Raw genomic sequence first — 113,435 nt, forward strand, 5'->3', positions numbered from 1 at the left:
TACAAGGCCTGCCGCGAGAAGGATCCTGCCTTCGTGCTCGAGGACCCGCTGGGCACGATGGCGCTGGCGCGCGCCGAGTGGCGCAACGGCGAGGCGAAGGCGTCGCTGGCGCTGCTGTCCGGCTTCGACAAGCGCTTTCGCGGGCATACCGCGATTCCGCAGGCCTACGAGCTGGCCGCGCGCGTGCTGGTGCAGGGGCTCAACCGGCGCGACATGGCGCAGCCGATCCTGACGACGCTGGAAGCGCGCTATCCCGAGAGCGAGCAGACGCAGGAGGTGCGCTGGCTGCTGCGGGAGGTGCCGCAGGGTTGAGAGGTCTTGCTCCCTCCCCCAGAGGGAGAGGGGAAAAAAGTCAGCCCTTCTGCAGCATCCGCGTCACCATGTCCTCGGGCGCCAGCCGCAGCAGGTGCGGCAGCCAGCCGAGCGCCTGCTCGCGCCGCCCGGCCTGCATCAGCCCGTTGGCGCAGAGCGAAAGCGTGTCGGCCAGGTCCGGATGCTCGGGCGCAGTCTTCAGCAGCGCCTGGCACAGCCGCTCGGCATCGGTGAACTGCTGAGCGCGCGTGAAGCGCCGCGCGAGCCGCGCCATGTCGTCGGGCTTGAGGCGCGCGCCGGGTTTGGCGTGGTCGAGGTAGGTCTTGTAGCTCGCATGCTGCAGTTCCAGCGTGGCAGGGTCCTGCGGCTTGAGCCGGAAGATGCGGTGCGCCGCGCGATGGAAGTCGTCGCCGGCGGGCCAGAGCTTCGCGGTGTTGAACCAGGCGCGCAGGGTGTCGGCGTCGTCGGGCTGGAGTTGCGCGGCCGCGCGCCATTCGGCACAGGCCGCTTCGAATTTCATCTCGCCTGCGAGACGGCGTGCCGACGCGACGTGCTGTGCAAAGGCGTCCGGTGTTTTCGAAGCCGGCGCCTCGGGCAGTTGAAGCCGGCGCCAGCGCATCGCCGCGGCCATCAGCAGGGCACCCGTCAGCAGACCGCCCAGGTGCGCCATGTAGGCGATGCCCTGGCCGCCGACGAAGTGCTGCAGCAGCTCGTTGGCGATCCATGCGGGTAGCAGGATCAGCGCCGGCGCGGTGACGTAGTTGAAGTAGAAGAAGAGCTGGTAGAAGAAGCGGATGCGCCGCAGCCGGTACATCACCGCGTACATGCCCATCAGCGCCGACACCGCGCCCGATGCGCCGAGGCCATAGCTGCCCTTGCCCGCATAGGCCCAGGCCGCCAGCGCCGACGCGCCGACCGCACCGAGCAGATAGAAGCTCAGGTAGAGGCCGCGGCCCAGTGCGAGTTCGACCGAGAAGCCGAACAGGAACAGAAAGAGCATGTTGCCCAGCAGGTGGCCGGTGCTGCCGTGCAGGAAGGCCGAGGTGATCCAGGTCCAGGGCTCGAAGGCGGCATCCTTGTTGTGGTCCTGCGACCAGCGCGTGGTGAAGGGAGCGGGCAGCTCGGCCTCGTACTGCTGCCGGTCGCGCTTCCACTGGGCGTACTGTGGATGGGCGGGCGTGATCACCGCGTCGCCGTGCAGCTTCTTCAGGAAGACTTTCTCCTGCTGCAGGCCTTCGAGCAGGGGCTCGAATTCGCCGCGGGCCAGCAGCCGCCGCGCCGCCGGCGCGTTCGCCGAGCGGGTTTCCTGCAGCCAGGCGACGAAGGGCGGCAGCTCCAGCTTGGGCAGCACGCTTTGTACGTAGAACTGCGCGGCGCGTTGCTCCGCCTTGTCTTCGGCGCGCTGCGGCCCCCAGAACACGAGCATGTTCACGAGGATCAGCAGCACGGTCATCCATGGCGGGTTGCGCCAGGTCGGCCGGCTCTCGAGCGGGATGGCGTAGAACAAGGCGCTAGAGGCTGTTGCGCCCGATGCCCTGGTAGACGACGCCTGCTTCCTTCATCGTGCCGGGCTCGTAGAGATTGCGGCCGTCGAAGATCACCGGCGACTTCATCAGCGCCTTGAGCCGCTCGAGATTCGGACTGCGATAAGCCTTCCACTCGGTGACGATGATCAGCGCATCCGTGCCGGCCAGGGCCTCCATCGGATCCTTGGCCGACGAGAAGCTGATGCGTTCGAGCAGCGCCGGCGCATCGGCGAAGTCGAGCTTCAGCACGCGCCGCGTCTCGTCGACCGCGATCGGGTCGTGCGCCACCACGCGCGCGCCGGCGCGCAGCAGCGCGTCGATCACCACGCGGCTCGGCGCCTCGCGCATGTCGTCGGTGTTGGGCTTGAAGGCCAGGCCCCACAGCGCAAAGGTCCGGTCGCTGAGGTCGGGGCCGAAGCGCTCCAGGACCTTGCGGGTCAGCACGCGCTTCTGCTCGTCGTTGACGGCCTCGACCGACTCGAGCACGCGCAGCGCCTGGCCGTTATCGCGCGCGATGCGCGTCAGCGCCTGGATGTCCTTGGGGAAGCAGCTGCCGCCGTAACCCGTGCCCGCGTACAGAAAGCTGTAGCCGATGCGCGGGTCGGAGCCGATGCCCTGGCGCACCGCCTCGATGTCGGCGCCCACGCGGTCGGCCAGGTTGGCCAGCTCGTTCATGAAGCTGATGCGCGTGGCGAGCATCGCGTTGGCAGCGTACTTGGCGAACTCGGCGGACTTCACGTCCATCACGCGCGTGCGCTCGTGGTTGCGGTTGAAGGGCGCGTAGAGCTTGCGCATCTCGGCCAGCGCTTCGCGGCCGGTCTCGTCGTCGCTGTAGCCGATGACGATGCGGTCGGGCCGCATGAAGTCCTCGACCGCCGCGCCTTCCTTGAGGAACTCGGGGTTGCTCACCACCGAGAAACGCAGGTCGGAGCGGCCGCGCTTGTCGAGCTCCTCCTGGATCACGGCCGTGACCTTGTCGGCCGTACCTACCGGCACCGTCGACTTGTCGACCACGACCTTGAAGCCGTTCATGTACTTGCCGATGTTGCGCGCCGCGGCCAGCACGTACTGCAGGTCGGCGCTGCCGTCCTCGTCGGGCGGCGTGCCGACGGCAATGAACTGGATGTCGCCATGCGCCACCGAGGCCTCGATGTCGGTCGAGAAGGCGAGCCGCTTCGCCGCAACGTTCGACTCGACGAGCTCGCCGAGGCCCGGCTCGTAGATCGGAATGCCGCCTTCGTTGAGCGTCGCGATCTTGCGCGGATCGACGTCGAGGCAGAACACGTTGTTGCCGATGTCCGCCAAACAGGCGCCGGTGACGAGACCGACGTAGCCGGTGCCGATGATGGTGATGTTCATGGGGTCAAGCTGCTGTGGATTCCGAGAGGATCTGGTCGAAGTAGGCGATGGTCTTCTTCAAGCCCTCTTCGAGCTGGGTCTTGGGCTCCCAGCCGCCGAGCTCCTTCTGCGCCAGCGAGATGTCGGGGCGGCGCTGCTTCGGGTCGTCGGCCGGCAGCGGCATGCGCACCAGCTTGCTCTTGGAGCCGGTGAGCTCGATCACCTTGTTGGCCAGCTCCAGCATCGAGAACTCGCCGGGGTTGCCGATGTTGATCGGGCCGGGCACCTCGTCGCCGGTGACCATCATCCTGAGCATCGCCTCGACCAGGTCGTCGACGTAGCAGAAGCTGCGCGTCTGCTGGCCGTCGCCGTAGATCGTGATGTCCTCGCCCTTCAACGCCTGCACGATGAAGTTGGACACCACGCGGCCATCGTTCATGTGCATGCGCGGGCCGTAGGTGTTGAAGATGCGCACGACCTTGATGCGCAGCTTGTGCTGGCGGTGGTAGTCGAAGAACAGGGTTTCGGCGCAGCGCTTGCCTTCGTCGTAGCAGCTGCGGATGCCGATCGGGTTCACGCGGCCCCAGTAGGCCTCGACCTGCGGATGGATCTCGGGATCGCCGTAGACCTCGCTGGTGGAGGCTTGCAGGATCTTGGCCCGCACGCGCTTGGCCAGGCCCAGCATGTTGATCGCGCCGTGCACGCTGGTCTTGGTGGTCTGCACCGGATCGTGCTGGTAGTGGATCGGCGAGGCCGGGCAGGCGAGGTTGAAGATCTCGTCCACTTCCACGTAGAGCGGAAAGGTCACGTCATGCCGCATCAGCTCGAAGCGCGGATGGTCGAGCAGATGCTCGATGTTGCGCTTGGTGCCGGTGAAGAAGTTGTCGACGCACAGGACGTCGTGACCCTGCTCGATGAGCCGGTCGCACAAATGGCTGCCCAGGAAACCGGCGCCGCCGGTGACGAGCATCTTCTTGGAAGCGTTGTATTGGCGCATGCTGCGAAATCACTCCGTAAGAAAAATCAGTTGAGCCGCTGGGGTAGCTGGGTACTGCGCTGCTCGTACATCTTCGCGTCGACCAGCATGCGGAACCACAATGCCTGAAAAAAAGCGAAATAGAAGCCGGTGGTGCCGTCCAGAAAGCCAAGCCGGAAGATGTAGCGGTAGACGAAATAGCTCAGCGAGCGCAGGCCGGTCGGCAGCTTGTAGTAGAGCTCCTTGATGAAGCGCGTGCGTTCCCGGGCGTCGCCCATGAGCCGCGGCTGCAGCACGTTGTCGCCGCCCAAGCGGGGGCCGAGCTTTTCCTTGGCCTCGGCATCGCTCCAGCGGTTGTGGCTCGCGATCCAGTCGCTGAGCCTGGCCGAATTCTTGTCGTGCATGAAGCCGCTGATGCGGCCGGGCGTCGCCGAGCTGATGAAGTGCTGGTCGTAGAGCCGCGACTCGCAGCGCCCGGTGCCCGAGCGGAACAGCCGCAGGTGCCAGGGATTGACGCCCGAGAAGCGCAGCATCTTGCCCATGAAGTAGTCGCGCCGGCGCAGCAGGTAGGCGTCGAAGCGCGGCGTGCCCGAGAGCACGGCCTTGATCTCGTCGACCGCCTGCGCGTCCAGCACCTCATCGGCGTCAAGGTGCAGTTGCCAGCCGTAGGAGGCCTCGACCTGCGAGATCGCCCAGTTGCGCTGGTCGCTGTAGTTGGAAAAAGGCCTCTGCACCACGGTGCAGCCCAGCTCCTCGAGGATCGCGACGGTGTTGTCCGACGAGTGCGAATCGACCACGTAGACGTGTGGGCTCAGCTTCTTCGCCTGCGACACGGTCTCCCGAATGATCGAGGCGGAATTGAAAGTCAGGATGACGACGACGCAGTTGGGTTTTTCCATGGGATTCGGAGACGCTCTCGTGCGATTCGGGGGCCCGCTAGATTGCAGGCGGCCCAGGCGGGATGCAATGCAACTTTAGCACTACATTTTTACAACTGGGCACAAATACCGCACTGCAGCATTCGTGCCTGCTTCCCATGGACGGCTTCAGCCGAGCCGGGCGCGATGCCGGGCGATCTGCTTGCGCACCTGGGCGGGTGCGGTGCCGCCGAGGATGTTGCGCGCATGCAGCGAACCGCGCAGGCTCAGCACGTCGTAGACGTCCTTCTCGATCTGCGGATTAAAGGTCTGCAGCACCGCCAGCGGCAGCTCCGACAGGTCGACCTTGTGCGAGATCGCCGCCTTGACCGCATGGGCCACGGTTTCGTGCGCGTCGCGGAAGGGCAGGCCCTTCTTCACCAGGTAGTCGGCCAGGTCGGTCGCGGTCGCATAGCCGCGCAAGGCCGCGTTCTCCATGGTCTCGGGCTTCACCGTGATGCCGCCCACCATCTCCGCGAAGATGCGCAGCGTGTCCTTGAGCGTGTCGACGGTGTCGAACAGCGGCTCCTTGTCTTCCTGGTTGTCCTTGTTGTAGGCCAGGGGCTGGCCCTTCATGAGCGTGATCAGCCCCATCAGGTGGCCGACCACGCGGCCGGTCTTGCCGCGCGCGAGCTCGGGCACGTCCGGATTCTTCTTCTGCGGCATGATCGAACTGCCGGTGCAGAAGCGGTCGGCGATGTCGATGAAGCCGAAGGCCTGGCTCATCCAGAGCACCAGCTCTTCGCTCAGGCGGCTGATGTGCACCATCGCGAGCGAGGCGGCGGCGGTGAATTCGATCGCGAAGTCGCGGTCGCTCACCGCGTCCAGGCTGTTCTGGCAGACCTCGTCCATGCCGAGCGCGCGGGCCACGGCCTCGCGGTCGAGCGGGTAGCTGGTGCCGGCCAGCGCGGCGGCGCCCAGCGGCAGGCGGTTGACGCGGCGGCGCACGTCGGCCATGCGCTCGGCATCGCGCGCGAACATTTCCACATAGGCCAGCATGTGGTGGCCGAAGCTCACCGGCTGCGCCACCTGCAGGTGGGTGAAGCCGGGCAGGATCACGTCGGCATTTTTCTCCGCGATGGCGACCAGCGATTTCTGCAACGCGGTCAAGAGCTCCGCAATCAGGTCGATCTCGCCGCGCAGCCAGAGCCGCACGTCGGTGGCGACCTGGTCGTTGCGGCTGCGGCCGGTGTGCAGGCGCTTGCCGGCATCGCCCACCAGCTGCGTGAGCCGCGCCTCGATGTTGAGGTGCACGTCCTCGAGGTCGAGCTTCCAGTCGAAGGTGCCGGATTCGATCTCGGCGCGGATCTGCGCCATCCCGTCCTGGATGGCCGCGTGGTCCTCGGCGCCGATGATGCCCTGCTTGGCCAGCATGCCCGCATGCGCCAGCGAGCCCTCGATGTCGGCCTGCCACAGCCGTTTGTCGAAGAAGACGCTGGCGGTGTAGCGCTTCACCAGGTCGCTCATCGGTTCGGAGAACAGGGCGGACCAGGCTTCGGATTTCTTGTCGAGTTGGTTGGAGGTCATGGGGGTGAATCGGGGTGGGAGGCAATAATGGGTTTGCACCCGAATGTTTCAGCTCTGATGCGCAACCCGACGATTTTATCGGCCACCCCTTCGACGCCGGCTCCTGCCCGCGCTCGCGGGCCTGCGCGTGCGAGGGTTGCGCTGTTCGACGCCTGCCAGATCGGGGTGGTGCTGCGCACCGTGATGTTCGTCGAAGCCGTGGTCGCCGTCGCGACCTTGTTCGTCTCGCCGGCGCCCGCCGAGTGGCTGGTGCTGATGGCCACGGTGACCGGCGGCGCCTTGCCGGCCACGCTCTTGTGGCTGCTCGCGGCCTGCTGGCTCAAGAAGCTGCTCGGCCGCCTGCCGCGCGCGGCACAGTACGTCGCCGGCGCCTTGCTGGGTGCGCTCTCTGCGCTCTACGGCTGTGGCCTGCTGCGGCTGACGGGCGTGCTCGGCAGCGCGCCCTGGCTCGCGAGCGCCCTGGCCGGCGCGATGTTCGCCGCGCTGGTGATGGCCGCGCTGGTGTTGCGCGCGCGCGGCCAGACGCCGGCGGCCATGACGGCGCGGCTCGAAGAACTGCAGTCGCGCATCCGGCCGCATTTTCTTTTCAACACCCTCAACAGCGCCATCGCGCTGGTGCGCGAGGAGCCGGCCAAGGCCGAGACCATGCTGGAAGACCTGAGCGAGCTGTTCCGCCAGGCGCTGGCCGATCCGGGCGAGTCGGTCACGCTGGCCGACGAGATCGCGCTGGCCGAACGCTACCTCGCGATCGAGCAGGTGCGCTTCGGCGAGCGGCTGCGCATCCGCTGGGACATCGACCCGGCAGCCAACACCGCGCGCCTGCCGCCGCTCCTGCTGCAGCCGCTGGTCGAGAACGCGGTCAAGCACGGCGTCGAGCCGAGTCCGGCCGGTGCCAAGATCCGCATCCGCACCGAGCGTCGTGGCGGCATGGCGGTGATCGAAGTGGTCAACAGCCTGCCGCCGCTGCGCTGGGCCGACGAACCCCTGCCGCGCGGGCACGGCATCGCGCTGGCCAACGTGCGCGACCGGCTGCGCCTCCTACACGATATGCAGGCGCAGTTCAGCGCCGGGATGGACCAGAAGAGCTACCGTGTGCGCATTGCCATTCCTGCCGAAGCCTGAAGTCATGAGCGCTCTCCGCACCTTGATCGTCGATGATGAAACCCTCGCCCGGTCGCGGCTGCGCACGCTGCTGGCCGACTGCAAGTCGCCGGCGGCGGAGGTTGTGGCAGAGGCCGCGCACGGCGCCGGCGCGCTGGAACAACTGGCGGACACCCGATTCGATCTCGTGCTGCTCGACATCCACATGCCCGGCATCGACGGCCTCGAGCTCGCACGCAGCCTGAGACAGCGCGCCGGTGCGCCGGCGGTGGTGTTCGTCACGGCCCATGCGGCGCATGCGGTCACCGCCTTCGAGCTGGAAGCGGTCGACTACCTGACCAAGCCGGTGCGCGCTGAACGGCTGCAGCAGGCGCTGCAGAAGGCCGAGCGCTACCTGAAGGAGCGGCGCGGCGCGGCCACCGAGGCACCGCAGGAGGTGCTGCTGATCCAGGACCGCGGGCGCACCGAGCGCGTGCCGATGTCCGAGGTGCTCTACCTCAAGTCCGAGTTCAAGTACCTCACGGTGCGCACGCCGACGCGCAGCCACATCTATGACGGCTCGCTGGCCGAATTCGAGGAGCGTTATCCGGCGCGCTTCGTGCGCGTGCACCGCAATGCGCTGGTGGCGCGCGCGGCGATCCGGGCGCTCGAGAAATACGACGACGGCGAGGATGCCGAGGGCTGGGCGCTCCGGCTCGACGGCATTCCGGAGCCGGTGGTGGTGTCGCGGCGCCAGCTGTCGGCGGTGCGCGAGGCGCTCAAGGATCCACGATGAACGACGAAGCCGAGCAGAAGAAGGAAGCCGAACAGAAGAAGGAGGCCGAGCCGCCGGCAGAGCCCCCCGCCCCCGAACCGGAGCGCGTGCTGTTGCACATGCCGGTCGACGTGCGCAGCGCCGCGCTGGTGGTGCTCGCGGTGCTGGCCGGCGTGTTCACGCTGCACTGGGCCAAGGCCGTGTTCGTTCCGCTGATGCTGAGCCTGCTGCTGACCTACGCGCTGGCGCCGCTGGTCGGCTGGCTCGAACGCTGGAAGATCTCGCGCTGGATCGGCGCGGCCCTGATCCTGCTCGGGCTCGGCGGCGGGGTGGGCTGGACCGGCTATTCGCTCTCCGGCAGCGCCTCCGAGTTGCTCGATACGCTGCCGGTGGCCGCCCAGAAGCTGCGCCTGGCCGTGCGCGGCGGCAGAAGCACCGACCCCAGCGCGCTCGACACGGTACAGAGGGCCGCGGCGCAGCTCGAACAGGCCGCCGAGGAGAACTCGGCCAAGGTCGCAGCGCGCAAGGGCGTGGCGCGCGTGGTCATCGAGCGGCCGACCTTCAACGTGCGCGACTACCTCTGGAGCGGCACGGTGGGGCTGATCGCCGCCGTCGGGCAGCTCACGCTGGTCGCCTTCCTGACCTTCTTCGCGCTCGGCTCGGGCGACACCTTCCGCCGCAAGCTGGTGAAGATCACCGGGCCCAGCCTGCAGAAGAAAAGAATCACGGTGAACGTGCTCGACGACATCACGCAGCACATCGAGCGCTACCTGCTGGTGCAGATCTTCACCAGCGCCGTGGTCGGCGTCGCCACCGGCCTCGCGTTCTGGGCCCTCGGCGTCGACAACGCTGCGGTGTGGGGCATCGTGGCGGGGGTGACCAATCTCATCCCCTATCTCGGCTCGGTCATCGTGATGGCGGCGGCGGGCCTGGTGGCCTTTCTCCAGTTCAACAGCATCCAGATGTCACTCGTGGTCGGCGGCGTCTCGCTCCTGATCCACACGCTGGTGGGCAACCTGCTGGTGCCCTGGCTCACCAGCCGCACCAGCCGCATGAACCCGGTGGCTGTGTTCGTCGGCGTGATCTTCTGGGGCTGGCTCTGGGGCATCTGGGGCCTCTTGCTCGGCATCCCGATCATGATGGTCGTGAAGGCCATCTGCGACCGGGTGGAAGACCTGCAGCCGATTGGCGAGCTGCTCGGGGATTAGGCGCGGCCGGGCGCGCTTTTTGCGCCGATGCGCGTCTGCAGGAAGTCCAGCAGCGCGCGCAGCGCCGCGCTGTTGTGGCGCCGCTGCAGGTAGGCGGCCGAGAGCCACATGTCGTTGCGCACGAAGTCCTGCAGCGCCGGCACCAGTTCGCCGTGGTCGATGTGCGGCTGCACCAGCAGGGCAGGCAGGTAGAGCACGCCGAAACCCAGCAGCGCGACCTGGATCAGCGGCCCGCCCTCGGTCGAATCCATGCGGCTCTTGACCGGCACGTCCAGCGGCCGGCCGTCGACCTCGAAGCGCCACCGCGGATGCGGGCCGAGCTTCGAGTGGGTCAGCGCCTCGTGCTGCGACAGATCGGCCGGCCGGGTTGGCATGCCGTGGTTCTTCCAGTAGCGCGGCGAGGCGCACACCACCAGCTTCACGGGCGTGAGCTTGCGCACGATGAGGTTGTCGTCCGCGATCGGTCCGAAGCGCAGCGCCAGGTCGATCGCCTCCTCGGCCATGTCGACCGTGCGATTGCTCAGGTGCAGGCTGAGGCTCACCTCGGGGTAGTAGCCCATGAACTGGGCCAGCAGCTTGGGCAGGTCGCCCTGTCCCATGCCGTGCGGCGCCGAGATGCGCAAGCGGCCCGTGGGCCGGCTCGCATGCTCCTGCAGCTCGGCCTGCGTGAGCTCCACCATCTCCATCACCGGCTTGCTGCGCTCGAGCAGCAGCGCACCGGCATCGGTCAGGCTCACCGAGCGGGTCGAACGGTTGAGCAGGCGCACGCCGAAGCGGGTTTCGAGTTCGGCCACGTATTTGCTGACCGTCGCCTTGGACATGTCGAGCTTGCTGGCGGCTCGGGAGAAGCTGCCGTGGGCGGCGACTTCGCGAAAGGTCTTGATGAGATCGAGGCTGTCCATGTCAGGCGCCAATTGTGCTGCGCCTTGGTTTTTTCAGCCGACGCGCAGCACGGCCTTGTCGGGCAGCGTGCGCCAGATGGTCCATTCGCCTCGGGCGATGTGGTGCGTGGGCACCGCCGCCGTGGTGGCGTCGCCGTACTGCACGATCAGTTCCCGGCCCTTGAGCCGCAGCGTGATCTCGAAGCCCGGCCAGTGCGCCGGCACGCGCGGCGTGAGCGAGAGCCGGTCGCCGTGCACCGCCAGGCCCAGCAGGGTTTCGACGGCGGCGCGGTGCAGCCATGCGGCCGAGCCGGTGTACCAGCTCCAGCCGCCGCGGCCGACGTAGGGCGCGGCGCCGTAGATGTCGCCGGCCATCACGTAGGGCTCGAGCTCGTAGGCGGGGCCGCGCTCGGGATGGCGCGCGCGGTGCGCCGGGCTCAGGCCCTCGAAACTGTGCCATGCGGCTTCGGTGTCGCCGGTGAGCGCCTGTGCCATCAGCGCCCACACCGCGGCATGCGAATACTGGCCGCCGTTCTCGCGCACGCCCGGTGGGTAGGCCTGGATGTAGCCCGGGTTGTTGGGCGAATGCGCCAGCGGCGGATGCAGCAGCTGCAGCAGGCCGGCGGGCTCGTCGTGCAGATGGGCCTTCATCGATGCGAGGGCCTGCGTGGCGTGGTTCGTGTCCGAGGCGCCCGAGAGCACCGACCAGGCCTGCGCGATCAGGTCGATGCGGCACTCCTCGTTAAGCGCCGAGCCGAGCGGCGCGCCGTTGTCGAAGAAGGCGCGCCGAAACCAGGCGCCGTCCCAGCCGGCGCCGTGCAGGGCGGCGATCCAGCCTTTGCGCGCGGCCTGCCAACGCTCCCCGCGTGCCTTCTCGCCGCGCGCCTCGGCAAAAGGCGCGTAGCGCTCGACCACGCTGCACAGGAACCAGGCGAGCCAGACCGATTCGCCGCGGCCTTCGTGGCCGACGCGGTTCATGCCGTCGTTCCAGTCGCCGGTGCCCATCAGCGGCAGGCCGTGGACGCCGGTCGCGAGGCTGCGGTCGATCGCGCGCGCGCCGTGTTCGTAGACGGTGGCCGTGTGGCTGCTGGTCTGCGGTGCGTAGTAGGCGTCCTCGGCGCCGTCGGGGATTCCGGGGCCGTCGATGAAAGGCACGACTTCGTCGAGCACCGAGCGGTCGGCCGTGACTTCGACGTAATGCGAGGCGGCATAAGGCAGCCACAGCAGGTCGTCGGAGAAATGCGTGCGCACGCCGGCGCCGCCGGGCATGTGCCACCAGTGCTGCACGTCGCCCTCGGGAAACTGGCGCGCCGCGTTGACCAGGATCTGCTCCCGCAGGCGCGCCGGATCGGTCAGCGCGAAAGCCATCGCGTCCTGCAGCTGGTCGCGGAAGCCGAAGGCGCCGCCGGCCTGGTAGAAGCCGGCCTTCGACCAGAGTCGGCACACCAGCGTCTGGTAGATGAGCCAGCGGTTGACCAGCGCATCGAACAGCGGATCGGGCGTGCGCACCTGCAGGCGGCCGAGCAGCTCGTCCCAGAAGCCGCGTGCCGCGGCCAGCGCCTCGGGCACGTCGCGCTGTTGCCAGCGGCGCGCCATCTGCATCGCAGCCTCGGGGTTGTCGGCCTGGCCCAGCATGAAGGTGAAGCTCGCACTCGCGCCGGCGGCGAGCGGGAAGTCGCCGGCCACCGCGGCGCAGGCATCGAGGCCGCTGCCGGCACGCTGGGCCAGCGTGTCGGGCACTTCGACCGCACCGTGCCCGGCGAAGAATTCGCTGCGCTCGCAGGTCCACTGGGTCGCGCCGTTCAAGCCGGCGAGCGCCACGAAGCCGGTGCTGCCGCCGAAGCCGCTGCTCGACTCGCGCTGCTGGCCGAACACCGCGGGCAGGTCCTCGGGCTTCCAGGTGTGGACGGTGCGGCGCTCGCCGCGCGCCGCGCCTTGCTGCCACTCGACCATCGCAAGCGCGCGCAGGCGGCGCGGGCGGGTGCCCTCGTTGCGCACCTTGACGAGCACCAGCTTCATGCGTTCGTCGCGGTCGGCGAAGAAGGTGGTCTCCAGCGCGACGTTGCGGTGCAGGCATTCGAACACCGTGTAGCCCTGGCCGTGGCGCACGCGGTGCCTGGCGGCAGCGCCGCCGCGGCTGGCCGGCGTGAGCGGCAACAGCTCGCGCGAATCGAGGTCCTGCAGCAGGTAGTGCTCGAAGGCCGGGTCCTGCACCGGGTCGTTCGACCAGGGCGTGAGCTGGTGCAGGCGGCTGTTGACAGCCCAGGTGTAGCCGGTGCCCGATTCGGAAATCTGGAAGCCGAAGGAGGGGTTGGCGATCACGTTGATCCAGGGCCGCGCCGTGCGCCGGTTGGGATCGACCTCGAAACGGAACTCGCCGCTTTCGGCATCGAAGCCGCCCCGCGGCGCCGTCACCGCATCGGCGAGCTCGGCCGCGGGCGGCAGCAGCGAGAGCTGGACGCGCGGGCCGAGATCTTCCGCCGCCGGGCCGGCCGAGGTCGCTTCGCGCAGCGCCGCCACCTGCATCTCGAGCGAGCGGCCGTCGGCGGTGAAGACCGCGCGCGCCAGGCTCGACAGCGCCGCTTTTTCCGAGGGCGCCACTTCGTGGTCGCGCAGCAGGTAGAAGCCGGCCGCGTCGTTGCGCGGAAAGCTGTTCTGCGTCTGCTGCGCGACGCGGCTGCGCAGCACCTCGATCTCCCGCTGCAGCGGCATCAGGTAGGAATTGGGCTCGCCGTTGAGCACCACCAGGTCGCAGGCCACGCCGCCGAAGCCCCACCAGGGCTGGGCGCGCAGCAGCGTGTCGACCAAGCCCTTGCCGGCGATCGAGTGGATGTAGACCAGCACGATCGGCTTGTCGCCCGAGATGCCGAAGCGCCAGATCTGGCGCAGGTCGATGAGGCCGCGGTCGCGCATCGGGCGCGGCGTGGTGTAGGTCAGGATGGTCGTGAGGTCCTGCAGCGCCTGGTTCTTCGCCGGGTCGATGCTGAGGTCGCGCAGGCGCACCTGCGCCAGCGTGGCGGCCATGCGCGTCGCGCGCTCGACGTGCATCGGCTGCAGGTAGCGGTCGATGCTGGGCATCAGGGCTTCCACGTCCTCGTCGGCCGCGGTGGCGAAGGTTACGCGTGCCGTACCGCCCGGCGGGATCTCGAGGCGCACGCGCAGGCAGGCGATGGGATCCAGCCCGCTGACCGGCGTACCGTCGGGCGCTGCCGATTGCGGATCGAGGGTCGGCGTCGCGAGCGTGCGGTTGCGCCCGATGAAGGCGCGCCGGTCGGTCATGCAGTCGACCGACAGCACCTGCGCATCGACCGAGGCCACGAAGTGCGCAGCGGCCACCACCGGGTCGCCGTGCAGGCGCGGCTTGCGCGTCAGCAGCAGCGCGCGCCAGCCGGGCTCCCAGCGGCTCTCGACGAAGAGGTTGGCGAAGGACGGGTGCGCCTCGTCGGCCTTGGGGTCGGAGAGCACCGGTTCGAAGTACGAGACGAGCTCCAGCGTGCGCGTCTCGCTGCCGGTGTTGTGCAGCGCGACCGTGCGCAGCTCCGTGTCGTCTTCGGGGCTGATCAGCACCGTGGTGCGCGCCTGCAGGCCGGGCCCGCTGGCATCGAACTGCACCTGGTCGGCCAGGAAGCGCGCGCGGTAGCGCCACTCTTCGCCGGGCGCGGGCAGGGCGGTCAGCGAGGTGAGCGTCGGGCTGCCGATGTCCCGCACATAGAAGAACGTGCCGTAGCCGTCGCGCAGCGGATCGTCGCGCCAGCGGCTCACGTTGAACGAACGCCAGCGGCTCACGCCCGCGCCGTTGGCGCGCAGCGCCACGGTGTAGTGGCCGTTCGACAGCAGGTGGGTGGGCTGGAAGCCGGGCTCGTGAGGATCGACCACGCGCGGCTGGAAGATCGGCGGCGCCTCGCCGGTGCTCGGCTCGGGCGGCATGCGCGGATCGGCGCTGCCGATGATCTGCCGCGGCGTGCGCTCGTGCAGCAGCGACTCGTGCGCCCGCACCAGCGGCGCGCTGCCGAACCAGCGGCGCGGCGCGCCGTCGCACACGACGTTGCACAGTGCCACCAGCGCCATGCCGTGGTGGTGGGCCATGACGTTGTGCACCACGGTGAAAGGCTGGCCCGCGGGCTGGCGTGAGGCGGTGAAGTCGATCGCGTCGAAGAAGCCGAACTCGCCGCGCCCACCGAGCGATTCGAGCAGCCGCAGGTTGACCACCGCATCGGCCGGCGCGAGCACGGCGGCCATCATGGTGGCGTAGGGCGCGACCACGCGGTCGGTGGGCGGCGTGCGGCGCAGCGCCAGCCGCGGCACGCCGAAGGGCGAGTACTGGAAGGCGAGCGAATGGTCCTGCGCGAAGTAGGCCGACTCCGAGACGCCCCATGGCAGGTTCTGCATGTTGCCGAAGGCCTGCTGCTCGCTGACCGCCGCGAGGTTGGCCACCTGCAGCAGGCCGCCCACCGGCTCTGCCATCACCAGCGTGGGCATCAGGTACTCGAACATCGAGCCCGACCAGGACTTGAGCCCGGGCCGTACGCCGACCGAGAGAAAAGGCCGCCCGAGCGCCATCCAGTGGCGCCGCGGCACGTCGCCCTTGGCGATGGCGAGGAAGCTCAGCAGCCGCGCTTCGGAGGCGAGCAGGTCGTAGTAGCTCGCATCGAGCTCGTTCTCCTCGACCCTGAGGCCGATGTGGAACAGGTGGCGCTTGGCGTCGTAGAGCCCGCGGAAATCCATGCCCGCGCACAAGGCCTCGCAGCGCAGGGCGAGGGCTTCGAGTTGCGCGCCGGCGCCGCTGCCGTCGGCCGCGAAGCTGCGGCAGGCCTGGGCCACGGCCAGCAGGTGGCCTGCAAGGTTGCCGCTGTCGACGCTGGACACGTAGGACGGCAGCAGCAGCTCGAGCGAGCGCGTGTCGTACCAGTTGTAGAGATGGCCCTGGTGCTTGTCCATGCGGTCGATGGTGTCGAAGGTCGCCTGCAGCCGGGCGACGAGCGCCGTGGTGTCGAGCCAGCCGAACTCGCGTGCGCAGCAGCTGGCCAGCAGGTACATGCCGATGTTGGTCGGCGAGGTGCGGTGCGCGATGGTGGGCTCGGGTTCGAACTGCAGGTTGTCGGGCGGCAGGTGGTTGTCCTCGGGCCCGACCACCTGCTCGAAGAAGCGCCAGGTGTCGCGCGCCAGCGTTTCGAGGTAGTTGCGGTGCTCGGCGGCCAGCGTGTCTTCGTTGCCCGCCGGTACGCGGCTGCCCCACCAGGCCGCGACCGGGGCCAGCGCCCACAGCCCGAACAGCAGCATGCCCAGCCACGGATGCGGGCTCCAGAACGCGGCCGCGGCGAGTGCGATGCAGACCAGGCTCGCGATCGCCCCGTTGCGCAGAAAGGGCGCCAGCTGGTAGCTGGCCTGCGCCTGCGCCTGGGCCGCAGTGGTCCATTCGAGCAGGCGCCGGCGGCTCACCGCCAGGCGCCATGCGGCGCGCACCATGGCATCGAGCAAGAGGCGGCTCTGCGCGGCCAGCTGGACGAACTGCCAGGCCGCGCCGGCTATGGCGCGCAGCAGCTCGGTGGAACCGACGTCGAAGAAGTGGCGCAGCTCGATCGAGCGCCGCGTCGGCACCAGGCCCGCCAGTGCGCCGAGCATGGGGCCGAGCATCAGCGCCGCCGCGACGGCCGCGAGCGCCCAGGGCAGCGGGAACGCATCGGTGAAGACGACCCACGCGAGCAGCGCGGTCGATGCCGGCACCACCAGCGCACGGCGCAGGTTGTCGCTCATCTTCCAGAGGCCCAGCGCATCGATGCCGAAGCGCGGCGCGCGCAGCATCAGAGGCAGCAGTTGCCAGTCGCCGCGCGCCCAGCGGTGCACGCGCGAGGCCGCCACACCGGTGTGATGCGGATGGTCTTCGATCAGCACCAGGTCGCTCACCACGCCGCAGCGCGCCACCGCGCCTTCGAGCAGGTCGTGGCTCAGTACCGCGCCGTCCGGCAGGCGCCGGTCCAGCGTCGCATGGACGGCGCGCACGTTGAGCAGACCCTTGCCGGTGAAGGAGCCGCTGCCGAACACGTCCTGGTAGAGGTCGGAGGCGCTGCTGCTGTACGGGTCGAGCCCGCACTGGCCGGCGAACAGCCAGTGGAAGAAGGAACGTTCGTTGCGCTCCGGGAAGGGCGTGACGATGCGCGGCTGGAAGATGCCGAAGCCCCTCACCACACGGCGGCTGGCCAGGTCTAGCTGCGGCGCATTGAGCGGATGGGCTGCCACCGCGACCAGCTCGCGCAGCGCGCCGGGCGGCAGGCCGGTGTCGCTGTCGAGCGTCAGCACGTAGGGGATGCGCTCGGCCAGCTGCAGGCCGGGCGCCAGCGGCAGGAAGCCGCTGTCCTCGCCCGCGGCCAGGAGGCGCAGCAGCATCTCGAGCTTGCCGCGCTTGCGCTCCCAGCCCATCCAGCGCTGCTCGGTCTCGCACCAGCTGCGCGGGCGGTGCAGCAGCAGGAAGCGCGGCACCGTCCCTGGCGGCGCGGGATAGCGGTCGTTGAGCGCGGCAATGCGCCGCAGCGCGTCGTCGAGCAGGGTGGCATCACCGGGCAGCGAGGGTTCGACGGCATCGGCCCAGTCCGTCAGCAGCGCGAACTGCGCCTGCGCTTCGCGGTTGGCGAGCCAATGCAATTCGAGCCGGTGCGCGAGCTGGACATTGGCCGCTTCCGAACTCAGCAGCGCCGGAATGGCAACCAGCACCCGGTGCACCTCGGGAATGCCGTGCGCGAAATCGAGCCGGGGCAGCGGCTGGACGCGGGTCGATTCGGCCATGATGCGGTGCACCAGCGCGATGACCGCTTCGGACAGGGGCCAGGCGAGCAGCACGAGCGCGACCAGCGCCTGCCAGGGCGCATCGGGCCAGCCGCTGCGGTTCAGGCCCTGGACCGCCGCCGCCAGCAGCAGCGCCGTGCCGGCCAGCACGGCCAGCACGTAGAGCGTCGGGCGCCAGGCGCGCAGCGCGCTCAGGCGCGGCGCGATGCGCGCTGCGCCGGTGCCGTCCGCCGGCACCAGCGCGATGCTCAGCGCCGGAAGCCCCTGTCCGAAGAGGTAGTAGCCGGCGGTGCATTCGGCCTGCGACCAGCGGGTCTCGGCATCCCCATCCTCGGGCGGATCACAGGCCGCGTCGAAGGCCAGGCGCACCACGGCCTGCGCGACCTCGCGCTCAGGCCGGCGGCTGGTGCGTGCCACCTGCTCCATCGCATGGGTGATCTGCTGGCGCGTGAGCTCGCTTTCGCGCGTGAAGCTGGGCAGCTCGCGCAGCACGCGCAGCGAACGGCTCACGGGCTCGATCAGGTCGGCCCACTCGACCTGGCCGATCACGCGCAGCGTGGTGATGATGTTGCCGACCGTGAGGTTGGCGGCGGCCTGCATCGTCTGCGCCTCGCTGACCAATGCCGGGCCGTTCGGGCAATGCTGCTCGGTCCACTTCAGGAGCGCGGGCGCATCCTCGCCATGCTCGACCGGCAACTGCAGCCACAGCTGGGTGAGAAAGCGTTCCTGCATGCCGCGGCTTTGCAGCGCGCGGTAGAGCACGTCCAGGTCCTGCGCGGAGAGCCTGTCGGCGGCGTCCCAGGCCGCATGCGCGATCTCGCGCGCCACCTTGCTTTCGGCAATGCCCTCGGCCACGCGCCGCAGGTTCTCGAGCAGCACCACGCGCAGCGTGGTCGGCAGCGCCCACAGTTCGCCGAGCGTGAGCTCGTCGATGTCCTGGTAGGCATTGAGGAAGGCGGTGAACAGCTCCTGGTTCAACACGCTGTCGGTATGCGCCACGTAGGCCCAGGCGATGCCGTAGACGCGCGGCAAGCCCGCGAGCGGCGGCGCCGCGAGCTTGGGCAGGCGCGCGTAGTAGCTGCGCGGCACGCCCTCGCGAATCTGCTGCAGCTGCGCCTCGACCAGGTGGAAGTTGTCGAGCAGCCATTCGGCCGCCGGCGTAACGTAGCGCCCGCTCTGCGAGATCAGCGCGATGTAGTCGAAGGCGCTGCGCAGCGACTCGAGGTTGCGGTCGACGCGCGGGAAAAAAGGCGTGGCGTCACCGCGGGAGTCCTCGCTGCGCACGACCTGCGCCCGGGCCAGGCTGTGGCCGTGCTGCTCGAAGCGCTGCGCGCCGAAGAGCTCGGCGCGGATCGGCGGCTCGACAGCTTCGTGAGGTCCGAGGAGAAGATTGCGCGCGTACTGGCTGAGGGAGTCGAGCCGGTCGACGACCACCGCGGCGCTCAAGCTACAGCGTACAGCCCGATGACGAGAACCACGGCCAGGCAGGCCATCGTCACGATGCGGCCTGCCACGGCCGAGCGTGCCCGCTGCAATTCGCTCTTCACCGTGAACCATCGCCCCTGTGCGCGCGCGCAATGTCGCATGTGCGATGCCAGCGCGTCGAAGTCGCCGCTCACAAAGTCGACCTTGGCATGGGTGAGGGAGTGCGGGGAAGACATGGCGAAGATTCCTGTGAACGAGCCTTGAGCTGCCGCGCGATTGCGATAACTTTGAACGTAGGGGACAGGGTACTCTTCCTTCAATGCCCCTAATATCTGCTTCGCCGGATGTTCACGTAGGAAGCGGCGTACACGGCGTTCTCGCCGGCTTCTAGCCGGTGTTTCGCAGGCCCGCCGCCACCCCGTTGATCGACATGTGGATGCCGCGCTGCAGGCGCTCATCGTCCTGTCCCGCGCGCCAGCGGCGCATCAGCTCGACCTGCAGATGGTGCAGCGGATCGATGTAGGGGAAGCGGTGGCGAATCGAACGCTGCATGTCGACGTTGCCTTCGAGCCGCTGCTTCGCGCCGGTGATCAGCGTCAAGGCATCGGAGGTGCGGTGCCATTCGGCATCGATCATCGAGAACACCTTCTGGCGCAGCTTGCGGTCGGCCACCAGTTCCGAATAACGCGAGGCCAGGGCCAGGTCGCTCTTGGCGAGCACCATGTCCATGTTCGACAGCAGCGTGCTGAAGAAGGGCCACTGCGCGACCATGCGCTGCAGGAGCGCCTGCCGCTCCTTGCGCGCCGCGGCGCTGCCCGCGGCCGCGAGGAACTGCTCGATCGCCGAACCGAAGCCGTACCAGCCCGGCAGCGTGAGCCGGCACTGGCCCCAGCTGAAGCTCCAGGGCACGGCGCGCAGGTCTTCGATTTTTCGGCTGGGGTTGCGCGAAGCGGGGCGCGAGCCGATGTTGAGCTCGGAGATCTCGCGGATCGGCGTGGCGCTGAAGAAGTAGTCGCCGAAGCCGGGTGTCTCGTAGACCAGTTCGCGATACGCCGCCATGCTGGCCGCCGAGAGCTCGCCGGCAGCCGCCAGAAAGCTTGCGGGCGCGGCCTTGGCGGAGGGCAGCAGGGTGGCTTCCAGCGTGGCGGCGACCAGGGTTTCGAGGTTGCGCCGGCCGATCTCGCGGTTGGCGTACTTGGAGCCGATCACCTCGCCCTGTTCGGTCAGGCGGATCTGGCCGCGCACCGTGCCGGGCGGCTGCGCGAGGATGGCCTGGTAGCTCGGTCCGCCGCCGCGTCCCACAGTGCCGCCGCGGCCGTGGAACATGCGCAGGCGGATGGAGGTCTTCGATTTCTTGTTGAGCTCGTCGAACAACGCCACAAGCGCGGTGCCCGCGCGATAAAGCTCCCAGTTGCTGGTGAAGATGCCGCCGTCCTTGTTGCTGTCGCTGTAGCCGAGCATCACGTCCTGCTCGGCGCCCGAGCGCTGCACCAGTGCCTGGATGCCGGGCAGGGCGTAGAAGGCGCGCACGATCGGCGCCGCGTTGCGCAGGTCTTCGATGGTTTCGAACAAGGGCACCACGATCAGGTCGCAGGTGGCGTTCTCTTCCAGCGTGCCGCGCAGCAGGCCCACTTCCTTCTGCAGCAGCAGCGCCTCCAGCAGGTCGCTGACGGTCTCGGTGTGGCTGATGATGTAGTGGCGGATGGCGGCCGCGCCGTAGCGCGCGCGGGCCTTGCGGGCGGCGGCGAAGATTGCGATCTCACTTTGCGCCAGCGGCGAGTACTCGGCATCGGGCACGCGCAGCGGGCGGGCATCGTCGAGCAGGCGCAGCAGCAGCGTCTGCTTGGCCTCCTCGGCCAGCGCGGCGTAGTCGGGCTCGATGCGCGCGGTGGCGAGCAGTTCGGCCACCACGGCCTCGTGCTTGTCGGAGCTCTGCCGGAGGTCGACCGTCGCGAGATGGAAACCGAACACCTCGACCGCGCGGATCAGCGGGCGCAGGCGCTGCGCGACCAGCACTGAGCCGTGCTTGTCGGTGAGCGAGTCTTCGATGGTGCGCAGGTCGGCCAGGAATTCTTCGGCCTGCGTGTAGGGGTTCTGCGGCGCGACCGCATGGCGCGCGGCCTCGCCGCCGGTGAGCTCGCGCAGCGTGGCCGCCAGCCGCGAATAGACGCCGGTCAGCGCGCGGCGGTAGGGCTCGTCGACGCGGTGCTCGCTCTTGTCGGGCGAGCGCTCGGCCAGCGCCTGCATCTCGACCGACACATCGACCAGCGTGGCCGACAGCGACAGCTCGCCGCCGAGGAAGTGCACCTCGGTCAGGTAGTGGCGCAGCGCCAGTTCGGCCTGGCGGCGCAGCGCGTACTCGAGGGTTTCGGCCGTGACGTTGGGATTGCCGTCGCGGTCGCCGCCGATCCACTGGCCCATGCGCAGAAAGGGCGCGATGGCGCCCTGGCCCAGCGCCGCTTCGAGCTCGGCATAGACGCGTGGGATCTCGCGCAGAAAGGTGGCTTCGTAGTAGCTCAGCGCGTTCTCGATCTCGTCGGCCACGGTGAGCTTGGAGAAGCGCAGCAGCCGCGTCTGCCAGAGCTGGGTGACGCGCGTGCGCATCTGGCTTTCGTTCTCGGCGTACTCGCGCGGCGTCAGCGTGTCCTTCTTTCCCGCGAAGGCATGCTGGTGCAGCTTGATCTCGTCGCGTGCCGTGAGCAGCTGCGCGATGGCGCGCTCGGCGTCGAGGATGCTCTTGCGCTGCACCTCGGTCGGATGGGCGGTGAGCACCGGCGACACGTAGCTGTGGGCGAGCGACTCGACCACGGCCTTCGGCGCGATGCCCGCCTTGCGGATGCGTGCCAGCGCGACCTCGAGGCTGCCCTCGGCGTTCTCGCCGGCGCGCTCGGCCTCGGTGCGGCGCCGGATCTGGTGGCGGTCCTCGGCCAGGTTCGCCAAGTGGCTGAAGTAGGTGAAGGCGCGGATCACGCGCACCGTCTCGGCCGCGCTCAGGCCCTTGAGCAGGTTCTTGAGCGCCCGGTCGGCCGCATGGTCGGCATCGCGGCGGAAGGACACCGAGAGCGTGCGGATCTTCTCGACCAGCGCGTAGCTGTCTTCGCCCTCCTGCTCGCGGATCACGTCGCCGAGGATGCGGCCGAGCAGGCGGATGTCGTCGATCAGCGGCTGTTCGTCGCTGTTGCGGCGCCTGGGTGCGGAAGCGGTGGTGGGGGCTGTTTTCATTCGAAATTTCTCCTCGTCGGACCCGATTGGCGCATGCGTTGTTGCGATGCAACATGCTAGCATTCCACCGATCCCCCACAGCAATGGAAATGGCCTTGAGCAACATCGTGATCGCCACGCGCGAGAGCCGGCTGGCCCTTTGGCAAGCCGAGCACGTGCAGTCCCTGCTCCAGGCCCGAGGCCATACGGTCAGCCTGCTCGGCATGACCACCCGCGGCGACCAGATCCTCGACCGCTCGCTCGCCAAGGTCGGCGGCAAGGGCCTGTTCGTGAAGGAGCTCGAGCTTGCGCTCGAGGAAGGGCGCGCCGACATCGCGGTGCACTCCCTCAAGGACGTGCCGATGGATCTGCCCGAGGGCTTCGCGCTGGCCTGCGTGCTGCCGCGCGAAGATCCGCGCGATGCGCTGGTGTCGCCGCGCTATGCCTCGCTCGATGCGCTGCCCCAGGGCGCGGTCGTCGGCACTTCCAGCCTGCGCCGCGTGGTGCTGCTGCACGCGCTGCGGCCCGACCTGCGCATCGAGCCGCTGCGCGGCAATCTCGACACGCGCCTGCGCAAGCTCGACGAAGGTCAATACGACGCCATCGTGCTCGCCGCGGCCGGACTCAAGCGGCTCGGCCTCGAGGGCCGCATCCGCGCCGTCTTCGAGCCCGATGCGATGCTGCCCGCGGCCGGGCAGGGCGCGCTCGGCATCGAGGTGCGCTCCGATCGCGCCGACTTGATCGCGCTGCTGGCGCCGCTGTCGAAGCAGAGCGACTGGCTCGCCACCACGGCCGAGCGCGCCGTCAGCCGCGCCATGGGCGGGAGTTGCTCGATGCCGCTTGCGGCCCATGCACGCTGGCAGCCCGACGGCAGCCTGCGCATCGACGCGGCCTGGGGCGACCCCGACGCGGCGGCGCCTTTGGTGAAGATTCACGCGCTGGCCGAAGCCTCAGACTTCGCGCAGGCCGATGCGCTGGGTGTGGGTGCCGCGAAACTGCTGCGCGACGCCGGCGCTCACTGATGAGATGCCGTCCGCTCCAGTGATCGTCACGCGCCCCGCGCGCGAGGCGGCGCGCTGGGTGGGCGAATTGCGTGCCGCGGGATTGGATGCCGTTTCGCTGTCGTTGATCGTGATCGAGCCGCTCGACGATCCGGCGGAACTGCAGGCGGCACGCCAACGCTTGCCCGACTACGACGCGCTGATGTTCGTGAGCGCCGCGGCTGCCGAGCACTTTTTTCGCGCCGGCGGCGCGCTCCCCTCCGTGCTGCGCCAGCGCTTCTGGGCCACCGGGCCCGGCACCTGCGGCGCCCTGCAGGCGGCCGGCGTGCCTGCTTCGTCGATCGATGCGCCGCCCGCCGATGCCGAACAGTTCGATTCCGAAGCCCTGTGGGCGCACGTGCAGCCGCAGGTGCGTCCGGGTGCGCGCGTGCTGATCGTGCGCGGCGGCGATGCGTCGGGACAGCCGGCGGGGCGCGACTGGCTGGCGCGCGAGATCGCCGCTGCCGGCGGTGTCTGCGATACGGTGGTGGCCTATCGGCGGCTGGTTCCGTCCTGGGGTGCTGCCGAGCGGCAAGTGGCCGCCGAGGGTGCCGGCGGCCGTGCCATCTGGCTCTTCAGCAGCTCCGAAGCCATCGCCAACCTGTGCCGCGCGCTACCGGCAACGAGCTGGCGCTCGGCACGCGCGATCGCCACCCATGCCCGCATCGCCGAGGCCGCGCGGAATGCGGGTTTCGGCACGGTGCGTATCTCTTCCCCCGGCCTGGCGGCGCTGGTCGCGTCGATAGAATCCTTCGCATGAGCGATGCCTCCGTGTTGAACGAAAGCCTGCAGGAACCCGCAGCGCGTGCGCCCCTGCCGGCCACGCTGCAGGTCACGCCCGCGGCGGCATCGGCCGTCCTCTCCAGGGTCGTGGTGGGCTTGCTGGCCGTCGTCGCGGTGGTGGCGCTGGTGATCGCTGTGGCGCTCTGGCAGAAGGTCAGCGGCATGCAGGAGCAGCTCGCGCGCCAGAGCGCCGATGCCTTGGCGCAATCCATGGAGGCCCGCACCCTGGCGCGGCAAGCACAGGAGGTGGTGCGCGACACGGCCGGGCGGCTGGCCCTGACCGAAACCCGTGTCGCCGAAGTCGCACTGCAGCGTTCGCAGCTCGAGGAGCTGATGCAGAGCCTGTCGCGTTCGCGTGACGAGAACCTGGTGGTCGACATCGAGTCGGCCGTGCGCCTGGCGCTGCAGCAGGCGCAGGTCACGGGCAACGTGCAGCCGCTGCTGGCGGCGCTCAAGGCCGGCGACCTGCGCATCGCGCGTGCCGCGCAGCCGCGGCTCGCGCCTCTTCAGCGCGCGATGCAGCGCGATGCCGACCGCCTGCGCACCAGCGCCAGCGCGGACAGCGGCGAAGCGCTGCAGAAGCTCGACGAACTGATGCGCAGCGTCGACGATCTGCCGCCGCTGAATGCGGTCGCCGTGCGCGGTGCGGGCCTCAATTCGTGGCAGGCCGAGCCGGTGCCGGCCGACGCGCCCTGGTGGCAGCGCTTCCTGCTGATCGTGCGCGGCGAGGCACGCTCGCTGCTGCGCGTGGGGCGCATCGAGCGGCCCGAAGCCGTGCTGCTCTCGCCGGACCAGACCTTCTTCCTGCGCGAGAACCTGAAGCTCCAGCTCCTGAATGCGCGTCTGGCCCTGCTGTCGCGGCAGGTCGATACGGCGCGCAACGAGTTGGCCACCGTGTCGGCTTCGCTCAACCGCTATTTCGATCCGGCCTCGCGCCGCGTCCAGGCCGCCGCCACGCTGGTGCAGCAGCTGCAGGCGCAGGTCAGAACCAGCGAGCCGCCGCGCATCGACGAAACGCTGACCGCGCTCGCGACGGCTGCTGCCGGGCGCTAGGATTAGGGCAGGCCCTAAATGCGCGCGGCACTCTGGTTTCTCGCCCTGTTCGGCATCGCGGCCGCAGTGGCACTGTTCGCCGGCAACAACCAGGGCACGGTCACCGTCTTCTGGCCGCCGTGGCGGGTCGACCTCTCCTTGAATCTCGTGCTGCTGCTCCTGCTGGCGGCCTTCGGCCTGCTTTATGTGGCGCTGCGCGGCCTGTCGGCCCTGTTCTCGCTTCCCAGGCAGGCGCGCCAGTGGCGCCTGCAGCAAAAGGAGCGCGCCCTGTACGCGGCCCTGCTCGACGCGCTGGCGCAATTGCTGGCCGGCCGCTTCTCGCGCGCGCGCAAGGCGGCGCAGGCGGCGCTCACGCAGGAAAGAACGCTGGCCGCGCTCGACGCGCGGCTGCCGCAGGCCCAGCAGGTGCGGGTGCTGTCGCACCTGCTCGCGGCCGAGAGCGCGCAGGCGCTGCAGGATCGCGCGGCGCGCGATGCGCATCTGCAGCAGGCGCTCAACGAGAGCGCCGATCGCGCAGTTCTCGCGAGTCTCGAAACGCGCGAAGGCGTGCAGCTGCGCGCCGCCCGCTGGGCGCTCGACGACCGCGATGCGCCTGCGGCGCTGGCGCGGCTTGCGGAACTGCCGCAGGGCGCGCAGCGGCGCACGCTGGCCTTGCGGCTGCGGCTGAAGGCGGCGCGGCAGGACCGGCGTACGCTGGAGGCACTCGAGACCGCGCGGCTGCTGGCCAAGCATCGCGCCTTCTCGGATTCGGCCGCGCAGAGCATCGTGCGTGGGCTGGCGGCCGAATTGCTCTCGGGCGCGCACGATCCGGCCCAGCTGCTGCGCGCCTGGGGTGAGTTCGAGGCCTGGGAGCGCGAGATGCCTGAGGTCGCGATCCACGCGGCCCAGCGCATGGTGGCGCTGCGTGGCGATCTCACGCTGGCGCGCGCATGGCTGCTGCCGGTCTGGGAGCGCATGGTGGCGCAGCCCCAGAGCCTCGGCGAGTCCTTGCGCGTGAAGCTGGTGCGGGCGCTCGAAGCGGGTCTGGACTCGGTCGATGCCGAATGGCTGGCGCGCATCGAGTCGGCGCAGCGGAACAACCCGCGCGACGCCAATCTGCAGTACCTGGCCGGCATGGCCTGCATGAAGCGTCAGCTCTGGGGCAAGGCGCAACAATTGCTCACGCAAGCTGGCTTGGCGTTACAGGACCCGAACCTGCATCGGCGAGCCTGGCAGGCTCTGGCCCAGCTGGCCGAGGCTCGGGACGACGCCGATCAGGCTTCCGCCGCCTGGAAGCGCGCGGCGCAGACCGAGAACCCCTGAAATTGGGCCTATCCCGAGGCTCGGTTAGCTATCTTATTGATAGCTAACTATCAAATATCCACGGCCAATACGGAAACTTTCGCTGTCTCGGCGTCTCTGCCTACACGCGCATTTTTTCTCTGCCTAATGATCTACGCCGAGAAAGAATTTGACCTCAGCGCTGACTGATGTACAGTCGTAACTGATTGCAAAAGTATTCATTCTGGTCACGAACGCGGAGTTGGGTTTGAAACGTTTTCTATTACACACCGCTTTGTTTGCCTCGGCCGGCCTGCTGCTGCAGGCGTGCGCGCCATTGGCACCGGGGTTCCGTTCCGCCAGCAACGACGCCGCCCAGGCCGTCTCGCCGTCGGGCTTTTCGACCTCCGAGATCGATCCGCCGCCGCCCGGTGCGATCACCTCGATCACGCCCCAGCTGATCCGGGCGCAGCGCGCTGCGGTCGGGAATTCGGTTCCGCCGGAGGTCAAGGCGCTGGTCGGCACCCCCGAGGTCTACAAGATCGGGCCGGGCGACGTGGTCGGCATCGTGGTCTATGACCACCCGGAGATCGTGTTTAGCGCGATCCCCGCCACCACGGTGGCCGATCCGGCCAGCGTGTCGCCGGCGCCCGGCTTCATCGTGTCGAACACCGGGCAGCTGAGCTTCCCCTACGTCGGTGCGCTGAAGGTCGACGGCATGACCGTCCAGGAACTGGAGAACACGCTCGTGCAGCGGCTGTCGCGGGTCTTCAAGAACCCCCAGCTCAGCGTTCGCGTCCAGGCCTTTCGCAGCAAGCGCGCCTACATCGAAGGTGAGGTCAGGCTTCCCGGCCTGATGGTGTTCACCGACATCCCGATGACGCTCGCCGAGGCGCTCAACCGTGCCGGCGGCCTGGCCCCGACGGGTGACCGTTCCGCCATCAACCTCACGCGCGACGGCAGGACCATTCCCCTCGACCTGATGGCGTTGGCAGAGGCAGGGATCGACCCGAGCCGCATCCCGCTGAAGTCGGGCGACATGGTGATGGTGCGCGGCCGCGACGAGCGCAAGGTCACGGTGATGGGTGAGGTGGGCATCCAGACCGGCGTGATGATGCGCAACGGCAGGCTCAGCCTGAACGATGCGCTGACCGAGGTCGGCGGCGTCAACCTGGGGACTGCGAATCCGCGCCAGATCTACGTGATCCGCAACGAGACCGAAGGCCAGGCGATCTTCCACCTCGATGCGCGCACGCCGACGGCGATTGCGCTTGCAGACGGCTTTGCGCTGCGTCCCAAGGACGTGGTCTATGTCGATCCGGTCCCGCTCGTGCAGTGGAACCGCGTCCTGAGCCTGATCCTTCCGACGGCCACGACCGCGACTTCTTATCGCGATCTGGGCTCGCGCGGCGGCACGACTGGGCGATAGGCAGACCGTGACCATCCGGAACGTCCTCGTCGTGTGCATCGGAAACATCTGCCGCAGCCCGATGGCCGAAGGCCTGGTGGCCGCGGCCTTGCCCGGCGTGCAGATCACTTCGGCGGGCCTCCAGGCCATGGCCGGCCAGCGCGCGGATCCGATCGCCTGCGAACTGATGGACGCGCGCGGCATCAGCCTCGAAAAACATCGGGCGCGGCAGCTCAATCTCGACATGTGCCAGCGCGCCGATCTGATCCTCGTGATGGATCGCGAGCAGCGCCGCACGGTCCAGGAACGCTACCTCTTCGCCGCCGGCAAGGTGTTTCGCCTCTGCGAGTTCGGCGACCAGGACGTGCCCGATCCGTACCGCGCGGGTCGCAGCGCTTTCGAACGGTCGCTTGCGCTCATTGAAGGCGGTGCGCAGCAGTGGGTCAAACGCATTTCAAGAGTATCCAGTTGATGAATTCCACTCTCACTCCCAAAACAAGCCCCACCTCGCAGATCATGAGCAGCGCGGACGAGGACGACCTGGACATCGGGCGTTACATCGACGTGCTGCTCTCGAACAAGTGGCTGATCGCGGCGATCACCCTCGTCGTGTTCCTGATCGGTGCCACCTACGCGTTCCTGGAGCGGCCGATCTACGAGTCCAACATGGTGGTTCAGGTCGAGGACACGGGCACCGGCGGCAAGGGCATTCTCAGCGAGGCCGGCGGCCTGATCGACGTGAAGACGCCGGCCAATGCCGAGATCGAGATCATCCGCTCGCGCATGATCGCCGGCCAGGCGGTGGAAGCGACCAAGCTCTACATTGCGGCGAGCCCGCGCTATGTGCCCTACGTCGGCGGCTGGCTGGCGCGGCGAGCCACGGGCCTTTCCGAGCCCGGTTTCCTGGGTCTCGATGGCTATGTGTCGGGAACGGAACGCATCCTGGTGTCGAAGTTCGACGTGCCGACCCACATGGAAGGCGGGCTGTTCACGGTGACGGCGAAAGCCGACAAGCAGTACACGCTCGACTATCCCGGCATGCAGCAGCTCACCGGCACCGTCGGCACGCCGCTGAAGGCCGACACCGGCAGCGGGCCGATCGAGTTGACGGTGACCGAACTCGCCGGCAAGCCGGGCGCGTTGTTCAATCTTTACCGCTACGCGATGCTGCCGACCACCATTGCGTTGCAGTCCAGCCTGATACTGACCGAGCGGGGCAAAACCTCCGGCATCATCAACGTGGCCCTGCAGGACACGGACCCCTTCAAGCTGACGCGTGTGCTAAATGCCGTGGGCGACCAGTACGTCAAGCAGAACATCGAGCGCAAGGCCGCCGAGGCGCAGAAGACGCTGGCCTTCCTCGATGTCCAGCTGCCGCAGTTCAAGAAGCAGCTGGAGGCGTCGGAAGAGGTCTACAACCGCTATCGCAACCAGAAGGGCACGGTGGCCTTCAGCGAGGAAGCGGCGCTGGTCCTGGGCCAGGCGGTCGATCGCCAGACCAAGTTGCTGGATGCCCAGCAGCGCCGGCGCGAGCTCGAGGCCCGCTTCACCTCCGCGCATCCGGCCGTGCAGACGCTCGACAGCCAGATCGCGGCGTTGAAGACCGACATGGGCGAGATCCAGGCTCGCATCAAGGGCCTGCCTGCCATCCAGCAGGAGGCGGTGCGCATGGAGCGCGACGTCAAGGTCAACACCGAGCTGTACCAGCAGCTGCTCAACAACGCGCTGCAGCTGCGCCTGGTGAAGGAAGGCAAGATCGGCAACGTCCGCGTGCTCGACGAGGCGGTGGTGCCACAGGTTCCGGTCAAGCCGAACCGCAAGGTCATCGTCGCGGCCGCGCTGGCCCTGGGCTTGTTCCTCGGCATCGTCGCCGCGTTCGTGCGCAGCTCCTTCATCGAGCAGCGCCTGCGAGACCCGCACGAGGTGGAAGCCGATACCGGCCTGCCGGTCTTCTCGACCATTCCGCTCAGTCCTGTGCAAAGTGCGATCGCGAAGCGACGCTTGAGCGGCGCCACCGGCGTCCGCTTGCTGGCGATCGAGAGTCCGGACGATCCGGCCGTGGAAAGCCTGCGCAGCCTGCGCACGGCCATGCAGTTCGCGATGCTGGAGTCGCCGAACAACCGCGTGCTGATCACCGGGCCCACCCCAGGCGTCGGCAAGAGCTTCGTGACGGCGAACTTCGCCGCCCTCATGGCCGCTGCCGGCAAGCGCACGCTCTTGATCGACGCCGACCTGCGGCGCGGCCACACGCACCAGTACTTCGGCTTGCAGCGCCACGGCGGGCTCTCGGAGCTGATCGCAGGCAGCTTGACGGTGCAGCAGACCGTGCACCGCCAGGTGGTTCCCAACCTGGACTTCCTGGCCACGGGCCAACTGCCTCCTAACCCGTCGGAACTGCTGGTGTCGGACTCGTTCAAGACGGCGCTCGAGCGCCTGTCCGAGCAGTACGACCTGGTCGTCATCGACACGCCGCCGGTGCTGGTCGCCGCCGACACCTCCACGGTCGCGACGCATGCAGGCACGGTGTTGCTGGTGGCGCGCGCCGACCAGTCCACCATGGGCGAACTCAAGGAAAGCACGCGCCGTCTGGCGATGGGCGGCAAGGCTGCCACCGGCGTGCTGCTCAACGCGATGGATGTGGGCCGTCGGGCCTATGCCCCGTACAAGTACGGCCGCTACCGCTACACCAACTACAACTACGAGAGCATCCTGCCCGAAGAGCAGTGACGGAAGGCGCCGGGCGGCTGCCCGGCGCAGCAGGGTGGCGTCAGGTGGCCGGACGGTGCGCCATGCGCGCCACGCACGCCTGCAGATCGCGTTCGAACTGTGCCAGCACGGCATCGCGATCGAATCGCGCTTCGGCATAGGCGCGGGCACGCAGCCCCAGTTCGCTCCGAAGCCCGGGCTGCGAAGCCAGCGAGACCACTGCTGCAGCAAAAGCTTTTGCATCATCGGGCGGCACGGCGACGCCGCATTCGGATGCGACCTTGCCGAGCTCGGTCTCGGCACGTGCGCCGGCCACCACGGGCCTGCCGCTGCTCAGCATGCCGGTGAGCTTGGAGGGCATCACCAGGTCCGCCGCATCCGCGCGCTGGGGCAGCAGATGGATGTCCGCCAGGCCCAGCAGGTCGCCGAGCCGATCGACCGGCTGCAGATCGAGAAAGCGGACGTTGGCGAGCTGCTCGCAGCGCTTCATCAGTTCGGCGCGGCCGGCGCCGTTGCCGCAGAACACAAAGTGGAGGTTGGGCTGGTCCTTCAGCATGAGGGCCATCTCGGCCAGCAGTTCCAGCCCCTGCTTGGCACCCATGTTCCCCGAATAGAGGGCGACCACGGCATCGGACGGGATGCCCAGTTCGGCGCGGTAGGGGCTGTCCGCTTGCAACGGCTGGATGGCCGAGACGTCGGCCCAGTTGGGCAGGGAAATCAGTCGCGCGTCCTCGATGCCCTTGCTGCTCGCGCGCTCGATCATGCGCTGTGAAATGGTGGAGATGCGGTCGAAGCGGCGCATCAGGCCGCGCTCGACCGCGGCAACGAAGGCGCGCAGGCGCGCGCCCTTGAGCAGCCCGAGCTCGAAGGCGGCGTCGACTTCGTAATCCTGGATGTGCAGCCAGGTCTTGGCCGAGCGCAGCCGCGCGAAGACCAGCGCCGCCGGCGTGCAGAAGAGCGGTGGCTCCGTCACCCACACGAGGTCGGGCTTCCAGCGCCATTGCGCGAACAGGGCCGGCACGCTGGCGAGCGCGAAGCTCGCCAGGTGCAGAAGACGCTTCGCGCCGCTGACCTTGCGCGGCACCCACAGCGGCGTGCGCAGCACCGTGGCGCCGCGCCAGGTCTCTTGCGTGTAGCGCGAGGCGCGGTAGCCCGGCCAAACCGCCCAGTCGGGGTAGTAGGGCGGCGCGGTCACCACGCGCACCTCGTGTCCTCGCGCGGCCAGCCACGCGACCATTTCTCCAGTGTATTTGCCGATGCCGGTCAGTTCCGGCGCGAAATTGATTCCGTAGACGAGCAGCTTCATGGATCAGGCGGGTTGCGGCGAGTGTTCGCGAATGGTGCGCACCAGCATTTGCGCCACCTGCTCCATCTGGAACCGGCTGTCGAAGCAGCGCAGCGCGGCGACGCGCATCGCCGCGAGTTCGGCGGGTGTCGAGTCCAGCCAGCGTCGCAGCAACGCGATCGTGCCATCCAGCGTGTCGGACTCGACGAAGCCCGCGTGGTCGGCCGCGATCTCGCGCCAGATGTTGACCTTGTCGCTGATCAGCACCGGCCGGCTGCAGGCCAGCGCCTCCGCCACCGCGATGCCGAAGTTCTCTTGGTGCGAGGGCAGGCAGAACACTTCGCACGCATGGAACGCGCCCCATTTCAAGTCGCCCGACAGCATGCCGGTCCAGCTGACGCGCGAGGCGATGCCGAGGCTGGCCGCCCGGCTTTGCAATTGACGGGTCAAGCCTTCGTCGCCGGGGCCCGCCATCACCAGATGGACATCCGGTGCATCGGCCGCCGTGCGCGCAAAGGCGTCGATCAGCAGGTCGCAGCCTTTCTTCTCGTGGATGCGGCCCAGGAACAGCAGCAAGCGCTTCTGCCTCAGCTCGGGAAAGGACGAAAGAAATGCCTCGGACAAGGCCTTGGCGTCCTGCGGCGGCACGGTGGTGCCATAGGAGCCGACCACCTCTCGGCAGCGATAGAGCCAGAACGACTGCCGTGCGAGCAGGCGTTCTTCCTCGCAGGTGAAGAGCACGGCGGACGCATCGCGCAGCACGCGGTATTCGCCCCAGGGCCAGTAGAGCCACTTCTTGAGGTGCTTGAGCGGGTAGCGGTGCTTGAACCACGGATCGAGCATGCCGTGGCTGTAGACGAAATAGGGCGTGGACGAGCCGTGCAGGGCGCGCCAGGCGGCGAAGCCGACGTACTGCCAGAGCCCGTTGACGATGACGGCGTCATAGTCGCCGGCGTGCGCCTTGAGCCACGGCACCAGGCGCTCGTTGTAGCCATAGCTCGAGATCGAGGGGCCGGTCGCGATCACCTTGCCCGGATAGTCGGCAACGAAGCCGGCGTCGGGGCTGTCCAGGCTCACGAGGTCGCCTTCGTGCCCCATGCCCGCCAGCGCATCATGGATCCGCCGGACTCCCTCGATGGGGCCTCCGCCCCGGGGATCGACGGATGGAATGAGATGAAGCAGTCTCACGATCGCGAGGCGCGGCTTGGGAAGATTTCGAGCCTCGGATAGCGGAGAACCAGGAGGGCGTAGGCCAGCATGATGCCGAGCAGGGCATTGGCCGTCAGTTGGCCGAGCGCAGGCCAGCTGACCACGGCGAGCGCGGTGGTGAGCCATACCAGCACCGCATAGGGGGAATTCGTCTTGATCGAGGCCCGCAGGCTCGACAGCAGGCCGACGGCCAGCGCCAGGTACTTGAGTGCGATGTAGGCGACTCCCAGCAGGCCGCCCTCCATCAGGATGCGGCCGCCTTCGGCTTCCGCGAGCGCGAAGACATCCGCCGCTCCTGTGCGAACGTAGGTCGCGAGGTTGGATCCGAAGCCCACGCCGTAGCCCAGCCAGCTCATGAGGTCGTAGACCCAGGGTTCGCCGAACAGAACGGTAAGAACCCGTTCGCCGAAGTCTTCTGCCTGCGCCGCCTGCTCGAAGCGTGTCTGCGTGACGCCGATGGCATCGCGGAAAACGTAGGCGAAGAGCGCCGTCATCGCGAGCACGACGACGACCGCGACCGCTGCGCCCACCTTGTTGCGCGCTTTCGAGAACAGCAGCCTGCCGAGCAGGTAGGCCATGAGCATCATGCCCGAGGTGATCGCCGCCGTTCTGGAGCCGCTCACCAGCGCGCCGGTGACGAAGGCCACGAAGACGGCCATCGCAAACAGGAACTGCCTGGTGTTTCGCTTCCTGGCGCCCAGAATGCCGAACACCAGCGGCGCCACCATCGTCAAGTAGGTGGCATAGCCGGAGGTGAAGCTGAAGGTCCCGGTGGTGCGGACCACGCCCACCACCGCGACGAAGACGCTTTCCTCGTCGCCGTCCAACTGGGTGTTGATACGCGCGCCGGGAGGCGAGTAGTGCTGCAGCACGGCCAGCGGTGCCAGCAGCAGCATCACGAGGGCTGCCGCAAGGATCGCAGCCCGGTAGTCCGTTTCGTTCATGGCGGCGGCCGCCGCGACGGCGAACCACGTGTACAGGAGCCAGAAACGCAGGCCGATCACAAACACGACCGGCGAGCTTTCGCCGCCGACGAGCTGCAGCAGTCCCCAGCCGAGCACCAGGCAGGACCATGCGAGCATGACGGCCGTGATCTTCTTGTGGCGCCTCAGGTAGCCGTGCCTCAAGGCGTAGACGACCAGCGCGAGGGCCAGCAGGTCGCGCAGAAGGATCAAGGGAAGCGTGGACGCGGAGGACACCCACTTGCGCACCGCGCCTTCGAAAATGACGATCAGGAATACGGCAAGAAAAAGCTGGCCGGCGCGGCTGAGCGACGCGGCCCGGTTCGTCGCGCGAGGGACGCTTGCGGCGATCGCGCTCATGGTCGCGTCCTTCCGGATTGCATGCCGTTGCTGTTGCTCACCTTTGCACCTCGGTGGTCATTGTCCGAAGCGCAGCGACATGCGCATCGATGCGATGCGGTTCATACCACTTGTGCGCTTCGTGTCCGATGACGCGCGGATCGACGGCCGACCGGTCGACCGCGTCGAAGCCACGAGCATAGTGCACATTGGGCGTCAGGCCGTCGTGCACGCCATACTCGTCCGACAGCAGAATGGGACAGACGGCGTGTGAACTGTAGGCTGCGAAGATGCTGCTCTTGGACACGTAGTCCGGCGGGTAGGCGAGGGCGCCGTAGTCCGCGCTGGACAGCGCCAGGCTCACCTGTTCGGCCGACAGCTTGCCGTGCGCGATCACGCCCTCCTGCACCAGTCGCTGGGAGAGCGGGCCCTCCGGCATCGCCGGACCGATGTCATGGATCTCGAGGCCGTTGCGCTTGGCGCAGCGGAAGAGTTCGCCGTCCGACCATTCGTAGGACTGGGCGCGGATGCCGGCGCTGCCGAAAACCACCAGCTTGCGCTGCCGTTCGGTCTCGATCGAGGCGGGCTCGCCCACATTCGAGAACACCGGCAGCACCCGGTGCGGCGTGGCCTGGGAACGCTCCAGCAGCCAGCGCGCGGATTCCTCCCGGTTCGTCAGCCAGAAATCGGACAGGAGCAGCAGGTCGCGCGCGATCCGCTGCTGGCAGCCGCTGAGCCAGAACGCCGAGCCCCACGGCGGGCCGGTCGCGAAGAGTTCATGGAAGACGATGCCGAAGGCCTTGAACTGGGTGCGCAAGCCGTCGATCTTCTTGACCAGCCACAGCGGAATGCCGCGCTTCTGAAAACCGTAGCCGCTGAAATGCAGGAGCAGGAACTCTCCCTTCAGCGACGCGGTGTCGGTGTTGCGTGTCAGCTCCATCAGCGGCGCGTGGAGCGGATTGCCCAGCACCGTCGCATAGTCCCGCACGCCGCCCGTGCCGGGCGGAATCAGGGAGATGGAGGTGGCATTCATGCTGGGCATCGACGCAGGGAATTCAGGTCCTCAGGAAGGGATGAGTTCTTCGCTGCAGAAATCCTCGTAAGCGCGCTCCACGCCGGCGCGCAGCGTCATCCTGGGCTTCCAGCCGAGTTGACGAATCCGCGAAATGTCGAGCAGCTTGCGCGGCGCGCCATCGGGCTTGCTCGTGTCGCAGCGGATGGTGCCGCGGTAGCCCACCACCTCGCTCACCAGCTGCGCGAGTTCCGCGATCGACTGGTCTTCGCCGCTGCCGACATTGATGTGGCTGGCCGTGGGCTCCGTATGGGCCGCGTAGATCTCGCGCGGAAGATCCATCACGTGGACGCAGGCGCTTGCCATGTCGTCGACGTAGAGAAACTCCCGCTTCGGAGTCCCCGTGCCCCAGATCACGACCGAGGGCGCATCCGCGAGCTTGGCTTCGTGGAAGCGGCGGATCATCGCGGGCAGCACGTGGCTGTTCTCGGGATGGTAGTTGTCGCCCGGGCCATAGAGGTTGGTCGGCATCACGCTGCGGAAGTCGCAGCCGTACTGGCGGTTGTAGCTTTCGCAGAGCTTGATGCCGGCGATCTTGGCGACGGCGTAGGGCTCGTTGGTCGGCTCCAGCTTGCCGGTCAGGAGTGCGTCCTCTGCCATCGGCTGTGCCGCGAGCCGCGGATAGATGCAGCTCGAGCCGAGAAAGAGCAGCTTGCTCACGCCGGTGCGCCAGGCCTCGTGGATCAGGTTGGCTTCGACCATCAGGTTCGAATAGATGAACTCCGCCGGATAGCTGTTGTTGGCGTGGATGCCGCCGACCTTGGCCGCCGCTACATAGACCTCCTGCGGCCTTTCCTCGGCGAAGAAGGCCCGGACCTGCGCCTGGTCCGTCAGGTCGAGTTCGGCACGACTCCGGGTGACGAGGTTGGTGTAGCCCTTCTCGACCAGGCATCGCACGATGGCGCTGCCCACCATGCCGCGGTGCCCCGCGACGAAAATCCGCTTCTGAAACTCGCTCATGGAAATAGACCTTGGTACGGGGTGAAGGTTGGGCCCGGTGCTCCCCCGGCCGGAGCGATCAGGCGAGTCGTCTGCGTTGACCGTCGGCACGCTCGGGCAGATCGTCGAAGCGCACGATGTCGTCCTCGCCGAGGTAGCCGCCCGTCTGGACTTCGATCACTTCGAGGATGGTCTTGCCGGCATTTTCCAGCTTGTATCGGGCGCCAACGGGAATGTAGATCGATTCGTTTTCCTTGACCAGGAGCACCTTGTCGTCGCACACCACTCTGGCCGTTCCCTTGACCACGACCCAGTGTTCGGCACGATGGTGGTGCATTCGCAGCGCAAGGTGCGCACCCGGCTTGACCGTCAGGCGCTTGACGGCGAAGCGCTCGCCGTCGTCGATGCTGTCGTAGGCGCCCCATGGTCGCGGAATGCGGCGATGCCGGGTGGCCTGGCTGTGGCCCTGCGTCGTGAGCAAGGCGACCACGTCCTTGACCTGTTCGGCACAGTCGCTGTGCGCAACCAGAAGCGCATCCGGCGTGTCGACCACCAGCAGATCCTTGGTGCCCAGGGCCACGACGGGACGATTGGGCGCATAGATGAAGGTGTTGCGCGCACCCATGGCAAAACCCTGGCCGCTGATCCGGTTGCCGTCGCCGTCCACGTCGTGCAACTCGGCGACCGCGTTCCAGCTGCCGACATCGCTCCAGCGACCCTGGAAGGGAATGACGGCAACCCGGTCGCATTTTTCGAGCACCGCGTAGTCGATGCTCTGGCTGCGGCAGCGGCCGAATGCGGCGCTGTCCATGCGCAGGAAATCGCCGTCCGTTTCGATGGCCGCGGTGGCCAGCCTGCAGCTTTCGAGGATGTCGGGCGCGTGCTGCTCGACTGCGGCGATCAGCACCTTGGCCTGGACCAGCAGGATGCCGGCGTTCCAGAGGTGGCCGCCCGCGAGCAGCAGCTGCTCCGCGTGCGAGGCGGCCGGCTTCTCGACGAATGCGGCCACGGCATGACCCGCCTCTTCGCCCAATGCCTCATCGAGCTTGTTGCCCTGGCGGATGTAGCCGTAGGCGGTACTGGGAAAAGTCGGCTCCACACCGAAAGTCACGAGGTATCCGGCCAGCGCGGCAGGAATCCCCTTCTGAATCGTGGCGACGAAGCGGTCTGCATCCGGGATGTGGTGATCGGCGGGTGCGAACAGCAGCAGCTGTTCCGGGTCGGCCAGAAGGGCAATCGCCGACATGGCGGCCGCCGTGTTGCGTGCCATCGGCTCGAGCAGTTGCTTGCCGCAAACATCCGCTGCTTCGATGCTTTCCTGAACCAGGAAGCGGTGCTCTTCTGCCGCAACGCAAGTCACCTCGGTATTCAACCGACGGAGACGTTCGAGCGTGAGCACCAGCAGGTTCTTGTTGTCGATCAGCGGGACGAATTGCTTGGGCAGGGTCTTGCGCGACAGCGGCCACAGGCGGGTGCCGCTGCCGCCGCACAGGACGATCGGCTGAATGACGCTCACCTCGAACCCTCTCCGGTGATGACTGCACGCACGGTCTTCAACAGAATCTTGATGTCGAGCCACAACGACCAGTTGCTGACGTACTCCATGTCGAGTTCGACCCGTCTTGCGTAGGACAGGCGGTTGCGGCCGCTGACCTGCCACAGGCCCGTGATCCCGGGGCGCATGGCGCAATAGTGTTCCCAGCCCTTGCCGTAGAGGCTGCGCTGACGCTCCATGCAGGGGCGCGGACCGACCAGGCTCATGTCGCCCTTGAGCACGTTCCAGAACTGGGGCAGTTCGTCGAGGCTCAGCTTGCGGATGAACTGGCCGATGGGCGTGATGCGCGGATCCTTCTCGAGCTTCTGAAAAGTGTCCCACTCGGTGCGGGCCATGTCGTTGCGGCTCAGGAATTCGTCCAGCACCACTTCGGAGTTGTGCACCATCGAGCGGAACTTGTAGAAGCGAAACCTCTGGCCGCTTTCTCCAAGGCGGTTCTGCCAGAAGTGGACCGGACGGCCCATGCTGATGCGCACGCCGAGTGCAACGAGCAGATAGAGGGGCCCGAAGAGAATGAAGAAGGTCAGCGCGCCCACGATGTCGATGGCGCGCTTCGTCGCGCGTTCGAGACGAGTGAGTCTGCGTGGTTGTACATACGCTGGAGGCGCGGACGATCCGCCGCCATCAGGGGTGAAGCGTCGGACCACGTTGCCGTGTGCGGTCGAGTCGGAACGAAACATTTAAATATCCCCCAGACGGGTGCTGCCTCAACTTCAGAGTCAGAGCGTGGCAGTGTAACGCTTTACTACTATTCGCAAGAATTTGAACACAAGATTCCTTCGTTGTCTTGTGAACAAAAGACGTACACCCTTCGTTGAGCGATGTAAGTTGCGCACTCTGTGAACAAGCCTCTACATTGATTTGGTGCAGTGCAGCATATTCGCCTGAAGTGTAGGTCTTTTGTATGACAACATGTTAACGCTTATTGACGAGTGAGTGTTGTTTGCAAGCGCCGTTCGTCGATTTCGTGACTTAGTTCTTGCTTCCAGAGTTGCTGCAGCGCAGCAAGCATATGGCGTGCCGCAAGAATCCAAAAGGATTACAAAAAGCTACCGCAGCAGCTTGGTGGGGTATTCGGGGTTGTAAAGAAGTTGCAATGGCGCGCTGGGTAGGCGGCATGGCAAGCGATAGCGATGCGCAGTGGGCGGCGCTGACGCTGGCGCAGGCCCCCAAAATGGTTTGGCAGGAACTGCCGATGTCGAACGAGAGGGAGGCGGGCTGCCTCCCTCCGCACTGTGCTTACTGGCGCACGCCGGCCTCGCGCCCGGCTTCTTCGAATGGCAGCACCATATTGCCGAGGTCGCGACGGGTTTCCACCAGCACCAAGGGGCCTTCGTCGATCACGATGGCGGGCGGACGCTCGCGGGGCACATGGATGGGCTTGGGTTCTGCCGCGATCGCCGCGCGAACCTGCGCCACACGTTCGGCATCCGAATTCACCCAATGCAATCCGGAGCCTTCCGCCACTTGGGCGAGTTCGTCCAGCGGCAGCTCGAAGGGCTGAACCTTCGGCAGAGCGCGCGAAGTCGCGGGCTTGGCCTCGACCACGATGGGCATGGAGGGTGCGACAGCGGGCCGTTCGGTGCGAGGCGCCGACGGCGCCGTATCGATCTCGATGCCGTCGTAGGCGCCGGCGGGTGCTGGAGAGAGCGCAGATGCGGCCGCAATCGCTTCGCCCTCTTCGCGCGGGCTGCGCTCGCGGCGGTCTCGGCCGTAGCGATCGCGCGAGCGGCCCCGGCGCTCGTCGCCGTCACGGCGCGGCGCGGAATCCCCGCTAGCTGCTGCTTCATCGGCGCTACCCATCTCGGTGGGTTCGGCAGCAAGCGACTGAACTTCTGCGGCGGAAGGCGTTTCGACGGGGCGCGGGGCACCCTCATTGCGCCGCTCGCGGCGGCCCTCGTTGCGCTCGCCGCGGGCTGCGCGCTCCTCGCGGCCGCCGCGCGCACCACGATCGGCTGAAGCGCCATCCTGTTGTTGCGAGCTGTCGGCGTTCGCAGCGCGGGCGGCGTCGCCCGTGCGTTCACGCGCTGCGTCTGCACTGCGCTCACCGCGTTCCCGACGTTCGCCGCGTCCGCGCGGTGCGCGTTCCGCGGGGGGAGCACCTTCGTCGCCTGCGAACGCATTCGGTGCGATCGCCTGTGCGTCGAGCTGGACGTCGCTTGCTTCGGTCGGCAGTTGGCGCTGGTCGCTGTCGCGACGCTCGCCGCGGCCGCGGCGCTCACCATCGCGCGGCGCACGCGCTTCGCGGGGCTCGCGCGGTTCGCGGACCTGGCTCTCGTTGCGCGCCTCGCCACGGACTTCGCGTCCTTCGCGGCGCTCGCCTTCGCGGCGCTCGCCGGAGCGGCCGCCGCGGCGTTCGCCGTCGCGTCCACCGCGGCCTTCACCGCGTCCGCCGCGGCGCTGCTCGCCATCGCGCGCGGTGCGTGCCTCGCCGTCGCGTCCGCCGCGAGCATCGCGGCGCGGCTTGGGCGCTTCCACAGGAATCGTGGGCGGGACGGGTGCCGGGACCGGCGCGGCGCCGAACAGGCTCTTGATCCAGCCGAACAGGCCCGACTCGGCGGGGGCGCGTGCGACGGGGGTGGCCGCAGCAGGCGCGGGCGCCGGGGCGACTGCCGGCGGACGCACCGCTTCGGGCTTCGGCATTGCCGCCGGTGCCGGTGCATCGGGCAGCACGCCCTTGATCACCGGCGTCTGCTTGTTGGTGGGCTCCTGCGAGCGTCGCGTGACCGAGGTCGGGTCCTCGATCTCGTCGGCCATCTTGTAGCTGGCTTCGATGTGGTCGAGGCGCGGGTCGTCGTGCTTCAGGCGCTCCAGCTTGTAGTTGGGTGTTTCCAGCGTCTTGTTGGGCACCATCAGCACGGTCACGCGCTGCTTGAGTTCGATCTTGGCGATCTCGGGGCGCTTCTCGTTGAGCAGGAAGGATGCAACTTCGACCGGCACCTGCACGTGCACGGCGGCCGTGTTGTCCTTCATGGACTCTTCCTGAATGATGCGCAGGATCTGCAGCGCGCTCGATTCGGTGTCGCGGATGTGGCCCGAGCCGCCGCAACGGGGGCAGGGGATCGACGAACCTTCGGAGAGCGCCGGCTTCAGGCGCTGGCGGCTCATTTCCATCAGGCCGAACTTGCTGATCGAGCCGAACTGGACGCGTGCACGGTCCTGGCGCAGTGCGTCGCGCAGGCGGCTTTCGACCTCGCGGCGGTTCTTCGACTCGTCCATGTCGATGAAGTCGATGACGATCAGGCCGCCCAGGTCGCGCAGGCGCATCTGGCGGGCCACTTCGTCGGCGGCTTCGAGGTTGGTGCGGGTGGCCGTTTCCTCGATGTCGCCGCCCTTGATGGCACGCGCCGAGTTCACGTCGACCGAGACCAGCGCCTCGGTGTGGTCGATCACGATCGCGCCCCCGCTGGGCAACTGCACCGTGCGCGCATAGGCCGATTCAATTTGATGCTCGATCTGGAAGCGGCTGAACAACGCGGCGTCGTCGCGGTAGCGCTTCACGCGCGCGGCGTGTTCCGGCATCACGTGGGCCATGAACTGCTGCGCCTGGTCGTAGATGTCGTCGGTGTCGATCAGGATGTCGCCGATGTCGTGATTGAAGTAATCGCGGATCGCGCGGATCACCAGCGAGGACTCCTGGTAGATCAGGAAAGCGCCCTTGCCGCCCTTGGCGGCGCCGTCGATGGCGGCCCACAGCTTGAGCAGGTAGTTCAGGTCCCACTGCAGTTCGGGCGCGGAGCGGCCGATGCCGGCGGTGCGCGCGATGATGCTCATGCCCTTGGGGTACTCGAGCTGGTCCATCGCCTCCTTGAGCTCGGCGCGGTCGTCTCCCTCGATGCGCCGGCTGACGCCGCCGCCGCGCGGGTTGTTGGGCATCAGCACGACGTAGCGGCCGGCTAGCGAGATGAAGGTGGTCAGGGCTGCGCCTTTGTTGCCGCGCTCTTCCTTCTCGACCTGGACCACCAGTTCCTGGCCTTCGCGGATCGCGTCCTGGATCCGGGCCTGGCTGGCCGAGACGCCTTCGGCGAAATACTGCTTGGAGATTTCCTTGAACGGCAGGAAGCCGTGGCGGTCTTCGCCGTAGTCGACGAAGCAGGCCTCCAGCGACGGCTCGACGCGCGTCACAACGGCCTTGTAGATGTTGCCCTTGCGCTGCTCGCGCCCTTCGATTTCGATTTCGTAGTCGAGGAGCTTTTGCCCGTCGACGATGGCCAGGCGGCGTTCTTCTGCCTGCGTGGCGTTGATCAGCATCCGCTTCATGATGCGTTTCCTTTGTCTGTTCTATCGTTCTAACCGGTCCATGACGGACCTAACGATGCACGGACGACGCGTCGCGAAACGAAGGAATTGCCGCTGTGCCCCGGCTGCTGCTGGTTGCCGCGCGGACGCGAGCAACCGTATCGAGCGTCAGCTCAATGACAGCCGGGGTGGGGGCGCATGGATGGGCGCGAGCCCGATATGGTGTTGACGCGCTATATTTTCTATAGCAATTGGCGCAATGGTGGCGCGCTCTGCCGACGATTCAATGCCCGAGGCCGCTGGCATCAGCCAGCGCAGGCAAAGTTGAATCAGCAGTATCAACACAAGGTACTCGCTTCGATCCGCCGGCAGCTTTGGGTCTGCCGGCTGGGTATTCCGTATCGGTGTTTCGTGGGCGTCGGCTTGACTTTGATGTAGCGCCCGCCGCCTTGCGCGTTGGCGCGTGGCTTGCGGGCTCAACGCCTAAGCGGCATCGACCTCACAGCGCCTCCGGCAGTGCTCTAAACTTCTGATTAATCAAGCACTTACAAGACCGCGCTGGTGAAAAACATTATAGGTGCGAAGCCAAGCCCCGCGGCAGCAGAAGTTCGCTTTCTGACGGTCGATGGGGAATCTGCGGGCCAAAGACTCGACAATTTCCTGTTCCGGCAGCTCAAGGGGGTGCCCAAAACCCATGTTTACCGGATCATCCGGTCGGGCGAGGTGCGCATCAACAAAGGACGCGTGCAGGCCGAAACCCGCCTGGCGGAAGGCGACGTGTTGCGGCTGCCGCCGGTACGGGTGTCGGCACGGGGGGCAGAGGGCGGCCTGCCGCCCGCACCCGCGCGCGAATTCCCTTTGCTGTATGAGGACGATGCCTTGCTGGCGATCGACAAGCCGGCCGGCGTCGCGGTTCACGGCGGCAGCGGCGTGAGCTTCGGCGTGATCGAGCAGCTGCGCACCGCGCGCCCTGCGGCGCGCTTTCTCGAGCTCGTGCACCGGCTGGACCGCGAGACCTCGGGCATCCTGCTGGTTGCCAAGAAGCGAAGCGCGCTGACGGCGCTGCAAGACCAGTTTCGCGAGCGCGAGACCGGCAAGACCTACCTGGCGCTGGTCGAAGGCAGCTGGCCCGCGAACAAGAAGGTGCTCGATGCGCCGCTCGCCAAGTACCTTTTGCCGGGTCAGGCCGGCTCGGCTGAGCCGGGTGAGCGGCGCGTGCGCGTGGTGGCCAAGGACCATCCCGACGCGATGCGCGCCGTGACGCTGGTGAAAGTCCTGGCTCGCGTCGCCCTCCCGGCGGACGCCGCTTCCTTTTCGCTGCTCGCCGTTACGATCAAGACCGGTCGCACGCATCAGATTCGCGTCCACCTCGCCTCCGGCGGCCATGCGATCGCGGGCGACGACAAGTACGGCGACTTCGAGCGCAATCGCGCATTGCAGAAGCTCGGCCTCAAACGCATGTTCCTGCATGCCTGGCGACTGCAGTTCACCCACCCCGCGAGCGGAGAGCGCATGGCGCTGCAGGCTGACCTGCCGCCGGAACTGCATGCGCTGATGCCGCGGGCTGCGCTCGATGCGCTCGCTGCCCACCCCTCGACAGCCTCTCACTCATGACTGACATTCGTCCCCGCCGTTTCGACCTGATCGCTTTCGATTGGGATGGCACGCTCTATGACTCGACGCGACTCATCGTGCGCTGCATCCAGGCCGCGGTGGTCGACGTCGGCGGCGCCAAGCCGAACGAGAACGACGCCGCATGGGTGATCGGCCTGGGCCTTGCCGAAGCGCTGGCCCGCGCCGCACCCGATGTACCGAAGGAGAAGTACGCCGAGCTCGGCGCGCGCTACCGCTATCACTACCTGCAGCATCAAGACGACCTGGTGCTCTTCGACGGCGTCCTGCCGATGCTCGATGCGCTCCACGCGCGCGGCCACAAGCTGGCCGTGGCCACGGGCAAATCGCGGCGGGGGTTGAACGAGGCGCTCGCCACCGTCGCGCTGCGGGACCGCTTCGACGCCTCTCGAACGGCCGACGAAACCTTCGGCAAGCCGCATCCGCGCATGCTGCTCGAATTGATGGAAGAGCTGGACGTGCCGGCCGATCGCACCTTGATGATCGGCGACACCACGCATGACCTCCAGCTCGCGCTCAACGCCGGCTGCGCGAGCGTGGGCGTGAGCTATGGCGCGCACGAGCCGGACAGCTTCGACGTGCTGAAGCCGCTGCATGTGGCGCACTCGGTGTCCGGCCTGACGCAATGGCTTCTCGAGAACGCATGAAAATCCGCGCATGAGCGAATGCATCCCGCTGTGCAATGCGGCCGACCTGGTCGAGGGCGGCCGCGCCGTTCCCTTCGACGTGGTGCACGGCGGCCAGACATGCCGGGCCTTTGCCATTCGCTACGAAGGCCAGCCGCACGCGTACCTCAACCGCTGCAGCCACGTCGCGATGGAGCTGGATTTCCAACCGGATCGCTTCTTCGACGACAGCGGTCAATGGCTGCTGTGCGCGACGCACGGCGCCGTCTACAAGCCGGACACCGGCGAGTGCGCCGGCGGTCCTTGTCGCGGCGGCCTGGTGAAGATCGCCTTGAGCGAACGGGACGGAGTGGTGCACTGGCATACTGCCTGGAACCTCCAACCTCTGGTTTTCTGAAATGACCGATTCCAACCGCACGGAACCTGAGGGTTTCGAGCCTTTCGAGCGCGCCGCGCCTCCCCGAAGCATGTCGAAGAACGATCCGACGCAGCAACCCAACTGGGAGCGCGCCACACTCGAAAAACTGGCCTTCGCCTCGCTGCGCGAACAAAGGGCCACGCGTCGTTGGAAGACCTTCATTCGTCTGAGCTGGCTCGTCTTCTTCATTTTTCTGGTGTGGCTGGCCATGTCCCGCGGCACGCCGACGACTGCCAAGACCACGGCCCACACGGCGGTAGTCGAAATCAAGGGCGAAATCGCCAATGGCGGCGACGCGAGTGCGGAGTTCGTGATCGCGGCGATGAAGAGCGCCTTCGAGGACGACGGCGCCAAGGGTGTCGTTCTGCTGATCAATTCGCCGGGCGGAAGCCCCGTGCAGGCCGGCATCATCAACGACGAGATCAAGCGCCTGCGGGCCAAGCACAAAAAGCCGGTCTACGCGGTGGTCGAGGAGACCTGCGCGTCGGCGGCGTACTACATCGCGGCGGCGACCGACAAGGTCTTCGTCGACAAGGCAAGCATCGTCGGAAGCATCGGCGTGCTGATGGACGGTTTCGGATTCACCGGCCTCATGGACAAGGTCGGCGTGGAGCGCAGGCTCTTGACGGCCGGCGAAAACAAGGGCTTCCTGGATCCGTTCAGCCCGATGAGCGATGCGCAGCGGGTGCACGCGCAGAAGATGCTCGACCAGATCCACGCGCAGTTCATCGATGTGGTCAAGAAGGGCCGCGGCGACCGGTTGAAGGTCGATACGCCCGGCCTGTTCAGCGGCCTGTTCTGGAGCGGCCAGCAGGCCGTGGAGCTCGGCTTGGCCGATCAGCTCGGCAACGTCGATTTCGTTGCGCGCGAAGTGATCAAGGCCGAGGAAGTGATCGACTACACGCGCCGGGAGAACGTGGCCGAGAAGCTCGCCAAGAAATTCGGCGCTGCCCTCGGCGACGCTTCGGTTCGGGCGCTGCGAACCGCGCCGGCGCTGCGCTGAATCAGGCCGGATTCGCGTAGCGCGCCGATGCCGCCAGCGCTGCGGCAAAGGCCACCACGACATAGAGCGCAGCAGTCAACGAGCTGAGCTGGGCCAGAAAGCCGATTACCGGCGGTCCGGCCATGAAGCCCAGGTAGGCTGCTGCCGATACCGCGGCGATGCCACGTGCCGGCTCGACGCCCGGGACGCGCGCCGACGCGGCGAAGAGGATCGGCACCACGTTGGCGAAACCGATGCCCACGCCTGCAAATCCGATCAAGGCCAGCCAGGGTGCGTCGGCCAGCAGGACCAGCGTCATGGAGGCGGCCGCCAGCCAGGCGCTGCCGCGCAGCAGCAGCGCCGGCGAGAAACGCGCCCGCATCGCGTCGCCGGCGAAGCGCGTGGCGGCCATCGCCGCCGAAAAGCTGGCGTAGGCCAGCGCGGCTTGCTGCTGGGGGCTGCCCAGTTCCTGCTTCAGATAGAGCACGCTCCAGTCGTAGATCGCGCCCTCGGCAATCAGCCCCAGCGCGGCCAGCACGCCGAGGATGGCCAGCGCGCCGCGCGGCAGGCGAAAGCCATCGCCCGTGCTGCTGAACGTGGTCGCCTCCTTCGGCAACATCCATCTGGAGGAGAGGCCGATCGATAGCGCCATCGCCGCGGCGACGAGCGTCAAGTGCGATTGAGGCGCCATCCCAGCGGCGAGCGCTGCGCCGCCGGTCACGGCACCCGCCATGCCGCCCAGGCTGAACATGCCGTGCATGCCGCTCATCAGCGGATGGCCGTCTCGCAGCTCGAGCTGCGCGGCCTCGGTATTGATCGCCACGTCGAAGACGCCGGTGAGGATGCCGAACACGGCGAGCAAGCCCAGCAGCGCGCCATAGCTGGGCATCACCAGCAAGCCGGCCAGCAGCAGCGCATAGATCGCGCCGCACAGGCCGGCGGTGCCGCGGGCGCCATGGCGGCCGATCCAGCGGCTCGCCTGTGTGAGGCCCAGCAAGGCGCCGACGCCGGCGGCGAGCATGGCCAGGCCGAGCGCCGCTTCATCGACGCCGTAGTGGATCTTCACAGTCGGGATATGAACACCCCAGGTCGCGAAGATGAAACCCGAGCCGAAGAATTGCGCGCGCGAAGCCCAGCGCATGCGGGCGGAGGGAGGGCCTGACAAGATCAGCGCCCGATCGCGAACACCGCGGGCGTGCGCTCGTCGGCCGGCAATGGTTTGGCGCGCCAGCTCTTCACCGTATCGCTGCGCACGTTCGCGGCCGCGAGCGTGAGTCCGCGCGCCACCGCGAGCCGCGTGTTGTGCTGCAGCGTCTGCACGAGCGCCTGCAGCAGGGCTGTATTGCGGTAGGGCGTTTCGATGAAAAGCTGCGTCTGGCCGGTCCTCAGTGCGAGTGCCTCGAGCTCGCGGATGCGTTGCGCGCGTGCCTCGGCGTCCTGCGGCAGGTAGCCGACGAAAGCGAAGTTCTGGCCATTGAGACCACTCGCCGCAAGTGCGAGCAGCAGCGACACCGGGCCGGTGAGCGGCACCACGGTGATGCCCAGTTCGTGCGCGGCCCGTGCCACGGAGGATCCCGGGTCGGCGACGGCAGGCATGCCGGCCTCGCTGAGCAGGCCAATGTTCTTGCCTTCGAGCGCGGCGGAAAGGAGTGGTCGGGCATCGAACTGGCCGGCGTGGTCTCCCTTCTTGTGAACCTCGCGCGGCAGTTCCTGGATCTGCTGGGCCTGCAGCGGCGCAGCAAGCGGCGCCACCGCGTCGATGCGCTTGAGATAGGCGCGGGCCGATTTCGCGTTCTCGCAGATCCAGTGCGTGATCCCAGCCGCGATCTGCAGCGTGCCGAGCGGAAGCACGTCCTGCAGCGGCACCTCAGCCTCACAGCCGAAATCCAGCGGTGCAGGCACCAGATAGAGCTTGCCTTTGCTCACAAGAGGTCGACGCCGGCGGCGCGCAGCATGTTGGCTGTACGAATCAGCGGCAGGCCCACCAGGGCCGTCGGATCGTCGCTGTCGATGGCTTCGAGCAGAGCAATGCCAAGGCCCTCGCTCTTTGCGCTTCCCGCGCAGTCGTAGGGCTGTTCCGCGCGCAGATAGGCATCGATCGCCGCATCGCTGAGCTCACGAAACACGACGCGCACGGGCGCCAGATCGCGCTGCACGAAGCTCGTCGCCTGGCACACCACGGCGACGGCCGTCTGGAATATCAGCGTCTGGCCGCGCATGCGCCGCAATTGGGCCGTGGCGCGGGCGTGATCTCCGGGCTTGCCCAATGGCTCGCCAGCCAGGTCGGCCACCTGATCGGAGCCGATCACCACGGCTTCAGGGAATTGGCGGGCCACCGACATCGCTTTTTCGAGCGCCAGCCGTTCCGCCAACGCGCGCGGCGCCTCGCCTGCCATCGGTGTTTCGTCGACGTCGGGTGCTTGGACATCGAAGGCCAGGTGCAGGCGTGCAAGAAGCTCGCGGCGATAGCGCGAGGTCGAGGCAAGAATCACAGTGCGTTGCATGGGCCACGATTGTGCGCGAGCGGTTTAGACTGGTGCCGATGACCAGAGAATTTGCCCCAGGCCGGCTCGACGTGAACGGCTTTGCCGAGGCGGCCGCTACCGTTTCGGGAAACGAGCCCCTTCAGACTTATCAGCGCTTGAGCGCTGAAGTGGCCGCCCCGGCCACCGACGTGAGCTTGCGCTGGCAGGCCGAAGGCGCCCGCCGCGATGGTCCCGATGGAGCGCCAGTCCCCTGGCTGCACCTGGAGGCGCAGACCACGGTGGCCCTGGTCTGCCAGCGCTGCCTCACCCCGGTCGAAGTCGAACTGAAAGTCGATCGCTGGTTTCGTTTCGCGGCAGACGAAGCCATTGCAGCGGCCGAAGACGAGGATTCGGAGGAGGACGTTCTGGTCGCGAGCCGCGATTTCGACCTCCATGCCTTGATCGAGGATGAGCTCCTCATGGAAATCCCGGTCACACCGCGGCACGAACGTTGTCCCGAGCCGGTGCGGCTGTCGGCTGCGGATCCCGATTTCGAGGCGGCCGAGGCCGCGCGTCCGAATCCCTTCGCAGTGCTCGGCGCGTTGCGTTCGCGCAAGCCGGAGTAGGCCTCGAAACATCGAGCTGGCGCTCCTTATTCAGCTTGGGCTATAATCATGGGCTTCACGCGCGCCGCCGTCGACGTTAGAGCGTTCTACAGGGCCTCACGGCCGCCCCGCGTGCTTACCCACTCACCCGAATACTTTCAGGAGCCAGCATGGCCGTCCAGCAAAACAAGAAGTCGCCGTCCAAGCGCGGCATGCACCGTTCCCACAATGCTTTGGGCGTGCCCGGCATTGCCGTCGAGCCGACCACCGGCGAAACGCATCTGCGCCACCACATTAGCCCGAACGGCTTCTATCGCGGCCGCAAGGTGCTCAAGACCAAGTCTGAAGCCTGATCCCAGTTTCAAGGCCAAAGGCCCGAAGCTACTTTTGTTGTAGCGTCGGGCCTTTGTTTTGATGGCCACGCCTTCCGAATTCGCTCCTGCCCCCTCCGCAATCACGCTTGCCGTCGATTGCATGGGGGGAGACCACGGTCCGCGCGTCACGCTTGCGGCCTGCCGCGCATTTCTCGATCGCCACGCCGAAGCGTCGTTGCTGCTGGTTGGTGCCCCGGCAGCGCTGGCCGGCTTCTCGCATCCGCGTGCCCGAGTCATTCCCGCCAGCGAAGTGGTCGGAATGGACGACCCGATTGAGATCGCGCTGCGCAAGAAAAAAGATTCTTCGATGCGCGTCGCGATTCAGCAAGTGAAGGACGGCGCCGCGCAGGCCGCGATTTCTGCTGGCAACACCGGCGCCTTGATGGCGATCGCTCGTTACTTGCTCAAGACCTTGGATGGTATCGACAGGCCGGCCATCGCTCCTCAGCTTCCGAACAGCAAGGGCGGGGCGACAACGGTGCTCGATCTCGGCGCCAATGTGGATTGTGATGCTGAAGATCTGTTGCAGTTCGCCGTGTTGGGTTCTGCGCTGGTGTCCGCCCTGACGGGCAACGAGTCGCCGTCCGTCGGACTTCTCAATGTCGGCGAAGAGGCGATCAAGGGCAGCGAAACGATCAAAAAAGCAAGTCAATTGCTTCGGAAAGCGGCCAATTCCCAGGATTTGAACTTCTACGGCAACGTCGAGGGTAACGACATTTTCAAAGGGACGACCGACATCGTCGTCTGTGACGGTTTTGTTGGCAATGTCACATTGAAGGCCACCGAGGGCGTGGCTTCGATGATCGTCGACTTCCTTCGCATCGAGTATTCCAGCGGTATTTTCAGCAAATTTGCTGCGATCGTCTCGTATCCGGTTCTAAAGGCCCTCAAACGCCGCCTCGACCATCGGCGGTACAACGGCGCGGCCTTGCTCGGCCTGCGCGGACTCGTTTTCAAGAGCCATGGCTCGGCTGACGAAGTGGCCTTCGGTCATGCGCTCGATCGCGCTTATGATGCCGCTCGCAACAACCTGCTCGATCGCGTGCGGGCCCGCATCGCCCACGCCGCGCCACTCCTCGCGCGACAAGAACCGGCGACGCCGGTCGACACGGCGGCGCTCCACGTTTGATGACTCCTTTTTCCCGCATCACCGGCACCGGCAGCTACCTGCCCCCGCGCCGAGTGACCAACGACGACCTCGCCCGCGAATTGGCCACGCGTGGCATCGAGACCTCTGATCAATGGATCATCGAGCGCACGGGCATTCGCGCTCGGCACTTCGCCGCACCCGAAGTCACGAGCAGCGAACTGGGGCTGGAAGCCGCAAAGAATGCGCTGGAAGCGGCTGGTCGCAGTGCTGGCGAGGTCGACCTGATCATCGTCGCGACCTCGACCCCTGACATGGTGTTCCCGTCGTCGGCAGCCATTCTTCAAAACAAGTTGGGCATCGCGGGCTGTCCTGCATTCGACGTACAGGCGGTGTGCAGCGGCTTCGTCTATGCGATGACGGTGGCCGACGCCATGATCCGCACCGGAAGCGCCAAGTGCGCGCTGGTCGTCGGCGCTGAGGTTTTTTCGCGCATCCTCGACTTCAACGACCGCACCACCTGCGTCCTGTTCGGTGACGGTGCCGGCGCCGTGGTGCTCGAGGCCAGCGACGAGCCCGGGATTCTTGCCAGCGACCTGCATGCCGATGGCAAGCACGTGGGCATCCTCTGCGTGCCGGGCCACGTCTCGGGCGGCAACGTGCTCGGCACGCCGCTGCTTCACATGGACGGGCAGGCTGTTTTCAAGCTGGCCGTACGCGTGCTGGAAGAGGCCGCACGCGCCACCTTGCAGAAGGCGGGCAAGACCGATGCCGACATCGACTGGCTGATTCCCCATCAGGCCAACATCCGCATCATGGAAGGCACCGCGCGGAAGCTGAAGCTGCCGCTCGAGAAGCTGATCGTGACGGTCAACGAGCATGGCAACACCTCTGCAGCCTCTATCCCCTTGGCATTGGACGAGGCGGTGCGCGCAGGCAAGGTGAAGAAGGGCGATACGGTGATGCTGGAAGGCGTTGGCGGCGGCTTCACTTGGGGCGCAGTCCTGTTGACCATGTAATGCAGCGCGTTGCCCCCGAAGAGGGCAGTCGCGCGCGATTGGAGACGCAAAACAATGAAATCCTTCGCTTTCGTATTTCCCGGCCAGGGCTCGCAGGCGGTCGGCATGCTCGACGCATGGGGCGACCATCCGGCCGTGACCGAGACCCTGCAGGAAGCATCCGATGCCTTGGATGAAGATGTTTCGCGCTTGATCCACGAGGGCCCCAAGGAGGCGCTGGCGCTCACTACGAATACGCAGCCCGTGATGCTGGTCGCCGGCATCGCGTCCTGGCGGGCCTGGTTGGCGGAAGGCGACGCCAAGCCCTCGATCGTTGCCGGTCATTCGCTGGGCGAATATTCCGCCTTGGTGGCATCCGGCGTCTTGACGCTCGCGCAGGCGGCGCCACTGGTGCGTTTCCGCGCCCGCGCCATGCAGCAGGCCGTGCGCGTGGGGGCGGGTGCCATGGCGGCGGTCCTCGGCATGGATGCCGGCAAGGTGAAAGCAGGTTGTGCCGAAGTGACAGCCTCGTTCGGCACCGGCAGCGCCGAAATCGTCGAAGCGGTGAACTTCAACGATCCGATGCAAACCGTGATCGCGGGCAGCAAGGCCGCGGTCGAAAAGGCCTGCGAAGTGCTCAAGGCCCAGGGCGCCAAGCGGGCACTGCCGTTGCCGGTGTCGGCGCCTTTCCATTCGAGCCTGATGAAGCCGGCCGCCGAAGCGCTGGAAGAGCAGCTGGCATCGCTCAGCCTGGCCGCGCCCCAGATCCCCGTCCTCAACAACATCGACGTGGCGGTCGAAACCGACCCGGCCCGGATTCGCGACGCGTTGGTGCGCCAAGCGGCGGGTCCTGTGCGCTGGGTCGAAAGCGTGCAGGCCTTGCAGGCGCGTGGCGTGGAGGTCGTCGTTGAATGCGGCCCCGGCAGAGTGCTTGCCGGCATGATCAAACGCATTGCGCCCGAGCTCGCCGCGGCCTCGGTGTATGACCCGGCAACGCTCGCAGAAACAAGACAACTGCTCGGCGGCTGAACGCCGGGCTCCAACATTATTCTTTTATGAGCACTCCAAAATTCGAAGGCCAGGTCGCATTGGTCACCGGCGCTTCGCGCGGTATCGGTGCGGCGATCGCGCTCGAACTGGCCCAGCGCGGTCTCATGGTCATCGGGACCGGCACCACCGAAGAAGGCGCGAACAGGATCTCGGCCGCGCTCGCCGCCCATGGCGGGCGGGGGTGTGCGCTCGACGTCAATGATGGGCCGGCGGTCGAAGCGCTGGTCGACGAGATCGTCAAGACCTATGGCGCGATCCATGTGCTGGTCAACAACGCCGGCATCACCCGCGACATGCTCGCCATGCGCCTCAAGGATGAGGATTGGGATGCGGTGCTCGACACCAATCTCAAGGCCGTTTTCCGTCTTTCCCGTGCGGTGATCCGCCCCATGATGAAGCAGCGCTACGGCCGGATCGTCAGCATCACCAGCGTCGTCGGCGCTTCCGGCAACGCCGGCCAGGCCAACTATGCGGCCGCCAAGGCTGGCGTGGCGGGCATGACGCGCGCGTTGGCACGCGAACTCGGAAGCCGCAGCATCACGGTCAACTGCGTGGCGCCGGGCTTTATCGAGACCGACATGACCGCCAGCCTGCCCGAGGCGCAGCAGCAAGCGCTGCTGTCGCAGATCCCGCTCGGCCACCTGGGCAAGCCGGCTGACATCGCGCATGCCGTTGCCTACCTGGCTTCGCCCCAAGCCTCCTATGTGACGGGCCAGGAACTGCACGTCAACGGCGGCATGCACATGTAAGCGCAGTAGCGCAATTCTTTTACCGTACGGCCTTGGGGCGGATGCCACAATGCGGCCGGCTAAAATCCACCGATTACCTACAACCCTCAGAGGGAACCAAATGAGCGATATCGAAGCACGTGTCAAGAAAATCATTGCCGAACAACTCGGCGTTGAAGAGTCCCAGGTCACCAATGAAAAGGCTTTCGTGGCGGACCTCGGTGCTGACTCGCTCGACACGGTCGAACTGGTGATGGCACTCGAAGACGAATTTGGCATCGAGATCCCGGATGAAGACGCCGAGAAGATCACGACTGTCCAGAACGCCGTCGATTACGCCACCAAGAATCAAAAGGCCTGATATCGGCCACGCTGAGTTTCCGTTCCGGCCCGCGGCTTCCAAGGCACGCGCCGCACAACGGCCTCAGTGCTTCCAGAAAGGTTTGCCGGCATGACCAAACGCCGCGTCGTCGTCACTGGGCTTGGTTGCATTGCCCCTGTCGGAAACACTGTCGCCGAGTCCTGGGCCAATCTGCTGGCCGGGAAGTCGGGCGTCGACACCATCACCAAGTTCGATGTGAGCGCCTTTGCCTGCAAGTTCGCGGGCGAGGTCAAGGGCTTCGACATCACGCAATACATTCCCGAGAAGGAAGCGCGCCACATGGATCGCTTCATCCATCTCGGGCTCGCTGCTGCGATCCAGGCGGTGCAGGACAGCGGCTTGCCGACCGGCGAGGCCCTGAGCTATGAAGAAGCCGTTCGCATCGGCTGCAACATCGGCTCGGGGATCGGGGGACTCCCCATGATCGAGGCCACGCACGGCGAACTGACCAACCGCGGCCCGCGCCGCGTGTCGCCGTTCTTCGTGCCGGCATCGATCATCAACATGATCTCCGGCCACGTGTCCATCAAATATGGCTTCAAGGGCCCGAACATCGCGATCGTCACTGCCTGCACGACCGGTTTGCATGCGATTGGTACGTCTGCTCGGATGATCGAGTACGGCGATGCCGATGTGATGATTGCAGGCGGCTCGGAATCCACGGTGTCGCCGCTCGGTATCGGGGGCTTTGCCGCGGCGCGCGCACTGTCCACCCGCAACGAAGATCCGGCCACGGCGTCGCGCCCCTGGGATCGCGACCGCGACGGTTTCGTGCTCGGTGAGGGTGCCGGCGTACTGGTGCTCGAGGAGTACGAGCACGCCAAGGCGCGCGGCGCCAAGATCTACGCCGAAGTGTCCGGCTTCGGCATGAGCGCCGACGCCTTCCACATGACCGCGCCCGATGTCGACGGACCCCGCCGCTCGATGGACATGGCCTTGAAGAATGCGGGCGTCAACGCCGATCAGGTCCAATACCTGAACGCGCATGGCACCTCGACGCAGATCGGCGACATCAACGAAACCAATGCGATCAAGAATGCTTTTGGCGACCATGCCAAGAAGCTGGTGGTGAACTCGACCAAGTCGATGACCGGCCACTTGCTCGGCGGTGCCGGCGGCATCGAGTCGGTGTTTACCGTGCTGGCTGTGCATCACCAGAAAAGTCCGCCGACGATCAACATCTTCAATCAAGATCCGGAGTGCGATCTCGATTACTGCGCCAATGAGGCGCGCGATCTCAAGATCGACGTCGCGGTCAAGAACAACTTCGGCTTCGGCGGCACCAACGGCACGCTGGTGTTCAAGCGCGCTTGATTTTCCTTGACCCATGCACGACGCCCCATCGGTGAGTTATCCGGTGGGCCGTTCGCGCAACGCTGATCGGTTGCTCTCGATCATCTGGGCCTGCGGCGCGTGCTGCGCGGCCGCAGCGTGCTATCGGCTCGACGACCCGGATTGGCGGATCGGGCTGCTGGCGCTCAGCGTCGTCGGGGCCGGCGCTGCGGCATGGCGGAGCACGCTGCGATGCACCGCGTTCACGGAACTGAGCTTCGACGGCCGGCATTGGTCGCTTGCGGACTCTGCGGGGTTGCGAGCGGGGGTGAAAGTCGCCCTGGATTTCCAATCTTCGCTGCTCCTGTGCCTGACCGAAGCGCGTCGTGTGCGACGCTGGGCCTGGCTCGACCGGAGCACTCTGCCGAAGCGCTGGCAGGATCTGCGCCGTGCGGTATATTCGCGCGCCCCGCTGGCCGGCCCGGTTGCCGAGTCCCGGCAGCCAGCGGCATCCGGCTCGCACCATCCTCTTTCATGACAGCCTCTCCACCGCCCGTGCCGCCCGACACCGGCTTGACCGATGCGCCCCCTGCAGAGGTGAGGCCCGGGGAGGTCGACTTTCAACTGGTCCAGCGCACGATCGCAGGCGATCAGAAGGCTTTCGAACTGCTCGTCATCAAGTACCAGCGCCGGATCGAACGGCTCATCGGCCGCATGGTGCGCGACGTGAACCTGGTAGAGGACATCGCGCAGGAGACCTTCATCCGCGCCTACCGCGCCCTGCACCAGTTCAGGGGCGAGGCGCAGTTTTACACCTGGCTCTACCGCATCGCCGTCAATACCGCCAAGAAGGCCCTGGTGGACATGAAACGCGATCCGACCGTTTCTGAGAGCGCATTGCGTTCGTCTTCTGAGGACGAGGATGAAACTTACCGGCCCGGAAACGAACCAATCAGCGACGAGACGCCCGAATCCGTCATGGCCGCCAACGAAATCGCGGCCGCCGTCGAAGCTGCAATGGAAGCACTGCCGGCCGAGCTGCGGCAGGCGGTGACCCTGCGCGAGATCGAAGGCATGAGCTACGAAGAGATCGCCGAGGTGATGAATTGTCCGATCGGTACCGTACGCTCGCGGATTTTCCGGGCCCGCGAAGCTATTTCGGCAAGGGTCAAGCCGCTGCTGGACAACCAGTCCGGCAAGCGTTGGTAAGCAGGTGAATGAAATGAAGCACACAAGCACAGTCCACGAACAGATTTCCGCGCTGGCCGACGGCCATCTGCGGGACGACGAGTTCGCACAGGTGATCGAGAAGGTCTGCACGGACGACGATCTGCGCGCGACCTGGCATACCTATCATCTGGTCGGGGAAGTGTTGCGTTCCGGCGTGCACTCCGCCTGCAGCGATACCTCGGTGTTCCTGTCGCGGCTCCAGCAGCGGCTGGCGGCCGAGCCGTCCGCCCCGATGCTGGCGCCCGAGGTGGTAAAGCCCGTCGTGCACCATGTCGAGGCCGCCAACGAACCGGTGTTCCGATGGAAGCTCGTGGCCGGTGCGGCATCGCTGGCGGCTGCAGCGGCCATCGGTTGGAACTGGATTGGGAGCACCGGCCCGCAGCCGGCCGCTGCGCAACTGGCGCAACAGCAAGGCTCGAGTTCGGTGCTCGCTGCGTCGAATTCTTCGCAGCAGACGCCCTCCAACCTCGCGCCGATGCGGGTCATCGTCGGAAATGGCAATCCGCAGGTCATGCTGCGTGATCCGCGGCTGGATCAGTTGCTCGAAGCGCACCAGCAAGCGGGCGGTGCCTCGCAGATGCCTTCCGGCTTCCTGCGCAACGCCACCTTCGATGGGCCATCGCGTTGATCACGCGTCCGCAGCCCTTGCAATGACCGTTGCGATGCCGATTTCCGCGCGTGGTGCTGTGGTTCTCGTTGCTGCCGCGCTTTGCGTGGCACAGGCCGTGATGGCTCAGAACCGGACGCCCTCGCCGTCAGTGAAGAGTTCGGTCAGCCCGGCCGGCGGCGAGACGCCGACCTTGGGCGTGGTCGAGTGGTTGCAGCGTATGCATGCCGCTTCGCGGCAGCGTTCTTACGTCGGAACTTTCGTTGTATCGGCACCCGCCGGCAGTCTGTCGAGTGCCCGCATCTGGCATGTGTGCGAGGGTGCCCTCCAGATGGAGCGCATTGAGGCCTTGTCTGGGCCGCCGCGCTCAACCTTCAGGCGCAACGACCACGTGATGACCTTTCTGCCTGAGACGAAGGTCGTGAAGAGCGAGAAGCGCGAAAACCTCGAGCTGTTCCCGAACCTGCTCGGTACCCCCGACTCCTCCATCGGCGACCTCTACGGTGCACGCGTGCTGGGCAAGGACCGCGTCGCGGGCTTCGATGCCGACGTGGTGCAGTTGGAGCCGCGCGACGGGCTGCGTTTCGGCTACCGCGTCTGGAGCGAGCGCCGATCGGGCTTGGTGGTGAAGCTGCAGACCATCGACGGTGAGAACCGCGTGATCGAACAGTCCGCATTTTCCGAACTTCAGCTCGACCCGCCGGTCAAAGCGCAAGCCCTTGCACAGATGATGGGCAGCACCGCGGGTTATCGCGTAGAGAAATCCGAGCTCGAGCGCACCACGGCCACGAAAGAGGGGTGGTCGCTGCGCGCGCCCATCGCCGGCTTCAAGCCGGTCAGCTGCTATCGGCGTCCCGCGGGGGTTGCAGGAAGCGCTGCGCAGGGGCACACGATGCAGTGGACTTTTTCCGATGGCCTTGCGTCGGTCTCGCTGTTCGTCGAGCCCTACGACGCGCAGCGCCAGCCGCGGGAAGTCCTGCTGGCGCTCGGTGCCACCTACACGCTGACGCGCCGGCTGCCGGGCAAGGATGGCGACTGGTGGCTGACTGCCGTCGGAGAAGTGCCGCCGCAAACGCTCGATGCGTTTGCGCAAAGTCTTGTTCGCGCGCGTTGAGTCGCCATATTGATCGTTGTTGTTTACAGGTCTCTCAAACGAAGGAAACCGATGATGTTCAAGTTCGAGAAGAACAAAATCCGTTCATTCCTGATGGCCGGCGTGCTCGCGCTGGCCTCCGGCGCTGCGCTGCTGCCCGTCGCGCCCGCGCATGCGCAAGCCCGTGTTCTCCCGGATTTCACCGATCTGGTCGATCAGGTCGGACCTTCGGTGGTCAATATCCGGACCGTCGAAAAGGTGGCGCAGCGCAGCGGCAACGCCGAGATGGACGAGGAGATGCAGGAATTCTTCCGCCGCTTCTTCGGCCAGCCGATGCCGAACATTCCGCGCCAGGGGCCGCGTCCGAACCGGCCCCAGCAGCCTCAGGAAGAAGAGCGCCCGCGCGGCGTGGGTTCCGGCTTCATCCTGACGACCGACGGTTTCGTCATGACCAACGCGCACGTCGTTGATGGCGCATCCGAGGTGCTGGTGACGCTTGTCGACAAGCGCGAATTCAAGGCCAGGCTGATCGGCGCGGACAAGCGCACCGACGTTGCGGTCGTGAAGATCGAGGCAACCGGTCTGCCGGCGGTCAAGGTCGGCGACATCTCCAGGCTGCGCGTCGGCGAATGGGTGATGGCCATCGGTTCGCCCTTCGGTCTCGAGAACACCGTGACTGCGGGCATCGTGAGCGCCAAGCAGCGCGACACCGGCGACTATTTGCCTTTCATCCAGACGGACGTCGCCATCAACCCCGGCAACTCGGGCGGCCCGTTGATCAACATGCGCGGTGAAGTGGTCGGGATCAACAGCCAGATCTACTCGCGCTCGGGCGGCTTCATGGGCATCTCGTTCTCGATCCCGATCGACGAAGCGATCCGCGTAAGCGACCAGCTGCGCGCGAACGGCCGCGTTTCGCGCGGACGCATCGGCGTGCAGATCGACCAGGTCACGAAGGACGTGGCCGAATCCATCGGCCTTGGGAAGGCGCAGGGTGCCTTGGTGCGCGGGGTCGAGGCCGGCTCGCCGGGCGAGAAGGCCGGCATCGAGCCGGGCGACATCATCACCAAGTTCGACGGCAAGGCCATCGAGAAGCCCAGCGATCTGCCGCGCCTCGTGGGCAATACCAAGCCCGGCACCAAGAGTTCGCTCACCGTGTTCCGTCGCGGCAATTCGCGCGATCTTGCCGTGACGATCGCGGAGATCGAGCCCGACAAGCCCGTCAAGCGGGCGGCCGAAAAAGAGGAGCCCGCAGCCAAGCCGCAGGCATCTGCCGCCGCCAAGTCCATGGGGCTCGCGGTCAGCGACCTCACCGAGGCGCAGAAGAAGGAGCTCAAACTCAAAGGCGGCGTGAAGATCGACACCGCCACCGACGCGGCCACGCGGGCTGGTCTGCGCGAGGGAGATATCGTGCTGGCCATCAACAACACCGAGGTGGCCAACGCCAAGGAGTTCGAAGCCGCACTGGTGAAGGCAGACAAGACCAAGCCGGTCAGCGTACTGTTCCGCCGCGGCGACTGGGCGCAATATGCCTTGATCCGGCCTTCACGCTGATCTGGCGCTTGGCGTCAAGTGGCCCCACCCGGCACTCGGGTTTGGGGCTTTTTTTCGGCCGCTTTCGCATTCTGGCAACCGCCGAAACAAAATTTTTTTGGCACCTCGAGGCCCTTAAATTAGTTTGCGTTTACTAACTTGCAAGGAGGCTAATGATGATTTTCAGTAGAATACGGCCTCATCGGCCAGAGGTCGACGCATAAGCCGGACAGGCTTCTTCACGATGCGAGATTCCTCTCGGCCGTCCACCGATGCTCCACAGATCGCCCACAAGTTGTTAAGAAATCGATCCACCGATTCTGTGGATAAGTTGTTTATAAGTTCCATGTTGCTGACCTGCAACGACCGTTCCGGGGCCTTGGCCTGTCTGTACGCGCCCCCCTTTTTGCCTACAATGAAGTTCCAACTACTGCAGTTGCCATTGCTTGTTGGTTCAGGGCGCGTCTCTTGCGGACGCGCCCTTTTTTCTTGCCTGTCGCCTTCTGCGCACGAGCCAATTCAAGTACTTAAGCGTTCCCGTTGATGAATCACATCAGAAACTTTTCGATCATTGCGCACATCGATCATGGCAAGTCAACGCTTGCAGACCGCTTGATCCAGCGCTGCGGCGGGCTCGCCGAACGCGAGATGGAGGCGCAAGTGCTCGACTCGATGGACATCGAGAAGGAGCGTGGGATAACCATCAAGGCACAGACCGCCGCATTGCACTACAAGGCGCGCGATGGGCAGGTCTACAACCTCAATCTGATCGACACGCCGGGCCATGTCGACTTCTCTTATGAAGTGAGCCGCTCGCTGTCGGCATGCGAAGGCGCACTGCTCGTCGTCGACGCGAGCCAGGGCGTCGAAGCGCAGACCGTTGCCAACTGCTACACCGCGCTCGATCTCGGCGTCGAGGTGGTGCCGGTGCTCAACAAGATGGATCTGCCGCAGGCTGATCCCGACAACGCGAAATCCGAAATCGAAGACGTGATCGGCATCGATGCGACCGATGCGATCCCGTGCTCGGCGAAGACCGGCATGGGCATCGACGAGATTCTCGAAGCCATCGTGGCCAAGGTGCCGGCGCCGCGAGGCAACCCCGACGCAGCATTGCGGGCGATGATCGTCGACAGTTGGTTCGACGCGTATGTGGGCGTCGTGATGCTCGTGCGCGTGGTCGACGGTCGCCTCGCGAAAGGCGAACGCATCAAGATGATGGCGTCGGGTGCGACCTACAACGCCGACAACCTCGGCGTGTTCACTCCGGCGACCGAAGTTCGCCAATCGCTCGAAGCGGGCGAGGTGGGCTTCATCATCGCCGGCATCAAGGAGTTGCAGGCGGCGAAGGTGGGCGACACGGTCACGCTGATCAAGGCCGGGACGGGCGGCGCGGCCGCCACGGCCACCGAGGCCTTGCCCGGCTTCAAGGAAATCCAGCCGCAGGTGTTCGCCGGCCTCTACCCGACGGAAGCCAGCGAGTACGACTCGCTGCGCGACGCGCTCGAGAAGCTCAAGCTCAACGATTCCTCGCTGCACTACGAGCCGGAGGTATCGCAGGCGCTGGGCTTCGGCTTCCGTTGCGGCTTTCTCGGCCTGCTGCACATGGAGATCGTGCAGGAGCGGCTCGAGCGCGAGTTCGACCAGGACCTCATCACGACCGCGCCCAGCGTGGTCTACCAGGTCATGAAGAACGACGGCGAAGTGATCATGGTCGAGAACCCGTCCAAGATGCCCGACGTCGGCAAGATGTCGGAGATCCGCGAGCCGATCGTCACCGTGCATCTGTACATGCCACAGGAGTACGTCGGCGCCGTGATGACGCTGGCCAACCAGAAGCGCGGCGTCCAGATGAACATGGCCTACCACGGCCGGCAGGTCATGTTGACCTACGAGATGCCGCTCGGCGAGATCGTGCTGGACTTCTTCGACAAGCTGAAGTCGGTCAGCCGGGGCTACGCGTCGATGGACTACGAGTTCAAGGAATACCGCGCCTCGGATGTCGTGAAGGTCGACATCCTGCTCAACGGCGAGAAGGTCGATGCGCTGTCGATCATCGTGCACCGCAGCCAGAGCCAGTACCGCGGCCGGGCGGTCGTTTCCAAGATGCGCGAGATCATCAGCCGCCAGATGTTCGACGTCGCGATCCAGGCCGCCATCGGGGCCAACATCATCGCGCGTGAGACAATCAAGGCGCTGCGCAAGAACGTGCTTGCCAAGTGCTACGGCGGCGATATCACCCGCAAGAAGAAGCTGCTCGAGAAGCAGAAAGCGGGCAAAAAAAGAATGAAGCAGATCGGCTCGGTCGAGGTCCCGCAAGAGGCCTTCCTCGCCATCCTGCAAGTCGAAGACTAAGAAGAATGGCATTCCTCACCTCCCTGATCCTCGCGGCTTTCGTCGGCTATATCGGTGCCTGGTACTTCGGCGCGGTCGAAGGCAACTTTGCGCTGCTGCTGTTCCTGGCCACCGTCGTCACCGGCCTCTACTGGCTGGCGGAGCGCTTCTATTTCCTGCCGAAGCGCCGGCAGGCAGCCGATGCCCTGGATGCATCGCTGGCCCAGCGCCGCGAAGAGCTGGCTCGCCAGGGCATCACGCAGGTCGACACCGTGGACACCAAGGCGCGCGAGCGTCTGGTCATGCAGCCGTGGTGGCTCGACTGGACCGCGGGCCTGTTCCCGGTGATCCTGGCCGTGTTCCTGCTGCGTTCCTTCCTGTTCGAACCCTTCAAGATTCCTTCGGGCTCGATGATGCCGACCCTGCTCACCGGCGACCTGATCCTGGTGAACAAGTTCACCTACGGCCTGCGGCTGCCGGTCATCAACACCAAGATGACCGACGGCACGCCGCCGGCGCGCGGTGACGTGATGGTGTTCCGCTACCCGCCCAAGCCGAGCATGGACTACATCAAGCGCGTGATCGGCGTGCCCGGCGACGAGGTGGCCTACCTCAACAAGAAGCTCATCATCAATGGCCAGCCGGTCAACAAGCAGCCGGTGCCCGACTATTTCGACGAGGAGGCGATGCGCTACCTCAAGCAGTATTCCGAGAACCTGGGCGGCAAGGAGCACAGGCTGCTCAACGACGACACTCGACGCGCGGGACTCTCGGAGGTCGAGATCATGGCGTTCCCGAATCAGGAAAATTGCCGCTACAGTGTCGAGGGCGTGGTGTGCAAGGTGCCCGCGGGCCAGTATTTCATGATGGGCGACAACCGCGACAATTCGCTCGACTCGCGCTATTGGGGTTTCGTTCCGGACAAGAACATCGTGGGCAAGGCCTTCTTCGTCTGGATGAATTTCGGCAATCTCAAGCGCATCGGCGGATTCCAATAATCGAGCTTTTCATTCGAGGGACAGAGGGCATGAGAGCAAGAAGTCAATCCAAACGGGGTCAGCGCGGCATCTCGTTCATCGGGCTGCTGTTCGTCGCGGGCGTGCTGGCCTGCCTGGGCGTGGTTGCCGCGCAGGTGATCCCGACCCTGATCGAATACCAGGCGATCGACAAGGCCGCCAACAAGGCCAAGGAAGGCACGACGGTGCCCGAAGTCCGTGCCATCTTCGATCGTGCGCAGGCCATCGACGACTTCAAATCGGTCACCGGCAAGGACCTCGACGTGCAGAAGGTCGGCGACAAGGTCGTGGTGTCTTATTCCTACGAGCGCGAAATTCATCTGTTTGGCCCGGCTTTCCTGCTGCTGAAATACAAGGGCCAGTCCCGCTAGGATGAAACGCCCCCACGCCCACGCCCACGCCGGCCCGGCGTCGACCGCACTGTGAACGAAGGTGGTCTTGCCGCGTTGCAGGCGCGCCTCCAGCATTCGTTCTCGGACGCGCGGCTGCTCCAGCTTGCGCTGACGCATCGCAGCTTTTCGGCCGACCACAACGAGCGGCTCGAGTTCCTGGGCGATTCGGTGCTGAACCTGGCCGTCGCCCACCTTCTCTACGAGCGCCTGTCGGAATTGCCCGAAGGCGATCTCTCCCGCGTGCGGGCCAACCTGGTCAAGCAGGAGACGCTGCACCAACTGGCGCTCAAGCTCGCGCTGTCCCCTCTGCTGCGGCTCGGCGAGGGCGAGGCGCGCTCGGGTGGCCCGAACCGGCCCTCGATCCTGGCCGACGCGCTCGAGGCCCTGATCGGCGCCGTCTACCTCGACGCCGGCTATGGCCCGGCGCAGGCGCTGGTGCGCCGGCTCTACGAATCGGTGGCGATCACGCCGCGCATGGAGGCGGTGGCCAAGGACCCGAAGACCGAATTGCAGGAATGGCTGCAGGGTCACAAAATGAAGCTGCCGGTCTATCGCGTGGTCGGCACGCTGGGCGCGGCGCACAAGCAGACTTTCGATGTCGAATGCGCGGTGCCCGATCTGGGCCTCAGCGAACGCGGCATCGGCGGCTCGCGCCGCGCCGGTGAGCAGGCCGCCGCGGCGGCCATGTTGATCCGGCTCAAGGCGCGCAGCGCGGCAAAGGCACCCTCATGAACGACGACCCCATCGATTCCGTCACCATCCCTCCCGCAGAAGGCGAGGACGCCGCGGGGCCGAATCCTTCGCAGCGCTGCGGCCTGGTGGCAATCGTCGGCAAGCCCAACGTCGGCAAGTCGACCTTGCTGAACGCGCTGGTCGGCCAGAAGATCAGCATCACCTCGCGCAAGGCGCAGACCACGCGCCACCGCATCACCGGCATGCGCACGCTGGGGTCGACGCAGTTCGTCTTCGTCGATACCCCGGGATTCCAGACGCTGCATGCCAACGCGCTCAATCGGTCTCTCAACAAGACGGTGGTGGGCGCGGTGTCGGACGTGGACCTGATCCTGTTCGTGGTGGAAGCCGGCAGCTTCACGCCGGCCGACGAACGCGTGCTCAAACTGCTCGGCGCCGGCATTCCGACGGTGCTGATCGCCAACAAGCTCGACAACGTGCATCGCCGGGGCGACATCGCGCCTTGGTTGCAGACGATGCAGCAGAAACACGCCTTCGCCGAGTTCGTCCCCATGTCGGCCAAGAACCCGAAGGACATCGAGCGCCTGTTCGGCATTTGCGAAAAGTACCTGCCCGAGCAGGCTTGGTGGTATGCCGAAGACGAACTCACCGATCGCAGCGAACGCTTCCTCGCGAGCGAGCTGGTGCGCGAAAAGCTGTTCCGCCTCACCGGCGACGAGCTGCCCTACACCTCGACCGTCGTGATCGACAAGTTCGAGGAAGAGCCGCCTGCGCGCAAGGGCCAGAAGCGCCTGCTGCGGATCGCCGCCACGATCGTCGTCGAGCGCGACGGCCACAAGGCGATGGTGATCGGCGACAAGGGCGAACGCATCAAGCGCATCGGCACCGAGACGCGGCAGGAGCTCGAGAAGCTGGCGGATGCCAAGGTGTTCCTGGAACTCTGGGTCAAGGTGCGTTCCGGGTGGGCGGACGACGAGGCTCGCGTCCGCTCCTTCGGCTACGAGTGAGTCATCCGTTGGCCAGCGTGGGAGGCTGAGATGGCCGCCGCGCACCGCATTTCGCACGAGCCGGCCTACGTGCTCCACCGCTACGACTGGAGCGAGTCCAGCCTGATCCTCGAGGTCTTCACCCGCCATCACGGCCGCATCGCGCTGGTGGCGAAAGGCGCCAAGCGGCCCAGTTCCAACTTTCGCCCGGTGCTGCTGCCGCTGCAGCCTCTGCAGCTTTCCTACGGCGGCGACGCCGAGATCCGCACGCTCAAGGCCGCCGAATGGATGGGCGGCCACGTGATGCCGACCGGCGAGGCCCTGCTGTCGGGCTACTACCTCAACGAGCTCCTGCTGCGCTTGCTGGCCCGGGACGACGCGCACGAGGCGCTGTTCGACGCCTATGCCGGTGCGGTGCAGGTGCTGGCGGGCGACCATGCGGACGCCCAGGCCGCCACCCAGGCGGCGGCGCTGCGCGCCTTCGAGCTTCTGCTGCTGCGCGAGGTCGGACTGCTGCCGGCGCTCGATGCCCAGACCCTCACGCTGGCGCCGCTGCAGGCCGAGATGCGCTACACCCTGGTGCCCGAAGCGGGCCTGCGCCAGGCTGCCGACGACGAAGCCGCGTTGAGCGGCGCCGAATGGCAGGCCTTGGAGCGCGCGCTCGGGGACCGAGCGCCGTTCCCCGCCACGCTGCGCCTGGTCGCCCTGATGAACGCCGGCACCAACAGTGCCTTGCGCAACCAGCTGCGCACGCTGCTCAACTACCATTGCGGCGTGAGCATGCTGCGCACGCGCCAGATGATGAGAGATTTGCAAGCCCTATGAGCACTTCCCTGTCGATCAATCTCAACAAGGTTGCGCTGGTGCGCAACACCCGGCATCTCGGGATCCCGAGCGTGCTCTTCGCCGCTGCGCTGTGCCTGGACGCCGGCGCGCACGGCATCACCGTGCACCCCAGGCCGGACGAACGCCACATCCGCCCGCGGGACGTGCATGACCTCTCGGGGCTGCTGGCCAAGGACTGGCCGCAGGCCGAGTTCAACATCGAGGGCAACCCTTTCCACAACCTGATGGATTTCGTGCGCGAGCTGCGCCCGCACCAGGCCACTTTCGTGCCCGACAGCGAAACCCAGTCGACCAGCGACCACGGCTGGAATTTTCCTTACGACGCCGAGCGACTGCGCCCACTGATCGCCGAAACCAAGGCGCTGGGCGTTCGCGTGAGCCTGTTCATGGATCCGGAGCCCGACATGATGGCGGCGGCCAAGGCGGCCGGCGCCGATCGCATCGAGCTCTACACCGAAGGCTATGCCTCCTCGCGCGGCACTTCCAGGGCGGATGCCGTGCTGCAGCTCTACGTGCAGGCGGCGCGCGCCGCGCAGGCCGCCGGTCTCGAAGTCAACGCCGGTCACGACCTGAGCCGGGACAACCTCACGGAATTCCTGCGGGCCGTGCCCAACGTGCGCGAGGTCTCGATTGGCCATGCCTTCGTTTCGGACGCCTTAGAGCTCGGCTACGCCGCGGCCACCAAGGACTATCTGCGCTGCATCCAAGAGGCTACGTAAATGGGCCCCCACGCTCGTCACTTCGTGTACTCGCTGCCCCCCGAGGGGGCGCTCAGCACCCTTCGGGCGGCCGGGCGGGTGCTGAAATGATTTACGGCATCGGCACCGACATCTGCGACATCCGCCGCATCGAGGCGACCTTCGATCGCCAGGGCGAGCGTTTCGCGCAGCGTGTGCTGAGCGACGCCGAGCTCGAAGTCTGGCGCGCGCGCAGCGCCCGCTGGCCGAAGCGCGGATTGCGCTACCTGGCCACACGCTTTTCCGCCAAGGAGGCTTTCAGCAAGGCCATCGGCAAGGGCATGCGCATGCCGATGAGCTGGCGGCTGTGCGAGATCGCGAACCAGCGCAGCGGCAAGCCCGTGATCGTGCTCCACGGCGTGCTGAAGGAGTGGTTCGAGGCCGAGCATCTGATGGCGCACGTGACCGTGACCGACGAGACCGACTACGCGGCGAGCTTCGTCGTGGTCGAACGCAAGAAATGACGGCCAACAACGTACTGCATGCCCCGCTGATCATCGACGTCGCGGGCACCGAACTGAACGCGGCCGATCGCCGCCGTCTTGCGCATCCGCTGGTGGGCGGCGTGATCCATTTCGCACGCAACTGGCAGGACCGCGCACAGATGAGCGCCCTCAATGCCGAGATCAAGGCACTCCGGCCCGACATCCTCATTTGCGTCGATCACGAGGGCGGCCGCGTGCAGCGCTTTCGCAGCGACGGCTTCACGCGGCTGCCGTCCATGCGCGTGCTGGGGGAACTTTGGATGAGCGAACCCTTGCGCGCCGCCCAGGTTGCAGTCGCCTGCGGCCATGTGCTTGCGGGCGAGCTCCGCGCCTGCGGCGTCGACTTCAGTTTCACGCCCGTGCTCGATCTGGATTACGGCGAAAGCAGCGTGATCGGCGATCGCAGCTTCCATCGCGATCCGCGCGTCGTCGCGCTGCTCGCGAGAAGCCTGGCGCATGGACTTTTGCAAGTGGGCATGGCCAATTGCGGCAAGCATTTCCCCGGCCATGGTTTCGTCAAGGCCGACTCGCATGTCGCGATTCCAATAGACCGGCGCAGCCTCAAGGCCATCCTGGCCGACGACGCACGCCCCTATGACTGGTTGAACGGCACGCTCGGGGCGGTGATGCCGGCGCACGTGATCTACCCCAAGGTCGATGCCCGGCCCGCAGGTTTTTCGTCGAAATGGCTGCAGCAGATCCTGCGCGCCAAGCTGGGGTTCGATGGCGCCGTGTTCAGCGACGACCTCAGCATGGAGGCCGCACGTCATATCGAGGGCGAGCTGCTGAGCTACACCGAAGCGGCGCTCGCTGCGCTTGAGGCCGGCTGCGACCTCGCGCTGCTGTGCAATCAGAGCGTGAGCGAGAGCACGGTGCTCGACGAAGTGCTCGATGGCTTCGCCGCTGCCCGACGCAGCGGCCGCTGGCAGCCGGATGCGGCCAGCGAGGCGCGCCGGCGCAGCCTCCTGCCACGTGCACCGGCGCTCGATTGGGGCGCGCTCATGCAGTCGCCGGCCTACCGGCGCGCCGCGGCGATGCTTCCGCGTCCCTAGACTTCGGGCGACCAGAGCCGCTGGCCACCGCTTTCGAGGTGCGTCAGATAGAGGCGCAGGTCGAACTCGAGTTGGTGATAGTCCGGCTCCATGTGGGCGCAGAGCTGATAGAAGGCCTTGTCATGCTCGCGCTCCTTCAGGTGCGCCAGCTCGTGCACGACGATCATGCGCAGCCATTCGATCGGCACCTCCTTGAACAGGCTCGCAACCCGGATCTCGCGCTTTGCCTTGAGCTTGCTGCCCTGCACGCGCGAGATGGTCGTGTGGGTGCCGAGCGCGTTGCGGATCACGTGCAGCTTGTTGTCGAAAGCCACCTTGGACAGCGGTTCGGCATTGCGCAGAAACTCGTTCTTGAGGCCGCTCACGTAGTCGTAGAGCGCGCGGTCGGTGCGGATATCGTGCACGCCGCCGTAGCGCTTCAGCAGCAAGTCGCCGAGCCTGCCCTGTGCGATGAGATGCTCGACCTGGGCGCGCAGGTCTGCGGGGTAGGCGGAAAGGTATTTCATGCAGCGGCGTAGGCCAGGCCGGCGGCCACGCCACCGAACAGATCGCCTTCGATGATCTTCGTGCCCGGGAACGCGTGTCGCAGCGCGCTCTGGAACGGGCTCAGCGCCGATGACCCGCCCGTCAGATAGATGGCGTCGAGCGTGTCGCCCGTCGCGCCGCCTTGCTTCACGCATTCGCGCGCGCAGGAAACCACGTTGTCGAGCAGCGCTGCCAGGTGCCCGGCCATGCCGTTCGCCGTGAGGGCAGCGCCCAGATCCACCTCCGCGAAGGACAGATCGATGGCCACGTCGTCGTTCGTCGTGGACGTTCGAATCTTGGCTTCTTCCACCTCGCTGGCGATGCGATGCCCTTGCCGGTCCACCAGCACGCTCATGAGCCGGTCGTGCAGCTGCGTGTCGAGGTAGTTGATGCGCAACTCCTGGACCTGCCGGATCGCCTTCGGCGCATAGAGCCAGTTGATCAGGTGCCAGGAAGACAAGTCGAAGAAGGTCCTGCTCGGCACTTCGCGGCCTTGGGGGCCGATGTGCCGGAAACCGAAATGCGGCATCACGCATTCGACGCTGAGCCGCTGGTCGAAATCGGTGCCGCCGATGTGCACGCCCGTGGTGGCCAGCACGTCGCTGGAGCGATCTGCCTTCGCCATGCGTTCGGGACCGAGACGCACCACCGTGAAGTCGGAGGTGCCGCCGCCGATGTCGACGATCAGCACCAGCGATTCACGGGTGACGCGCCGCTCGTAATCGAAAGCGGCCGCGATCGGTTCGTACTGAAATCCGACTTCGCCCAGACCGGCGCTTTGCGCGGCTCGGCGCAGCGTGGCCTCCGCCTCGCGGTCGCGCGCGGCATCGTCGTCGACGAAATGCACCGGCCGACCGATCACGACCCGTGCAGGCTCGACGCCGAGCTGCCGCTGGGCGCGCGTCGCAAGTTCCGACAGGAAGAGCGCGATGATTTCCTCGAAGCTGACCCGCTGGTTGTCGATCTCGGTCTGATCCTGCATCAGGGAGCTGCCGAGCAGGCTCTTCAGCGAGCGCATCAAGCGGCCTTCGGTGCCGGCGAGGTAGAGCGAAATCGCTTCGCGCCCGAAATGCGTGCTGCGGTCTTCGGTATTGAAGAAGACGGCCGTCGGGATCGTCGTCGCCGACCCTTCCACCGGCAGCATGCGGGCAAGTCCGCTTCCCGCCACGCAGGCGACCGCGGAATTGGATGTGCCGAAGTCGATGCCGATGACGGGCGCAGGCGTCTTCAAGATTCCCGGCGCAAGGCAGGAAACAGGATGACGTCGCGGATGCTCGGCGAGTCGGTCAGGAGCATCATCAGGCGGTCGATGCCGATGCCGCAGCCGCCGGTGGGCGGCATGCCGTATTCCAGCGCGCGCACGAAGTCGTGGTCGTAGAACATCGCCTCGTCGTCGCCGCTGTCCTTGGCCGTGACCTGCGCATTGAAGCGCGCGGCCTGGTCTTCTGCGTCGTTGAGCTCGCTGAAGCCGTTGCCGAATTCGCGGCCCGTGATGTAGAGCTCAAAGCGCTCCGTCACCTCGGGGCGCTCGTCGTTGGCGCGCGCCAGTGGCGAGATCTCTGTCGGGTGCTCCATGATGAAGGTCGGCTGCCAGAGCTTTTCTTCCACGGTCTCCTCGAAGTACATCACCTGCAGGCTCGCCAGGCTGCGCTGCGAGAGCTTGCCCTTCTCTTCGGTCAGGCCGAGCTTGCGCAGCGCGTTGACCAGCCAGGCGGCGTCGTCGACGTTCGCGCCCGCCTCCGTGTGCTTCAGGATCGCCTCGCGGATCGTGAGCCGCTCGAAGGGTTGGCTCAGGTAGACCGGCTTGCCCTGGTACTCGAGCTCGAGCTTGCCCACGGTCTTCTGCGCGATCGTGCGGATCAGCGTTTCGGTGAAGTCCATCAGGTCGCGGTAGTTCCAGTAGGCCGCGTAGAACTCCATCATCGTGAACTCGGGGTTGTGCCGCACCGAGATGCCTTCGTTGCGGTAGCTCCGGTTGATCTCGAACACGCGCTCGAAGCCGCCGACGATCAGCCGCTTCAGGTAGAGCTCGGGCGCGATGCGCAGGAACATCTCCTGATCGAGCGCGTTGTGGTGCGTCTTGAAGGGCTTGGCGTTGGCGCCGCCCGGGATCGGGTGCAGCATCGGCGTCTCGACCTCGAGGAAGTCGTTGGCCACCATGAATTCGCGCAGCGCGCTCACAGCGCGGCTGCGCGCCGCGAAGCGCTCGCGTGCCGTCTCGTCGGTGATCAGGTCGACGTAGCGCTGGCGGTACTTCTGCTCCTGGTCGGCCATGCCGTGGAACTTGTCGGGCAGCGGCCGCAGGCTCTTGGTCAGCAGGCGCAGCTTCGTGACCTTGACCGAGAGCTCGCCGGTGCGGGTCTTGAAGGCCGAGCCTTCGGCGCCGACGATGTCGCCCAGGTCCCAGTGCTTGAATTCGGCGTAGGCCTCCTCGCCGACGGCGTCGCGCGTGATGTAGAGCTGGATGCGGCCGGTCGCGTCCTGCACGGTCGCGAAGCTGGCCTTGCCCATCACCCGCTTGAGCATCATGCGGCCCGCCACGCTGACAGCGACCGGCGTGGCTTCGAGCACTTCGGCGGCCGTTTCGCCATGCGTTGCAACGAGCGCGGCTGCGCGATCGGCGGGCTTGAAGTCGTTCGGGAACGCGACCCCCTTGCCTTCGGCCTGCGCGGCGCGCAGCGCCTTCAGCTTTTCGCGCCGTTCGGCGATGAGCTGGTTGTCGTCGGTGGCAGGGGCGGGAACGGGGGAGATCGGAGCGTCGGACATGGAAGAGGAATAGAGGCGCGGGCGGCTGCGCGCGCAACCCGCCATTTTAGCCGGCCGACCCTCGCCCTCGCGCTATGGAATGAAGAGCGGACTACTTGGTGATGCCGGTGCGCGCGAGCAGGTCGCTGACCAGTTCCAACCGCATGAGCGGGCTGTCGAGCTCCATCAGGCGCTGCTTGAGTTCCGGCTGTACCGGCAGCAGCTCGCACCAGCGGTTGGCCACCCAGCCGCAATCGTCGAAGCGGTAGGGCGGCGTGATCGGCAGCCGGACGTTCTCGTTGCCCTCCATGCGGCGCCGCTCCTCCAGCGTCTGGACCAGGCGGCGCAGCGCTTCGGCCGTCGGCTGCAAGTCCTCGGGGACAGCGAGCGCAACGTCATCGGACACCGCCTCGACATCGGCCGTCCACAGCCCGTGCTTGTGGAGCTCGCTGGAAAGCACGCGAAAGCGGTGCGTGCCCACGCATTCGATCTGCATCAGGCCGGCCTGGGGCGCGTCGAATTCCCGGATGACGGCGAGCGTGCCGAGCGTGGCGAAGCTTTCGGCTTCTGCGCCCGCCCTGCGAACCTCCGAGCCCTGCGTGAGGCTGACCACGCCGAAGGGGGCGCCTGCCTTGTGGCACTTGCCGATCATGTCGAGGTAGCGCACCTCGAAGATGCGCAACGGCAAGAGGCCGCCGGGGAACAGCACCGTAGCGAGGGGAAAGAGGGGAAGCGAATGCAGAAGGGGTTGAGTCGTCATCGATGAACCTTGCGTGGCTATCATCGCATTCCGTCCACGACCGCGCGCCATGCTCTACCAGATCCCCTCGTTCCTGCTCGACGTGATCGTCGGCCTCCTCGGCGGCGCCTGCCTGCTGCGTCTCTACATGCAGTACCACCGGGTGCCCTTCGGCAATCCGCTGGGGCGCTTCGTGTTCGCCGTCACCGACTGGATCGTGTTGCCGCTGAGGCGCATCGTGCCTTCGGTCAAGCGCTGGGACCTGGCCAGCGCCGTGGCCGCCTGGCTGCTGGTGATGGCCAAGTTCCTGCTGCTCTGGGTGCTGATGGGCAGCCTGGGCCGTTGGGCGATCCTGCCGCTGGTGTCGCTCATCGGCCTGCTGCAACTGGCAGTGTCGGGTCTGACTGCCTTGCTGATCGTCTATGCCGTGCTGTCCTGGGTGCCGAATGCATCGTCGATGCTGCAGGATCTGATCGCGCGGCTGGCCGAACCGCTGGTGCGGCCGCTGCGGCGCTTCATTCCGCTGGTGGGTGGCGTCGACCTGTCGCCGCTCGCCGCCATCGTCCTGCTGCAGGTCGGCGCGATCGTTCTCGGCAGCCTGATGGCCACGGCCTTCGGCCTCGGCCGATAGGCCGGCCGCGCTCAGATCACTGCGTCGGCGGGCTGGCGCAGCAGCATCGCAAGCGTGCTTGCGACGGTCTTGCGCAGCTCGCGGCGGTCGCAAATGAAGTCGATCGCGCCCTTGGTCTGCAGGAACTCGGCGCGCTGGAAGCCTTCAGGCAAGGTCACCCGAACCGTCGACTCGATCACGCGCGGTCCGGCAAAGCCGATCAGCGCCTTGGGCTCGGCGATCACGACGTCGCCCACGAAGGCGAAGCCGGCGCTCACGCCGCCCATCGTCGGATCGGTCAGCACGCTGATGTAGGGCAGGCCTTTCTTGGCCAGGCGCGTGAGCGCGGCGTTGGTCTTGGCCATCTGCATCAGCGAGAGCAGGCCCTCCTGCATGCGCGCACCGCCGGTCGCGGTGAAGCAGATGAAGGGAACCTTCTGCTCGATCGCGGTCTCGACGCCGCGCACGAAGCGCTCCCCGACCACGCTGCCCATGCTGCCGCCCATGAAGTCGAACTCGAAGCAGGCGACCACGACGTTGATGCTGTGCACCGAGCCGCCCATGACCACCAGCGCGTCGGTCTCGCCGGTGTTCTCCAGCGCTTCCTTGAGCCGCTCGGGGTACTTGCGGCTGTCCTTGAACTTGAGGGCGTCGACCGGCAGCACTTCCTGGCCGACCTCGTAGCGGCCTTCGGAGTCCAGAAAGGCATCGAGCCGCGCGCGCGCGCCGATGCGGTGATGGTGGCCGCAGCTCGGGCACACGTTCTGGTTGTGCTCGAGGTCCGTCTTGTAGAGAACGGTCTCGCAACTCGGGCATTTGATCCAGAGCCCTTCGGGCATCTGGCGGCGCTCGCTCGGGTCGGTGGGGGCAATCTTGGGGGGAAGCAGTTTTTCAAGCCAGCTCATGGGGGCTCCTTGTGTTGGCGGGATTATCGGCCAGCCGCGTTCTTGGGCGTGGCGGCCGGCAAGGCGTCGAGCGCCTCGCGGATTTCGGCGAGGAATCTGCGTACCCGCGGCACCACCTGGTCGCGCGGCTGGCCCTCGATCAGCTGGATGATGCGGGTGCCGATCACGACCGCATCGGCCGTGGAGCCGACCGCCTGCGCGCTGCGCGCATCGCGGATGCCGAAGCCCACGCCCACCGGCAGCTTCACGTGCTCGCGGATGCGCGGAATCATCCGTCCGACCGCCTCGGTGTCGAGGTGGCCGGCACCGGTCACGCCCTTGAGCGAGACGTAGTAGACATAGCCGGTGGCGATGCGGCCGACCTGTTCCATGCGCTCGCTGGTGCTGGTCGGGGCCAGCAGGAAGATGAGGTCGATGCCGTGCGCCTGGAGCTCGGCGGCGAAGTCTTCGCATTCCTCGGGCGGGTAATCGACCACCAGCAGGCCGTCCACGCCGGCGGCTGCCGCGTCGCGGATGAAGCTGCCCTTGCCGTGCACGCCGTCGTAGCGCTCGACCGGATTGGCGTAGCCCATCAGCACCACCGGCGTGGCGTCGTTTTTCTGCCGGAAAGCGGCCACCATGGCCAGCACCTGCTTCATGCCGATGCCCAGCGCCAGCGCGGCTTCGCCGGCCGCCTGGATCACCGGCCCGTCGGCCATCGGGTCGGAGAAGGGTACGCCGAGCTCGATCACGTCCGCGCCCGCTTCGACCATGCCGTGCATGAGTTCGGGCGTAATGTCGGCAAAGGGAAAACCGGCCGTGACGTAGGGAATCAGTGCTCTGCGGCCGTCTTTTTGAAGGCCTTCGAAGGTGGCGGCGATGCGGCTCATGCCCGGCCTCCCTTCACGCTCAAACCGCGCATCGATGGCCGGTCGTAGAAGTCGACGCCCGAGAGGTCGGCCACCGTGCCGATGTCCTTGTCGCCGCGGCCCGAGAGGTTGACCAGGATCGACTGGTCGGGGCGCATGGTCTTCGCGAGCTTCATCGCGTAGGCGAACGCGTGGCTCGATTCGAGCGCGGGAATGATGCCTTCGGTGCGGCACAGGTAGTGGAAGGCTTCGAGGGCTTCGGCATCGGTGATGCCCACGTATTCGGCGCGGCCGATGTCGGCCAGGTAGGCATGCTCGGGACCGACACCGGGATAGTCGAGTCCCGCGCTGATGCTGTGGGTTTCGGTGACCTGCCCGTCCTCGTTCTGCAGCAGGTAGGTGCGGTTGCCGTGCAGCACGCCCGGGCTGCCGCGCAGGATCGAGGCCGCGTGCTTGCCGCTGTCCAGGCCTTCGCCCGCCGCTTCCACCCCGATGAGGCGCGTGTCCGCGAAGGGAATGTAGGGATGGAAGATGCCGATGGCGTTGCTGCCGCCACCCACACAGGCGACCACCACGTCGGGTTGCCGGCCTTCGGCCTCGCCGGTGATGCCCTGGGCCGCCAGCATGGCGGGCATCTGTTCGATGCACTCGGTGCCGATGACGCTCTGGAAGTCGCGCACCATGGTGGGGTAGGGATGCGGGCCGGCGACGGTGCCGATGATGTAGAAGGTGTTCTCGACGTTGGTGACCCAGTCGCGCATCGCTTCGTTGAGCGCGTCCTTCAGTGTCTTGCTGCCCGATTCCACGGGGACCACGGTCGCCCCGAGCAGGTTCATGCGGTAGACGTTGGGGCTCTGGCGCTTGACGTCCTGGCTTCCCATGTAGACCACGCATTCGAGCCCGTAGCGCGCGCAGATGGTGGCGGTGGCCACGCCGTGCTGGCCGGCGCCGGTTTCGGCGATCACACGCGGCTTGCCCATGCGCTTGGCGAGCATGGCCTGGCCAATGGTGTTGTTGACCTTGTGCGCGCCGGTGTGGTTCAGGTCTTCACGCTTGAGGTAGATCTGCGCGCCGCCCATTTCGCGGCTGGTGCGCGCGGCGTGGTAGATCGGCGAGGGCCGGCCCACGAAGTGCGCGAGTTCGTGATGGAACTCGGCCTGGAACTGCGGGTCGTCCTTGTACTTCGCGTAGGCGTCGCGCAATTCGTTGATCGCGTGGGTCAGCGTTTCGCTGGCGAAGGTGCCGCCGTAGATGCCGAAATGGCCGCTGGCGTCGGGTTGCTGGTAGGTGTTCATGGTCTCGATCGGTGGGGCCGGCTGCCCCCTTCGATCGAGGTCGGCAGCCAGCTAACTGAGGGCATCGGCCGCACGCACGGCGGCCACGAATTCGCGGATCTTCACGGCGTCCTTGATGCCTTTGGAGGCCTCGACGCCGGAGCTCACGTCAACGGACAGCGACTTGGCTGCCGTGCGCAACTGGCGAATGCCATCGCCCACGTTTGCAGGTGTGAGCCCACCACTCAAGACGAGGTGAGCGTCGACGGCGGGTGGAAGAAGTGACCAATCGAATGCCTTGCCGCCACCGCCATAGGCTTCGACATGGGCGTCGAGCAGGATGGCGTGGGCGCGGGAGTAATCGGACGCGTATTTTACGAGGTCGAAGCCCGTTCCGGCTGCGCCCAGCGGAATGCGGGCCGCGCGCATGAAGCGGTGGGCGCCGCGGCCGCTGGCTTCCCAGCATTGATCGGGCGTCTCGTCGCCATGGAACTGGGCCATGGAACCCGGGACGCCGGCCAGCGAGGCCGCGGCTTGGGCCACAAGCTCGTTGACGAAAAGCAGCACCGGCGTCATGAAGGGCGGCAGCCGCGAGGCCAGCCGGCTGGCGCGTTCCGCCGTCACCGCGCGGGGGCTGGCCGGATAGAGCACGAAACCCACGGCATCGGCACCGGCATCGACCGCGGCATCCACGTCCTGCTCGCGCGTCAGCCCGCAGATCTTGATTCGCGTGCGCGTGGCGGACGGGGCGGAACTCATGGCGGACCATCATACGCAGCGCCGGTGTTCTGCATCGTCGCCTCCGGCGGAAGCCCCCATCCGGCAGCATAGAGCGGCCCCAGGAAATAGAGGCCGTTCGGCGAAAAAGTCGGAGCGGCCACTACGCGGCTGCGCGCCTCCAGCACGTCGCGCATCCATTCCGGAGGCGCGTCGCCCCGGCCGATGCGCACCAGGCTGCCCATGATGTTGCGGATCATGTGATGCAGGAAGGCGTCAGCCTCGAACTCGAAGTGCCAGCGGCAGCGATCGGCGTCGCCGTGCCGCGTGATCTCGATGCGCCGCAAATCCTTGACCGGCGAACGCGCCTGGCAGGCCGAGGCGCGAAAGGAGCTGAAATCGTGCCGGCCCACCAGCATCGCAGCCGCGGCACGCATCGCGTCGCCGTCGAGTTCGTACATGGACCAGCCCACGCGGCCCGCATCCAGGCTCGGGCGCACCGGGGACTGCGACAGCACGTACAGGTAGCGCCGGGCGAGCGCGCTGGCGCGGCAGTGGAACTGGTCGGGCACCGGCTGCGCCCATTGCACCGCGATGTCGTCGGGAAGAAAACGGTTGGTGCCCCGCACCCAGGAGAAGGGTGCGCGCTCGACGGAGGTATCGAAGTGCACCACTTGCATCAGGGCATGGACACCGGCATCGGTGCGCCCCGCGCAGAGCGTGGAGATGGGCTGAGCGGCGAAGTGGCCGAGCGCATCTTCCAGCTTGTCCTGAACGGTACGGCGCGATGGCTGGCTCTGCCAGCCGTCGTAGGCTTGACCGTTGTAGCGGATGCCGAGGGCCAGCCTCACCGCGGGATCGGCGGCCGCACGGCCGTTCAGCGCAACTGGCCGAGCAGTTGCTTGGCTTCGGCCTTGACCTCGCCCGAGCCCTCGGAAGCCACTTCCTCGACCAGCGAGCGCGCACCTTCGACGTCGCCCAGCGCCTTCAGTTCGCGCGCCAGCGAAAGCTTGATGGCATGCGGGCTTTCGCCGCTGTCCTCGACCGGCTCCAGGCGGCCGCGCTCGGTGTCGGCAGGGCTGCGGCCCGACAGGCCGGCCATCGAACTCATGTCGAATTCGATGAAGCCGGAGTCGCCGGGGAGACCGGCGCGCAGGGTCGCGGGCTGCGTGAACTCCTCCTCCGTGTTCAGCGGCGCGCGTGCCGTGTTCGGCTGCAGCGCGCCGGGCGCGGTGTCGAAGTCGTTGTTGAGATCGATCTTGGCGCTCGAAGCGAGTGGTGCGCTGTACTTGACCAGCGATGGCGCTGCGGCATTTTCAGCCCCGTTGCGCGCCGCCGGAAGGGTGGCGTTGACCGGCGCCGCAGCAGCCGACGCAGGTGCCGGTGCCGGCGGCTTGCTCAAGTCGAGGTCGAAATCGAGCGGCGCGACGGACGGCACGAAGGCCGGCGGCGGCGCGGCCGCGACAACGGGTTTTGCCACGGGGCTCGTTGCCGGTGCGGGAGCAGGCGGGGTCGCGGTTGCCGCGGCCAGCGTGCCGGCGAAGGCGGCGGTCTCTGCGGCCGAGACGCCGCGACCACCCGATTCGTACAGCGGGTTGCCCGGATCCAGGTCCTTGCCCAGTTCGACCACGCGGTTCCAGTCGGCACCGGTGCCGCCGGTCAGCTTGTGCACGTCGGAGGCCAGCGCTTCGTAGGCGCGCAGGTCGCGCCGCTTGGCGTGGATTTCGAGCAGCTTCAGATGGATGGCAGTGCGCTCCGGGTTGACGCGCAGCGCTTCGCGCAGGATTTCCTCGGCCTGCAGATCGCGTCCATAGGCCAGGTAAACGTCGGCTTCGGCCACCGGATCGACATCACCGGCGTCGAGCTGGCTCGGCGAGTACGACAGCGAGGACACGACCGAGTTGCCGCGGTTCTTGGTGTCCACCGATTCGCCGCCGCTGGCGCCGAAGAAGGAGTCCTTGGGAATGCGGCTCTCGAGGAACACGCTGTCGTTGGCGTCGCGGCGCTTGCGGCCGAGCACGCGGTAGAGCAGGAAGCCGACCAGGAGCGCGATCAGCGCAGCCGCGCCCAGCATGATGGGGTTGTCGAGCAATTCGTCGAAGAAGCTGCGTTCCACCGGCGCGGGTGAAGGCGCGGGCGGCTTGGGCTTGGCGGCGGCCGCTGGGGCAGGCACCGCTGCGGGCGCGGCTGCGGAAGCCGCGGCTTCGGGGGGCGTCGTCGTAGCAGCCGGCGGCGTTGCCGGGGCTTCCGCCGCGGCCGTTGCGGCGGGTGCGACAGCGGCCGGCAGGGCGGGGATGGCCGGGCTGGCTGCAGGCGCGGCAGCAGTGGGAGCGGGGGTCGAGCCCGTCGTGGGCGGGGTCGCGGCCGGCGCAGCCGCCGAAGGTGCAGGTGCAACCGGTGCTGGCGCTGCGGCTGGCGCGGTGCTGCCGGCCGTTGTGGGCGATCCGCTCGCGGCCTGCAGCTTGTTCAGTTCGCTGATGTTCTTGGACAGCTCGGCAACGCGCGTGCTGCTGTCCTGGGCTTGGCGGGCCTTGGCCAGCTGTTCTTCGGTCTGCCGGCCGGCGACTGCGCCGCCTTGGGTGATCTTGAGCTTGTCAGCGGCTGCACTTGCGGCGTTGCGATCCTCGACGTTGGCCTGCAGCTTGCCCGAAGCCTGGCGGTCTGCCTCGGCGACGCGCGAAGCCGGTGCGTTCTCGGCCAGGCGCCGGCGGTACTCGCCGAAATCGCGGCTTTGCGCGGTCACGGTGCTCCGGGCTTCGGGGGCCGGCACGCTGCTGGCTTGCGCTGCGCTCGGCACATCGAGCACGGCACCGGCCTTGATGCGGTTGACATTGCGGCCGATGAAAGCGTCGGGATTGGCGCGCAGCAGCGCCACCAGCATCTGGTCGAGCGACACGTCGGCTGATTTGTAAGCGCCAGCGATCTTGCTGGCGGTATCGCCGGGCTGCACGGTCACCTGCTGGTCGCCGCTGCCGGTACGCACCGCGCCTTCGGCTTGCGTCGGGGCTGCCGGGGCCGCAGCGGCGGGCGCGGGGCGTTCGCGGCGGGCCGGGGCTTGCACGACGGCGGGAGCCGTGCGCTGCGAAGGCGCGGTGATCTGCGGTGCAGTTGGGGCGATCGGCGCGGCGGCCGTTGCGGTTCGGCTCTTGGGCGGGTCGAGCAGCACCGTGTAGTCGCGCACGACGCGGCCGGAGTTCCAGGTCGCTTCGAGCAGCAAGTCGATGAAGGGCTCGCTGAGCATGCGATTGCTGCTCAGCCGCACCACATAACGGCCGTCGGCGCGGCGCTGCAGGTTGGTCCGCACATCCGCCAAGGCTGGGTTGTAGGGGACGCCGGCGGCGTTGAATGCGTCCGCCGGGGCAATGCGGACTTTCAGGCCGTCAGCCTCGGCCGCCGTGATTTCGGTGACCTCGATTTCGGCCCTGAGCGGTTCACCCAAGGCCGATTGCACATTGAGCCGCCCGAGCGCCAGGGCGGCCGCGTCGGTACTGATCGCGCCTAGGGCCAAGGCGACCGCGGCGCTGAGAAGTGAGAGCTGGCACCGACCTGAAATCGTCGGAGTCGGGCAAGTGGCCGGGAGGCGGGCCGCAGGCAACGGGTGTCGTGTCATGCTGGTAGGGGGCAGCTCGGCCCAAAAGTGTAAGAGGACGTTAACATCATCACCCCGCACTGACAAGGCGACAGGCCTTATCTACCCAGTGCGCACCAACTTCGGAGCGCTTTCTGCGTTGCGGCACCGCAACGTCGGGCGTCCGGAAGGGCGCCCGACATCGCTTCAGGCCTCGAGCAGGATGCGCAGCATGCGGCGCAGCGGCTCCGCCGCACCCCACAGCAACTGGTCGCCGATGGTAAATGCGCCGACGTATTCGGGGCCCATCGCGAGCTTGCGCACCCGGCCGACCGGGATGCTCATGGTGCCAGTCACTGCGACCGGCGTCAGGTCCTTGAGCGTGGCTTCGCGGTTGTTCGGCACCACCTTGACCCAGTCGTTGTCGGCCGCGATCAGCGCTTCGATGTCGGCGACCGGCACATCCTTCTTGAGCTTGAATGTCAGCGCCTGGCTGTGGCAGCGCATCGCGCCGATGCGCACGCAGAAGCCGTCGACCGGCGTCGCAGCCGTTCCGAAGCCTGCGCCCTGACCGAGGATCTTGTTGGTTTCGGCGCCGGCCTTCCACTCTTCCTTGCTGATGCCGTCGCCGAGATCCTTGTCGATCCACGGAATCAGGCTGCCGCCGAGTGGTGCGCCGAAGTTGGCCGTCTCGGCCGCGCTCAGCGACTGCTGCTTGGCCAGCACCTTGCGGTCGATCTCGAGGATGGCCGACTTCGGATCGTCCAGGAGCGCGCGCACTTCGCCGTTGATCGAGCCGAACTGCGTGAGCAGCTCGCGCATGTGCTGCGCGCCGCCGCCGGAAGCGGCCTGGTAGGTCATGCTGGTCATCCACTCGACCAGGCCGGCCTTGTAGAGAGCACCCACGCCCATCAGCATGCAGCTCACGGTGCAGTTGCCGCCGATCCAGTTCTTGCCGCCCTTGGCGAGCGCCTTCTGGATCACCGGCAGGTTGACCGGATCGAGCACGATGATCGCGTCATCGTTCATGCGCAGAGTGGAGGCGGCGTCGATCCAGTGGCCGTTCCAGCCCGCGGCGCGCAGCTTGGGAAAGACCGCGCTGGTGTAGTCGCCGCCCTGGGCGGTGATGACGATGTCGCACTTCCGGAGCGCCTCGATGTCGTGCGCGTCCTTCAGCGTGGTCTCGTTCTTGGCCATCGCCGGGGCCTTGCCGCCGGCATTGGAGGTCGAGAAGAAAAGCGGCTCGATCAGTCCGAAGTCGCCTTCGGCCTGCATGCGGTCCATGAGGACCGAGCCGACCATGCCGCGCCAGCCTACGAGACCGACCAGAGGTTGAGTTGCGTTCGCCATTTTCAGTTTGCCCTTGTGAAAAAAGAAAGTTGTCTTTTCTTTGCGCCCGGCTCGTCAGAGCCGGGGGGAGGGCATGACGAAGCGGGCTGCGGTTAGCCGGTAATCGTCTTTTTGGTGATGGCTGCCACCACGGCGTCGCCCATCTCGCGGGTGCCCACCTTGGTCGTGCCCGCGGACCAGATGTCTGCCGTACGCAAACCCTGGGCCAGCACGTGCTTGACCGCCGACTCGATACGGTCGGCAGCCTCGGGCTGGTTCAGGGAAAAGCGGAGCATCATGGCAGCGGACAGGATTGTAGCCAAAGGATTGGCAACCCCTTTGCCGGCAATGTCGGGCGCGCTGCCGTGGCTGGGTTCGTAGAGGCCCTGGTTGCCGGCGTTGAGCGAGGCCGAGGGCAGCATGCCGATCGAGCCCGTCAGCATGGCGGCCTCGTCGGACAGGATGTCGCCGAACATGTTGCCGGTGACCACCACGTCGAATTTCTTGGGTGCCTTGACCAGCTGCATCGCGGCGTTGTCGACGTACATGTGGTCGAGTTCGACGTCGGGGTATTCCTTGCCCACCTCGGTCACGATGTCCTTCCAGAACTGGAAGGTTTCGAGCACGTTGGCCTTGTCGACGCTGGTCACGCGCTTGCTGCGCTTGCGCGCGGCCTGGAAGGCGACGTGGGCGATGCGCTCGACCTCGGGGCGCGAATAGCGCATGGTGTCGAAGGCCTCCTCGGCGCCGGGGAAGTGGCCGTCGACAGCGGTGCGGCGGCCGCGCGGCTGGCCGAAATAGATGTCGCCGGTGAGCTCGCGGATGATCAGGATGTCGAGACCCGCGATCAGCTCGGGCTTCAGGCTCGAGGCGCCGACCAGCTGCTCGTAGCAGATCGCCGGACGGAAGTTGGCGAACAGGCCGAGGTTCTTGCGCAGGCCCAGGATGGCCTGCTCGGGGCGCAGCGAGCGCTCCAGCTTGTCGTACTTCCAGTCGCCGACGGCGCCGAACAGCACGGCATCCGCTTCCTTGGCCAGCTTGAGCGTGGCCTCGGGCAGCGGGTGGCCGTGGGCCTCGTAGGCCGCGCCGCCGACCAGGGCCGATTCCATTTCGAAGGAGAGGTCGAGCGTGTCGAGCACGCGGATGGCCTCGGCGACGATTTCGGTGCCGATGCCGTCACCGGGAAGAACTGCGATTTTCATGAAGTTGTTCTGAAGAAGTGGAAGGGGTCAGGCGATCAGCTGGTGGCTGAGCCAGGGCTTCTGCGCCAGGCGCTCGGCCTCGAAGGCCTTGATCTTGTCTTTGTGGCGCAGCGTCAGGCCGATGTCGTCCAGGCCGTTGATCAGGCAGTACTTGCGGAAGGCCTGGACCTCGAAGGCCAGTTCGCTGCCGTCGGGCTTTACGATCACCTGCCGCTCGAGATCGATGGCGAGGCTGTAGCCCGGGAAGGCGAAGGTCTCGTCGAAGAGCTGGGCGACCTGCGACTCGCTCAGCACGATCGGCAGCAGGCCGTTCTTGAAGCTGTTGTTGAAGAAGATGTCCGCATAGCTCGGCGCGATGATGGCGCGAAAGCCGTACTGGTCGAGCGCCCACGGTGCATGCTCGCGCGACGAGCCGCAGCCGAAGTTCTGGCGTGCGAGCAGGATCGAGGCGCCCGCATAGCGCGGCTGGTTCAGCACGAAGTCGGGGTTCGGCTTGCGCGACTTCGGATCCTGGCCGGGCTCGCCCGGATCGAGGTAGCGCCAGGCGTCGAACAGGTTGGGGCCGAAACCGGTCTTCCTGATCGACTTCAGGAACTGCTTGGGAATGATCGCGTCGGTGTCGACGTTCTCGCGGTCCATCGGCGCCACGAGGCCCTTGTGCACGGTGAATTTCTGCATGGTGTCTGGCTCCTCAGGCGAATTGGCGAACGTCGACGAAATGGCCGTGCACCGCGGCGGCGGCTGCCATGGCCGGGCTCACCAGGTGGGTGCGGCCGCCGGCACCCTGCCGGCCTTCGAAGTTGCGGTTGCTGGTGGAGGCGCAGCGCTCGCCGGGCTCCAGTCGGTCGGCGTTCATCGCCAGGCACATCGAGCAGCCCGGCTCGCGCCATTCGAAGCCCGCGGCCTTGAAGATCTGGTCCAACCCTTCGCGCTCGGCCTGTTCCTTCACGAGGCCGGAGCCCGGAACGACCATCGCGAGCTTGACGTTCTTGGCGACCTTCTGGCCCAACTTCTTGACCATCGCCGCGGCTTCGCGCATGTCCTCGATGCGGCTGTTGGTGCAGGAGCCGATGAACACCTTGTCGATGAGGATGTCGTTCATCGGCTTGTTCGGCTCCAGACCCATATAGGTCAGCGCGCGCTCGATGGCGCCGCGCTTGTTGGCGTCCTTTTCCTTGTCCGGATCGGGCACGCGGCCGTCCACCGGCACCACCATCTCGGGTGAGGTGCCCCAGGTGACTTGCGGCTTGATCTGCGCGGCGTCGAGTTCGACCACGGCATCGAAGTGCGCATCGGCGTCAGATTGCAGCGTCTTCCAGTAGGCGACGGCCTGGTCCCATTCGACGCCCGTGGGCGCGAGCGGGCGACCCTTGACGTAGGCGATGGTCTTCTCGTCCACCGCCACCAGCCCGGCGCGCGCACCGGCCTCGATCGCCATGTTGCACACCGTCATGCGGCCTTCCATGCTCAGATCGCGGATCGCCGAGCCGGCGAATTCGATCGTGTAGCCGGTACCGCCGGCGGTGCCGATTTTGCCGATGATGGCCAGCACGATGTCCTTGGCGGTGCAGCCCAGCGCCAGCTTGCCATCCACCTTGACGAGCAGGTTCTTCGCCTTCTTGGCCAGCAGCGTCTGGGTGGCCATCACGTGCTCGACCTCGCTGGTGCCGATGCCGTGCGCGAGCGCGCCGAAGGCGCCGTGCGTGGAGGTGTGCGAATCGCCGCACACCACCGTCATGCCCGGCAGCGTCGCGCCCGACTCGGGGCCGATCACGTGCACGATGCCCTGGCGCTTGCTCAGGAAGGGGAAGAATGCGGCGGCGCCGAACTCCGAGATGTTGCTGTCCAGCGTGGTGATCTGCTCGCGGCTGACGGGATCGGCGATGCCGTCGTAGCCGCGCTCCCAGTGCGTGGTCGGCGTGTTGTGGTCGGCCGTGGCCACCACCGAGCTGATGCGCCACAGCTTGCGGCCGGCTTCGCGCAGCCCCTCGAAGGCCTGCGGGCTGGTCACTTCGTGGACCAGGTGGCGGTCGATGTAGAGGATCGAAGTGCCGTCTTCCTCGGTGTGGACGACGTGTTCGTCCCAGAGCTTGTCGTAGAGCGTGCGTGCCATGGTGATGGTCTCTTTCGTGGGGAGGGTGATTGTCTTATGCGGCCAGCTGGTCGGGCGCCGCAGCCGGCGCCTGCAGGTGCTTGACGAGCATGCGCGCCGCGACCGGCAGCGTCGAGAAATCGCGTGCGACCAGGCGGATCTCGCGCGCCGCCCAGGTGTCGTTCAGCGCCACGCACGTCAAGCCGCGGCCGATGCCGCCTTGCATCAGCTCGAAGGCGCGCAGCGGCATCACGCCGATGCCGAGGCCGTTCTCGATCATTCGGCACATGGCGTCGAGGCCAGTCACGTGAATGCGCAGCTTGATCGTGCGATTGGCGGCCAGTGCGGCCTGGTGCATCGCGACGTAGATTGAGCTGTTGGTGTGCAGGCCGACGTGGTCGACATCGAGCGAGTCCGCGAAATCGATCGCGCGCTGCGCCGCCAGCGGATGGCCGGCGGGCACGATCAGCACCAGCGAATCGTGGCGGTACAGCAGGCTCTGCAGTTCGCTCGTGCCTTCGGGCACGTGGCAGATGCCGAGGTCTGCAGCACCCTCGTGGACCGCACGCACCACCTCGCTGCTGAGGTGCTCTTCCAGGTCGATCTTGATCGCGTCGTGCTCGCGCGTGAAAGCGCCGAGGTCCTCGGGCAGGAACTGCACGATGGCCGAGATGTTGGCGTGCACGCGCACATGGCCGCGCACGCCGTCGGCGTATTCGCTCAGTTCGCCCTGCATCTTCTCGAGGCTGTAGAGCACCGAGCGCGCGTGGTGAAGAAGGCTCTCACCAGCGGGCGTCAGGTCGACGCCGCGCGCATGGCGATAGAGCAGGGGGGTGCCGAGGGTGGCTTCGAGATCCGAGAGCCGCTTGCTGATGGCCGAAGCCGCGATGAATTCGCGCTCCGCCGCGCGTCCGATGCTGCCGAGCTCGCAGACGGCCACGAACAACTGCAGCGACGTAAGGTCGATGCGGCGGGCGAAGCTGCGTTCCGAGGAGGTCATACGGGGCTTGGCATCTCGTATGGAGATGGAGTCCCGTATTTTCCTTCGGTTTCTAAGGGGGAGCCATCGCGATGCGCGATGACATTACTGTCGGCGTGCGATGGGCGAGTGCGTCGTCATTGCTTCTTCTTGCCCGCGTCCTCCATCTTTTCCCCGGCCTTCTGCACGTCTTGGCCGGCACCTCTCCAGGTGTTGCAGCCAGCCAGCGGCACGGAGAGAGTGAATGCAATGGCGACCAATGCGGCAAGTTTCTTCATGGCGGAACTCCTTCGTTGAGGTGCCTTGCAGCCTATTCCCCCCTTGCCGGCGCTGCGTGTCAGCCAAGACGCAAAAAAGCTGCCCGAGGGCAGCTTTCCGAGGTGAGCGCGAACGCGAGGCTCAGCGCTGGGCGATGGGTTGCACGTCGCGCTTGGGCGAGCCTTCGAAGAGCTGGCGCGGACGGCCGATCTTGTACTCCGGGTCGCCGATCATCTCGTTGAGCTGGGCGATCCAGCCGACGGTGCGCGCGAGCGCGAAGATGGCGGTGAAGAGCGGCACCGGAATGCCGATCGCGCGCTGCACGATGCCCGAGTAGAAGTCGACGTTCGGGTAGAGCTTGCGCGAGACGAAGTATTCGTCTTCGAGCGCGATCTTCTCGAGCGCCATCGCGAGCTTGAACAGCGGGTCGCTCTCGAGGCCCAATTCGCTCAGCACTTCCCTGCAGGTTTCCTGCATCAGCTTGGCGCGCGGATCGTAGTTCTTGTAGACGCGGTGCCCGAAGCCCATCAGCTTGACGTTCGAGTTCTTGTCCTTGACCTGCTTGATGAACTCGCCGATCTTGTCGACGCCGCCGGCCTTCTGGATGTCGTGGAGCATGTTGAGCGCCGCCTCGTTGGCGCCGCCGTGGGCCGGGCCCCAGAGGCAGGCCACGCCCGCCGCGATCGCCGCGAAGGGGTTGGTGCCCGAAGAGCCGCACAGGCGCACGGTCGAGGTCGAGGCGTTCTGCTCGTGGTCGGCATGCAGGATGAAGATCCGGTCGAGCGCGCGCTCGAGCACCGGGCTCACCTTGTATTCCTCGCAGGGCGTCGCGAACATCATGTGCAGGAAGTTGCCCGCATAGCTGAGGTCGTTCTTCGGGTACATGTAGGGCTGGCCGATCGTGTACTTGTAGGCCATGGCCACGAGCGTCGGCATCTTCGCGATCAGGCGGATCGCGGCGATCTCGCGGTGCTTCGGATTGGTGATGTCGGTGCTGTCGTGATAGAAGGCCGACAGCGCGCCGACCAGGCCGGTCATGATGGCCATCGGGTGCGCATCGCGGCGGAAACCGCGCAGGAAGAACTGCATCTGCTCGTTGACCATCGTGTGGTTGGTCACGAGCTTGGTGAAGCCGGCCTTCTGCGTCGCGTTCGGCAGCTCGCCGTACAGCAGCAGATGACAAGTCTCAAGGAAGTCGCAGTTGGTGGCGAGCTGCTCGATCGGGTAGCCGCGGTACAGCAGCTCGCCCTTGTCGCCGTCGATGTAGGTGATGGCCGACTCGCACGAGGCCGTCGACATGAAGCCCGGGTCGTAGGTGAACATCCCTGTCTGGGCATAGAGCTTGCGGATGTCGATCACGTCAGGGCCCATGGTGCCCTTGTAGATCGGCAGCTCGACGTTCTGTCCGCCGTTGCTGAACGACAGGGTGGCCTTGGTCTCGGATGCTTTCATTGCGAGTGTCTTTCAAAGAATGTTCAGGAGGGTTGGGATTGCGCGCCGTCGGTGCGCATCAACTGCAGGAGTTCGATCACGTCGGCCCCGGCCCATTCGGGCTCGGGTTCCTTTCTTCGAAGCAGCAGGTCGAGCAGATCGTTGTCCGACAGGTCCATCAATGTCTCCAATGCCTGCGCCTGCCCGCAGGTCAGACCTTCTTCATGCCGCTCGAAGAAGCGCGCGATGAAGAGGTCGTTTTCGAGCAAGCCGCGCCGGCAGCGCCATCGCAGCTTGCTCAGCGCACGTTCGCTGATCGGCTGCCGGAGGTCGGTGGCGGATTGCATGGTCTTGAAAAGTTCAGATGGCGCGGCGCACCATCAGTTCCTTGATCTTGCCGATCGCCTTGGTCGGGTTCAGGTTCTTCGGGCACACGTCGACGCAGTTCATGATCGTGTGGCAGCGGAACAGGCGGTACGGGTCTTCGAGGTTGTCCAGGCGTTCGGCGGTGGCCTCGTCGCGGCTGTCGGCGATGAAGCGGTAGGCCTGCAGCAGGCCGGCCGGGCCGACGAACTTGTCGGGGTTCCACCAGAAGCTCGGGCAGCTGGTCGAACAGCTCGCGCACAGGATGCATTCGTACAGGCCGTTCAGCTCATCGCGCTCTTCGGGCGACTGCAGGCGCTCCTTTTCGGGCGGCACGCTGTCGTTCTGCAGGTAGGGCTTGATCGAGTTGTACTGTTTGAAGAACTGCGTCATGTCCACGATCAGGTCGCGGATCACCGGCAGCCCGGGCAGCGGCTTCAGCACGATCGTGCCCTTGAGCGTGAGCATGTTGGTCAGGCAGGCGAGGCCGTTCTTGCCGTTGATGTTCATCGCGTCCGAGCCGCAGACGCCTTCGCGGCAGGAGCGGCGGAACGACAGCGTCGGATCCTGCGCCTTCAGCTTCATCAGGGCGTCGAGCAGCATGCGTTCGTGGCCGTCGAGCTCGATCTCGACGGTCTGCATGTAGGGCTTGGCGTCCTTGTCCGGGTCGTAGCGGTAGATCTGGAATGTGCGCTTCATCGTGAAAACCTTGAGATATGTTCTTAGAAGGTACGGACCTTGGGAGGCACGGACTCGACCGTCAGCGGTTTCAGCTTGACGGGCTTGTAGGACAGGCGGTTGTCCTGGCTGTACCAGAGCGTGTGCTTCATCCAGTTGGCGTCGTCGCGGCCCAGCGGCGCAACGGGATCGTCGGACGGGCGCTCGTAGTCTTCGACCGTGTGGGCGCCGCGGCACTCCTTGCGCGCGGCGGCCGAGACCATGGTGGCCTGCGCCACCTCGATCAGGTTGTCGACTTCCAGCGCCTCGATGCGCGCGGTGTTGAAGACGCGCGACTTGTCTTTCAGCGTGACCTTGGCCACGCGCTCGCGCACGGCGGCGATCTTCTTGACGCCCTCGTCCATGGAAGCCTGCTTGCGGAACACGGCGGCGTGCTGCTGCATCACGGAGCGGATCTCGCCGGCCACGTCTTGCGCATACTCGCCCGAAGTCGACGACTCGAGCTGATTCAGGCGTTCCAGCGTGCGATCGGCGGCATCGGCGGGCAGCGGCTTGTGTTCCTTCAGCTTGTCGTTGAATTCGACGATGTGGTTTCCGGCCGCGCGGCCGAACACCAGCAGGTCGAGCAGCGAATTGGTGCCCAGGCGGTTGGCGCCGTGCACGCTCACGCAGGAGCATTCGCCCACCGCGTACAGGCCGTTGACCACGGCGCTGTTTTCCTCGCCCTTCTGGATCACGACCTGGCCGTTGATATTGGTCGGAATGCCGCCCATCTGGTAGTGGATGGTCGGCACCACCGGGATCGGCTCCTTCGTGATATCGACGTTGGCGAAGTTGACGCCGATCTCGTACACCGAAGGCAGGCGCTTGTGGATGGTCTCGGCACCGAGGTGGTCGAGCTTCAGCAGCACGTAGTCCTTGTTCGGGCCGCAGCCGCGGCCTTCTTTGATTTCCTGGTCCATCGAGCGCGAGACGAAATCGCGCGGCGCCAGGTCCTTGAGCGTGGGCGCGTAGCGCTCCATGAATCGTTCGCCGTTGCTGTTGAGCAGGATCGCGCCTTCGCCGCGGCAGCCTTCGGTCAGCAAGACGCCGGCGCCGGCCACGCCGGTCGGGTGGAACTGCCAGAACTCCATGTCCTGCAGCGGAATGCCCGAGCGCGCCGCCATGCCGAGGCCGTCGCCGGTGTTGATGAAGGCGTTGGTCGAGGCCGCGAAGATGCGGCCCGCGCCGCCGGTGGCCAGCAGCACGGTCTTGGCCTGCAGGATGTGCAGATCTCCGGTTTCCATCTCGAGCGCGGTCACGCCGACCACATCGCCCTCGGCGTCGCGGATCAGGTCGAGCGCCATCCACTCGACGAAGAATTGCGTGCGTGCCTCGACGTTCTTCTGATAGAGCGTGTGCAGCATCGCGTGGCCGGTGCGGTCGGCCGCCGCGCAGGCGCGCTGCACGGGCTTCTCGCCGTAGTTGGCGGTGTGGCCGCCGAAGGGGCGCTGGTAGATGGTGCCGTCCGGATTGCGGTCGAAGGGCATGCCGAAATGCTCGAGCTCGTACACCACCTTCGGCGCTTCGCGGCACATGAACTCGATCGCGTCCTGGTCGCCGAGCCAGTCCGAGCCCTTGATCGTGTCGTAGAAGTGGTAATGCCAGTTGTCCTCGCTCATGTTGCCGAGCGAGGCACCGACGCCGCCTTGCGCCGCGACGGTGTGCGAACGGGTCGGGAACACCTTGGACAGCACGGCCACGTTGAGGCCGGCGCGCGCCAGTTGCAGCGAGGCGCGCATGCCGGAGCCGCCGGCGCCGACGATGACGACGTCGAACTTGCGCTTGGTGATTTGTTCTTTGGTATAGGACATGGGGTCAGACTCTCCAGAGCACTTGAATGGCCCAACCCGCGCACGCTACAAGCCAGACGATCGTGAAAACCTGCAAAACGAGACGGATGCCGACCGGCTGGACGTAGTCCATCCAGATGTCGCGCATGCCGACCCAGACGTGATAGAGCAACGAAGCGATCACGACGAAGGTCAGAACCTTCATCCACTGCGAAGCGAAGATGCCGGCCCACGCGTCGTAGCCGATCGGCCCGCGCGTGAAGATCACCTGCACGAGCAGGATGATGGTGAAGAGTGCCATCAGGGCACCCGTGATGCGTTGGCTGAGCCAGTCGCGCAGACCGTAATGCGCGCCGACGACGATGCGCTTGGAGCCGTAGTTCACAGACATCTCGTGCTCCTTCTTAGTAGAGGCCGAACAGCTTGGCGCCGAGGACCAGGGTCAAGAGGATGCTGATCGCCAGCGTGGCGATGGCCGAGCTGTGGCCGAATTCCTTGCTCGCCGCGGCATGGCTCACGTCCATCCACAGATGGCGCAGGCCGGCGACGAAGTGGTGCAGGTAGGCCCAGATCAGCGCCAGCACCACCAGCTTCAGAAACCATCCCGGAACGAAACCAAGGCCGCTGTTGAAGGCGGCCTTGAAGCGGGCGTAGGAGTACTCGGAAGACACGGAGGTGTCGAACATCCAGAGGATGAAGGGAAGCAGCAGGAATAGCAGCGCACCGCTCACGCGGTGAAGAATCGACACGACGGCGGCCGGCGGAAGCCGGTAGGTGGTCACATCGGTGAAGACATTGATGTTGCGGAACTCGCGTCGCGGGGGGCGGGGTGGTGTGGCCAGCTCTGTCATGGGGGCTTTCGGTATATTTTTCGAGGGGCGGCTTGGTCTTTGGCGGAAATGCAAACAACGCAAAATTCTATTGCAACGCACCATCGCGCTGCCTGCGTTGCGAAGTCATCGCATTGCTTCGCTCGGTTGCTATTGATTCGATAGCGGTGGTGCGGAAGGCTCAGCCAAGTTCATTGCGATAGTGGTGCGTGTCGGTGCGATAGAGGCCGCGGCGCAGTTCCATCGGCGTGTCGTGATAGGTGTGGGCCACGCGCTCGACGCTCAGAAGCGGCGTGGCGGTGGAAACGGCAAGCAGCGCGGCCTGCGCTGCGTCCGGCAGCACGGCGCGAATCTTTTCTTCGGCGCGCACCATGCGCACGCCGAACTCGGTTTCGAACATCGCGTACATCGGGCCGTGCCAGGCGTTCAGCCGCTCCGCCGTCAAACCCTTGAAGGGCGCGCCCGGCAGCCAGAGGTCTTCGAGGATGGTCGGCGTTCCGCGGTACGCCAGCACGCGCCGGACCTGCAAGACGGCATCGCCGGTGCGAAGCGCCAGCAGGCGCGCGATGTCGGCGCTCGCGCGCAGCCGTTTGCAGTCGACGATCTCGCGCTCGGCGGGGCCCTCGCTGTCGACGTCGCCGCTGTCCGGCACCAGCTTCAGGAAGCGGTACTGGACGTGCTGCTCGGCGTGCGTGGCGACGAAGGTGCCCTTGCCCTGGCGGCGCACGACCAGGTTCTCGGCCGCAAGCTCGTCGATGGCCTTGCGCACCGTGCCCTGGCTCACGCGAAAGCGCGCCGCGAGTTCGATCTCGCTCGGGATCGGCTCGCCCGGCTTCCATTCGCCGGCATGCAGGCTCTGCAGGATCAAGGACTTGATCTGCTGGTAGAGCGGGCTGAACGAGGGCGTCAGCTCGGCAAGCGCGGTGGGGGAGGTGCTCATGTCGGCCGACATCTTATATAAGACACAAGACTGGCGCCATCGAAAGCGCAAATCGGCATAAAATCTTCGACGGCCTTTGCGCCCGGGCGGATCGCCCGGCCCGACCTCCGCGGCCGCACCCGCGACCGCGCACCGTTTCATCACATCCTGGAGTTTTCCCATGAGCAAAAAGCCTGTTCGCGTTGCCGTCACTGGTGCCGCCGGTCAGATCGGTTATGCCCTGTTGTTCCGCATCGCCTCCGGCGAAATGCTCGGCAAGGACCAGCCGGTCATCCTGCAACTGCTCGAGATCCCGGACGAGAAAGCCCAGAAGGCGCTCAAGGGCGTGATCATGGAGCTCGAAGACTGCGCCTTCCCGCTGCTCGCCGGCGTGATCCCCACCGGCGATCCGCTGGTCGCTTTCAAGGATGCCGACTACGCGCTGCTGGTCGGCGCGCGCCCGCGCGGCCCCGGCATGGAGCGCGCCGACCTGCTGGCCGCTAACGCTCAGATCTTCACGGCTCAGGGCAAGGCCCTCGACCAGGTCGCGAGCCGCAACGTCAAGGTGCTGGTGGTCGGCAACCCCGCCAACACCAATGCCTACATCGCGATGAAGAGCGCGCCCAGCCTGCCGCGCAAGAACTTCACCGCCATGCTGCGCCTGGACCACAACCGTGCCGCCAGCCAGATCGCCGCCAAGACCGGCACCGCCGTCGGCGACATCGAAAAGCTCACCGTCTGGGGCAACCACTCGCCCACGATGTACGCCGACTACCGCTTCGCCACGGTCGGCGGCAAGAGCGTCAAGGACCTGATCAACGACCAGGTCTGGAATGCCGACGTCTTCCTGCCCACCGTGGGCAAGCGCGGCGCCGCGATCATCGAAGCGCGCGGCCTGTCCTCGGCCGCTTCGGCCGCCAACGCCGCCATCGACCACATGCGCGACTGGGCCCTGGGCTCCAAGGGCAAGTGGGTCACCATGGGCATCCCGTCGGACGGCCAGTACGGCATTCCGAAGGATGTGATCTTCGGCTTCCCGGTCACCACCGAGAACGGCGAGTACAAGCTGGTCGAAGGCCTCGAGATCGACGCCTTCAGCCAGGAGCGCATCGACAAGACGCTGAAGGAACTGCTGGACGAACAGGCCGGCGTGGCTCACCTGCTCTAAGCGCAGTCAGTCACCGGCATGCTCGACTGGAATCCCGCGCTCTACCGTCGCTACGAGGACGAGCGCACGCGCCCGGCACAGGAGCTGCTGGCGCGCGTGCCCTTGACCGGGGCGGCCCGCGTGGTCGACCTCGGCTGCGGGCCGGGCAATTCCACCGAGCTGCTGGTGCAGCGATTTCCCGCTGCCGAGGTGCTCGGCACCGACAACTCCGAAGCCATGCTGGTCAGCGCGCGCGAGCGCCTGCCCCAGGCCCGCTTCGAACTCAGCGACATCGCGCGCTGGCAGCCCGAGCTGCCGCCCGATCTGATCTACGCCAACGCCTCCTTGCAGTGGGTGCCCGATCACGAGACGCTGATCCCGCGCCTGTTCGCTGCATTGGCGCCCGGCGGCGTGCGCGCCATCCAGATGCCGGACAACCGCGAGGAGCCCACGCACCGGCTGATGCGTGAAGTCGCGGCCGAGGCGCCGTGGACTCAAGCGATCGGCGATGCGGACAAGCTGCGCACGCAACTGCTGCCGATCGACGGCTACTACGACCTGCTGGCGGCCGATGCGGCACAGGTCGACGTCTGGCGCACCGCCTACCAGCATCCGATGGTTTCTGCCGCCGCGATCGTCGAGTGGGTGCGCGGCACCGGGCTCAAGCCCTTCGTCGACCGGCTGCCGGCCGATCTGCAGGCCAGCTACCTGGCCGAGTACCAGCGCCGTGTCGACGGCGCTTATCGCGTGCGCACCGACGGCAAGCGCCTGCTGGCCTTCCCGCGCATGTTCATCGTGGCGCAGCGCAAGGCATGAGCCGCCCGGCCGTTCCCAAGGCGGATACCGCAGCGCGCAGCGCGGAGGTTACGCAATGAGCACTCCCGCGCATCCACGGGACGTGCTGCTCGGCGCGCAAGCCGGTGCCGTCGTGTTGCCCGTGTGCGACCACTACAGCGGCGTCGAATCGCGCATGCGCAAGAGCCTGGCGCTGCAGGCCGAGATGGCCCAGGAGTTCGGCGCCTGCGTGTTCGACGTCACGCTCGACTGCGAAGACGGCGCCCCCGTGGGCGGCGAAGCCGAGCATGCCGCGCTGGTCACCGAGTTGGCGCTGGCTGCCGCACCCGGCATGCGCGTGGGCGCACGGGTGCATCCGGTCGACCACCCGGCCTTTGCCGGCGACGTGATCACCATCGCGGGGCGTGCCGGCCATCGCCTGAGCCACCTGATGGTGCCCAAGGTCGAATCGGCCGAGGACGTGCGCGAGGCCGTCGAGGCCCTCAACGCGGCCGGCGCCGAAGCGGTGCCGTTGCACGTGCTGATTGAATCGCCGTTGGCCGTGCACCATGCCTTCGACATCGCCGCCCATCCGCGCGTCCAGTCGCTGAGCTTCGGCCTGATGGATTTCGTCTCGGCGCACGGCGGCGCGATCCCGGCCGAGGGCATGGGCGCGGCCGGGCAGTTCACGCATCCGCTGGTGGTGCGCGCCAAGCTCGAAATCGCTTCGGCCGCGCACGCGCATGGCAAGGTGCCGTCGCATTGCGTGGTTACAGAATTCAACGACATCGATGCGATGCGCGCCGCGGCGAAAAAAGCAGCGGGTGAGTTCGGCTACACGCGCATGTGGAGCATCCACCCGAACCAGATCCGCCCCATCCTCGAGGCCTTCGCGCCCGATGAGCGGCAGATTCAAATGGCTACAAAAATCATAGCGGCTGCCACTGCCGCCGATTGGGCGCCGGTCAGTTTTGATGGCACATTGCACGACCGCGCAAGCTACCGTCATTTCTGGCAGGTACTTTCGCGTGCGCACGCCACCGGCCGTGCGCTGCCGTCCGAGGCGCAAGCTTGGTTTGCTGCACCGGCGTCCTCCTGAAAACCGAACCTCCTCCAAAGGAAAGACACCCATGAAGAAGATCGCACTGATCGCCGCCGTCGCCCTCGCGCTGCCGGCCCTTGCCCAGAACGCAGCGGATTCCGCCGCCAAGCCGCCCCTCAAGGAACGGGCCAAGAGTACGGCCAAGAGCGTGACGCAGAAGGTCGTGCCCAAGCGCGTCATCAAGAAGGTCGAGGAAACCAAGCCCATCAGCGAAGAGACTGACGTCGTGCTCACGCCCGAAGACCTGGCCGTCGCGCAGCGCGTGCTCACCGGCACCATCAAGTGCGAACTGGGCGCCAGCGTGAAGATCGATGCCAGCGAGAAGAAGCAAGGCTTCTTCATCGTCACGCACGGCACCACGCGCTATTTCATGCACCCGGTCAACAGCCGCACCGGCGCGATCCGCCTCGAAGACCCGCGTGCCGAAGCCATGTGGCTTCAGCTGGGCAACAAGTCGATGCTGATGAGCCAGAAGCAGGGCCTGCGCCTGGCCGACGAATGCCAGGCGACCGAGCAGGCGCTGATGGCCGAAGACATGAAGAAGAACCCGCCCAAGAGCCTGTTCGAGGGCGCGGACGCACCCAAGAGGTAAATCAAGGCGCCGGCGGCCCGCCTTTTGCTAGGCCGCCACTGGTTTCAGATCCCGGAGAAAAAGATGTTGCAAGCCTACGTTGACCATGTCGCCGAGCGCGCCGCGCTCGGCATCCCGCCGCTGCCGCTGTCGGCCCAGCAGACCAGCGAGCTCATCGAGCTGCTGAAGAACGCCACCGCCAAGGACGGCGAATTCCTGCTGAACCTGCTCACGCACCGTGTGCCTGCCGGCGTGGACGACGCGGCCAAGGTCAAGGCGAGCTACCTGGCGGCCGTGGCCCACGGCAGCGAGAAGAGCACGCTCATCTCGCGCGCCCATGCCACGGAACTGCTGGGCACCATGCTCGGCGGCTACAACATCAGCCCGCTGATCGACCTGCTCGACGACGCCGAAGTGGGCGCCGTCGCAGCCGAGGGTCTGAAGAAGACCCTGCTGATGTTCGACCAGTTCCACGACGTCAAGGAAAAGGCCGACAAGGGCAACGCCAATGCCAAGGCGGTGCTGCAGAGCTGGGCCGATGCCGAGTGGTTCACCAGCCGGCCCGAAGTGCCGCAAAGCCTCACGATCACCGTGCTCAAGGTGAGCGGCGAGACCAACACCGACGACCTGTCGCCCGCGCCCGACGCCACCACGCGCCCCGACATCCCGATGCATGCGCTGGCCATGCTGAAGAACGCGCGCCCCGGCATCACGCCGGAAGAAGACGGCAAGCGCGGCCCGGTCAAGTTCATCGAGTCGCTGAAGGACAAGGGCCACCTGGTCGCCTACGTGGGCGATGTGGTCGGCACCGGTTCGTCGCGCAAGAGCGCCACCAATTCGGTGCTCTGGTTCACCGGCCAGGACATTCCCTTCATCCCCAACAAGCGCTTCGGCGGCGTGTGCCTGGGCAACAAAATCGCGCCGATCTTCTACAACACGATGGAAGACGCGGGCGCGTTGCCGATCGAGCTCGACGTGAGCCAGATGGAGATGGGCGACGTGGTCGAGCTGCGCCCCTATGAAGGCAAGGCGCTGAAGGACGGCAAGCTCATCGCCGAGTTCAAGCTCAAGAGCGATGTGCTGTTCGACGAAGTGCGTGCCGGCGGCCGCATCCCGCTGATCATCGGCCGCGGCCTCACGGCCAAGGCACGCGAGGCGCTGGGCCTGCCGGCTTCGACGCTGTTTCGCCTGCCGGTCAGCCCGGCCGATTCGAAGAAGGGCTATTCGCTGGCCCAGAAGATGGTCGGCCGCGCCTGTGGCCTGCCGGAAGGCATGGGCGTGCGCCCGGGCACCTACTGCGAGCCGAAGATGACCAGCGTCGGTTCGCAGGACACCACCGGCCCGATGACGCGCGACGAGCTGAAGGACCTGGCCTGCCTGGGCTTCAGCGCCGACCTGGTGATGCAGTCCTTCTGCCACACGGCGGCCTACCCGAAGAAGGTCGACGTCAAGATGCACCACGAGTTGCCCGACTTCATGAGCAACCGCGGCGGCGTCTCGCTGCGCCCGGGCGACGGCGTGATCCACTCGTGGCTGAACCGCCTCTTGACGCCCGACACCGTCGGCACCGGCGGCGACAGCCACACGCGCTTCCCGATCGGCATCAGCTTCCCGGCCGGTTCGGGCCTGGTGGCCTTCGCGGCTGCGACCGGCGTGATGCCGCTGGACATGCCCGAGTCGGTGCTGGTGCGCTTCAAGGGCACGATGCAGCCAGGCGTCACGCTGCGCGACCTGGTCAATGCGATTCCGCTCTATGCGATCAAGTCGGGCCTGCTCACGGTCGAGAAGAAGGGCAAGAAGAACATCTTCTCGGGCCGCATCCTCGAGATCGAAGGCCTGCCGGAGCTCAAGGTCGAACAGGCCTTCGAACTGAGCGACGCCTCGGCCGAGCGTTCGGCCGCGGGCTGCACGGTGCACCTGAACAAGGAACCGATCATCGAGTACATCAACAGCAACATCACGCTGATGAAGTGGATGATCGCCGAAGGCTATGCCGATGCGCGCACCCTGCAGCGCCGTATCGCCGCGCAGGAAGCCTGGCTCAAGGATCCGCAGCTGCTCAAGGGCGACGCCGATGCCGAATACGCCGCCGTGATCGAGATCGACCTGGCCGACATCCACGAGCCCATCGTGGCCTGCCCGAACGACCCCGACGACGTGAAGACGCTGTCGGACGTGGCCGGCGCCAAGATCGACGAAGTGTTCATCGGTTCGTGCATGACCAACATCGGCCACTTCCGCGCGGCGTCCAAGCTGCTCGAAGGCAAGCGCGACATCCCGGTCAAGCTGTGGATCGCGCCGCCGACCAAGATGGATGCGCAGCAGCTCACCGAAGAAGGCCACTACGGCGTGTTCGGCAACGCGGGTGCGCGCACCGAGATGCCGGGCTGCTCGCTGTGCATGGGCAACCAGGCGCAGGTGCGCGAAGGCGCGACCGTGATGTCGACCAGCACGCGCAACTTCCCCAACCGCCTGGGCAAGAACACCAACGTGTACCTGGGCAGCGCCGAGCTGGCCGCGATCTGCTCGCGCCTGGGCCGCATTCCGACCAAGGAAGAGTACATGGCCAGCGTCGGCGTGCTCGATGCGTCGAGCGCGCAGATCTACCAGTACCTGAACTTCGACAAGATCGAGGATTACAAGGGCGTGGCGGATTCGGTCGCGGCCTGACCGTTGCTCGCCGCCAGGCGCCTCAGTAAAAAGCCCGCCTCTAGGCGGGCTTTTTTTCTCCTTCGTGGAGCGCTGCCAGTGCTGCGGCCGTCTGCGCATCCGCCGGAAAGAAGGACTCCACCGCCAGTTCCTGCAGCGTCACATCCACCGGCGTGCCGAAGATGGTGGTGGTGCTGATGAAGCTCAGCACGCCCTGCGGCGTCACGAACTGGAAGGGCACCACCACGCCGTTGAGCTCGCCGCCCGCGGCGGGCGTGTCGTGGCTGACGTTCGGCGCCGGATAGGCCGCCAGTTCGTCGTGCAGTGCAGAGAGCGCCGCGTCGCCCGTGGCCGCGATCTGTTGCTGCAGCCGTTCGAGCAGATGCGCGCGCCACTGGGCCAGGTTCGCGATGCGCGAGGCCAGGCCATCAGGGTGCAGGCTGAGCCGCAGCACGTTGACCGGCGGCTTCAGCAGCTCTGGCGCCGCGCCCGCCATCAGCAGCGGCACGAGCGCGTTGTACGCGACCAGGTTCCAGTGGCGATCGACCGCCAGCGCCGGAAAGGGCTCGTGCCCCTTGAGCACCAGGTCGACCGCCCGGCGCGCCGAGGCGAGGGCGGGATCGTCCAGCGAGCGCTGCCGGTACATCGGCGCGTAGCCGGCCGCCACCAGCAGCGTGTTGCGTTCGCGCAGCGGCACTTCGAGCCGCTCGGCAAGGCGCAGCACCATCTCGCGGCTGGGCTCGGCGCGGCCGGTTTCGACGTAGCTCAGGTGGCGCGTCGAGACCTGGGCCTCGTGCGCCAGGTCGAGCTGGCTCAGGCGGCGGTGCTGGCGCCAGTGGCGCAAGTGGATGCCGAAGGGGTCGGCCGCGGTAGGAGGTGTGCTGTGGGAGCTCATGGCCGCCATCCTAGTGAAGCGGCGCGCCGCGGCCATGACCTCCCAGGTCATCGACCGTCCGCCGTGTCGCCGGAATGATGGACCCCAACGCGGCGGGAAGGGCCTGCGGCGTGCCACACAAGGAGTCCGTCATGTCCGTCTTCGCTTCTTCCCGCTTTCTGCCCCGCGTGATGTGGACCGATGCCGCTTCGTGCGCCGCGACCGGCCTGCTGCAGGTGGCCTTCACCGGCGTGCTGGCCCGCCTGACCGGTCTGCCCGCGCCCCTGCTCCTGGGCACCGGCGTCTTCCTGCTGGCCTATGCCGCCGCCGCGGCATGGATGGCCAGCCGCGGCGTCCCGCCGCGCCGGCTGATCGGGCTGGTGGTCGTCGGCAACTTCGGCTGGGCCGCGGCCTGCGTTGCCCTGCTGGCCATCGGCGGGGCCGCGATCGCGCCGCTTGGGTGGGCCTGGGTGATTGCGCAAGCCCTGACCGTGGTCGTGCTGGCCGAACTGCAATGGATGGGCCTGCGCCACAGCCGGCCGGCGGCCCGCGGCGCGATCGCGGCATGAGCCTACGGAGCGCTGGGGTGCGCTCCCCGACTACAGCCGTTGTCATCGATCCCTGCTATCTTTAAGGAGCTTCCACGAATCACAGGAGTTCCTCATGGCCAAAGAACCGGCACACGCTTTTGCCCCCATGCTCAAGACCTTCAAGACCGCATCGGGCAAAGCCGGCAAATACTGGTCACTCAAGGAACTCGCGAAGCAATACCCCAACGTCGACAAGCTGCCGGTGTCGATCCGCATCGTGCTCGAATCGGTGCTGCGCAACTGCGACGGCCAGAAGGTCACGGCCGAGCATGTCGAGCAGCTCGCCAACTGGGCGCCCAATGCGGAGCGCACCGACGAGATCCCCTTCGTCGTGACCCGCGTGGTGCTGCAGGACTTCACCGGCGTGCCGCTGCTCGCAGACCTTGCCGCCATGCGCAGTGTCGCGAAGTCGCTGGGCAAGTCGCCCAAGACCATCGAGCCGCTGGTGCCGGTGGACCTGGTGGTCGACCACTCGGTGATGGTGGACCACTACGGCACGCCCAAGGCACTCGACCTCAACATGAAGCTCGAGTTCCAGCGCAACAACGAGCGCTACCAGTTCATGAAGTGGGGCATGCAGGCCTTTGACACCTTCGGCGTGGTGCCGCCCGGCTTCGGCATCGTGCACCAGGTCAACCTCGAATACTTCGCGCGCGGCGTCTACAAGAGCCCGAACGACGACGGCGACCCGCCGGTCTACTACCCCGACTCGCTGGTCGGCACCGACAGCCACACCACCATGATCAACGGCATCGGCGTGGTGGGCTGGGGCGTGGGCGGCATCGAGGCCGAGGCCGCGATGCTGGGCCAGCCGGTCTACATGCTCACGCCCGACGTGGTGGGCTTCGAGCTCAGCGGCAAGCTGCGCGAAGGCGTCACGGCCACCGACCTGGTGCTCTATGTCACGGCCATCCTGCGCGGCGAGAAGGTGGTGGGCAAGTTCGTCGAGTTCTTCGGCCCCGGCGCGGCCTCGATCGCGGTGCCCGACCGCGCGACCATCGGCAACATGGCGCCCGAGTACGGCGCGACCATGGGCTTCTTCCCGGTCGACGAGATGACGGTGGCCTACTTCAAGGGCACCGGCCGCACCGACAAGGAAATTGAGCGCTTCGAGGCCTATTACAAGGCGCAGGGGCTGTTCGGCATGCCGGCGCCCGGCGAGCTGAACTACACCAAGGTCGTCAAGCTCGACCTCGGCACCGTGACGCCGAGCCTCGCGGGCCCCAAGCGCCCGCAGGACCGCATCGATCTCGGCCATCTCGCGACCAAATTCTCCGAGCTCTACAGCAAGCCCAACGAGGCCAACGGCTTCAACCAGCCGGCCGACAAGCTCAAGCTGCGCTATCCGCTGCCGCACAACGGCGAGTCGGCGGAGCAGGAGCCGGACGACCCGAAGCCGGGCGCGCCGCGCCCGGTGGTCGAAATGGCCGATAACAAGCCGACGTCGGAATCAGCGCACGTCGGCGACACGGCAGCCCATGTGAAAGCCAGCGGCGTGACCATCGGCAACGGCGACGTGCTGATCGCCGCCATCACCTCCTGCACCAACACCTCGAATCCCAGCGTGCTGCTGGCTGCCGGCCTGCTGGCCAAGAAGGCGGTGGAGGCGGGGCTCACGGTCAAGCCGCACATCAAGACCTCGCTGGCGCCGGGCTCGCGCATCGTGACCGAGTACCTCGAGAAGGCGGGCCTCCTGCAGTACCTCGAAAAGCTCGGCTTCTATCTCGCGGGCTACGGCTGCACCACCTGCATCGGCAATGCCGGCGACCTGGCGCCCGAGATCAACGAGGCGATCACCAAGAACAACCTCGTGGGCGCGGCCGTGCTTTCGGGCAACCGCAACTTCGAAGCGCGCATCCATCCGAACATCAAGGCCAACTTCCTGGCCTCGCCGCCGCTGGTGGTGGCCTATGCCATCGCGGGCAACGTGATGGTCGATCTCATGACCCAGCCGGTGGGCAAGGGCAAGAAGGGCAAGGACGTCTACCTCGGCGACATCTGGCCCAGCATGAAGGAGATCGACGAGAACCTGCACTATGCGATGAATGCGAAGGCCTTCCGCAAGAACTACGAGCAGATCAAGGACAACCCCGGCAAGCTGTGGAGCAGCATCAAGGGCACGACCGGGCAGGTCTACGACTGGCCCAAGTCCACCTACATCGCCGAGCCGCCCTTCTTCGAGGGCTTCAAGATGGAGCCGCACGCATCGGACGCCGGCTTCACCGGGGCGCGCATCATGGCGCTGTTCGGCGACTCGATCACCACCGACCACATCTCGCCGGCCGGCTCGATCAAGGAAAGCTCGCCTGCGGGCATCTGGCTCAAGGCGCATGGCGTGCAGAAGGCCGACTTCAACAGCTACGGCTCGCGCCGCGGCAACCATGACGTGATGATGCGCGGCACCTTCGCCAACGTGCGCATCAAGAACCTCATGATCCCGCCGGGCCCGGATGGTTCGCGCGAGGAAGGCGGGGTCACGCTGTTCCAGCCGGGCAACGAGAAGATGTTCATCTACGACGCGGCGATGAAGTACATCGAGCAGGGCGTGCCCACCGTCATCTTCGGCGGCGAGGAGTACGGCACCGGGTCGTCGCGCGACTGGGCGGCCAAGGGCACGCAGCTCTTGGGCATCAAGGCGGTGGTGGCGCGCAGTTTCGAGCGCATCCACCGCGCCAACCTGGTCGGCATGGGCGTGCTGCCGCTGCAGTTCCGCGGTGCCGATTCGTGGGAAAGCCTGGAGCTCACCGGCGGCGAGAAGATCGATGTCGTGATCGGCGGCGAACTCAAGCCGCAGATGGACGTCAAGATCGTGGTGCACCGCCCCGACGGTAGCCACCAGGAAGTGACGGTGCGCCTGCGCATCGACACGCCGATCGAGGTCGACTACTACAAACACGGCGGGATCCTGCCTTTTGTGCTCAGGCAGCTGCTCGCTGCCTGAGCTCAGTTGCTGTCGAGCCGCTTCGCCAGGCGCTCGAGCACCGGGCGGATACCTTCGCCCACCTGGATCTGCGGGTTCGAGAAGCCGTCGTCCTTGCCGGCGTCGATTTCGCGCTGGCGAATCACCGGCACGGCCGCCGCGAAGGCTGCTTCGAAGGAGTGGCTCTTGCGCAGTTCCTCGTTGAATACCGCGCGGCCGAAGAAGGTGAGTTCGGACAGCCTGCCGCAGCCGTAAGAGGTGTGCTCGGCATCGGCGGCGGTCATGATGAGGCTGTCCTCGGTGGCGAGGGGTTCGATCCAGCCGCCCGAATAGCAGGCCGAGATTGCGATCACGCGGTGCCGGATGCCGGCCGCGTCGAGCGCTTCGCGCACTTCCTGCGGCGTCAGCCACGGCACGGTCAGCGGCCAGTGCGTGGCGGCGAGCTTGAAATCCCGCGCGCCGTGCGAGGTCATGTAGAGCACCAGCACGTCGCGCTCGCGGTCCATGCGCGCGGCCAGCGCCTCCACGGCACGCCGCAGGTTCAGCGGCGTCGCCCAGGGGAGCTCCTGCGTGGTGGTCGCGTGGTTGACCAGGCGCAGCACGCGCCCCTTGGCATCGAATCGCTCTTCGAGCAGGGTGGCCACCATGGCGCTTTCGCGCAGGAAGACGTCTTCGGAGGCATTGGGCGCGAACACCAGGCCGTAGACATGGGATTCGCCGTCCGGCCGCGGCGCCAGTCCGGCGACGGCGCGCTGCCACACGGCCTGCTGTTCCTCGAAGGTCTCCTGCGTCAGCTGCAGCCGGGGCCGCTCCGGCGCCGCCGAGGCGCTGTAGGCCGGCTGCCAGACCTGCTCGCGGTCCTGCGTGCTCTGCCAGATGCCTATGGCAGTGATGGCCAGCATGCCGGGGACGAAGAAGGCAAGGCGCATGCGCGAAGGCGTGCAGCGTGCCATGAGGCATATCGAGCTCAGCAGCCAGCACGCGATCAGGCTGCCGTAGACCGCCCAGAAGCCCGAGGTGGTGGTGAGCGGTTGAGGCAACCAGCCCCGGAAGTAGGCGAGGGCGAAGCCCGCCATGAGCAGGTTCCAGGGCACGGCGGCCCAGGTGAAGAGCGCGAACCAGCGGCTCACGCTCGCGGCGGGCGACAGCGCCGCCCAGCCGACCCACAGCGTGAGGGCGATGGCCCACCAGGCATTGAGCTCCGCGGCCGGGTGAAAGGTGGCCGGGCCGTCGATCTGGAGCCGTTCGATGCCCAGCACCAGCAGGAGCGGGATCAGCACGATGAGCATCAACTGCCAGGGGCTGGGCGAGGCCGCGATGCGAGGGGCCAGCAGCACCGAGGCGCGCAGGCCTTCGACGATCCAATGCCAGAAACTGGGACGGCGTTGCACGTCGTGTGCGGGCAGGTCGGGATGCTCGTCTGTCATGCCCGGATGATGCCTTGCACGCAGGGATTCTTCGGCCCCGGTTCGCCAAACGCCGGCGTTTTCGAGAATAATTCTCATTTTGACAATTGGATTCCGCGGGTGACCACCACGAACGGCGCGGCCTTGGCCGCCATCAGCCTCGATCAGCTTCCCAGCAACCAGTGGGCGACCGTGCTCGATGTGCTTCGGCCCGATGAAGCGGAAGGCCGGGAGCTGGTGCTGCGCCTGACCGAGATCGGCTTCGTGCCCGGCGAGGCGGTGCGCATCGTTGCCAATGGCGTGCCGGGCCGCGAGCCGCTGGCCGTGCGCCTGGGCCACACCACCTTCGCGCTGCGCCGCCACGAGGCCTCGTTCATCCGCGTGATGCCGGGAGCCGCGCAGCATGGTTGAAGCGACGCTGAACTTCCAGCCCGGCGCCGCTGTCTCGTCGGCGCCGCCGGGCCGCATCGCGCTCCTGGGCAATCCCAACTGCGGCAAGACGGCGCTGTTCAATCTGCTGACGGGCAGCCGCCAGAAAGTGGCCAATTACGCCGGCGTGACGGTCGAGCGCAAGGAAGGCCTGCTGCGCACCGCCGCCGGCCGGCGCGTGTTCGTGCTCGACCTGCCGGGCGCCTACAGCCTCAATGCGCTGTCGGCCGACGAGGCCGTGACGCGCGACGTGGTCACCGGCAGGAGCCAGGAGGCGCTGCCCGATCTGCTGGTGTGCGTGACCGACGCCACCAACCTGCGGCTCAACCTGCGGCTGGTGCTCGAGGCCAAGCGCCTGGGCCTGCCGATGGTGGTGGCGCTGAACATGACCGACATGGCGAAGAAGCAGGGCATCGTGGTCGATGTCGCGCTGCTTTCGCGCGAGCTCGGCGTGCCGGTGATCGAGACCGTCGGCGTGCATGCCGGCGGCGCCAAGGGCCTGCTCGAGGCGCTCGATGCGCCGGTGGCGGTCGCGGCGCCCCAGCCCTGGCAGGCGCCGGGGCTCGACGACGTGCTCGCCACGCAGCGCGAGGTGCGCCGCATCCTCGGCGTGGCGGTGCGCGAGCCGGTCGGCAGCCTGGCCGCCAGCGACCGCATCGACCGCGTGGTGATGCATCCGGTGTGGGGCATGCTGGTGCTCGCCGTCACGCTGTTCCTGATGTTCCAGGCCGTGTTCAGCTGGGCCAACGTGCCGATGGACGCGATCAAGGATGCAACCGCCGCCTTCGGCGAGCTCATCAAGCGCTTCGTGCCCGAGGGCATGCTGCAGAGCCTGCTGGTCGACGGCATCATCGCCGGCGTGGGCGGCGTGATCGTATTCCTGCCGCAGATCCTGATCCTGTTCCTGTTCATCCTCGCCCTGGAAGACTCCGGCTACCTGCCGCGCGCGGCCTTCCTGCTCGACCGCGTGATGGGCACTGTGGGCCTGTCGGGCCGCTCCTTCATTCCGCTGCTGTCGAGCTTCGCCTGCGCCATTCCGGGGGTGATGGCCACGCGCACCATCAGCAACTGGCGCGACCGGCTCACCACGATCATGATCGCGCCGCTGATGACCTGCTCGGCGCGGCTGCCGGTCTATGCGCTGCTGATCGCGGCCTTCATCCCGGCGCGCACCGTGGGCGGCGTGTTCAACCTGCAAGGCGTGGTGCTGTTCGCGCTTTACGTGTTCGGCATCGTCTCGGCGATGGCCGTGGCCTGGGTGATGAAACGCTTCCGCGACAGCCGGCAGCATTCGCCGCTGATGATGGAACTGCCGGCCTACCGCTGGCCCAACCTGCGCAACCTGGCGCTGGGCCTTTATGAACGGGCGTGGATCTTCATCCAGCGCGTGGGCACGATCATCCTCACGCTCACGATCCTGCTGTGGTTCCTCTCGACCTTCCCGTCGCCGACCGAGGGCGCGACCGGGCCGGCGATCCAGTACAGCCTCGCGGGCATGATCGGCCGCGGGCTGGAGCACATCTTCGCGCCCATCGGCTTCAACTGGCAGATCTCGATCGCGCTGGTGCCGGGCATGGCGGCGCGCGAGGTGGCGGTGGGTGCGCTCGGCACGGTGTATGCGCTGTCGGCCACCGGCGACGACGTCGCGGGCCAGCTGGAGCCGCTGATCGCCGGCAGCTGGTCGCTCGCCACGGCGCTGTCGCTCCTGGTCTGGTACGTGTTCGCGCCGCAGTGCATCTCGACGCTGGCCGCGGTCAAGCGCGAGACCGGTTCGTGGCGCTACGTGTGGATCATGGCCGGCTATTTGTTCGCGCTCGCCTACATTGCGTGCTGGATCACCTACCGTGTGGCCCTCGCTCTAGGAGGATGAGATGACACAAGAAATCATCGTCGGGCTGATCGTCGCGCTGGCCGCGATCTATGCGGTCTGGCGTTGGATGCCCGCCGGCTGGCGCCACGCCGCGGCGGCGAGGCTCGCGTCGGGCACGCAGCGCGCGGGCCTGGTCGATGGGGAGCAGGCACGGCAGTTGGCCGAGTCGCTGGCCAAGAGCTCGGGCTGCGGCTCGTGCGACAGCTGCGGCAGTTGCGGCACCACCAAGAGCAGTCCTTCGGCAGCGCCGGATCGCGCAAAGCCAGCGACGCGCGCGCATTGAGCGGGGCATGCCGGCCGCTCACATCCTGATCGCAGGCGGGGGCATTGCGGGTCTGGCGAGCGCGCTCGCGCTGGCTCGCCGCCGCCACCGCATCGACCTGTTCGAACAGGCCGTGGCTTTCGGCGAGGTCGGTGCCGGCATCCAGCTCGGCCCCAACGTCACGCGCCGGCTGCAGTCGCTGGGCGTGTGGGAGCCGCTCGTGCGCATCGCGGCGCGGCCCGAGGCGCTGGTGGTGCGCAGCGCGACCAGCGGCCTGGAGATCGCCCGCCTGCCGCTCGGCAATGCGATGCTGCGAAGCTATGACTCCCCTTATCTTTGCGTGCACCGCGCCGACCTGCATGCGCTGCTGCTGGCTGCCGTGCGCGGGAGCGGCGCCGTCACGCTCAACACCGGCACGCGCGTCGACCAGGCGGTGGCGCGTGCCGGTGCGGTCTGCGTGTCGAGTGCGGATGCGCGGGCCTGGGAGGGCGATGCGCTGATCGGCGCCGACGGCCTCTGGAGCGCGGTGCGTTCGCGCGTGGTGGAGGATTCGCCGCCGCCGCGCGCGACCGGCCACACGGCCTGGCGTGCGTTGATCGAGCAATCGGCGCTGCCTGCGGCGCTGCGCAGCACGCAGATCGGCGTCTGGCTCGGGCCGCGGCTGCATGCGGTGGCTTACCCGGTGCGCCGCGGCGATGCGCTCAATGTCGTGGTGCTGGCCGAGGCCGCGCCGGCCGGCGATGCGCGCGATTGGGACCAGGCGAGCAGCCTGGCTGCGCTGCAGGCGGCGACCGGCCGAACCTGCGCCGGCCTCCAGGCGCTGCTGGAAGCGATGCCTTCATGGGGCGCATGGACGCTCAGCGACCGGCCGCCGCTCACCGGGCCCGAGCAGATGGCCGGCGAACGCGTGGCCCTGGCCGGCGATGCGGCGCATCCGATGCTGCCCTACCTGGCGCAGGGCGCCGGCATGGCGATCGAGGACGCGGTGGCGCTGGCTGGTGCACTCGATGGAGGCGATTCGGCGGCAGTGCCGGCCGCGCTGGCGCGCTACGCGGCCGCGCGCTGGGAGCGCAACGCCCAGGTTCAGGCGCGGGCGCGGCGCAACGGCGAGATCTTTCATGCCACCGGCCTGGTGCGCGTGGGGCGCGATGCGGCCCTGCGACTGCTCGGCGCGCGGCTGCTCGACGTGCCCTGGCTCTACCGGGCTTGAATCAGAGCGCGAAGCTTTGTAAATGGTCGACACGCTCGGCCAGACCGTGCGCGCCCAGATAGTGGCTGACCTTGCCGGTGCGCACCTCGGCCAGCGAGGTCTCGAGCTCGGCGAGCATCCCGTTCCTGACCGATTCGAAAGCCGCGGGCAGGTCATCGTGGGCCTGGCCGTAGGCAGCGGCGATGAGTCGTGCGGCGGCCGGCGCGCCGCAAGCCACGCACTCTGCGATCGCGGTGGCGCTCGGTTGGGCGCCGTGATCGAGCAGCAGGGTGACGAGTTCGGGCGAGACCGCGCTGTCGATGTAGTCGAGCGCGTCCAGCGCCACCGGCGCACCGGCGCGCACCAGCGCGGCCGCTGCAGCATGGGCACCGTGGCTCAGCGCCAGGTCGGTGGCGATCGCGCTGCCCTGCAGCGGGCCGTCGAGCGCCACGCCGGCCGCCGCCAGCCGTTCGACCAGCGCGGCATCGTCGGTGGCGACCGCATGACGCAATGCGATGCGCGAGAGCGGGCCGTCCTGGCCCAGCGTGCCATCGGCCAGCGGTGTCTTCCAGTCGACCGTGGCGCGGCGGTAGAACGCGACCAGCTTGTCCATCAGCTCCAGGGACAGGCCGTGCGCTTCGTGACGCTCGTCGAGGTATTCGAGCAGTGCTTGCCCGGTGAAGTAGTCGCCGGCCGGTTCGAGCGGGTCTTCGTCCAGGTGCAGCACGGCAAAGGCTGCGTACAGATCGTGCCCGACGGTCGTCAATCCATCCTCGTGCAGCGCGTGCGCCCAGGCCTCGGGGAGGCCCTGCTTCCACGCCAAGATATGGCCGTAGTCCGCGCCGGGCTCGACCACGGCGTAGATGCGGTCGCTGTATTCGAAGCCGCCGAAGGGCAGGGCGGTGAGCTTGCCGTCCCAGGCTTGGTCGCCCGCCTTGGCGGCTTCCTCCGCCACTTGCCGTTCGTGATCGATCCAGCCCTGCAGGTCGTGGTAGCCGTCGCTGCCGTTCCAGAACAGCTCGCTCCAGCTGACGGCCTCTTCGTTGCCGTTCATGCGCAGGTGGAGGTCGTAGTCGATGCGCCCGCCCGCCGTTTGCTGCCAGAGCGCGACGAGTTCGGGCGGGATCGGCCCGGCGCACAGGGCCTGTACCGTGGCGATCTGCTCGAAGGGAATCGGCGGCCGGGCATCGAAGATCACGCGCTCGGCAAAGAGCACGATGCCGTGCTCGCGCAGCTGGCTCAACTCGTCGTCGGCAAAGAAATCGCTGCTCATCGTCGTCTCCTTGATCGTTGTCGAGCTCGGCGGCGGCGCTACAGGTCGGTACGCAATTTCCAGATCTCCGGGAACAGCACCACATCGAGCATCTTGCGCAGGTAGCTTACCCCGCCGGTGCCGCCCGTGCCACGTTTGAAGCCGATCACGCGCTCGACCGTGGTCACGTGGCGGAAGCGCCAGAGGCGGAAGGCGTCTTCGAGGTCGGTCAGTTCCTCACCGAGCTGGTAAATGTCCCAGTGAGCCTTCGGGTTGCGGTAGGCCACGAGCCAGGCTTGCTCGACGCCGTCGCTGAGTTCATAAGGCTTGGTCCAGTCGCGCTCGAGGTGGTCGGCCGGAATGTCCAGCCCGCGGCGTGCCAGCAAGCGCAGCGCCTCGTCGTAGAGCGAGGGTGCGCGCCACGCCGCCTCGACCTCGGCCAGCAGCTCGGGGCGGTGCGCATGGGGCTTGAGCATGGCGGCGTTCTTGTTACCGAGCGCGAACTCGATGCAGCGGTACTGCCAGCTCTGGAAGCCGCTGGAGCTGCCCAGGTAGGGCCGCATCGCGCTGTACTCGGGCGGCGTCATGGTGGCCAGCACGTCCCAGGCGTGCACCAGCTGCTCCATGATGCGCGAGACGCGCGCCAGCATCTTGAAGGCGCTGGACAGGTCGTCCTCTGCGACGCAGCGGATCGCGGCGCGCAGCTCGTGCAGCATGAGCTTCATCCACAGCTCGCTGGTCTGGTGCTGCACGATGAAGAGCAGCTCGTCGTGCGCCGGCGAGCGCGGATGCTGGGCGTTGAGGATGCTGTCGAGGCTCAGGTAGTCGCTGTAGCTCATCGAGGCGCTGAAGTCCAGCTGCGCCTTTTCGTCGTGGACGATCTTTTCGGTGCTCATGTGCGTCCCTCTCTAGGTCACCGCGAGTTTCTGGTTGAACTCAGGGCGCTTCCATTCCTCGCGCTCCAGGACCTGCACCAGGTGCTCGACGGCATTCCACATGTCTTCGAAGCCGAGGTACAGGGGCGTGAAGCCAAAGCGCAGGATGTCCCTGTCCTCCGATTGCCCTGAGCTCGTCGAATGGGCGGCGCGGAAGTCGCCGATCACGCCGCGCGCGATCAGCGCCTGCACGATGGCGTAGGCACCGGGCTCGTTGTCGCTGAGTGCGAGGCACACCTGCGAACCGCGCTGCGCATGCGCGCGCGGCGTGACCAGCGTGAAGCGGCCTGGGCAGCGTTCTTCCACCAGGGCGATGAAGGCGTCGGTCAACGCCAGCGACTTGGTGCGCAGCGCCGCCATGCTGCCCTGATCGCCGTCGAAAGGCTCGGCGGCCAGTACCGTGTCGAGCCCGCATTCGAGTGCGGACAGGGCGATGATGGGCTGGGTACCGCACAGATAGCGCGTCACGCCTGGCGCCGGCCGGTAGTGCGGCGTGAATTCGAAGGGCGCCGCATGGCCGAACCAGCCCGACAGAGGCTGCTCGAAGCGGCTCGCATGCCGTGCATGCACCCAGACGAAGGCCGGTGCGCCCGGGCCGCCGTTCAAGTACTTGTAGCCGCAGCCGATCGCGAAATCGGCCTCGCTGTCGTTGAGCGCCACCGGCACCGCGCCCGCGCTGTGCGCGAGGTCCCACACCGTGAGCGCGCCGGCCGCGTGGGCCGCGGCCGTGAGCGCCTTCATGTCGTGCATCGCGCCGGTTCGGTAGTTCACGTGCGTGAGCATCAGCACCGCCACTTCGGCGGTCAGTGCCGCGGGCAGCTCGCCGGCCTCGATCAGCTTCAAGGTGAAGCCGCGCTCGCGGCACAGCGACTCGGCGATGTAGAGGTCGGTCGGGAAATTGCTGCGTTCGCTGATCACGACCTGGCGGCCGCTCGCCTTCATCTGCGACAGCGCCGCGAACAGCACCTTGTAGAGATTGACTGAGGTGCCATCGGTGCACACCACCTCGCCGGGCGCCGCGCCGATCAGGCGCGCCAGCTTGTCGCCGAGGCGCTGCGGCAGGTCGATCCAGCTGGCGCTGTTCCAGGAGCGGATCAGGCCTTCGCCCCATTCCTTGGCGACGACCTCGGCGACGCGCGCCGGCGCGGCCTTGGGCAGCACGCCCAGTGAGTTGCCGTCGAGGTAGATCACGTCCTCGGGCAGGATGAACAGGTCGCGCAGGGCGGCGAGGGGGTCTTGCGCGTCGAGGCGCTGGCAATCGTCGAGGGTCATGGTTGGGTAGGTGTGAGTTCGCGCAGCACGGCGCGGACAGGGGAGGCATCGGCCGTCACAAGCTTGAGCGGCAGCGCGATGAGTTCGTAGTCGCCTTCGGGCACGGCGTCGAGCACGAGGTTTTCGAGCACGCGCAGGCCGAGGCGGCGGATGACCTGGTGGCTGGCTAGCGTCTTGCTCTCGGCCGGATCGATGCTGGCGGTGTCGATGCCGATCAGCTTCACGCCCAGCGCGGCCAGGCGCTCGATGGTGGCGGGCGCGTAGGCGGCGAGCGCGCCGTCCCAGCGGTCGATGGGTGCGTGCCGGTAGGTGCGCACCAGCACGCGCGGCGGCAGGTTGTCGGCGGCGTGAGCGAGGTGCTCCCACTCGATCAGGGGCCCGCACTCGATCGCATGGATCACGCGGCAGGGGCCGAGGTAAGGGGAGAGATCGACGTCGCCGATGGTCGCGCCCGCCGGGTCGTAGTGCAGCGGCGCATCGGCATGCGCGCCGACATGCGGCGAGAGCGTGATTTCGCTGACGTTGACCGGACAGCCCGGCCCGATGGTGGCCGCCCAGCGCTGGCGGTAAGGCGTGTCGCCGGGAAACACCGGCGCGCCTTCATGCACCGGTGGCGAGATATCCCAGATGCGTTGGTTCATGGCGCAAAGTTAGCGCCGCGAACGGGGTCGTGGTGTCGGTTATTTCCAACAGAATGAAAACACCGGCGCGAGCTCAGCCCGTCTGCCGGCCGAGCAGCAGGAACTCCATCAGCGCCTTCTGCGCATGCAGCCGGTTCTCGGCTTCGTCCCACACCACCGATTGCGGGCCGTCGATCACTTCGGCCTGGACTTCCTCGCCGCGGTGCGCTGGCAGGCAGTGCATGAAGAGGGCGTCGGGATGGGCGACGCGCATCATCTCTTCGTCGACGCACCATTCGGCAAAGGCCGCGCGGCGCGCTTCGTTCTCGGCCTCGTACCCCATGCTGGTCCAGACGTCGGTGGTCACCAGGTCGGCACCGCGGCAGGCTTCCATCGGGTCCTTGAACACCTTGTAGCTGTCGGCCGAGCGGATGCCGGCGATCGACTGGTCGACCTCGTAGCCGCTGGGCGTGCTCACATGCACCTTGAAGCCGAGAATCTCGCTGGCTTGCAGCCAGGTGTTGGCCATGTTGTTGCCGTCGCCGACCCAGGCCACCGTCTTGCCGGCGATCGAGCCACGGTGCTCGATGAAGGTGAAGATGTCGGCCAGGATCTGGCAGGGGTGGAATTCGTTGGTGAGGCCGTTGATCACCGGCACGCGCGAATGCGCCGCGAAGGCCTCGATCTTGGTCTGCTCGTAGGTGCGGATCATCACCAGGTCGACCATGCGGCTGATGACCTTGGCGCTGTCCTCGATCGGCTCGGCGCGGCCGAGCTGGCTGTCGCCGGTGGTCAGGTGCACCACGCTGCCGCCCAACTGGTACATGCCGGCCTCGAAGCTCACGCGGGTGCGGGTCGAGGCCTTCTCGAAGATCATGGCCAGCGTGCGATCGACCAGCGGCTGGTGCTTCTCGTAGGCCTTGAACTTCTTCTTGATCAGCGCGGCACGCGCGAAGACGTGCGCGTACTCGTCGGCCGTGAAGTCGGAAAACTGCAGGTAGTGCCGGATGGCGGGTGTCTTGTCGCTCATGGCCGAGGCTCCGCGAGGAAGGCTTTCACGATCGGCGCCAGGATCGCGACGATCTCGTCCGCTTCGGCGATGCTGAGGATCAGCGGCGGCACCAGGCGGATCACGCTGTCGGCCGTCACGCTGAGCAGCAGGCCGGCATCGCAGGCGCGGTTGAGGATCACGCCGCAGGGCCGGTCGAGCTCGATGCCGAGCATCAGGCCCTGGCCGCGGATTTCCGTCACGCCCGCCAGGCCGCCCAGCTCGCGCTCCAGCGCGGCCTTGAGATGCGCACCGACATTGGCTGCGTTCTCGAGCAGCTTGTGCTCTTCCATGATCCGGATGGTCTCGATGCCGGCGCGCATCGCGAGCGGATTGCCGCCGAAGGTCGTGCCATGGTTGCCCGGGCCGAACAGGTTGGCGGCGCGCGGACCTGCGACGACGGCGCCGATCGGCACGCCCGAGCCGAGGCCCTTGGCCAGCGGCATCACGTCCGGCAAGATGTCCGCCCACTGGTGCGCGAACCACTTGCCGGTGCGGCCCATGCCGCACTGAACCTCGTCGATCATCATGAGCCAGTCGCGCTCGTCGCAGAGCGCGCGCACCTGGCGCAGGTACTCCCAGCGCATCGGGTGGATGCCGCCTTCGCCCTGGATGGTTTCGAAGAACACGGCCACCACGTTCGGATTGCCTTCGGTCGCCTTCTTGAGCGCTTCGATGTCGTTGAGCGGCACGCGGATGAAACCTTCGACCAGCGGGCCGAAGCCCTTCTGCACCTTGGGATTGCCGGTGGCCGACAGCGTGGCGATGCTGCGGCCGTGGAAGGCGGCCTCGTAGACCACGATCTCGGGGCGCTCGATCCCCTTGTCATGGCCGAACTTGCGCGCCAGCTTGAGCGCGGCCTCGTTGGCCTCCAGCCCGGTGGAGCAGAAGAAGGCGTTGGTGAGGCCCGAGAGCTCGGTCAGCTTGGTCGCCAGCTGTTCCTGGCCGGGCACGTGGTAGTAGTTGGAGCTGTGGATCAGCTTGGCGATCTGGTCCTGCAGCGCGGGCACCAGCTCGGGGTGGTTGTGGCCCAGCGTGTTGACGGCAATCCCGCCCAGGCCGTCGAGGTAGGCGCGGCCTTCGGTGTCCCACACTCGGCAGCCCTGGCCGTGCGACAGCGCGATCGGCAGGCGGCCGTAGGTGTTCATGACGTGGGGCGACGAGGGGGCGGCAGTGGCGCTCATACGATCTCCGGAAAAGGGAACGCGGATTCTAGGCGTGCCCTTTGACAGCATCGTTGAGGATTGAGCATCACAGCAATG

100 protein-coding genes (1 of these 100 cut by a window edge) are annotated in these 113,435 nt (G+C 66.8%); 49 read left to right on the plus strand and 51 right to left on the minus strand.

Features of this window, described 5'->3' with window-relative positions; genetic code table 11:
• A protein-coding gene (locus tag ACSQ86_RS07120) for a hypothetical protein (RefSeq protein WP_436303134.1) crosses the window boundary here: on the plus strand, positions 1-312 show its 3' portion. The gene continues 987 nt to the left of window position 1, outside the view; 312 of the gene's 1,299 nt are visible here — the last part of the coding sequence; its start codon lies off the left edge, out of view; the stop codon is at positions 310-312.
• Positions 313-352: 40 nt separating this feature from the next.
• On the opposite strand, the gene ACSQ86_RS07125 is transcribed toward ACSQ86_RS07120, so the two are convergent.
• The 5 genes from ACSQ86_RS07125 to argH all read right to left on the minus strand — a co-directional run bounded on the left by ACSQ86_RS07125 (position 353) and on the right by argH (position 6,596).
• Positions 353-1,819 carry a rhomboid family intramembrane serine protease gene (locus ACSQ86_RS07125; protein WP_436292577.1) on the minus strand — a complete coding sequence of 489 codons (1,467 nt, stop codon included), beginning with the start codon at positions 1,817-1,819 and terminating at the stop codon, positions 353-355.
• Positions 1,820-1,823: 4 nt separating this feature from the next.
• Positions 1,824-3,197: a UDP-glucose dehydrogenase family protein gene (locus tag ACSQ86_RS07130; RefSeq protein WP_093106700.1), complete on the minus strand. Its 1,374-nt coding sequence runs from the start codon at positions 3,195-3,197 to the stop codon at positions 1,824-1,826.
• Positions 3,198-3,201: 4 nt separating this feature from the next.
• Positions 3,202-4,173 (minus strand): UDP-glucuronic acid decarboxylase family protein, encoded by a 972-nt coding sequence (locus ACSQ86_RS07135; protein WP_093106697.1) that lies wholly within the window; start codon positions 4,171-4,173, stop codon positions 3,202-3,204.
• 26 nt (positions 4,174-4,199) lie between these two features.
• Complete coding sequence (locus ACSQ86_RS07140) at positions 4,200-5,051, minus strand: glycosyltransferase family 2 protein (RefSeq protein WP_436308660.1); 852 nt, start codon at positions 5,049-5,051, stop codon at positions 4,200-4,202.
• A gap of 147 nt (positions 5,052-5,198) precedes the next feature.
• Positions 5,199-6,596: an argininosuccinate lyase gene (gene argH / locus ACSQ86_RS07145; RefSeq protein ID WP_093106691.1), complete on the minus strand. Its 1,398-nt coding sequence runs from the start codon at positions 6,594-6,596 to the stop codon at positions 5,199-5,201.
• A gap of 57 nt (positions 6,597-6,653) precedes the next feature.
• Between argH and ACSQ86_RS07150 the strand changes: the two genes are divergently transcribed.
• Genes ACSQ86_RS07150 through ACSQ86_RS07160 form a run of 3 tightly spaced genes read left to right on the plus strand, consistent with a single transcriptional unit; the run spans position 6,654 to position 9,659 of the window.
• Complete coding sequence (locus tag ACSQ86_RS07150; protein ID WP_244503858.1) at positions 6,654-7,718, plus strand: sensor histidine kinase; 1,065 nt, start codon at positions 6,654-6,656, stop codon at positions 7,716-7,718.
• Positions 7,719-7,722: 4 nt separating this feature from the next.
• The gene (locus ACSQ86_RS07155) at positions 7,723-8,472 is read left to right on the plus strand and encodes a LytR/AlgR family response regulator transcription factor (protein WP_093106685.1); all 750 of its coding nucleotides are present in this window, start codon (positions 7,723-7,725) and stop codon (positions 8,470-8,472) included.
• Positions 8,469-9,659, plus strand: a complete 1,191-nt coding sequence (locus ACSQ86_RS07160; protein ID WP_436308661.1) for an AI-2E family transporter — start codon at positions 8,469-8,471, stop codon at positions 9,657-9,659. The genes ACSQ86_RS07155 and ACSQ86_RS07160 overlap by 4 nt, the downstream gene beginning before the upstream one ends.
• Here ACSQ86_RS07160 and ACSQ86_RS07165 read toward each other — a convergent pair.
• The 4 genes from ACSQ86_RS07165 to ppc all read right to left on the minus strand — a co-directional run bounded on the left by ACSQ86_RS07165 (position 9,656) and on the right by ppc (position 21,967).
• The gene (locus tag ACSQ86_RS07165; protein ID WP_436308662.1) at positions 9,656-10,561 is read right to left on the minus strand and encodes a LysR family transcriptional regulator; all 906 of its coding nucleotides are present in this window, start codon (positions 10,559-10,561) and stop codon (positions 9,656-9,658) included. The genes ACSQ86_RS07160 and ACSQ86_RS07165 overlap by 4 nt on opposite strands.
• 33 nt (positions 10,562-10,594) lie before the next feature.
• Positions 10,595-18,766, minus strand: coding sequence for a GH36-type glycosyl hydrolase domain-containing protein (locus ACSQ86_RS07170; RefSeq protein ID WP_436308663.1), 8,172 nt, complete (start codon positions 18,764-18,766; stop codon positions 10,595-10,597).
• Positions 18,763-18,981: a hypothetical protein gene (locus ACSQ86_RS07175; protein WP_436308664.1), complete on the minus strand. Its 219-nt coding sequence runs from the start codon at positions 18,979-18,981 to the stop codon at positions 18,763-18,765. The genes ACSQ86_RS07170 and ACSQ86_RS07175 overlap by 4 nt, the downstream gene beginning before the upstream one ends.
• A 151-nt stretch (positions 18,982-19,132) precedes the next feature.
• Positions 19,133-21,967 (minus strand): phosphoenolpyruvate carboxylase, encoded by a 2,835-nt coding sequence (ppc, locus tag ACSQ86_RS07180; protein ID WP_436308665.1) that lies wholly within the window; start codon positions 21,965-21,967, stop codon positions 19,133-19,135.
• Between the two features lie 89 nt (positions 21,968-22,056).
• On the opposite strand from ppc, the gene hemC reads away from it, so the two are divergent.
• The 7 genes from hemC to ACSQ86_RS07215 all read left to right on the plus strand — a co-directional run bounded on the left by hemC (position 22,057) and on the right by ACSQ86_RS07215 (position 30,217).
• The gene (hemC, locus tag ACSQ86_RS07185; RefSeq protein WP_436303140.1) at positions 22,057-22,968 is read left to right on the plus strand and encodes a hydroxymethylbilane synthase; all 912 of its coding nucleotides are present in this window, start codon (positions 22,057-22,059) and stop codon (positions 22,966-22,968) included.
• A 4-nt stretch (positions 22,969-22,972) separates the two neighbouring features.
• On the plus strand, positions 22,973-23,746 hold the full coding sequence (locus ACSQ86_RS07190; protein WP_436308666.1) for a uroporphyrinogen-III synthase: 774 nt from the start codon (positions 22,973-22,975) through the stop codon (positions 23,744-23,746).
• Positions 23,743-24,822, plus strand: coding sequence for a uroporphyrinogen-III C-methyltransferase (locus ACSQ86_RS07195; protein WP_436292584.1), 1,080 nt, complete (start codon positions 23,743-23,745; stop codon positions 24,820-24,822). The genes ACSQ86_RS07190 and ACSQ86_RS07195 overlap by 4 nt, the downstream gene beginning before the upstream one ends.
• Before the next feature lie 18 nt (positions 24,823-24,840).
• On the plus strand, positions 24,841-26,124 hold the full coding sequence (locus tag ACSQ86_RS07200; protein WP_436308667.1) for a heme biosynthesis protein HemY: 1,284 nt from the start codon (positions 24,841-24,843) through the stop codon (positions 26,122-26,124).
• Positions 26,125-26,344: 220 nt separating this feature from the next.
• A complete protein-coding gene (locus tag ACSQ86_RS07205; protein ID WP_093106658.1) occupies positions 26,345-27,511 on the plus strand; it encodes a polysaccharide biosynthesis/export family protein in 1,167 nt (388 codons plus the stop codon).
• Positions 27,512-27,518: 7 nt separating this feature from the next.
• Complete coding sequence (locus tag ACSQ86_RS07210) at positions 27,519-27,962, plus strand: low molecular weight protein-tyrosine-phosphatase (protein WP_436303143.1); 444 nt, start codon at positions 27,519-27,521, stop codon at positions 27,960-27,962.
• Positions 27,962-30,217 (plus strand): polysaccharide biosynthesis tyrosine autokinase, encoded by a 2,256-nt coding sequence (locus ACSQ86_RS07215; RefSeq protein WP_436303144.1) that lies wholly within the window; start codon positions 27,962-27,964, stop codon positions 30,215-30,217. Before ACSQ86_RS07210 ends, ACSQ86_RS07215 begins: the two co-directional genes overlap by 1 nt.
• A 40-nt stretch (positions 30,218-30,257) precedes the next feature.
• Here the strand turns inward: ACSQ86_RS07215 and ACSQ86_RS07220 are convergent, their stop codons facing one another.
• The 8 genes from ACSQ86_RS07220 to ACSQ86_RS07255 form a co-directional block, all read right to left on the minus strand.
• Positions 30,258-31,502, minus strand: a complete 1,245-nt coding sequence (locus ACSQ86_RS07220; RefSeq protein ID WP_093106652.1) for a glycosyltransferase WbuB — start codon at positions 31,500-31,502, stop codon at positions 30,258-30,260.
• Between the two features lie 3 nt (positions 31,503-31,505).
• The gene (locus ACSQ86_RS07225; protein WP_436303146.1) at positions 31,506-32,669 is read right to left on the minus strand and encodes a glycosyltransferase; all 1,164 of its coding nucleotides are present in this window, start codon (positions 32,667-32,669) and stop codon (positions 31,506-31,508) included.
• Entirely contained in the window at positions 32,666-34,012 is a 1,347-nt protein-coding gene (locus ACSQ86_RS07230; protein ID WP_436308668.1) for a hypothetical protein, read from the minus strand. Before ACSQ86_RS07230 ends, ACSQ86_RS07225 begins: the two co-directional genes overlap by 4 nt.
• 37 nt (positions 34,013-34,049) lie before the next feature.
• Positions 34,050-35,024, minus strand: coding sequence for a hypothetical protein (locus ACSQ86_RS07235; protein ID WP_436308669.1), 975 nt, complete (start codon positions 35,022-35,024; stop codon positions 34,050-34,052).
• Between the two features lie 30 nt (positions 35,025-35,054).
• Entirely contained in the window at positions 35,055-36,023 is a 969-nt protein-coding gene (gene fcl / locus ACSQ86_RS07240; protein ID WP_093106640.1) for a GDP-L-fucose synthase, read from the minus strand.
• 58 nt (positions 36,024-36,081) lie between these two features.
• Positions 36,082-37,518 (minus strand): mannose-1-phosphate guanylyltransferase/mannose-6-phosphate isomerase, encoded by a 1,437-nt coding sequence (locus ACSQ86_RS07245; protein ID WP_093106637.1) that lies wholly within the window; start codon positions 37,516-37,518, stop codon positions 36,082-36,084.
• Entirely contained in the window at positions 37,515-38,237 is a 723-nt protein-coding gene (locus tag ACSQ86_RS07250; protein ID WP_093106635.1) for a sugar transferase, read from the minus strand. Before ACSQ86_RS07250 ends, ACSQ86_RS07245 begins: the two co-directional genes overlap by 4 nt.
• Positions 38,238-38,796: 559 nt before the next feature.
• Entirely contained in the window at positions 38,797-41,817 is a 3,021-nt protein-coding gene (locus tag ACSQ86_RS07255; protein ID WP_436308670.1) for an Rne/Rng family ribonuclease, read from the minus strand.
• A gap of 540 nt (positions 41,818-42,357) precedes the next feature.
• Between ACSQ86_RS07255 and ACSQ86_RS07260 the strand changes: the two genes are divergently transcribed.
• The 4 genes from ACSQ86_RS07260 to ACSQ86_RS07275 are packed head-to-tail and all read left to right on the plus strand — an operon-like array spanning position 42,358 to position 45,475.
• Complete coding sequence (locus ACSQ86_RS07260) at positions 42,358-43,410, plus strand: RluA family pseudouridine synthase (protein ID WP_436308671.1); 1,053 nt, start codon at positions 42,358-42,360, stop codon at positions 43,408-43,410.
• Positions 43,407-44,075: an HAD-IA family hydrolase gene (locus ACSQ86_RS07265; protein ID WP_436303150.1), complete on the plus strand. Its 669-nt coding sequence runs from the start codon at positions 43,407-43,409 to the stop codon at positions 44,073-44,075. The genes ACSQ86_RS07260 and ACSQ86_RS07265 overlap by 4 nt, the downstream gene beginning before the upstream one ends.
• Positions 44,076-44,085: 10 nt before the next feature.
• On the plus strand, positions 44,086-44,451 hold the full coding sequence (locus tag ACSQ86_RS07270; RefSeq protein ID WP_436303151.1) for a Rieske (2Fe-2S) protein: 366 nt from the start codon (positions 44,086-44,088) through the stop codon (positions 44,449-44,451).
• A gap of 1 nt (position 44,452) precedes the next feature.
• A complete protein-coding gene (locus ACSQ86_RS07275) occupies positions 44,453-45,475 on the plus strand; it encodes a S49 family peptidase (RefSeq protein WP_436303152.1) in 1,023 nt (340 codons plus the stop codon).
• A 1-nt stretch (position 45,476) separates the two neighbouring features.
• On the opposite strand, the gene ACSQ86_RS07280 is transcribed toward ACSQ86_RS07275, so the two are convergent.
• The 3 genes from ACSQ86_RS07280 to ACSQ86_RS07290 are packed head-to-tail and all read right to left on the minus strand — an operon-like array spanning position 45,477 to position 47,958.
• Positions 45,477-46,619: an MFS transporter gene (locus ACSQ86_RS07280; RefSeq protein WP_436308672.1), complete on the minus strand. Its 1,143-nt coding sequence runs from the start codon at positions 46,617-46,619 to the stop codon at positions 45,477-45,479.
• A gap of 2 nt (positions 46,620-46,621) precedes the next feature.
• Positions 46,622-47,380 (minus strand): SAM-dependent methyltransferase, encoded by a 759-nt coding sequence (locus tag ACSQ86_RS07285; RefSeq protein ID WP_093106615.1) that lies wholly within the window; start codon positions 47,378-47,380, stop codon positions 46,622-46,624.
• The gene (locus ACSQ86_RS07290) at positions 47,377-47,958 is read right to left on the minus strand and encodes a Maf family protein (RefSeq protein WP_436308673.1); all 582 of its coding nucleotides are present in this window, start codon (positions 47,956-47,958) and stop codon (positions 47,377-47,379) included. Before ACSQ86_RS07290 ends, ACSQ86_RS07285 begins: the two co-directional genes overlap by 4 nt.
• Positions 47,959-47,996: 38 nt before the next feature.
• Between ACSQ86_RS07290 and ACSQ86_RS07295 the strand changes: the two genes are divergently transcribed.
• The 22 genes from ACSQ86_RS07295 to nagZ all read left to right on the plus strand — a co-directional run bounded on the left by ACSQ86_RS07295 (position 47,997) and on the right by nagZ (position 67,419).
• Positions 47,997-48,545 carry a YceD family protein gene (locus tag ACSQ86_RS07295; RefSeq protein WP_436310260.1) on the plus strand — a complete coding sequence of 183 codons (549 nt, stop codon included), beginning with the start codon at positions 47,997-47,999 and terminating at the stop codon, positions 48,543-48,545.
• A gap of 149 nt (positions 48,546-48,694) precedes the next feature.
• The gene (rpmF, locus tag ACSQ86_RS07300) at positions 48,695-48,877 is read left to right on the plus strand and encodes a 50S ribosomal protein L32 (protein WP_028248601.1); all 183 of its coding nucleotides are present in this window, start codon (positions 48,695-48,697) and stop codon (positions 48,875-48,877) included.
• A gap of 61 nt (positions 48,878-48,938) precedes the next feature.
• Positions 48,939-50,027 (plus strand): phosphate acyltransferase PlsX, encoded by a 1,089-nt coding sequence (gene plsX, locus ACSQ86_RS07305; RefSeq protein WP_436303156.1) that lies wholly within the window; start codon positions 48,939-48,941, stop codon positions 50,025-50,027.
• Positions 50,027-51,004, plus strand: a complete 978-nt coding sequence (locus ACSQ86_RS07310) for a beta-ketoacyl-ACP synthase III (protein ID WP_436303157.1) — start codon at positions 50,027-50,029, stop codon at positions 51,002-51,004. Before plsX ends, ACSQ86_RS07310 begins: the two co-directional genes overlap by 1 nt.
• Positions 51,005-51,058: 54 nt before the next feature.
• Complete coding sequence (fabD, locus tag ACSQ86_RS07315) at positions 51,059-52,012, plus strand: ACP S-malonyltransferase (protein WP_436308674.1); 954 nt, start codon at positions 51,059-51,061, stop codon at positions 52,010-52,012.
• 26 nt (positions 52,013-52,038) lie between these two features.
• Positions 52,039-52,782 (plus strand): 3-oxoacyl-ACP reductase FabG, encoded by a 744-nt coding sequence (gene fabG / locus ACSQ86_RS07320; RefSeq protein ID WP_093106600.1) that lies wholly within the window; start codon positions 52,039-52,041, stop codon positions 52,780-52,782.
• Between the two features lie 100 nt (positions 52,783-52,882).
• A complete protein-coding gene (gene acpP / locus ACSQ86_RS07325) occupies positions 52,883-53,122 on the plus strand; it encodes an acyl carrier protein (protein WP_007830471.1) in 240 nt (79 codons plus the stop codon).
• 90 nt (positions 53,123-53,212) lie between these two features.
• Complete coding sequence (fabF, locus tag ACSQ86_RS07330) at positions 53,213-54,457, plus strand: beta-ketoacyl-ACP synthase II (protein ID WP_093106598.1); 1,245 nt, start codon at positions 53,213-53,215, stop codon at positions 54,455-54,457.
• Positions 54,458-54,470: 13 nt separating this feature from the next.
• Positions 54,471-54,953 (plus strand): hypothetical protein, encoded by a 483-nt coding sequence (locus tag ACSQ86_RS07335; RefSeq protein ID WP_436303159.1) that lies wholly within the window; start codon positions 54,471-54,473, stop codon positions 54,951-54,953.
• The gene (gene rpoE, locus ACSQ86_RS07340) at positions 54,950-55,624 is read left to right on the plus strand and encodes an RNA polymerase sigma factor RpoE (RefSeq protein ID WP_093106594.1); all 675 of its coding nucleotides are present in this window, start codon (positions 54,950-54,952) and stop codon (positions 55,622-55,624) included. The genes ACSQ86_RS07335 and rpoE overlap by 4 nt, the downstream gene beginning before the upstream one ends.
• A 13-nt stretch (positions 55,625-55,637) precedes the next feature.
• Entirely contained in the window at positions 55,638-56,273 is a 636-nt protein-coding gene (locus tag ACSQ86_RS07345) for a sigma-E factor negative regulatory protein (protein WP_093106592.1), read from the plus strand.
• 22 nt (positions 56,274-56,295) lie between these two features.
• Positions 56,296-57,366 carry a MucB/RseB C-terminal domain-containing protein gene (locus ACSQ86_RS07350; RefSeq protein ID WP_436310261.1) on the plus strand — a complete coding sequence of 357 codons (1,071 nt, stop codon included), beginning with the start codon at positions 56,296-56,298 and terminating at the stop codon, positions 57,364-57,366.
• A gap of 51 nt (positions 57,367-57,417) precedes the next feature.
• The gene (locus tag ACSQ86_RS07355) at positions 57,418-58,899 is read left to right on the plus strand and encodes a DegQ family serine endoprotease (RefSeq protein WP_436303161.1); all 1,482 of its coding nucleotides are present in this window, start codon (positions 57,418-57,420) and stop codon (positions 58,897-58,899) included.
• A 522-nt stretch (positions 58,900-59,421) separates the two neighbouring features.
• Complete coding sequence (lepA, locus tag ACSQ86_RS07360) at positions 59,422-61,233, plus strand: translation elongation factor 4 (RefSeq protein ID WP_093106585.1); 1,812 nt, start codon at positions 59,422-59,424, stop codon at positions 61,231-61,233.
• Between the two features lie 5 nt (positions 61,234-61,238).
• The gene (lepB, locus tag ACSQ86_RS07365; RefSeq protein ID WP_436308675.1) at positions 61,239-62,210 is read left to right on the plus strand and encodes a signal peptidase I; all 972 of its coding nucleotides are present in this window, start codon (positions 61,239-61,241) and stop codon (positions 62,208-62,210) included.
• A 29-nt stretch (positions 62,211-62,239) separates the two neighbouring features.
• Positions 62,240-62,599, plus strand: a complete 360-nt coding sequence (locus ACSQ86_RS07370) for a DUF4845 domain-containing protein (RefSeq protein ID WP_093106579.1) — start codon at positions 62,240-62,242, stop codon at positions 62,597-62,599.
• A gap of 51 nt (positions 62,600-62,650) precedes the next feature.
• Entirely contained in the window at positions 62,651-63,352 is a 702-nt protein-coding gene (rnc, locus tag ACSQ86_RS07375) for a ribonuclease III (protein ID WP_214701601.1), read from the plus strand.
• Complete coding sequence (gene era / locus ACSQ86_RS07380; RefSeq protein WP_436303162.1) at positions 63,349-64,320, plus strand: GTPase Era; 972 nt, start codon at positions 63,349-63,351, stop codon at positions 64,318-64,320. The genes rnc and era overlap by 4 nt, the downstream gene beginning before the upstream one ends.
• A gap of 30 nt (positions 64,321-64,350) precedes the next feature.
• Complete coding sequence (gene recO, locus ACSQ86_RS07385; protein WP_093106569.1) at positions 64,351-65,124, plus strand: DNA repair protein RecO; 774 nt, start codon at positions 64,351-64,353, stop codon at positions 65,122-65,124.
• Positions 65,121-65,864 (plus strand): pyridoxine 5'-phosphate synthase, encoded by a 744-nt coding sequence (locus ACSQ86_RS07390; protein ID WP_093106566.1) that lies wholly within the window; start codon positions 65,121-65,123, stop codon positions 65,862-65,864. The genes recO and ACSQ86_RS07390 overlap by 4 nt, the downstream gene beginning before the upstream one ends.
• An 86-nt stretch (positions 65,865-65,950) precedes the next feature.
• Complete coding sequence (gene acpS, locus ACSQ86_RS07395; protein WP_436303163.1) at positions 65,951-66,346, plus strand: holo-ACP synthase; 396 nt, start codon at positions 65,951-65,953, stop codon at positions 66,344-66,346.
• Positions 66,343-67,419 carry a beta-N-acetylhexosaminidase gene (gene nagZ, locus ACSQ86_RS07400; RefSeq protein WP_436303164.1) on the plus strand — a complete coding sequence of 359 codons (1,077 nt, stop codon included), beginning with the start codon at positions 66,343-66,345 and terminating at the stop codon, positions 67,417-67,419. Before acpS ends, nagZ begins: the two co-directional genes overlap by 4 nt.
• Here nagZ and ACSQ86_RS07405 read toward each other — a convergent pair.
• The 4 genes from ACSQ86_RS07405 to ACSQ86_RS07420 form a co-directional block, all read right to left on the minus strand.
• Positions 67,416-67,925 carry a M48 metallopeptidase family protein gene (locus tag ACSQ86_RS07405; RefSeq protein WP_093106559.1) on the minus strand — a complete coding sequence of 170 codons (510 nt, stop codon included), beginning with the start codon at positions 67,923-67,925 and terminating at the stop codon, positions 67,416-67,418. The genes nagZ and ACSQ86_RS07405 overlap by 4 nt on opposite strands.
• A complete protein-coding gene (locus ACSQ86_RS07410) occupies positions 67,922-69,178 on the minus strand; it encodes an Hsp70 family protein (protein WP_436306271.1) in 1,257 nt (418 codons plus the stop codon). Before ACSQ86_RS07410 ends, ACSQ86_RS07405 begins: the two co-directional genes overlap by 4 nt.
• A complete protein-coding gene (gene lysS, locus ACSQ86_RS07415) occupies positions 69,172-70,710 on the minus strand; it encodes a lysine--tRNA ligase (RefSeq protein ID WP_436308676.1) in 1,539 nt (512 codons plus the stop codon). The genes ACSQ86_RS07410 and lysS overlap by 7 nt, the downstream gene beginning before the upstream one ends.
• Before the next feature lie 91 nt (positions 70,711-70,801).
• Entirely contained in the window at positions 70,802-71,449 is a 648-nt protein-coding gene (locus tag ACSQ86_RS07420) for an LON peptidase substrate-binding domain-containing protein (RefSeq protein ID WP_244503855.1), read from the minus strand.
• A gap of 49 nt (positions 71,450-71,498) precedes the next feature.
• On the opposite strand from ACSQ86_RS07420, the gene ACSQ86_RS07425 reads away from it, so the two are divergent.
• Complete coding sequence (locus ACSQ86_RS07425) at positions 71,499-72,059, plus strand: YggT family protein (protein ID WP_436303166.1); 561 nt, start codon at positions 71,499-71,501, stop codon at positions 72,057-72,059.
• Positions 72,060-72,070: 11 nt separating this feature from the next.
• Here ACSQ86_RS07425 and accD read toward each other — a convergent pair whose 3' ends face one another.
• The 19 genes from accD to ACSQ86_RS07520 form a co-directional block, all read right to left on the minus strand.
• Positions 72,071-72,943, minus strand: coding sequence for an acetyl-CoA carboxylase, carboxyltransferase subunit beta (gene accD / locus ACSQ86_RS07430; protein WP_093106545.1), 873 nt, complete (start codon positions 72,941-72,943; stop codon positions 72,071-72,073).
• Positions 72,944-72,966: 23 nt separating this feature from the next.
• The gene (gene trpA / locus ACSQ86_RS07435) at positions 72,967-73,812 is read right to left on the minus strand and encodes a tryptophan synthase subunit alpha (protein WP_093106543.1); all 846 of its coding nucleotides are present in this window, start codon (positions 73,810-73,812) and stop codon (positions 72,967-72,969) included.
• Positions 73,809-75,086 (minus strand): tryptophan synthase subunit beta, encoded by a 1,278-nt coding sequence (gene trpB / locus ACSQ86_RS07440; RefSeq protein WP_093106540.1) that lies wholly within the window; start codon positions 75,084-75,086, stop codon positions 73,809-73,811. Before trpB ends, trpA begins: the two co-directional genes overlap by 4 nt.
• 51 nt (positions 75,087-75,137) lie before the next feature.
• Positions 75,138-75,824: a phosphoribosylanthranilate isomerase gene (locus ACSQ86_RS07445; protein ID WP_436308677.1), complete on the minus strand. Its 687-nt coding sequence runs from the start codon at positions 75,822-75,824 to the stop codon at positions 75,138-75,140.
• Complete coding sequence (gene truA / locus ACSQ86_RS07450) at positions 75,821-76,633, minus strand: tRNA pseudouridine(38-40) synthase TruA (protein ID WP_093106535.1); 813 nt, start codon at positions 76,631-76,633, stop codon at positions 75,821-75,823. Before truA ends, ACSQ86_RS07445 begins: the two co-directional genes overlap by 4 nt.
• 26 nt (positions 76,634-76,659) lie before the next feature.
• Positions 76,660-79,290 carry a FimV/HubP family polar landmark protein gene (locus tag ACSQ86_RS07455; protein WP_436303168.1) on the minus strand — a complete coding sequence of 877 codons (2,631 nt, stop codon included), beginning with the start codon at positions 79,288-79,290 and terminating at the stop codon, positions 76,660-76,662.
• A gap of 267 nt (positions 79,291-79,557) precedes the next feature.
• A complete protein-coding gene (gene asd, locus ACSQ86_RS07460; protein ID WP_436292610.1) occupies positions 79,558-80,700 on the minus strand; it encodes an aspartate-semialdehyde dehydrogenase in 1,143 nt (380 codons plus the stop codon).
• A 92-nt stretch (positions 80,701-80,792) separates the two neighbouring features.
• Positions 80,793-81,881, minus strand: a complete 1,089-nt coding sequence (leuB, locus tag ACSQ86_RS07465; RefSeq protein ID WP_093106527.1) for a 3-isopropylmalate dehydrogenase — start codon at positions 81,879-81,881, stop codon at positions 80,793-80,795.
• 27 nt (positions 81,882-81,908) lie between these two features.
• Positions 81,909-82,559: a 3-isopropylmalate dehydratase small subunit gene (leuD, locus tag ACSQ86_RS07470; RefSeq protein ID WP_436303170.1), complete on the minus strand. Its 651-nt coding sequence runs from the start codon at positions 82,557-82,559 to the stop codon at positions 81,909-81,911.
• Between the two features lie 13 nt (positions 82,560-82,572).
• Entirely contained in the window at positions 82,573-83,994 is a 1,422-nt protein-coding gene (leuC, locus tag ACSQ86_RS07475; protein WP_093106522.1) for a 3-isopropylmalate dehydratase large subunit, read from the minus strand.
• A gap of 34 nt (positions 83,995-84,028) precedes the next feature.
• Positions 84,029-84,973, minus strand: a complete 945-nt coding sequence (locus ACSQ86_RS07480; protein ID WP_436308678.1) for a LysR substrate-binding domain-containing protein — start codon at positions 84,971-84,973, stop codon at positions 84,029-84,031.
• Between the two features lie 116 nt (positions 84,974-85,089).
• Positions 85,090-85,230 (minus strand): entericidin A/B family lipoprotein, encoded by a 141-nt coding sequence (locus tag ACSQ86_RS07485; protein ID WP_093106516.1) that lies wholly within the window; start codon positions 85,228-85,230, stop codon positions 85,090-85,092.
• A gap of 121 nt (positions 85,231-85,351) precedes the next feature.
• Complete coding sequence (gltA, locus tag ACSQ86_RS07490) at positions 85,352-86,662, minus strand: citrate synthase (RefSeq protein ID WP_436303172.1); 1,311 nt, start codon at positions 86,660-86,662, stop codon at positions 85,352-85,354.
• Positions 86,663-86,685: 23 nt separating this feature from the next.
• Positions 86,686-86,988 (minus strand): succinate dehydrogenase assembly factor 2, encoded by a 303-nt coding sequence (locus ACSQ86_RS07495; RefSeq protein ID WP_093106511.1) that lies wholly within the window; start codon positions 86,986-86,988, stop codon positions 86,686-86,688.
• A gap of 13 nt (positions 86,989-87,001) precedes the next feature.
• The gene (locus ACSQ86_RS07500; protein ID WP_093106509.1) at positions 87,002-87,703 is read right to left on the minus strand and encodes a succinate dehydrogenase iron-sulfur subunit; all 702 of its coding nucleotides are present in this window, start codon (positions 87,701-87,703) and stop codon (positions 87,002-87,004) included.
• A gap of 23 nt (positions 87,704-87,726) precedes the next feature.
• Positions 87,727-89,535, minus strand: a complete 1,809-nt coding sequence (sdhA, locus tag ACSQ86_RS07505) for a succinate dehydrogenase flavoprotein subunit (protein WP_093106506.1) — start codon at positions 89,533-89,535, stop codon at positions 87,727-87,729.
• Positions 89,536-89,539: 4 nt separating this feature from the next.
• Positions 89,540-89,905 carry a succinate dehydrogenase, hydrophobic membrane anchor protein gene (sdhD, locus tag ACSQ86_RS07510; protein ID WP_436292613.1) on the minus strand — a complete coding sequence of 122 codons (366 nt, stop codon included), beginning with the start codon at positions 89,903-89,905 and terminating at the stop codon, positions 89,540-89,542.
• Between the two features lie 13 nt (positions 89,906-89,918).
• Positions 89,919-90,365 carry a succinate dehydrogenase, cytochrome b556 subunit gene (gene sdhC / locus ACSQ86_RS07515; protein WP_436303173.1) on the minus strand — a complete coding sequence of 149 codons (447 nt, stop codon included), beginning with the start codon at positions 90,363-90,365 and terminating at the stop codon, positions 89,919-89,921.
• 160 nt (positions 90,366-90,525) lie between these two features.
• Positions 90,526-91,284, minus strand: a complete 759-nt coding sequence (locus ACSQ86_RS07520) for a GntR family transcriptional regulator (RefSeq protein ID WP_436292614.1) — start codon at positions 91,282-91,284, stop codon at positions 90,526-90,528.
• A 160-nt stretch (positions 91,285-91,444) separates the two neighbouring features.
• Here ACSQ86_RS07520 and ACSQ86_RS07525 point away from each other — a divergent pair, with 160 nt between their 5' ends.
• The 5 genes from ACSQ86_RS07525 to ACSQ86_RS07545 all read left to right on the plus strand — a co-directional run bounded on the left by ACSQ86_RS07525 (position 91,445) and on the right by ACSQ86_RS07545 (position 97,527).
• On the plus strand, positions 91,445-92,431 hold the full coding sequence (locus ACSQ86_RS07525) for a malate dehydrogenase (protein WP_436292615.1): 987 nt from the start codon (positions 91,445-91,447) through the stop codon (positions 92,429-92,431).
• Between the two features lie 18 nt (positions 92,432-92,449).
• Complete coding sequence (gene tam / locus ACSQ86_RS07530) at positions 92,450-93,226, plus strand: trans-aconitate 2-methyltransferase (protein ID WP_436308679.1); 777 nt, start codon at positions 92,450-92,452, stop codon at positions 93,224-93,226.
• A gap of 55 nt (positions 93,227-93,281) precedes the next feature.
• Complete coding sequence (locus ACSQ86_RS07535) at positions 93,282-94,283, plus strand: HpcH/HpaI aldolase/citrate lyase family protein (RefSeq protein ID WP_436303176.1); 1,002 nt, start codon at positions 93,282-93,284, stop codon at positions 94,281-94,283.
• Positions 94,284-94,314: 31 nt separating this feature from the next.
• Complete coding sequence (locus tag ACSQ86_RS07540; RefSeq protein WP_436303177.1) at positions 94,315-94,878, plus strand: hypothetical protein; 564 nt, start codon at positions 94,315-94,317, stop codon at positions 94,876-94,878.
• Between the two features lie 63 nt (positions 94,879-94,941).
• Positions 94,942-97,527, plus strand: a complete 2,586-nt coding sequence (locus ACSQ86_RS07545; protein WP_436292618.1) for a bifunctional aconitate hydratase 2/2-methylisocitrate dehydratase — start codon at positions 94,942-94,944, stop codon at positions 97,525-97,527.
• Positions 97,528-97,567: 40 nt separating this feature from the next.
• Here the strand turns inward: ACSQ86_RS07545 and ACSQ86_RS07550 are convergent, their stop codons facing one another.
• Positions 97,568-98,401 (minus strand): helix-turn-helix domain-containing protein, encoded by an 834-nt coding sequence (locus ACSQ86_RS07550; RefSeq protein ID WP_436292619.1) that lies wholly within the window; start codon positions 98,399-98,401, stop codon positions 97,568-97,570.
• 131 nt (positions 98,402-98,532) lie between these two features.
• Between ACSQ86_RS07550 and ACSQ86_RS07555 the strand changes: the two genes are divergently transcribed.
• Both ACSQ86_RS07555 and ACSQ86_RS07560 read left to right on the plus strand, forming a co-directional pair.
• Complete coding sequence (locus ACSQ86_RS07555) at positions 98,533-98,949, plus strand: hypothetical protein (RefSeq protein ID WP_436308680.1); 417 nt, start codon at positions 98,533-98,535, stop codon at positions 98,947-98,949.
• Positions 98,950-99,043: 94 nt separating this feature from the next.
• Positions 99,044-101,911: an aconitate hydratase gene (locus ACSQ86_RS07560; RefSeq protein ID WP_436303180.1), complete on the plus strand. Its 2,868-nt coding sequence runs from the start codon at positions 99,044-99,046 to the stop codon at positions 101,909-101,911.
• 2 nt (positions 101,912-101,913) lie between these two features.
• Here the strand turns inward: ACSQ86_RS07560 and ACSQ86_RS07565 are convergent, their stop codons facing one another.
• Positions 101,914-103,317: a C13 family peptidase gene (locus ACSQ86_RS07565; RefSeq protein WP_436303181.1), complete on the minus strand. Its 1,404-nt coding sequence runs from the start codon at positions 103,315-103,317 to the stop codon at positions 101,914-101,916.
• A 99-nt stretch (positions 103,318-103,416) separates the two neighbouring features.
• Here ACSQ86_RS07565 and ACSQ86_RS07570 point away from each other — a divergent pair, with 99 nt between their 5' ends.
• The 4 genes from ACSQ86_RS07570 to ACSQ86_RS07585 are packed head-to-tail and all read left to right on the plus strand — an operon-like array spanning position 103,417 to position 107,067.
• Entirely contained in the window at positions 103,417-103,707 is a 291-nt protein-coding gene (locus ACSQ86_RS07570) for a FeoA family protein (protein WP_436292622.1), read from the plus strand.
• A complete protein-coding gene (gene feoB, locus ACSQ86_RS07575) occupies positions 103,700-105,595 on the plus strand; it encodes a ferrous iron transporter B (RefSeq protein WP_436308681.1) in 1,896 nt (631 codons plus the stop codon). The genes ACSQ86_RS07570 and feoB overlap by 8 nt, the downstream gene beginning before the upstream one ends.
• A gap of 1 nt (position 105,596) precedes the next feature.
• Positions 105,597-105,878, plus strand: a complete 282-nt coding sequence (locus ACSQ86_RS07580; RefSeq protein ID WP_436303183.1) for a DUF6587 family protein — start codon at positions 105,597-105,599, stop codon at positions 105,876-105,878.
• 7 nt (positions 105,879-105,885) lie between these two features.
• Positions 105,886-107,067: an FAD-dependent monooxygenase gene (locus ACSQ86_RS07585; RefSeq protein ID WP_093106473.1), complete on the plus strand. Its 1,182-nt coding sequence runs from the start codon at positions 105,886-105,888 to the stop codon at positions 107,065-107,067.
• Between the two features lies 1 nt (position 107,068).
• Here the strand turns inward: ACSQ86_RS07585 and ACSQ86_RS07590 are convergent, their stop codons facing one another.
• The 6 genes from ACSQ86_RS07590 to ACSQ86_RS07615 form a co-directional block, all read right to left on the minus strand.
• Positions 107,069-108,319 carry an SMI1/KNR4 family protein gene (locus ACSQ86_RS07590; RefSeq protein WP_436303185.1) on the minus strand — a complete coding sequence of 417 codons (1,251 nt, stop codon included), beginning with the start codon at positions 108,317-108,319 and terminating at the stop codon, positions 107,069-107,071.
• 38 nt (positions 108,320-108,357) lie between these two features.
• On the minus strand, positions 108,358-109,194 hold the full coding sequence (kynA, locus tag ACSQ86_RS07595; protein WP_093106468.1) for a tryptophan 2,3-dioxygenase: 837 nt from the start codon (positions 109,192-109,194) through the stop codon (positions 108,358-108,360).
• 12 nt (positions 109,195-109,206) lie between these two features.
• On the minus strand, positions 109,207-110,505 hold the full coding sequence (gene kynU / locus ACSQ86_RS07600) for a kynureninase (RefSeq protein WP_436308682.1): 1,299 nt from the start codon (positions 110,503-110,505) through the stop codon (positions 109,207-109,209).
• The gene (kynB, locus tag ACSQ86_RS07605; RefSeq protein ID WP_093106463.1) at positions 110,502-111,146 is read right to left on the minus strand and encodes an arylformamidase; all 645 of its coding nucleotides are present in this window, start codon (positions 111,144-111,146) and stop codon (positions 110,502-110,504) included. The genes kynU and kynB overlap by 4 nt, the downstream gene beginning before the upstream one ends.
• Positions 111,147-111,219: 73 nt before the next feature.
• Positions 111,220-112,155 (minus strand): ornithine carbamoyltransferase, encoded by a 936-nt coding sequence (gene argF, locus ACSQ86_RS07610; RefSeq protein ID WP_436303186.1) that lies wholly within the window; start codon positions 112,153-112,155, stop codon positions 111,220-111,222.
• On the minus strand, positions 112,152-113,357 hold the full coding sequence (locus ACSQ86_RS07615) for an aspartate aminotransferase family protein (RefSeq protein WP_093106459.1): 1,206 nt from the start codon (positions 113,355-113,357) through the stop codon (positions 112,152-112,154). The genes argF and ACSQ86_RS07615 overlap by 4 nt, the downstream gene beginning before the upstream one ends.
• Between the last annotated feature and the right edge of the window lie 78 nt (positions 113,358-113,435).

Source organism: Variovorax sp. LjRoot130, assembly GCF_964253755.1.
GTDB lineage: Bacteria > Pseudomonadota > Gammaproteobacteria > Burkholderiales > Burkholderiaceae_C > Variovorax.

What these genes read in the sequence shown, in the direction of transcription:
- gltA (WP_436303172.1), bottom strand. Translation starts at nt 86,662, where the DNA reads ATGAAAGCATCCGAGACCAAGGCCACCCTGTCGTTCAGCAACGGCGGA.
- rpoE (WP_093106594.1), top strand. Translation starts at nt 54,950, where the DNA reads ATGACAGCCTCTCCACCGCCCGTGCCGCCCGACACCGGCTTGACCGAT.
- lepB (WP_436308675.1), top strand. Translation starts at nt 61,239, where the DNA reads ATGGCATTCCTCACCTCCCTGATCCTCGCGGCTTTCGTCGGCTATATC.
- era (WP_436303162.1), top strand. Translation starts at nt 63,349, where the DNA reads ATGAACGACGACCCCATCGATTCCGTCACCATCCCTCCCGCAGAAGGC.
- lepA (WP_093106585.1), top strand. Translation starts at nt 59,422, where the DNA reads ATGAATCACATCAGAAACTTTTCGATCATTGCGCACATCGATCATGGC.
- leuC (WP_093106522.1), bottom strand. Translation starts at nt 83,994, where the DNA reads ATGGCACGCACGCTCTACGACAAGCTCTGGGACGAACACGTCGTCCAC.
- recO (WP_093106569.1), top strand. Translation starts at nt 64,351, where the DNA reads ATGGCCGCCGCGCACCGCATTTCGCACGAGCCGGCCTACGTGCTCCAC.
- ACSQ86_RS07130 (WP_093106700.1), bottom strand. Translation starts at nt 3,197, where the DNA reads ATGAACATCACCATCATCGGCACCGGCTACGTCGGTCTCGTCACCGGC.
- ACSQ86_RS07585 (WP_093106473.1), top strand. Translation starts at nt 105,886, where the DNA reads ATGCCGGCCGCTCACATCCTGATCGCAGGCGGGGGCATTGCGGGTCTG.
- ACSQ86_RS07200 (WP_436308667.1), top strand. Translation starts at nt 24,841, where the DNA reads ATGCGCGCGGCACTCTGGTTTCTCGCCCTGTTCGGCATCGCGGCCGCA.
- acpP (WP_007830471.1), top strand. Translation starts at nt 52,883, where the DNA reads ATGAGCGATATCGAAGCACGTGTCAAGAAAATCATTGCCGAACAACTC.
- accD (WP_093106545.1), bottom strand. Translation starts at nt 72,943, where the DNA reads ATGAGCTGGCTTGAAAAACTGCTTCCCCCCAAGATTGCCCCCACCGAC.
- ACSQ86_RS07420 (WP_244503855.1), bottom strand. Translation starts at nt 71,449, where the DNA reads ATGACGACTCAACCCCTTCTGCATTCGCTTCCCCTCTTTCCCCTCGCT.
- ACSQ86_RS07175 (WP_436308664.1), bottom strand. Translation starts at nt 18,981, where the DNA reads ATGTCTTCCCCGCACTCCCTCACCCATGCCAAGGTCGACTTTGTGAGC.
- ACSQ86_RS07555 (WP_436308680.1), top strand. Translation starts at nt 98,533, where the DNA reads ATGTCCGTCTTCGCTTCTTCCCGCTTTCTGCCCCGCGTGATGTGGACC.
- ACSQ86_RS07290 (WP_436308673.1), bottom strand. Translation starts at nt 47,958, where the DNA reads ATGCAACGCACTGTGATTCTTGCCTCGACCTCGCGCTATCGCCGCGAG.
- hemC (WP_436303140.1), top strand. Translation starts at nt 22,057, where the DNA reads ATGGCCTTGAGCAACATCGTGATCGCCACGCGCGAGAGCCGGCTGGCC.
- ACSQ86_RS07500 (WP_093106509.1), bottom strand. Translation starts at nt 87,703, where the DNA reads ATGAAGCGCACATTCCAGATCTACCGCTACGACCCGGACAAGGACGCC.
- ACSQ86_RS07135 (WP_093106697.1), bottom strand. Translation starts at nt 4,173, where the DNA reads ATGCGCCAATACAACGCTTCCAAGAAGATGCTCGTCACCGGCGGCGCC.
- sdhA (WP_093106506.1), bottom strand. Translation starts at nt 89,535, where the DNA reads ATGTCCTATACCAAAGAACAAATCACCAAGCGCAAGTTCGACGTCGTC.
- kynA (WP_093106468.1), bottom strand. Translation starts at nt 109,194, where the DNA reads ATGAGCACCGAAAAGATCGTCCACGACGAAAAGGCGCAGCTGGACTTC.
- ACSQ86_RS07390 (WP_093106566.1), top strand. Translation starts at nt 65,121, where the DNA reads ATGAGCACTTCCCTGTCGATCAATCTCAACAAGGTTGCGCTGGTGCGC.
- ACSQ86_RS07350 (WP_436310261.1), top strand. Translation starts at nt 56,296, where the DNA reads ATGACCGTTGCGATGCCGATTTCCGCGCGTGGTGCTGTGGTTCTCGTT.
- ACSQ86_RS07370 (WP_093106579.1), top strand. Translation starts at nt 62,240, where the DNA reads ATGAGAGCAAGAAGTCAATCCAAACGGGGTCAGCGCGGCATCTCGTTC.
- ACSQ86_RS07550 (WP_436292619.1), bottom strand. Translation starts at nt 98,401, where the DNA reads ATGAGCTCCCACAGCACACCTCCTACCGCGGCCGACCCCTTCGGCATC.
- nagZ (WP_436303164.1), top strand. Translation starts at nt 66,343, where the DNA reads ATGACGGCCAACAACGTACTGCATGCCCCGCTGATCATCGACGTCGCG.
- kynU (WP_436308682.1), bottom strand. Translation starts at nt 110,505, where the DNA reads ATGACCCTCGACGATTGCCAGCGCCTCGACGCGCAAGACCCCCTCGCC.
- tam (WP_436308679.1), top strand. Translation starts at nt 92,450, where the DNA reads ATGCTCGACTGGAATCCCGCGCTCTACCGTCGCTACGAGGACGAGCGC.
- ACSQ86_RS07565 (WP_436303181.1), bottom strand. Translation starts at nt 103,317, where the DNA reads ATGACAGACGAGCATCCCGACCTGCCCGCACACGACGTGCAACGCCGT.
- lysS (WP_436308676.1), bottom strand. Translation starts at nt 70,710, where the DNA reads ATGTCCGACGCTCCGATCTCCCCCGTTCCCGCCCCTGCCACCGACGAC.
- argH (WP_093106691.1), bottom strand. Translation starts at nt 6,596, where the DNA reads ATGACCTCCAACCAACTCGACAAGAAATCCGAAGCCTGGTCCGCCCTG.
- ACSQ86_RS07580 (WP_436303183.1), top strand. Translation starts at nt 105,597, where the DNA reads ATGACACAAGAAATCATCGTCGGGCTGATCGTCGCGCTGGCCGCGATC.
- fabF (WP_093106598.1), top strand. Translation starts at nt 53,213, where the DNA reads ATGACCAAACGCCGCGTCGTCGTCACTGGGCTTGGTTGCATTGCCCCT.
- ACSQ86_RS07355 (WP_436303161.1), top strand. Translation starts at nt 57,418, where the DNA reads ATGATGTTCAAGTTCGAGAAGAACAAAATCCGTTCATTCCTGATGGCC.
- ppc (WP_436308665.1), bottom strand. Translation starts at nt 21,967, where the DNA reads ATGAAAACAGCCCCCACCACCGCTTCCGCACCCAGGCGCCGCAACAGC.
- ACSQ86_RS07615 (WP_093106459.1), bottom strand. Translation starts at nt 113,357, where the DNA reads ATGAGCGCCACTGCCGCCCCCTCGTCGCCCCACGTCATGAACACCTAC.
- acpS (WP_436303163.1), top strand. Translation starts at nt 65,951, where the DNA reads ATGATTTACGGCATCGGCACCGACATCTGCGACATCCGCCGCATCGAG.
- feoB (WP_436308681.1), top strand. Translation starts at nt 103,700, where the DNA reads ATGGTTGAAGCGACGCTGAACTTCCAGCCCGGCGCCGCTGTCTCGTCG.
- asd (WP_436292610.1), bottom strand. Translation starts at nt 80,700, where the DNA reads ATGGCGAACGCAACTCAACCTCTGGTCGGTCTCGTAGGCTGGCGCGGC.
- fabD (WP_436308674.1), top strand. Translation starts at nt 51,059, where the DNA reads ATGAAATCCTTCGCTTTCGTATTTCCCGGCCAGGGCTCGCAGGCGGTC.
- ACSQ86_RS07140 (WP_436308660.1), bottom strand. Translation starts at nt 5,051, where the DNA reads ATGGAAAAACCCAACTGCGTCGTCGTCATCCTGACTTTCAATTCCGCC.
- ACSQ86_RS07545 (WP_436292618.1), top strand. Translation starts at nt 94,942, where the DNA reads ATGTTGCAAGCCTACGTTGACCATGTCGCCGAGCGCGCCGCGCTCGGC.
- leuD (WP_436303170.1), bottom strand. Translation starts at nt 82,559, where the DNA reads ATGCAGAAATTCACCGTGCACAAGGGCCTCGTGGCGCCGATGGACCGC.
- ACSQ86_RS07230 (WP_436308668.1), bottom strand. Translation starts at nt 34,012, where the DNA reads ATGAGCGCGATCGCCGCAAGCGTCCCTCGCGCGACGAACCGGGCCGCG.
- ACSQ86_RS07295 (WP_436310260.1), top strand. Translation starts at nt 47,997, where the DNA reads ATGACCAGAGAATTTGCCCCAGGCCGGCTCGACGTGAACGGCTTTGCC.
- ACSQ86_RS07215 (WP_436303144.1), top strand. Translation starts at nt 27,962, where the DNA reads ATGAATTCCACTCTCACTCCCAAAACAAGCCCCACCTCGCAGATCATG.
- ACSQ86_RS07425 (WP_436303166.1), top strand. Translation starts at nt 71,499, where the DNA reads ATGCTCTACCAGATCCCCTCGTTCCTGCTCGACGTGATCGTCGGCCTC.
- ACSQ86_RS07235 (WP_436308669.1), bottom strand. Translation starts at nt 35,024, where the DNA reads ATGAATGCCACCTCCATCTCCCTGATTCCGCCCGGCACGGGCGGCGTG.
- ACSQ86_RS07255 (WP_436308670.1), bottom strand. Translation starts at nt 41,817, where the DNA reads ATGAAGCGGATGCTGATCAACGCCACGCAGGCAGAAGAACGCCGCCTG.
- ACSQ86_RS07270 (WP_436303151.1), top strand. Translation starts at nt 44,086, where the DNA reads ATGAGCGAATGCATCCCGCTGTGCAATGCGGCCGACCTGGTCGAGGGC.
- kynB (WP_093106463.1), bottom strand. Translation starts at nt 111,146, where the DNA reads ATGAACCAACGCATCTGGGATATCTCGCCACCGGTGCATGAAGGCGCG.
- argF (WP_436303186.1), bottom strand. Translation starts at nt 112,155, where the DNA reads ATGAGCGACAAGACACCCGCCATCCGGCACTACCTGCAGTTTTCCGAC.
- ACSQ86_RS07155 (WP_093106685.1), top strand. Translation starts at nt 7,723, where the DNA reads ATGAGCGCTCTCCGCACCTTGATCGTCGATGATGAAACCCTCGCCCGG.
- ACSQ86_RS07150 (WP_244503858.1), top strand. Translation starts at nt 6,654, where the DNA reads ATGCGCAACCCGACGATTTTATCGGCCACCCCTTCGACGCCGGCTCCT.
- fcl (WP_093106640.1), bottom strand. Translation starts at nt 36,023, where the DNA reads ATGAGCGAGTTTCAGAAGCGGATTTTCGTCGCGGGGCACCGCGGCATG.
- fabG (WP_093106600.1), top strand. Translation starts at nt 52,039, where the DNA reads ATGAGCACTCCAAAATTCGAAGGCCAGGTCGCATTGGTCACCGGCGCT.
- ACSQ86_RS07220 (WP_093106652.1), bottom strand. Translation starts at nt 31,502, where the DNA reads ATGAAGCTGCTCGTCTACGGAATCAATTTCGCGCCGGAACTGACCGGC.
- ACSQ86_RS07250 (WP_093106635.1), bottom strand. Translation starts at nt 38,237, where the DNA reads ATGTTTCGTTCCGACTCGACCGCACACGGCAACGTGGTCCGACGCTTC.
- ACSQ86_RS07590 (WP_436303185.1), bottom strand. Translation starts at nt 108,319, where the DNA reads ATGAGCAGCGATTTCTTTGCCGACGACGAGTTGAGCCAGCTGCGCGAG.
- ACSQ86_RS07405 (WP_093106559.1), bottom strand. Translation starts at nt 67,925, where the DNA reads ATGAAATACCTTTCCGCCTACCCCGCAGACCTGCGCGCCCAGGTCGAG.
- trpA (WP_093106543.1), bottom strand. Translation starts at nt 73,812, where the DNA reads ATGAGCCGCATCGCCGCCACCTTCGAAGGCCTTCAAAAAGACGGCCGC.
- ACSQ86_RS07310 (WP_436303157.1), top strand. Translation starts at nt 50,027, where the DNA reads ATGACTCCTTTTTCCCGCATCACCGGCACCGGCAGCTACCTGCCCCCG.
- ACSQ86_RS07445 (WP_436308677.1), bottom strand. Translation starts at nt 75,824, where the DNA reads ATGAGTTCCGCCCCGTCCGCCACGCGCACGCGAATCAAGATCTGCGGG.
- ACSQ86_RS07540 (WP_436303177.1), top strand. Translation starts at nt 94,315, where the DNA reads ATGAAGAAGATCGCACTGATCGCCGCCGTCGCCCTCGCGCTGCCGGCC.
- ACSQ86_RS07535 (WP_436303176.1), top strand. Translation starts at nt 93,282, where the DNA reads ATGAGCACTCCCGCGCATCCACGGGACGTGCTGCTCGGCGCGCAAGCC.
- ACSQ86_RS07165 (WP_436308662.1), bottom strand. Translation starts at nt 10,561, where the DNA reads ATGGACAGCCTCGATCTCATCAAGACCTTTCGCGAAGTCGCCGCCCAC.
- ACSQ86_RS07525 (WP_436292615.1), top strand. Translation starts at nt 91,445, where the DNA reads ATGAGCAAAAAGCCTGTTCGCGTTGCCGTCACTGGTGCCGCCGGTCAG.
- rpmF (WP_028248601.1), top strand. Translation starts at nt 48,695, where the DNA reads ATGGCCGTCCAGCAAAACAAGAAGTCGCCGTCCAAGCGCGGCATGCAC.
- sdhC (WP_436303173.1), bottom strand. Translation starts at nt 90,365, where the DNA reads ATGACAGAGCTGGCCACACCACCCCGCCCCCCGCGACGCGAGTTCCGC.
- sdhD (WP_436292613.1), bottom strand. Translation starts at nt 89,905, where the DNA reads ATGTCTGTGAACTACGGCTCCAAGCGCATCGTCGTCGGCGCGCATTAC.
- ACSQ86_RS07275 (WP_436303152.1), top strand. Translation starts at nt 44,453, where the DNA reads ATGACCGATTCCAACCGCACGGAACCTGAGGGTTTCGAGCCTTTCGAG.
- ACSQ86_RS07485 (WP_093106516.1), bottom strand. Translation starts at nt 85,230, where the DNA reads ATGAAGAAACTTGCCGCATTGGTCGCCATTGCATTCACTCTCTCCGTG.
- ACSQ86_RS07265 (WP_436303150.1), top strand. Translation starts at nt 43,407, where the DNA reads ATGACTGACATTCGTCCCCGCCGTTTCGACCTGATCGCTTTCGATTGG.
- ACSQ86_RS07345 (WP_093106592.1), top strand. Translation starts at nt 55,638, where the DNA reads ATGAAGCACACAAGCACAGTCCACGAACAGATTTCCGCGCTGGCCGAC.
- ACSQ86_RS07560 (WP_436303180.1), top strand. Translation starts at nt 99,044, where the DNA reads ATGGCCAAAGAACCGGCACACGCTTTTGCCCCCATGCTCAAGACCTTC.
- ACSQ86_RS07480 (WP_436308678.1), bottom strand. Translation starts at nt 84,973, where the DNA reads ATGACCTCCTCGGAACGCAGCTTCGCCCGCCGCATCGACCTTACGTCG.
- ACSQ86_RS07335 (WP_436303159.1), top strand. Translation starts at nt 54,471, where the DNA reads ATGCACGACGCCCCATCGGTGAGTTATCCGGTGGGCCGTTCGCGCAAC.
- trpB (WP_093106540.1), bottom strand. Translation starts at nt 75,086, where the DNA reads ATGAACACCTACCAGCAACCCGACGCCAGCGGCCATTTCGGCATCTAC.
- ACSQ86_RS07495 (WP_093106511.1), bottom strand. Translation starts at nt 86,988, where the DNA reads ATGCAATCCGCCACCGACCTCCGGCAGCCGATCAGCGAACGTGCGCTG.
- ACSQ86_RS07190 (WP_436308666.1), top strand. Translation starts at nt 22,973, where the DNA reads ATGCCGTCCGCTCCAGTGATCGTCACGCGCCCCGCGCGCGAGGCGGCG.
- ACSQ86_RS07195 (WP_436292584.1), top strand. Translation starts at nt 23,743, where the DNA reads ATGAGCGATGCCTCCGTGTTGAACGAAAGCCTGCAGGAACCCGCAGCG.
- plsX (WP_436303156.1), top strand. Translation starts at nt 48,939, where the DNA reads ATGGCCACGCCTTCCGAATTCGCTCCTGCCCCCTCCGCAATCACGCTT.
- leuB (WP_093106527.1), bottom strand. Translation starts at nt 81,881, where the DNA reads ATGAAAATCGCAGTTCTTCCCGGTGACGGCATCGGCACCGAAATCGTC.
- ACSQ86_RS07160 (WP_436308661.1), top strand. Translation starts at nt 8,469, where the DNA reads ATGAACGACGAAGCCGAGCAGAAGAAGGAAGCCGAACAGAAGAAGGAG.
- ACSQ86_RS07520 (WP_436292614.1), bottom strand. Translation starts at nt 91,284, where the DNA reads ATGAGCACCTCCCCCACCGCGCTTGCCGAGCTGACGCCCTCGTTCAGC.